General features: G+C 42.6%; 85 protein-coding genes, 1 tRNA gene and 1 riboswitch (2 of these 87 running past the window's edge). Of the genes, 24 read left to right on the top strand and 62 right to left on the bottom strand.

The window, feature by feature from the left end; all coding sequences use genetic code 11:
* The 21 genes from ABDD94_RS05205 to ABDD94_RS05105 form a co-directional block, all read right to left on the bottom strand.
* On the bottom strand, window positions 1-100 hold the 5' portion of the coding sequence (locus ABDD94_RS05205) for an OmpA family protein (protein ID WP_345954961.1). 719 nt of this gene lie to the left of the window's left edge; 100 of the gene's 819 nt are visible here — the first part of the coding sequence; the start codon lies at window positions 98-100; the stop codon falls past the left edge of the window.
* A 23-nt stretch (window positions 101-123) separates the two neighbouring features.
* Entirely contained in the window at window positions 124-783 is a 660-nt protein-coding gene (locus ABDD94_RS05200; protein ID WP_345954960.1) for a DUF2461 domain-containing protein, read from the bottom strand.
* A complete protein-coding gene (locus ABDD94_RS05195) occupies window positions 770-1,168 on the bottom strand; it encodes a DUF983 domain-containing protein (RefSeq protein WP_345948593.1) in 399 nt (132 codons plus the stop codon). The genes ABDD94_RS05200 and ABDD94_RS05195 overlap by 14 nt, the downstream gene beginning before the upstream one ends.
* A gap of 45 nt (window positions 1,169-1,213) precedes the next feature.
* Window positions 1,214-1,489, bottom strand: coding sequence for a hypothetical protein (locus ABDD94_RS05190; RefSeq protein ID WP_345948594.1), 276 nt, complete (start codon window positions 1,487-1,489; stop codon window positions 1,214-1,216).
* A 26-nt stretch (window positions 1,490-1,515) separates the two neighbouring features.
* Window positions 1,516-2,094 carry a DUF420 domain-containing protein gene (locus ABDD94_RS05185; protein ID WP_345948595.1) on the bottom strand — a complete coding sequence of 193 codons (579 nt, stop codon included), beginning with the start codon at window positions 2,092-2,094 and terminating at the stop codon, window positions 1,516-1,518.
* The gene (locus ABDD94_RS05180) at window positions 2,094-2,792 is read right to left on the bottom strand and encodes an SCO family protein (RefSeq protein ID WP_345954959.1); all 699 of its coding nucleotides are present in this window, start codon (window positions 2,790-2,792) and stop codon (window positions 2,094-2,096) included. Before ABDD94_RS05180 ends, ABDD94_RS05185 begins: the two co-directional genes overlap by 1 nt.
* Before the next feature lie 8 nt (window positions 2,793-2,800).
* Window positions 2,801-3,148: a cytochrome C oxidase subunit IV family protein gene (locus ABDD94_RS05175; RefSeq protein ID WP_345948597.1), complete on the bottom strand. Its 348-nt coding sequence runs from the start codon at window positions 3,146-3,148 to the stop codon at window positions 2,801-2,803.
* A 24-nt stretch (window positions 3,149-3,172) separates the two neighbouring features.
* Window positions 3,173-3,889 (bottom strand): cytochrome c oxidase subunit 3, encoded by a 717-nt coding sequence (locus tag ABDD94_RS05170; protein WP_345954958.1) that lies wholly within the window; start codon window positions 3,887-3,889, stop codon window positions 3,173-3,175.
* Between the two features lie 22 nt (window positions 3,890-3,911).
* Window positions 3,912-4,496: a cytochrome c oxidase subunit 3 gene (locus ABDD94_RS05165; protein WP_345954957.1), complete on the bottom strand. Its 585-nt coding sequence runs from the start codon at window positions 4,494-4,496 to the stop codon at window positions 3,912-3,914.
* Window positions 4,496-5,365: a heme o synthase gene (gene cyoE / locus ABDD94_RS05160; protein ID WP_345954956.1), complete on the bottom strand. Its 870-nt coding sequence runs from the start codon at window positions 5,363-5,365 to the stop codon at window positions 4,496-4,498. The genes ABDD94_RS05165 and cyoE overlap by 1 nt, the downstream gene beginning before the upstream one ends.
* Entirely contained in the window at window positions 5,362-6,423 is a 1,062-nt protein-coding gene (locus tag ABDD94_RS05155; protein WP_345954955.1) for a COX15/CtaA family protein, read from the bottom strand. The genes cyoE and ABDD94_RS05155 overlap by 4 nt, the downstream gene beginning before the upstream one ends.
* Before the next feature lie 79 nt (window positions 6,424-6,502).
* Window positions 6,503-8,383 carry a cbb3-type cytochrome c oxidase subunit I gene (locus tag ABDD94_RS05150; protein ID WP_345948602.1) on the bottom strand — a complete coding sequence of 627 codons (1,881 nt, stop codon included), beginning with the start codon at window positions 8,381-8,383 and terminating at the stop codon, window positions 6,503-6,505.
* A 16-nt stretch (window positions 8,384-8,399) separates the two neighbouring features.
* A complete protein-coding gene (locus tag ABDD94_RS05145; RefSeq protein ID WP_345954954.1) occupies window positions 8,400-9,611 on the bottom strand; it encodes a cytochrome c oxidase subunit II in 1,212 nt (403 codons plus the stop codon).
* Between the two features lie 47 nt (window positions 9,612-9,658).
* Window positions 9,659-10,936 carry a quinol:cytochrome C oxidoreductase gene (locus ABDD94_RS05140; protein WP_345954953.1) on the bottom strand — a complete coding sequence of 426 codons (1,278 nt, stop codon included), beginning with the start codon at window positions 10,934-10,936 and terminating at the stop codon, window positions 9,659-9,661.
* A gap of 13 nt (window positions 10,937-10,949) precedes the next feature.
* Window positions 10,950-11,525: a cytochrome c gene (locus ABDD94_RS05135; RefSeq protein ID WP_345948605.1), complete on the bottom strand. Its 576-nt coding sequence runs from the start codon at window positions 11,523-11,525 to the stop codon at window positions 10,950-10,952.
* Entirely contained in the window at window positions 11,518-12,054 is a 537-nt protein-coding gene (locus ABDD94_RS05130; RefSeq protein WP_345948606.1) for a DUF3341 domain-containing protein, read from the bottom strand. Before ABDD94_RS05130 ends, ABDD94_RS05135 begins: the two co-directional genes overlap by 8 nt.
* A 2-nt stretch (window positions 12,055-12,056) precedes the next feature.
* Window positions 12,057-13,529 carry an NrfD/PsrC family molybdoenzyme membrane anchor subunit gene (nrfD, locus tag ABDD94_RS05125; RefSeq protein WP_345948607.1) on the bottom strand — a complete coding sequence of 491 codons (1,473 nt, stop codon included), beginning with the start codon at window positions 13,527-13,529 and terminating at the stop codon, window positions 12,057-12,059.
* A gap of 29 nt (window positions 13,530-13,558) precedes the next feature.
* Window positions 13,559-16,597 carry a TAT-variant-translocated molybdopterin oxidoreductase gene (locus tag ABDD94_RS05120; RefSeq protein WP_345954952.1) on the bottom strand — a complete coding sequence of 1,013 codons (3,039 nt, stop codon included), beginning with the start codon at window positions 16,595-16,597 and terminating at the stop codon, window positions 13,559-13,561.
* Window positions 16,598-16,638: 41 nt separating this feature from the next.
* Entirely contained in the window at window positions 16,639-17,913 is a 1,275-nt protein-coding gene (locus tag ABDD94_RS05115) for a cytochrome c3 family protein (protein ID WP_345954951.1), read from the bottom strand.
* Window positions 17,914-18,167: 254 nt separating this feature from the next.
* Complete coding sequence (locus ABDD94_RS05110; RefSeq protein ID WP_345952115.1) at window positions 18,168-19,148, bottom strand: deoxyhypusine synthase family protein; 981 nt, start codon at window positions 19,146-19,148, stop codon at window positions 18,168-18,170.
* Between the two features lie 110 nt (window positions 19,149-19,258).
* Window positions 19,259-20,812 (bottom strand): hypothetical protein, encoded by a 1,554-nt coding sequence (locus tag ABDD94_RS05105; protein ID WP_345954950.1) that lies wholly within the window; start codon window positions 20,810-20,812, stop codon window positions 19,259-19,261.
* Between the two features lie 141 nt (window positions 20,813-20,953).
* On the opposite strand from ABDD94_RS05105, the gene ABDD94_RS05100 reads away from it, so the two are divergent.
* Window positions 20,954-22,102, top strand: a complete 1,149-nt coding sequence (locus ABDD94_RS05100; RefSeq protein ID WP_345954949.1) for a polymerase — start codon at window positions 20,954-20,956, stop codon at window positions 22,100-22,102.
* Between the two features lie 160 nt (window positions 22,103-22,262).
* On the opposite strand, the gene ABDD94_RS05095 is transcribed toward ABDD94_RS05100, so the two are convergent.
* Window positions 22,263-22,856 carry a hypothetical protein gene (locus tag ABDD94_RS05095; RefSeq protein ID WP_345954948.1) on the bottom strand — a complete coding sequence of 198 codons (594 nt, stop codon included), beginning with the start codon at window positions 22,854-22,856 and terminating at the stop codon, window positions 22,263-22,265.
* A gap of 47 nt (window positions 22,857-22,903) precedes the next feature.
* On the opposite strand from ABDD94_RS05095, the gene ABDD94_RS05090 reads away from it, so the two are divergent.
* Genes ABDD94_RS05090 through ABDD94_RS05080 form a run of 3 tightly spaced genes read left to right on the top strand, consistent with a single transcriptional unit; the run spans window position 22,904 to window position 25,282 of the window.
* Window positions 22,904-23,761: a transglutaminase-like domain-containing protein gene (locus ABDD94_RS05090; protein WP_345948613.1), complete on the top strand. Its 858-nt coding sequence runs from the start codon at window positions 22,904-22,906 to the stop codon at window positions 23,759-23,761.
* A gap of 37 nt (window positions 23,762-23,798) precedes the next feature.
* Window positions 23,799-24,521: a M23 family metallopeptidase gene (locus ABDD94_RS05085; RefSeq protein ID WP_345954947.1), complete on the top strand. Its 723-nt coding sequence runs from the start codon at window positions 23,799-23,801 to the stop codon at window positions 24,519-24,521.
* Window positions 24,518-25,282, top strand: a complete 765-nt coding sequence (locus ABDD94_RS05080) for a DUF4846 domain-containing protein (protein WP_345954946.1) — start codon at window positions 24,518-24,520, stop codon at window positions 25,280-25,282. Before ABDD94_RS05085 ends, ABDD94_RS05080 begins: the two co-directional genes overlap by 4 nt.
* Window positions 25,283-25,297: 15 nt before the next feature.
* On the opposite strand, the gene ABDD94_RS05075 is transcribed toward ABDD94_RS05080, so the two are convergent.
* The 4 genes from ABDD94_RS05075 to ABDD94_RS05060 all read right to left on the bottom strand — a co-directional run bounded on the left by ABDD94_RS05075 (window position 25,298) and on the right by ABDD94_RS05060 (window position 29,177).
* Entirely contained in the window at window positions 25,298-26,395 is a 1,098-nt protein-coding gene (locus ABDD94_RS05075; RefSeq protein WP_345954945.1) for a heavy metal-binding domain-containing protein, read from the bottom strand.
* A gap of 90 nt (window positions 26,396-26,485) precedes the next feature.
* Window positions 26,486-27,397: an alpha/beta hydrolase gene (locus tag ABDD94_RS05070; RefSeq protein ID WP_345954944.1), complete on the bottom strand. Its 912-nt coding sequence runs from the start codon at window positions 27,395-27,397 to the stop codon at window positions 26,486-26,488.
* Between the two features lie 155 nt (window positions 27,398-27,552).
* A protein-coding gene (prfB, locus tag ABDD94_RS05065; protein WP_345948618.1) for a peptide chain release factor 2 occupies window positions 27,553-28,645 on the bottom strand; the annotation gives its coding sequence in 2 pieces (ribosomal slippage) (window positions 27,553-28,584 and window positions 28,586-28,645; 1,092 coding nt in all).
* Between the two features lie 94 nt (window positions 28,646-28,739).
* Window positions 28,740-29,177 carry a hypothetical protein gene (locus ABDD94_RS05060; RefSeq protein WP_345948619.1) on the bottom strand — a complete coding sequence of 146 codons (438 nt, stop codon included), beginning with the start codon at window positions 29,175-29,177 and terminating at the stop codon, window positions 28,740-28,742.
* Between the two features lie 259 nt (window positions 29,178-29,436).
* Here ABDD94_RS05060 and pgi point away from each other — a divergent pair, with 259 nt between their 5' ends.
* Together pgi and ABDD94_RS05050 are read left to right on the top strand one after the other, a co-directional pair.
* Window positions 29,437-31,083, top strand: coding sequence for a glucose-6-phosphate isomerase (gene pgi, locus ABDD94_RS05055; RefSeq protein WP_345954943.1), 1,647 nt, complete (start codon window positions 29,437-29,439; stop codon window positions 31,081-31,083).
* Window positions 31,084-31,334: 251 nt separating this feature from the next.
* Window positions 31,335-34,811 carry a PAS domain-containing protein gene (locus ABDD94_RS05050; RefSeq protein ID WP_345954942.1) on the top strand — a complete coding sequence of 1,159 codons (3,477 nt, stop codon included), beginning with the start codon at window positions 31,335-31,337 and terminating at the stop codon, window positions 34,809-34,811.
* 67 nt (window positions 34,812-34,878) lie between these two features.
* Here ABDD94_RS05050 and ABDD94_RS05045 read toward each other — a convergent pair whose 3' ends face one another.
* The 5 genes from ABDD94_RS05045 to ABDD94_RS05025 form a co-directional block, all read right to left on the bottom strand.
* The gene (locus ABDD94_RS05045; RefSeq protein ID WP_345954941.1) at window positions 34,879-35,538 is read right to left on the bottom strand and encodes a hypothetical protein; all 660 of its coding nucleotides are present in this window, start codon (window positions 35,536-35,538) and stop codon (window positions 34,879-34,881) included.
* A 179-nt stretch (window positions 35,539-35,717) separates the two neighbouring features.
* Complete coding sequence (locus ABDD94_RS05040; protein ID WP_345954940.1) at window positions 35,718-36,809, bottom strand: ATP-binding protein; 1,092 nt, start codon at window positions 36,807-36,809, stop codon at window positions 35,718-35,720.
* Between the two features lie 171 nt (window positions 36,810-36,980).
* Window positions 36,981-37,679 (bottom strand): DNA repair protein RadC, encoded by a 699-nt coding sequence (gene radC / locus ABDD94_RS05035; RefSeq protein WP_345948624.1) that lies wholly within the window; start codon window positions 37,677-37,679, stop codon window positions 36,981-36,983.
* A gap of 84 nt (window positions 37,680-37,763) precedes the next feature.
* Window positions 37,764-38,018, bottom strand: coding sequence for a 30S ribosomal protein S20 (gene rpsT, locus ABDD94_RS05030; protein ID WP_345948625.1), 255 nt, complete (start codon window positions 38,016-38,018; stop codon window positions 37,764-37,766).
* A 142-nt stretch (window positions 38,019-38,160) separates the two neighbouring features.
* Window positions 38,161-38,856: a DUF4397 domain-containing protein gene (locus ABDD94_RS05025; protein ID WP_345954939.1), complete on the bottom strand. Its 696-nt coding sequence runs from the start codon at window positions 38,854-38,856 to the stop codon at window positions 38,161-38,163.
* 281 nt (window positions 38,857-39,137) lie between these two features.
* Between ABDD94_RS05025 and ABDD94_RS05020 the strand changes: the two genes are divergently transcribed.
* Complete coding sequence (locus ABDD94_RS05020; RefSeq protein WP_345954938.1) at window positions 39,138-40,046, top strand: zinc dependent phospholipase C family protein; 909 nt, start codon at window positions 39,138-39,140, stop codon at window positions 40,044-40,046.
* Here ABDD94_RS05020 and ABDD94_RS05015 read toward each other — a convergent pair.
* Complete coding sequence (locus tag ABDD94_RS05015; RefSeq protein WP_345948628.1) at window positions 40,014-40,664, bottom strand: DedA family protein; 651 nt, start codon at window positions 40,662-40,664, stop codon at window positions 40,014-40,016. The genes ABDD94_RS05020 and ABDD94_RS05015 overlap by 33 nt on opposite strands.
* A gap of 171 nt (window positions 40,665-40,835) precedes the next feature.
* On the opposite strand from ABDD94_RS05015, the gene mltG reads away from it, so the two are divergent.
* A complete protein-coding gene (mltG, locus tag ABDD94_RS05010; RefSeq protein WP_345954937.1) occupies window positions 40,836-41,873 on the top strand; it encodes an endolytic transglycosylase MltG in 1,038 nt (345 codons plus the stop codon).
* Between the two features lie 22 nt (window positions 41,874-41,895).
* Here the strand turns inward: mltG and ABDD94_RS05005 are convergent, their stop codons facing one another.
* From ABDD94_RS05005 to ABDD94_RS04980, 6 genes are all read right to left on the bottom strand, one after another.
* Complete coding sequence (locus ABDD94_RS05005; RefSeq protein ID WP_345954936.1) at window positions 41,896-42,645, bottom strand: DUF4397 domain-containing protein; 750 nt, start codon at window positions 42,643-42,645, stop codon at window positions 41,896-41,898.
* A 12-nt stretch (window positions 42,646-42,657) separates the two neighbouring features.
* On the bottom strand, window positions 42,658-43,347 hold the full coding sequence (locus ABDD94_RS05000; protein WP_345954935.1) for a DUF4397 domain-containing protein: 690 nt from the start codon (window positions 43,345-43,347) through the stop codon (window positions 42,658-42,660).
* Window positions 43,348-43,451: 104 nt separating this feature from the next.
* Window positions 43,452-44,576 carry a DNA polymerase III subunit beta gene (dnaN, locus tag ABDD94_RS04995; protein WP_345948632.1) on the bottom strand — a complete coding sequence of 375 codons (1,125 nt, stop codon included), beginning with the start codon at window positions 44,574-44,576 and terminating at the stop codon, window positions 43,452-43,454.
* Between the two features lie 33 nt (window positions 44,577-44,609).
* Entirely contained in the window at window positions 44,610-47,006 is a 2,397-nt protein-coding gene (gldG, locus tag ABDD94_RS04990; protein WP_345954934.1) for a gliding motility-associated ABC transporter substrate-binding protein GldG, read from the bottom strand.
* Window positions 47,007-47,137: 131 nt separating this feature from the next.
* Entirely contained in the window at window positions 47,138-47,671 is a 534-nt protein-coding gene (locus ABDD94_RS04985) for a hypothetical protein (protein ID WP_345954933.1), read from the bottom strand.
* A 108-nt stretch (window positions 47,672-47,779) separates the two neighbouring features.
* Window positions 47,780-48,325, bottom strand: coding sequence for a hypothetical protein (locus ABDD94_RS04980; RefSeq protein ID WP_345948635.1), 546 nt, complete (start codon window positions 48,323-48,325; stop codon window positions 47,780-47,782).
* A 151-nt stretch (window positions 48,326-48,476) separates the two neighbouring features.
* Here ABDD94_RS04980 and ABDD94_RS04975 point away from each other — a divergent pair, with 151 nt between their 5' ends.
* Window positions 48,477-48,950, top strand: coding sequence for a hypothetical protein (locus tag ABDD94_RS04975; protein WP_345948636.1), 474 nt, complete (start codon window positions 48,477-48,479; stop codon window positions 48,948-48,950).
* Between the two features lie 68 nt (window positions 48,951-49,018).
* On the opposite strand, the gene ABDD94_RS04970 is transcribed toward ABDD94_RS04975, so the two are convergent.
* Window positions 49,019-49,723, bottom strand: coding sequence for an ATP-binding cassette domain-containing protein (locus tag ABDD94_RS04970; protein WP_345954932.1), 705 nt, complete (start codon window positions 49,721-49,723; stop codon window positions 49,019-49,021).
* A 189-nt stretch (window positions 49,724-49,912) separates the two neighbouring features.
* On the opposite strand from ABDD94_RS04970, the gene ABDD94_RS04965 reads away from it, so the two are divergent.
* Window positions 49,913-51,253 carry a Gfo/Idh/MocA family oxidoreductase gene (locus ABDD94_RS04965; protein ID WP_345954931.1) on the top strand — a complete coding sequence of 447 codons (1,341 nt, stop codon included), beginning with the start codon at window positions 49,913-49,915 and terminating at the stop codon, window positions 51,251-51,253.
* Between the two features lie 116 nt (window positions 51,254-51,369).
* Here ABDD94_RS04965 and ABDD94_RS04960 read toward each other — a convergent pair whose 3' ends face one another.
* Complete coding sequence (locus tag ABDD94_RS04960) at window positions 51,370-52,341, bottom strand: polyprenyl synthetase family protein (protein ID WP_345954930.1); 972 nt, start codon at window positions 52,339-52,341, stop codon at window positions 51,370-51,372.
* A gap of 276 nt (window positions 52,342-52,617) precedes the next feature.
* Here ABDD94_RS04960 and ABDD94_RS04955 point away from each other — a divergent pair.
* A tRNA-Ser gene (locus ABDD94_RS04955) sits at window positions 52,618-52,708 on the top strand.
* A 181-nt stretch (window positions 52,709-52,889) separates the two neighbouring features.
* Here ABDD94_RS04955 and ABDD94_RS04950 read toward each other — a convergent pair.
* From ABDD94_RS04950 to ABDD94_RS04895, 12 genes are all read right to left on the bottom strand, one after another.
* Window positions 52,890-53,669, bottom strand: a complete 780-nt coding sequence (locus tag ABDD94_RS04950) for a sialate O-acetylesterase (RefSeq protein WP_345954929.1) — start codon at window positions 53,667-53,669, stop codon at window positions 52,890-52,892.
* Between the two features lie 4 nt (window positions 53,670-53,673).
* On the bottom strand, window positions 53,674-55,368 hold the full coding sequence (locus tag ABDD94_RS04945) for a glycosyl hydrolase (protein WP_345954928.1): 1,695 nt from the start codon (window positions 55,366-55,368) through the stop codon (window positions 53,674-53,676).
* A gap of 195 nt (window positions 55,369-55,563) precedes the next feature.
* Window positions 55,564-58,224 carry a glycoside hydrolase family 2 TIM barrel-domain containing protein gene (locus ABDD94_RS04940; RefSeq protein WP_345954927.1) on the bottom strand — a complete coding sequence of 887 codons (2,661 nt, stop codon included), beginning with the start codon at window positions 58,222-58,224 and terminating at the stop codon, window positions 55,564-55,566.
* 4 nt (window positions 58,225-58,228) lie between these two features.
* Window positions 58,229-60,265, bottom strand: a complete 2,037-nt coding sequence (locus tag ABDD94_RS04935; RefSeq protein WP_345954926.1) for a beta-galactosidase trimerization domain-containing protein — start codon at window positions 60,263-60,265, stop codon at window positions 58,229-58,231.
* On the bottom strand, window positions 60,265-61,515 hold the full coding sequence (locus ABDD94_RS04930; protein ID WP_345954925.1) for an MFS transporter: 1,251 nt from the start codon (window positions 61,513-61,515) through the stop codon (window positions 60,265-60,267). The genes ABDD94_RS04935 and ABDD94_RS04930 overlap by 1 nt, the downstream gene beginning before the upstream one ends.
* Window positions 61,516-61,518: 3 nt before the next feature.
* On the bottom strand, window positions 61,519-62,892 hold the full coding sequence (locus ABDD94_RS04925) for a polysaccharide pyruvyl transferase family protein (protein ID WP_345954924.1): 1,374 nt from the start codon (window positions 62,890-62,892) through the stop codon (window positions 61,519-61,521).
* Between the two features lie 7 nt (window positions 62,893-62,899).
* On the bottom strand, window positions 62,900-63,739 hold the full coding sequence (locus tag ABDD94_RS04920; RefSeq protein WP_345954923.1) for an alpha/beta hydrolase family protein: 840 nt from the start codon (window positions 63,737-63,739) through the stop codon (window positions 62,900-62,902).
* Window positions 63,736-64,491 (bottom strand): glycoside hydrolase family 16 protein, encoded by a 756-nt coding sequence (locus ABDD94_RS04915; RefSeq protein ID WP_345954922.1) that lies wholly within the window; start codon window positions 64,489-64,491, stop codon window positions 63,736-63,738. Before ABDD94_RS04915 ends, ABDD94_RS04920 begins: the two co-directional genes overlap by 4 nt.
* 41 nt (window positions 64,492-64,532) lie before the next feature.
* A complete protein-coding gene (locus tag ABDD94_RS04910; protein ID WP_345954921.1) occupies window positions 64,533-66,281 on the bottom strand; it encodes a RagB/SusD family nutrient uptake outer membrane protein in 1,749 nt (582 codons plus the stop codon).
* A 10-nt stretch (window positions 66,282-66,291) separates the two neighbouring features.
* Window positions 66,292-69,387 carry a TonB-dependent receptor gene (locus ABDD94_RS04905; protein ID WP_345954920.1) on the bottom strand — a complete coding sequence of 1,032 codons (3,096 nt, stop codon included), beginning with the start codon at window positions 69,385-69,387 and terminating at the stop codon, window positions 66,292-66,294.
* Window positions 69,388-69,410: 23 nt separating this feature from the next.
* Window positions 69,411-71,102: a RagB/SusD family nutrient uptake outer membrane protein gene (locus ABDD94_RS04900; protein WP_345954919.1), complete on the bottom strand. Its 1,692-nt coding sequence runs from the start codon at window positions 71,100-71,102 to the stop codon at window positions 69,411-69,413.
* Between the two features lie 9 nt (window positions 71,103-71,111).
* Window positions 71,112-74,039, bottom strand: a complete 2,928-nt coding sequence (locus ABDD94_RS04895) for a SusC/RagA family TonB-linked outer membrane protein (protein ID WP_345954918.1) — start codon at window positions 74,037-74,039, stop codon at window positions 71,112-71,114.
* Between the two features lie 354 nt (window positions 74,040-74,393).
* On the opposite strand from ABDD94_RS04895, the gene ABDD94_RS04890 reads away from it, so the two are divergent.
* Window positions 74,394-78,575 (top strand): two-component regulator propeller domain-containing protein, encoded by a 4,182-nt coding sequence (locus ABDD94_RS04890; protein ID WP_345954917.1) that lies wholly within the window; start codon window positions 74,394-74,396, stop codon window positions 78,573-78,575.
* Between the two features lie 140 nt (window positions 78,576-78,715).
* On the opposite strand, the gene ABDD94_RS04885 is transcribed toward ABDD94_RS04890, so the two are convergent.
* From ABDD94_RS04885 to ABDD94_RS04860, 6 genes are all read right to left on the bottom strand, one after another.
* Window positions 78,716-80,404, bottom strand: coding sequence for a hypothetical protein (locus tag ABDD94_RS04885; RefSeq protein WP_345954916.1), 1,689 nt, complete (start codon window positions 80,402-80,404; stop codon window positions 78,716-78,718).
* A 255-nt stretch (window positions 80,405-80,659) separates the two neighbouring features.
* Window positions 80,660-81,739: a glycosyl hydrolase gene (locus ABDD94_RS04880; protein ID WP_345954915.1), complete on the bottom strand. Its 1,080-nt coding sequence runs from the start codon at window positions 81,737-81,739 to the stop codon at window positions 80,660-80,662.
* A gap of 935 nt (window positions 81,740-82,674) precedes the next feature.
* Window positions 82,675-84,489 carry a serine hydrolase gene (locus ABDD94_RS04875; RefSeq protein WP_345954914.1) on the bottom strand — a complete coding sequence of 605 codons (1,815 nt, stop codon included), beginning with the start codon at window positions 84,487-84,489 and terminating at the stop codon, window positions 82,675-82,677.
* Between the two features lie 56 nt (window positions 84,490-84,545).
* Window positions 84,546-85,850 (bottom strand): RagB/SusD family nutrient uptake outer membrane protein, encoded by a 1,305-nt coding sequence (locus ABDD94_RS04870; RefSeq protein WP_345954913.1) that lies wholly within the window; start codon window positions 85,848-85,850, stop codon window positions 84,546-84,548.
* 18 nt (window positions 85,851-85,868) lie between these two features.
* A complete protein-coding gene (locus ABDD94_RS04865) occupies window positions 85,869-88,871 on the bottom strand; it encodes a SusC/RagA family TonB-linked outer membrane protein (RefSeq protein ID WP_345954912.1) in 3,003 nt (1,000 codons plus the stop codon).
* Window positions 88,872-88,906: 35 nt separating this feature from the next.
* Window positions 88,907-90,100: an anhydro-N-acetylmuramic acid kinase gene (locus ABDD94_RS04860; RefSeq protein ID WP_345954911.1), complete on the bottom strand. Its 1,194-nt coding sequence runs from the start codon at window positions 90,098-90,100 to the stop codon at window positions 88,907-88,909.
* Window positions 90,101-90,711: 611 nt separating this feature from the next.
* Between ABDD94_RS04860 and ABDD94_RS04855 the strand changes: the two genes are divergently transcribed.
* The 7 genes from ABDD94_RS04855 to ABDD94_RS04825 all read left to right on the top strand — a co-directional run bounded on the left by ABDD94_RS04855 (window position 90,712) and on the right by ABDD94_RS04825 (window position 98,291).
* Window positions 90,712-92,013 carry a DEAD/DEAH box helicase gene (locus ABDD94_RS04855; RefSeq protein ID WP_345954910.1) on the top strand — a complete coding sequence of 434 codons (1,302 nt, stop codon included), beginning with the start codon at window positions 90,712-90,714 and terminating at the stop codon, window positions 92,011-92,013.
* A 426-nt stretch (window positions 92,014-92,439) separates the two neighbouring features.
* Window positions 92,440-92,543: riboswitch (TPP riboswitch) on the top strand.
* 116 nt (window positions 92,544-92,659) lie between these two features.
* Window positions 92,660-93,379, top strand: a complete 720-nt coding sequence (locus ABDD94_RS04850; RefSeq protein ID WP_345948660.1) for a class I SAM-dependent methyltransferase — start codon at window positions 92,660-92,662, stop codon at window positions 93,377-93,379.
* Window positions 93,380-93,391: 12 nt separating this feature from the next.
* On the top strand, window positions 93,392-94,444 hold the full coding sequence (locus ABDD94_RS04845; RefSeq protein WP_345954909.1) for an AIR synthase family protein: 1,053 nt from the start codon (window positions 93,392-93,394) through the stop codon (window positions 94,442-94,444).
* Window positions 94,441-95,091: a thiamine phosphate synthase gene (locus ABDD94_RS04840; protein ID WP_345954908.1), complete on the top strand. Its 651-nt coding sequence runs from the start codon at window positions 94,441-94,443 to the stop codon at window positions 95,089-95,091. The genes ABDD94_RS04845 and ABDD94_RS04840 overlap by 4 nt, the downstream gene beginning before the upstream one ends.
* Window positions 95,092-95,093: 2 nt before the next feature.
* On the top strand, window positions 95,094-95,360 hold the full coding sequence (locus ABDD94_RS04835) for a Trm112 family protein (protein ID WP_345948663.1): 267 nt from the start codon (window positions 95,094-95,096) through the stop codon (window positions 95,358-95,360).
* A gap of 312 nt (window positions 95,361-95,672) precedes the next feature.
* A complete protein-coding gene (locus tag ABDD94_RS04830; protein WP_345954907.1) occupies window positions 95,673-97,208 on the top strand; it encodes a serine hydrolase in 1,536 nt (511 codons plus the stop codon).
* A gap of 720 nt (window positions 97,209-97,928) precedes the next feature.
* Window positions 97,929-98,291: an RNA-binding protein gene (locus ABDD94_RS04825; RefSeq protein ID WP_345948665.1), complete on the top strand. Its 363-nt coding sequence runs from the start codon at window positions 97,929-97,931 to the stop codon at window positions 98,289-98,291.
* A 45-nt stretch (window positions 98,292-98,336) separates the two neighbouring features.
* Here ABDD94_RS04825 and ABDD94_RS04820 read toward each other — a convergent pair whose 3' ends face one another.
* From ABDD94_RS04820 to ABDD94_RS04810, 3 genes are all read right to left on the bottom strand, one after another.
* A complete protein-coding gene (locus tag ABDD94_RS04820; protein WP_345954906.1) occupies window positions 98,337-100,160 on the bottom strand; it encodes a RagB/SusD family nutrient uptake outer membrane protein in 1,824 nt (607 codons plus the stop codon).
* Between the two features lie 33 nt (window positions 100,161-100,193).
* On the bottom strand, window positions 100,194-103,364 hold the full coding sequence (locus ABDD94_RS04815; RefSeq protein ID WP_345954905.1) for a TonB-dependent receptor: 3,171 nt from the start codon (window positions 103,362-103,364) through the stop codon (window positions 100,194-100,196).
* A 659-nt stretch (window positions 103,365-104,023) separates the two neighbouring features.
* Complete coding sequence (locus tag ABDD94_RS04810; RefSeq protein WP_345954904.1) at window positions 104,024-104,599, bottom strand: sigma-70 family RNA polymerase sigma factor; 576 nt, start codon at window positions 104,597-104,599, stop codon at window positions 104,024-104,026.
* Between the two features lie 145 nt (window positions 104,600-104,744).
* Between ABDD94_RS04810 and ABDD94_RS04805 the strand changes: the two genes are divergently transcribed.
* The 5 genes from ABDD94_RS04805 to ABDD94_RS04785 all read left to right on the top strand — a co-directional run bounded on the left by ABDD94_RS04805 (window position 104,745) and on the right by ABDD94_RS04785 (window position 114,098).
* Window positions 104,745-105,884 (top strand): FecR domain-containing protein, encoded by a 1,140-nt coding sequence (locus tag ABDD94_RS04805; RefSeq protein ID WP_345954903.1) that lies wholly within the window; start codon window positions 104,745-104,747, stop codon window positions 105,882-105,884.
* Window positions 105,885-106,083: 199 nt separating this feature from the next.
* Complete coding sequence (locus ABDD94_RS04800; protein WP_345954902.1) at window positions 106,084-109,479, top strand: TonB-dependent receptor; 3,396 nt, start codon at window positions 106,084-106,086, stop codon at window positions 109,477-109,479.
* 18 nt (window positions 109,480-109,497) lie between these two features.
* The gene (locus ABDD94_RS04795) at window positions 109,498-111,168 is read left to right on the top strand and encodes a RagB/SusD family nutrient uptake outer membrane protein (protein WP_345954901.1); all 1,671 of its coding nucleotides are present in this window, start codon (window positions 109,498-109,500) and stop codon (window positions 111,166-111,168) included.
* A gap of 9 nt (window positions 111,169-111,177) precedes the next feature.
* Complete coding sequence (locus tag ABDD94_RS04790) at window positions 111,178-112,335, top strand: IPT/TIG domain-containing protein (protein ID WP_345954900.1); 1,158 nt, start codon at window positions 111,178-111,180, stop codon at window positions 112,333-112,335.
* Window positions 112,336-112,412: 77 nt separating this feature from the next.
* Complete coding sequence (locus ABDD94_RS04785) at window positions 112,413-114,098, top strand: endo-1,4-beta-xylanase (RefSeq protein WP_345954899.1); 1,686 nt, start codon at window positions 112,413-112,415, stop codon at window positions 114,096-114,098.
* Between the two features lie 80 nt (window positions 114,099-114,178).
* Here ABDD94_RS04785 and ABDD94_RS04780 read toward each other — a convergent pair whose 3' ends face one another.
* Window positions 114,179-115,343, bottom strand: partial view of a two-component regulator propeller domain-containing protein gene (locus ABDD94_RS04780; protein ID WP_345954898.1) — the final stretch only. It continues 3,035 nt past the right edge of the window; 1,165 of the gene's 4,200 nt are visible here — the last part of the coding sequence; its start codon lies beyond the right edge, outside the window — the gene reads right to left on this strand; its stop codon occupies window positions 114,179-114,181.

Here is a 115,343-nt window from a genome sequence, read left to right as displayed (position 1 = left end):
GACCGGCTACAAGCGCTTTATATGCCTTAGGCGACATTACCTTGCACGAGTGCAATGCCATCCCCATAGTAAGGGTTAATAATAGATACTTAATTTTCATGATGATACAGGTATGTTGCGTATTTAATTAATAGCGTTATTTAAAAAGATGTTTAACGGATGTATTTGGGCGCATAAGGCAGCTATGTTTTTTGCAGCATTAGGGCCGGTAAGCTCTTTATCGGTCAAATCACGATAAGCGATGAAGCTTTTTAATTTGAGCAGTTCAATATTTTCGTTATCGGCATCATACCCTTTCGGCAGGGTCTTCAGCTTTTCCTGATTCCTGAACTCACCAAAGGTTTTTTTGAACGTTGGTGCGTCTATTATTTCTTTAAATTCGGCGGAGTTGTAGTCAATTTCCTGCCTTATGGCTTTTAAGTGTTCGCCCTGAGGCAGCCAATAGCCACCGGCTACAAAAGATTTTCCGGGTTCTATTTGCAAGTAAAAACCAATTTCAACTACCTTATGCTGGGTTAACCTGCCTACAGCAAAATGTGATTTATACGGTGATTTATCTTTACTAAACCGCACATCACGGTAAATGCGCATTACGCATTTTTTGGAGTTGAGTTTGGCATCGACGCCGGTATCAGCCTTTGCTAATTCGGTAATCAGCTCATCGGTAAAGGTTAGTATATTTGCGTGTGCTTTATCATACTGTTCCTTGTTAGCCTGAAACCACTCGCGATTATTATTGCGGACCAGATCTGTTAAAAATTTAAAAGTATCAGGATAGATCATCAGTATCTAAATAGGGCTGGTAGTGTATCTTGGGCGACAGCCAATATAATAAAATAACTCTTGAATAACGGTAATTAAACGGCGCCATCAAAAACGCACCACCCAGTATTACACTGAGGTATAACCAGGGCGACTCCATATTTCCGGTCAAAAAATAGGTTATAAAAGCAATGGTAACTGCTTCGGCCACGTTAAAGGCGTAACTTACATACATGGCTGCGTAAAAGTACCCTGGCTCAATCTCAAAGTGCAGACCGCAGTGCGGGCACTCTTCCAGCATGCTGTTACCGCCAAAGCTGTACATAGCACCTTTAAACATCTTGCCCCTTCGGCACCGGGGGCACCTTGCCTGTAGCATTGCAGTAAATTGTGGTGTTTGTGCCATAGGTAAATTGGTTTATACAAAAAATCCGGCTTTAACCGGATTGTTTTAGTTTAAATGAAATTTCTCTTTGCCCATATTCATTTCCACATTCTTACGGCGGTACTTTTTATACCATACGTAACCTACCGCAGCAACTGCAATATAGGGGGCAGCCAGTAAATATAATATACCCTTGTTAAGGCCATTGGCTTCGGTATTACCATCTTTAACGCCGGCCTCGGCAGTGGCCGAACACATGGCACATTGTGCAGCAGCCGGCTGTATACCTAACAGCATCAAGCCCAAACACAAGCTGTAGAATAAAATCTTTGCGCTCTTCATCGGTACAAAATTACTTAATTCTTTGTTTAAAAATTGTAATAACGTGCAATCATCATATATACCACTACGCCGCTAACGGTTACATAAAACCACACCGGGAATGCCCATCTTACCAGCTTCTTATGCCTTTCTACCTGCATTTGTAAACCACGATAAAAACTAAGCAGTATTAAAGGTAATACAACCGCTGCCAGTATAATGTGTGTTATTAAGATAGCATAATAAAAGTAACGCAAATTACCTACCGCCGCCTTCTCCATGTCCGACAGTTCGTGGTTACCGTCAATATCACCAAACATGGTATCGTGCCCTAGCCAGTGGAACAATATGTACGATACCAGGAACAAAGCCGATAAGCAAAATGCTAATATATTAACGCGTTTATGCCACACAACTTGTTTATGCCTGATTAAATATAATGAGATCATGAGCAGTATACTGCATGTACCATTAAGCACTGCATTAAGTTTTGGAAAGAAATACAGCCAATGAGCCGGTACGGCCGGGGCAGGTAGTACCTTACGGTTAAGTATTACAACTACAACAAATACAAATATGGATATGCCGGCTACAAACCGGAATATAAATTTATCAGTAACATTCATTAATTAGGAGCTTTTATCTTGCGCAGTTCTTCTGCTATCTGTACTTTAATTTCGTCATTCAGTTTAACTACATCCTGCAGTGCGGCGCCGTCATACTTACCTCGTATGTGTTTATCGGCGTCAATCAGAATTAGCTTGTTGCTGAATATGAACTGGCCGCCGGTTTTAACAGCGTTCTCTAAAAAGCCATTGCGGGCAAGCGGGTAAATAGTACTAGTGTCGCCGGTTAAAAAGATCCACTTATCGGCAGCATAGCCCAGCTTTTTAGCATGCTTTAATAACACGTCCGGAGTATCGCGATCAGGATCGACCGTGATGCTTACAAACTTAACCATACGGTTTTTGCGATAAGCGCCGGCGAGGCGGTCAATGTTCTTTTCCATAGCGCCTACTAACGCAGGCCCATTGGAGTAAAAGAAATTAACCACAAAAACCTTGCTTTCAAAATCTTTTGATGATATGGTCTTACCTAGTTGGTTAGTTAAACTAAAGTTGCCAATGGTATGGTAAATAGTATCCGGAATATATTTACCATGAAATTTATGACCGGTTTTGGCCACTTGTTTAGGGCCATAATGCGGTAAAGGTTTGTACCGGTTTTTACCTTTTACGGTTAGTAAATAATAGAAAAATCCTGGTACCGCTAAAATGAGCACCAGGATTATCAATTTTTTTACCTTTAATGGCAGGTCGTTCATTTAACCTCTCAAAACCTTAAGTCAACCCAGTGGTGACTCTCGTTGGTTAACACCAGTATTAAACCGATGATAAACAGCGTTGGCACCAGTATAGAATACATTAAGCCCACTTTTTCGAACTTTAAGTGCATAAAGTAAGCAACAATGTAGAACGCCTTAGCTAAAGTTAAGACGATGTATATTGGGTTAGCGACATTTATTTTGATGATCTCATGAGGTACCATGTAAAGCGCTATAAAAAACTCTATAGCCGTAATACCCAGCAGTACAAAGAATACCTGCCAGATTTTTTTACGGGTCATGGTATCATGCGCTGCATGATCTTCGTGATGTTCTGTATGTGTTTCTGATGACATGTTTAAAATCAGATTAAATTGTAATTATACTAAATAGAAGAAGGTGAACACAAATACCCATACTAAATCCACAAAGTGCCAGTACAAGCCTACTTTTTCAACCATCAAGTAGCTTCCGCGACGGTCGTAAGTACCAGCCAGCACATTGATCAGGATAACGATATTAATGATTACACCGCTAAATACGTGAAAACCATGGAAACCGGTTATGGTAAAAAACAGGTTTGCAAACTGTTGTGTGTAAACAGCTGATGGTGTTACCCCTTCAGGGAAAAACTCTTTTATCTCGTAAGGGATTTTACCCCAGTTAAAACCTTCATGGAATAAGTGCTGCCACTCCAGCGCCTGGCAACCCAGGAACATGAAACCGCCAATAACGGTAGCAATTAACCAGCCTGCAACTTCCTTACGTGCGCCACGGTGTCCGGCCTCAACACCCAGTACCATAGTAACCGAGCTCATAATGAGGATAAACGTCATTAAACCAACGAACACTAATGGTGCGCCGTGCTCAATCATTCCGGGTACGGATTGAAAGATATGATCGGCAGCAGGCCAGCTGGTTGAGCTGAAACGTAATGCGCCGTAAGCAATTAATAAGGATGAAAAAGTAAATGCATCTGATAACAGGAAAAACCACATCATCATTTTGCCGTATTCAACCGAAAACGGCGACCGTCCGCCAGCCCATGGCGTTGTTTTCACTTCATCTATAGGTGATGTAACCGCTGTTGTACTCATTTGTACTTATTGTGTAGGATGATTAATTCTGGTTCAAAAGTAAAAAAACATAGAGATAAATCCATATAATATCGAGAAAATGCCAAAAAATTGAGGACATCTCCATACGGAACAAATTTATCACCTGTGGTGTTTTGCGATATGTACTTACAAGGCTTATAATAATCAACACCAATCCGCCTAAAATGTGCAGTAAGTGCATGCTTGAGAATACATATATAAAAGATTGTGATGCGTTGGGGTTCACGAAAAACACCTTCATCACAAAAGCCAGTACATACCATGCGTAAACCTGCAACCCTAAAAAGGCAAGCCCCAGGAACAGGGTCATCCAAAGGAAGGTTTGCTGCGTTTTAAACTGCAGGCGTTTTGCTGCTCTCGAAGCAACAAACATGGTTATGCTGCTCAATACAATAACTATTGTACTGTACAGGAATTCAATAGGTAGTTTAACGAGCATGGCATGCCCCTTACCACCAATATAAACAATAAAACCGCTTGTAAGCGCTGCAAAGAACATAAACGACGAAAACACAAACAGCCACATGTTGAACCGTTTGGGGGTTAAGTCTAACTTATCTCTATCTTGTTGAAACCGAGCCATCATTACTTTTTCACTATAAAATCAAACAAAAACATTAACTGCACCACAGGCAGGTATAAAAATGAACCGAACATTAACTGCCGGGCCGATTTAATCTCGAGTGTACGCATCAGCATAAACGACTGATACAAAAATATTAAACTACAAATTAATGATACGCCGCCTACATAATAACCGCCATAACCATAGAAGGTTGGCAGTAAACTTACCGGCACCAATACCAGTGTAAATATAAAGGTTATTACTGCGCTGATAAGGTTACGCTTGCCAGTAGGCAGCAATCGGAACCCGGCCAATTTGTAATCATCATCCAGCACCCAGGCAATCGCCCAAAAATGTGGGAATTGCCAGATAAACTGTATACCGAACAATATCAACGCCACCTGGTCTATCTTTGGATGTACAAACGCTGCAACATAGCCAATTAGCGGTGGTAATGCACCGGGTATAGCACCAACAAAAACCGATATCGACGATTTTTGCTTCAGCGGCGTGTAAGCAAAAGCGTATAATATAATAGCAAATACCGACAGAAAACCGGTTAACAAATTTAGGCTTCCGAGCAAATAGGTACCAAAGATGCCCATAAGCAGACTTAGTACTAGTGCTTGTCCGTTAGTCATTCGTCCAGACGGTAGAGGGCGGTCAGCCGTACGTGTCATGAGGCGATCCAGGTCCTTTTCTATGATCTCATTAAAGCCGTTGGCCGCACCGGTGATCAGAAAGCCGCCTACAATTAATTTTGCCCAATTAACCCAGTTTACAAAGCCATTTACCTGGCTACCAATTAAAAAGGAAATTGACGCCGAGAACACTACCAGGAAGGTAAGCCTGAACTTAACCAGCTTTATCAAATCTTTCCAAAAGCTCATTTACGTACCTCCGTATATTTAACCGAACGTGTAAAGTTCAGCAATAAGTAAAATTGTGCACCAAACACCAAACTGGCCAGCACAATGTGTGACGCTTGTGCAACCGGTGGCAAGGCCCAGTATGATAACGCTATTCCAACTCCTATTTGCAGCACAATCATCAAAAATATGAAGCTCATGAGCTGCTGCTGTACCGAATGCCTATTAAAGTTGCGCCTAATGAGCGCATAAAGCATCACGTTAAATACCACAACCAGCAAAGCCATATCGCGGTGTGTACTAAATATCTGCCCCGCTTTTTCAACCCATTGTTCGCGGTAAACACCCTGGTAATGGTCAGCAACCTCATCGATTTTTTCTCTAACCTCGGTACCAAAGGTTATTTGCAGTACGCTCAGTAAAACCGCAGCTACGGCAATAATCTTAATTAACGGTTTAGTGTTAATGTATGGTTTACCGTGCACCTTAGCCAGGTGGTAGGTATAAATGGTTAAACCCAAAATTACCAGCGCCAGCAGCATATGTACGGTCACAATCCAATCAACTAAATTAGTTGAAACCACAATAGATCCTAGCCAAGCCTGAAAAACGATTACAACTAAATTTACAATACTGAGTATAGGTATCCATTTGTTATCGGCACCATAACTGAAAGAAAATACAGCAGCTAATAACAAAAATACACCAGATAAGGCGCCTACAAGGCGGTTAATATACTCCGTCCAGGTACGGGAGGCGTTGAATTCTTCCGGTACCAGTATCGACTTGTCCTGCCGTATGCGGTTAGCCAGTTCATTGTAGCCAAACACATCAAGCGTTTTGGCGAACCGCTGATTTTTGGCAGCTCGCTTAGCTACATAAGCTTGCTTATAATCAGCCGGTAGTTCACTGGCATCGGTAGGTGGTATATAGCGGCCAAAGCATTTAGGCCAATCCGGGCAACCCATACCCGACCCGGAGCTGCGAACAACACCTCCGGCAAGTATCAAAACAAAAAGCAAAACAATAGCGATAAGGGAGGTTTGTCTGAATCTTGCTTTGTTTGTTGTTTTACTCATTTATGTGCTAAAAAATTAGGGTACCTGTTTAGGAAATACTTCCGATACAGATACCCTAAATCATCAGAATTCTAAATTCTTATTTCTTTACTTCGCCTGGTTTTTCAACCCAGTCTTTATGCGACTCTAATTTTACCGGATTATCTTCAAAATCGTGTGGCAAGTTAGAGCTTAATGTTTGTGAGAAAGGCACAGTTTGAGGGATGAAGTCCTCATCATGGCCAGGTTTGCTATAATCATACGGCCAACGGTAAACAGTTGGAATTTCGCCAGGCCAATTACCGTGAATATGTTCAACTGGTGTAGTCCACTCCAATGTTGTAGAGTTCCATGGATTTTGAGGCGCTTTTTCACCGAAGAAGATCGAGTAAAAGAAGTTCCACAAGAAAGCCACTTGTGCTAACGCCGACAGAATAGCCGCCCAGGTGATGAATGTATTTACAGACACCCACTGTTTCAACGATTCAATCTCAGTAAATGAATAGTAACGACGTGGTACACCATCCAAGCCCATAAAGTGCATTGGGAAGAACACCAGGTAAGCACCAATAAAGGTTAACCAGAAGTGCAGGTATCCTAATTTAGTGTCCATCATACGGCCAAACATTTTAGGGAACCAGTGGTAAACACCCGCAAGCATACCGAAAATAGCTGCCGAACCCATTACCAAGTGGAAGTGAGCTACCACGAAGTAAGTATCATGTAGGTTAATATCTAACGCAGCGTTCCCCAGGAAAATACCTGTTAAACCACCTGAGATGAAGAAAGAAACCAAACCGATAGCAAACAGCATGGCCGGCGTAAACCGGATGTTACCGCGCCATAGGGTAGCTAAGTAGTTAAATGTTTTTACAGCCGATGGTACCGCAATTATCAATGTGGTGATCATGAACACACCGCCCAGGAACGGATTCATACCCGTCACGAACATATGGTGACCCCATACAATGAACGATAAAACCGTGATACCAATTAAGGAGTAAACCATGGCATGATAACCAAAGATTGGCTTACGTGAGTTGGTTGCAATAACTTCGGATGATATACCCAAAGCCGGCATAATTACGATGTATACCTCAGGGTGACCCAGGAACCAGAATAAGTGCTGGAACAAGATTGGGCTGCCACCTTCAAACGCAGTTTGCTGGTTTTGAACAACTATGTCTGATAAATAAAAGCTAGTACCAAAACTGCGGTCAAAAATCAATAAAACAACACCGGCAACAAGTACAGGGAACGCTAATACACCCAGGATAGCAGTAAGAAAGAAAGCCCATATAGTCAAAGGCATTTTCCAAAGATCCATACCTTTGGTACGCATGTTCAGGATAGTACTAATGTAATTGATACCCCCTAAAAGCTGTGAAGCAACAAACAAGGTCATACTGATTAACCAGTAAGTCATACCGGCACCTGAGCCCGGCATTGCCTTAGGTAAGGCAGATAGCGGCGGATAGATAGTCCATCCTGGACCGGCTGGACCTTTTTCGGTAAAGAAAGAAGCCATCATGATCACACTTGCTACAAAGAACAACCAGTAAGATAGCATGTTCATGAAAGGCGATGCCATATCACGTGCTCCCAATTGATATGGAATCAACAGGTTACTAAAGGTACCGCTCAAACCTGCAGTTAATACAAAGAATACCATGATGGTACCGTGTATAGTAACTAACGACAGGTAGAAGTTGGTATCCAAGCGTCCGCCCGGAGCAAAACGACCTAATAAAGTTTCCAGTAAAGGGAATGCTTTTTCCGGATAGGCTAATTGAATACGGAAAAGGATAGACAGTATCATGGCAATAACCGCCATGATGATACCGGTAATTAAAAATTGCCGGGCTATCATTTTGTGATCCTGACTGAAGATGTACTTCGTCAGGAAAGTTTCGTTATGGTGATGTTCGTGATCGTGATCATGATGTCCTACGCCGTGATCCTGAACTGCTAATGTTGACATAATCGCTATCTCTTGATTAATTAATTGACGCTAATCGGTTTTGTAATTGTGATTGCTTGTAAAGCGGGTTGTCAGCTAACTTAAGTTCCTTTTTCAATTCAGAGCTTAGGTAAGGCTTTTGCCTGGCAAGCCAGTTTTGATACTCGGCCTGGCTAACTACAACAACCAGTTTTTGCATGTTAAAGTGGCTACCACCGCAAATTTTGTTGCAATACAAACGATAGTCAAAGTCAGGCTGATCTAACTCAGAACGCATTTCGGCTGTAGTTTTAGTTGGCGTAAATTTGAAGTAGGTAGGTAAACCAGGTACAGCGTTAATTTGTACACGGAAGTTTGGCATATAAACACTATGTATTACATCCTGTGCAATAATGTTTAAACGAACCGACTTGTTTACAGGTAGCATTAATGTATCTGCCTGTATATCGTCAAAACTGTTCTTGTCGTCGTAGCTCAGACCCAGTTTGTTGGTGCCGCTAACCAGTTTAATATTCTTTTTGCCCAATTTGCCATCTTTACCTGGGTAACGCAGCTCCCAGGCAAACTGGTGACCGGTTACATCAACATTTAAAGATGCTGGCTCACCTTTGGCATCAACCGTGTTGGTTATTTTGCGCCAGGTTAAGAAGCCAAATACTACCAGGATGGTCAGAACAATTGCCGGAGCAACAGTCCAGATCTTTTCAATAGTATTATTGTGCGGGTAATAGTAAGCTTTGCGTTTGTCAGACCCTTTGTATTTGAAAACGAAGAAGAACAGTAAGAACTGTGTAAGCAGGAACACCGCAAAGGTGATCAGGAAGGTAGTCCAGAACATTGTGTCCAGCGTTTTACCGTGTACAGAGGAAGCATCACCTAAAATCATGCTTCCATGTACGGTAAATGAGTAGTACACACCCACCAAACCTGCAACCAGGAAAATCAGGAAGCCAACGGCCATTACATTATTCCAGTTTATGCCCTTTTTACCTTGCATTTGCAAGGTGAGGTCATAAACCTTTAATATTTTACCTACAATAGCTACAACAATACAAACTATTAAAAATAACAGCGCGTAGTAACCAACAGTGCTCCACATACCAGCCGATTGCGCTGAAGTGTCGCCGCTATCGGTAGCGGTAGCATTTGAGCTGGCAGTTTGCGCCATCACCAGGTTAGTACCTAGCAGCAGCACCATCGCTACCAGCGATAAGAACTTTTTATAATTTATTAGATGCTTGAATGCCATTTTTATCGATGATTTGGAATTCTATAATGATTTGCAAAGGTAAGCAATTATTGAATGTGGTGATGAAGGCTTTCTTCCAGGAACGGGTGTTTTTTAGGAATAAGCGATTCGAACTTGCTTAAAGCGTTCAACATCACGAAGGTAAATAAACCTGCAAAGCCTGCAAAAATTGCCATGTCTTGTAAAAACTCTACCAAATCGAACATGTGCTCTTTTTCGATAGTGCCTGGCATAATCATCAGGTAGTAATCTAGCCAGTGACCGATGATGATAATGATGGCCGCAATTTTCATTCTGTTCATTGAACGTTTACTATCGTTCTTCATTAACAGTAATAACGGTGCCAGGAAGTTTAGTATAATATTTAACCAGAACCACCATTTGTACTCAGGCTCCCAACGTTTGTAGAAGTACACACTTTCCTCTGGGACATTAGCATACCAGGTAAGGAAGAACTGCGCAAACCATACATAGGTCCAAAAGATGGAGAAACCAAAGATCAGTTTACCCAAATCATGGAAATGGCTTTCGTTAACCCAAGAGAAGTAACCGTTTTCTTTTAGGATAATTAACGTTAATGCAATTACCGCTAAACCACTTACGTGCACTGCAGCCAGGTTATACCAACCAAACATAGTTGAAAACCAATGTGCTTCTAATGACATAACAGCACCAAAGGCATATATGGGAAAGGTAAAACCAAAAATAGTTAAGAAGATAGCCGAAATTTTGAAGCTTTTGTTATAGTTAAGCATGCCGCCTAACGCGTCTTCATTATTTGAATATTTAACTAGCTGGCTACCAAACCAGGTATAAAGACCCAGCAATACGATTAAGGTACCAAAAAAGAAAGGCACGTTAAGGAAAGCCGACTTACCAGCGATGATGGTATCATAAATTTCGCTTTTAGGATCTGACAAGCCCGGAGTAGCCCAGTGCGCGTACAGATAAGGTGCCATAACTTTATGGCCTTCGTGCATTTCGGGATGTTTTACCAACAAACCGGCGCCAACCACTATTAATAATATGACAACAGCTACACCTAAAGCACGGGCAAATGCCTGCGGAATACGTAAGAAACTAACAGACCAGCCGGCTTGCGCCATGTACTGATAAGCCAGGAAGAATACACCAGCTACGCAAACGCCTACAAAATAGTAGCTTGAAAGCAGTAGATTAGAGAAAGTGTTTTGAATACCTTTTTCGCCTCCGAAAAAGCCTGCTAGTACACCTACAATGCCTATTACAATACCTACAAGGCTGAAGGTTTTAGCTTTGCCGGCAAATTCAAAACGTTCGTTAAAACTATGTTGATGAGTGCTCATTTAAGCTATAAAATTATAAGGTTTGCAAATGGTGAACATACATAATTACTTTCCAGCGCTCTTCTGGTGCCAGCTGCGAGGCATATGACCCCATTGCGTTTACACCGTAAGTAATAGTATGGTATATTTTACCGTCATTTAGATCTTTCATGGCGCCACCACGAGAAGATGTTCCTTTTGAGTACGAAGGCGGCGGCGGGTAACCGTGCTGGGTTACTGTACCATCACCCTGACCGGTCATGCCGTGGCAAGGTGAGCAGAACGACTCGTATAATTTCTTACCCTCGGCGTAGTTTGCCTGCGTTTGTGCAAGCATGTTCTTCACCTCAACAGATGCCTGGTCGTAACCCGCTCTTGTATTTGGATAATCGAAACGGGTAAAGCCAACAGGCACTGTACCTGCAGGAGGTAGTTGTGCGGTTTTACCGTCTTTAAAGTTTTTGTTCGGTTGATCGTACTCAGGTGCAATGTGCTCATACATATTCGGAGCATATTGCCAGCCGGTGCTTCTTTTATCTTTGCAGGATGTAGCTACAATCGTTGCAGCAACAGCCATTATTGTTGCACCAAATATTCTTATTTTACTCATAGCTAACATATTTCCTTTCGTTATGCTTAACTTCAACTGCACCAGCTTCTTCCAGTAAGCGGGTTATATCATCATGCGGTACATTACCTTTAGCATCAATGGCTATTACAAAGCGGTCGTCTGTTGCTCTCAAATCCATTACGCGCGGAGCACGGCCCGGAAACAAGTGAGTTGCGGCATAAAATGTAAACACCATACCAAAGGCCGAGAACAAGATAGTCCACTCAAAGGTAAAGGGTACGAAGTTTGGCATAGCAAAGTGGGGTTTACCACCTACGTTTAATGGCCAGTCATGCACCAGCGTATAATATAATATACTAAAGATTACTGAACCACCCAGGCAGCCAAAGCAAAATGCTGCATAACCTAAACGTGATTCCTTAACGCCTAATTTAGCCTCAATACCGTGGATTGGCATTGGGGTGTAAACGTCATAAATAGGGATACTGCTTTTTTGTAGTTTCTCAATCCCGTGCATCATATTGTCCGGGTCATCAAAACATCCTAATATAAATTTAGTGCTGCTCATGGTTATGCTTTTTGGTATTGAGTTAAATCAACACTGTCGTATTTCTCTAATGCTTTAACATAATCTGCCTGTTGCTCCGGCTCCAGGTGGCCGTCATCAATCAGTTTCTTTTTAGCCTGCTCGCTCGATGTTTTCAGCAACAGTTTAACCTCAGCCATAGCCACTGATGGTAACACGCGGATGAATAACAGGAACATTGTGAAGAACAAGCCGATTGAACCTACGAAGATGCCTACGTCTGTCCAGGTTGGATAGAACATTACCCAGCTTGACGGCAAGAAATCGCGGTGCAGGGAGGTAACGATGATGACGAAACGCTCAAACCACATACCGATGTTAACAATGATTGATAATATCCATGCTAACGGGATGTTGATACGGATTTTTTTGAACCAGAAGAGCTGAGGTGTAATTACGTTACAGGTCATCATGCTCCAGTAAGCCCACCAGTACGGACCAGTTGAACGGTTAATGAATGCATATTGCTCATACTCAACACCTGAGTACCAGGCGATGAAAAACTCAGTGATATAAGCCACACCCACGATTGAACCGGTTAACAAGATAATCTTGTTCATTGACTCGATGTGGAACATGGTGATATAGTTCTCTAAACCTAAAACCTTACGGGCAATCAGCAATAGGGTTTGCACCATGGCAAAACCTGAGAAGATCGCGCCCGCAACGAAATATGGCGGGAAGATGGTAGTATGCCATCCTGGCTCCAGTGATGTGGCAAAGTCGAATGATACGATGGTGTGTACCGAAAGTACCAGCGGTGTTGAAATACCGGCCAGGATTAATGACACAGTTTCGAAACGCTGCCAGGTTTTTACTGAACCTGTCCATCCGAAAGAAAGAACAGAGTATATACGGCGGCGTAGGCCTGTAGCGCGGTCACGGATACTTGCAATATCAGGTAATAAACCGGTGTACCAGAATATCAACGATACGGAGAAGTAGGTAGAGATCGCGAACACGTCCATCATCAGCGCCGAGTTCCAGTTTACCCATAGTGAGCCGTACTGGTTAGGCAGTGGTAAAGTCCAGTAAGCCAACCAAGGGCGGCCCATGTGACCAAAGATGTAAGTGGCCGCACAAATAACCGCGAAAATAGTCATTGCTTCGGCAGAACGGTTGATAGAGTTACGCCAGTTTTGACGGAATATCAGCAATACAGCCGAGATAAGCGTTCCGGCGTGACCGATACCTACCCACCACACGAAACCGGTGATGTCCCAGGCCCAGCCCACTGTTTTGTTCAATCCCCACTCTCCTACACCGAACCAAAAAGTCCAGCTGATAGAGAATACCCATAATGCTGCTCCGGCAGATGCTAAGGCAAAGCCGATCCACCAGGCCAAGTTGGGTTTATTTTCAACAGGGAGTAAAACCTCGTTAGTAATTTGGGCATAGGTAATGTTCTTGCCCGTAATTAACGGTTCCCTGATTATTGCTTCACTGTGAGATGCCATAGTATATAATAATCTCGTGTTTTTATAATTTATGCTTCTGTTACTGCGTCTCTGTTTCTTACTTTGGTTTGGTAACCGATGCCTGGCTTAACGTTTAACTCTTCCAGCACATAGTAAGTTCTTTCACTTTTTAAAGCTTTAGATACTTGTGAATTAGGATCGTTTTTGTTACCAAATATGATGGCGTTGGCAGGGCAGGTTTGCTGACAGGCAACTTTGATATCACCATCCTGTAAAGGACGTTTTTGTAATTTGGCATTTAGTTTACCAGCTTGTATACGTTGTACGCAGAAAGTACATTTCTCCATTACACCACGGAAACGGGTAGTAACATCAGGGTTTAATACCAATTCTGTGTAATCGTTTTGGATATAGTTCTCAAAACGTGAATCATTCCAGTAGTTGAACCAGTTGAAACGACGCACTTTATAAGGACAGTTGTTAGCGCAATAACGTGTACCAACACAACGGTTGTAAGTCATCTGGTTTAAACCTTCTGATGAGTGCGTGGTAGCTAAAACCGGACAAACAGTTTCGCAAGGTGCGTGATCACAGTGCTGGCAAAGCATTGGCTGGAAGGTAACAGAAACGTTATCCAGGTTTTCCAGTTTGTTGATCTCTTTTTCCTCGGTAACGTTATGGCCGTTTTCGTCAAAGCTATAATAACGGTCAATACGGATCCAGTGCATCTCACGACGACGGCGAACCTCATCACGGCCTACAACCGGAATATTATTTTCGGCGTTACAAGCTACAACACAAGCACCGCAACCTGTACAAGCATTTAAGTCTATAGCCATTACCCAGTCATATTGCGGACGATCATAATCATTCCACAAATCGTAGGTTTCTTTTTTCTCTTCTTTCTCGCCTTCTGGCTTTTTCAGGAACTGCTGTAATGTAGTTTCGCGAATTACATCACGACCTTCATACGAGTGGTGAGTTTGTGTTTGTGCCAACACAATTTTATCACCGCCTACTGCCTCCAGTTGAGCAATTGCTGTGCCGCGGAAAGTACCGTTTACAAAGCTTAAGAAAGGGAAAGCGTTTTTACCCACTTCATCACCTACTTTACCAGCTTTTGAACGGCCGTAACCCAAAGCGATAGAGATAGTACCTTGCGCCTGGCCTGGTTGTAATAGTATTGGTAACTCTGTTGAATAATTGTTAGCCGTAACTTTTACTACGTCACCTTCTTCCAGTTTTAATTCTTTAGCTGTTTTAGGAGATATAGCTACATAGTTATCCCAAGTAACTTTCGAAACTGGATCAGGTAACTCCTGTAACCATGGGTTATTGGCATATTTACCGTCACGTACTGTATTGCTTTCAAAAACTTCCAGTTCCAATTTACCTTCACCTGCAGCTAGTTTGGCGCTCTGCCCCAAAATGGTTTGTGCTACAGCGTTCAAATCGCGGCTAAAAGTGTAAGTGCCCGCTGGTTTAGCAGCCGCCTTTACAAAACCGGTTTGCAGTAAGCTTTCCCAGCCGTTCTGACCGGCAAAGCCTCCTTGAGGTAATAGAGTAGTGTTCCAGGTATTACGTACGTATGTGTAGTAATCTTTAACCGGGTTGTTTGACCACACCAGTAAGCTTTCTTCAGCTTTACGGCTGTCATATACCTTATTGATGGTTGGTTGTACAATGGTATAATAACCCTCGACAGCATTTTCGTCACCCCATGATTCCAGGTAGTGGCTGTTAGGCGCTACTATATTACATTGTGCAGCTGTTTCGTCGTTGCTTTCAGCAAATGAAATGCGTAAACGTACTTTTTTCAAAGCATCTGCAAAAGCACTGCTTTGGTAATAATTATATACCGGGTTGGCATTTAAAAATAACACGGCGCCAACCTGGCCTGCTTTCATCTCATCAACAAAGGCCACCATTTCTGCATCGTTACCTTTGTATTGGTATGATGGGTTGTCTAAATCGATCGTAGTACCGTAGCTGCCCAGCAACGAATTTATTGCGTTAACCAGTATTTGCGAAGCTACATCGTTAGTACCTGCTACAACCAGTGCACGGCCTTTGGCAGCAACCAGTTCTTTAGCGGCTATAATTACAGCGTTCTCTGTAGCCTTATCTGTCAGTTTTTTAGTACCAGGTAAAGTAGTGCCGGCAATAGCATTATATAAGCTAACTAAGGCAACACCTTCTTCAGATGGTTTAATTGGCACACGAACGTCGGCGTTACTTCCGGTTAAGCTCATGCGGGCTTCGAACTGGATATGGCGTGACATTTTCTTGCCTTCCAAAGCTTCGTGGCTACGGTTTGACACATACTGACGCATGTGCTCTGCTTGTGAAATCCACGGGCCTAAAAAGTCGGCACCAAAGCTTACAATTACGTCGGCCTTGTCAAAGCTATAGCGTGGCAAAACTGCTTTGCCAAAGCTATTTTGATTGGCCTGAATAATACCGGTTAAAGAAACCGCATCATAAGTAACGTGCTTAGCAGTTGGATATTGAGCGATAAAATCGCTGATCACCCTTAAAGTTGAAGGGCTATTAATTGTTGAGGTTACAATACGGATTTGTTTACCGCTTGCTTTAATGGCACCCAGTTCAGCTTTAACATAATCGTCAAGCTGGCTCCAGGCTACGTCGCCATTATCTTGCATAGGGCCTTTTAAGCGGGCAACGTTATACAGGTCTAATATTGAAGCCTGTACTTGTGCGTTAACACCACCCTGCCCTAATACATCACCAGGGTTACCTTCAATTTTAATCGGGCGTCCTTCGCGGGTTTTAACTAATATAGCATGGCCATTATAGCTGGATGTATAATAGTTAGCTACACCAGGAGTTACCTCCTCGGGTTTAATTAAGTAAGGTATAGATTTGTGAACAGGTGTTTTCTGACAGGCGGCGAGTGAAACGGCACCTATACCAAAGCCAACTGTTTTTAAGAAATTACGACGCGGCGTTTTACCGGTTAAACCGTTACCGCTCAGCACTTCCTCAATCGGAACAGGCTCAGCAAACTCATGTTTGTTTAATTCAACAAACTCTGGCGTGTTGTTCAGCTCTTCTAAACCTTTCCAGTATTTTTTATTGCTTTCCATTTAAGCTTTATAAACTGTAAATTGCTAAGTTTCTTAATTTATTAATAGTGGCATTTAGCACACTCCAAACCGCCTAATGCTGCAGCGGTTACTTTTTCGCCGCGTTTTAAAGCATCATGCACTTCAACCATTTTGTCGTAGTAAGCATTGCCTTTAAAGCCGGTTTCGGTGCGCTTGTGGCACTGGATACACCATTTCATGGTAAGAGGTGAATATTGATAAACCTCTTTCATGGTTTGGATCGGACCGTGACATTTCTGGCACTGAATACCTGCAACCTTAGTGTGCTGCGAGTGATTAAAGTAAGCAAAATCAGGCAGGTTGTGTATACGCACCCATTGGATAGGACGAGCCTTAGTGGTATCATATTTCTGGGTACCCGGATCATAACCCAATGCATCATAAATTTTGTGTATCTCAGGAGATTCTGTTTTAACTACCTTATGGCAGTTCATACACACGTTTAGTGATGGTATAGTTGCATTTTTACCTTTATATGCACTTGAGTGACAGTACTGACAATTAATCTTCATCACACCTGCGTGCAACTCGTGTGAGTATTTAATAGGTTGTACGGGTTGATATCCTTGATGAACGTTGGTGTTCCACATGGTTACCCAGCTCCAGCTACCTAAAGCGATGGTACCGGCTAATACGAAGAAGAATACCAGTTTCTTATTTTTAGCCAACCTTTTAACGGTAGCAAAACGATCAACAGCAACAGCCTCTTCTACTACATCCTCTTCAGGAAGCAGATCTTTACGTTTTAAGATCAAACGCTCTAAAGTACCAATGGCACGGTTAAGAACCAGGATAACGATTAAGGCTACAACAACTGCGGCAATCAAACCGAAAATCAATGCATTGCTTGGACCCTCAGCAGCACCGGCACCTGCAGCGTTGGCAGAACCACCAGCGGCAGGAGCTGCCTGCATTTTCTTGTACTCATCGCGAACGTAGGTAATAATGTTAGCCACATCACCATCGCTCAGCTCAGTGAACACGTTCATGCCCGCCTGGTTGTACTCGTTGTAAATCTTAAGCGCTTTTGGATCTTTAGCGGCAATTAAAGCCTGGTTGTTCTGAATCCATTTGGTTAACCACTTGTCGTCAGTCTCAGACGTCATTACAGGGCCTAAAGCCGGACCGGTTAAACGCTGATCGAGTTTATGACATGAGGTACATTTCGCCTTATATAAAGCTTCGCCCTTGGCAGCATCACCTTGAGCAAGGGCATTAAAGCCCATGGCCGTTAAGCCCGCTACCAGTAAAACCGACCTTGAAAACTGTTTAAGAAGTAATGAGAATTTTCTCATAAAGCGTATTTATGCTAGATAATTTGTATGTGTGTGATACTTTATAAACTGAAAAGACGTAGGTATCCCGCTTTTTTCAGTCCACAAAAGTAAAATTTTATAAACTATGGCTGACAAATTAGTGACACTTGTTTCTAATTTATAATCAGTCTAAACTAGTTAAAAAAATAGCCCTCCGATTTATCAGAGGGCTATTTTCGTTGTATTTAAATAAATTTTCTTGCAACGGCGAGTTGCAGATTTGAAAATCTATTTTATTGTTTTAGTAACCAGGCGAATATCAGCGGTGCTACTATGGTAGCGTCAGATTCTACTATAAACTTAGGTGTGTGGATATCCAGCTTACCCCAGGTAATTTTTTCGTTTGGCACTGCACCCGAGTATGAACCGTATGATGTAGTGGAATCAGATATCTGGCAGAAATAGCTCCAAAAAGGAATGTTTTCCATTTCCATATCCTGGTAAAGCATAGGCACAACGCATATTGGAAAATCGCCGGCAATGCCACCACCAATCTGGAAAAAGCCAATGCCCTTGCCATCCGAATTTTTTACATACCAATCGGCCAACCAAGCCATATACTCAATACCACTCTTCATGGTACTGGCTTTAATTTGCCCCTTAATTACGTATGAAGCAAATATGTTACCCATGGTTGAGTCTTCCCAGCCTGGTACCACAATTGGCAGGTTCTTTTCGGCCGCAGCCAGCATCCATGAATTTTTCGGGTCAATTTCGTAATACTGCTCCAAATCGCCGCTTAGCAGCATCTTATACATGTACTCATGCGGAAAATAACGCTCACCTGTGTCATCTGCATCTTTCCAAACCTGGTGAATATGCTTTTGCAAACGGCGGAAAGCTTCTTCTTCAGGTATACAGGTATCCGTTACGCGGTTATAATGATTCTCCAACAAATCCCATTCGTCCTGCGGACTTAAGTCGCGATAGTTAGGCACACGCTTGTAGTGTGAGTGCGCAACCAGGTTCATGATATCTTCTTCGAGATTAGCGCCGGTACATGAAATAATTGCAATTTTATCTTGACGAATCATTTCGGCCAGCGAAATACCCAGTTCCGCTGTACTCATAGCGCCGGCCAGCGTAACCATCATTTTACCACCCTCAAGCAGGTGTGTTTCGTATCCTTTGGCAGCATCCATTAATGCGGCTGCATTAAAATGCCGGTAGTTTTTCTCAATAAACTGAGATATAGGTCCTCTAGTAATATCCATCATCCAATCAATTAAAAATCAGGCGCAAAAGTAGGTAATTTGTTTAAGATTGAGAAGATGGGATTAAGAATTGAAAGGATTACGATAACTCGCTACAATTGCCCAAAATGCTATGGTTTTTGCATTTGCTGCTTAATCCTTATGTAAATAAATTCGGCAGGACGAGTCAAAGCAACCATCAATTCGAGCATCAGTACACCATTGCTTATATCGGCTGCGGTCATGGTAGTACCCAGGCCCACGCTTACATGAAAAGCGTCGGTGGGCGATGTACCTACAAATGCACCTTGCTTCCACAGGCCTAATAAAAAATTGTACATCATATCTTTAACCTTCATCCAAGTATCGGCGTTATTGGGCTGCAAAGCATAAGGGAGTAATGCCTGTTTTGCCGACTGCTCAATCATCATCACCGTTCTTTTAACACTTATATAGCGCCATTCATTACTATTTCCGTTAAGCGTACGTGCACCCCACACCAGTACGCCCCGCCCAGGGAATGTGCGTATTGCATTAACCGACTTGCCGTCGGCAGTGCTCACATTTAATATTTGCTGTACAGCATCTGTTATATAAAGCGTTGGTTTAATAACCCCTGCAAGATTAACATTTGCCGGTGCTTTCCATACTCCCTTGCTCAAATCGCTAGATATGTATACGCCGGCCAAAGCCCCTGCCGCAGGCTGTACGTTGGCAGCAGCAGTAGCTGCTGCAATAAGCTGCTTATAATTTAAACTAACGGCCAGCAATGCTAAATGCGACTGTTGTACCGCTGCAATAGTAGCTTCATTATGCATAGCGTTATCCTCTCGGAGCAACGCATAGGCTGTGTTGAGCAATGCAGTTTTAACTGCATGATAGGCCGCCTGATGAGATGCATCTGTTTCAATATAAGTATCTAAATCGGGCAGGTTAGCAAAGGTTATTTCGTCAACACCTAGAATAGAGGTATTTAACCATGGAAAATAGGCAGCACCATAACTAAGGGCATCGGCGCCTATATTGGTTCTAAAGTCGGTAATAACATCTAAGGTTGATCCGGAACCAATAACGTTAACATCGGCCATAGCACTACCTCCCCATACATCAACCAAGTAAAATATACTGCCCATCTCCTTACATTGCTGCAAAGCCATTTGTACTAATGCATAAAAATCATCATGCGGTAATAATAAAGCATCGGGCATTACCAGCAATGCAGGCTCTGCCTGATCCAATAATATGCTCAAACCGGTTTTAAAATGCTCCAGCAGGATATTTTCATGATAATTACCTACAGCAATAATGTAACAAGCGAGTCCACCGTTCTGAAAAAACAGCCGGATAGCGTTGTACAGGTAAAAAGACGGCGCACTTGCTTGAACAGCTTGCTCGCGTCCGTTAATGGTTACATGCGGTGCGTTAGGCACAGGCCAAGATGCGGGTGCTGCGGTTATAGCAAACTTTAATAAAGCACCTTGCCCGGAGCCAAAAAGTTGCACATACTGTTTTAAGGACGTAATACGGGTGGCTTTATTGAGAAGTGCCTGCTTACCATCGTTGGCCTTTTGCGTGTATCCGATAAATACAGGCACAGCAGTACTTACCTGAATCACCGAATTTGGAAAGATCATCTTTTCGGGCACGTATACACCGGGCGTTTTTATTTTACGAGGATCAGGCATTGGGTTACAGGGTCATGTTATTTAAATGTATGCAAAAAATATGGCACTATCGGGTTCCTTTAAAACTGCTATCCGCACTTTGTAACTGTTAATCTGCAAACAATAAACCTACCTTTGTACTTATTCAACCCTACGCCGTTCATGAAAAAAAACATTATAGCTTTTCTAATACTCGTTTTAAGTACGTTTAGCGCACACGCACAGCCCGCTTTCATCAAAAAGATAACGCCCAGGTTTGTTCGTAAAATGTTGTTCGAGAAAGACAGCACGCGCAGCGCCAGCTTTTTTCTGCTGCCGGTACTGAGTTCAGCTCCGGAAACCGGACTGGAGGTGGGTGCATCTACCCTCTATTCTTTTTACACAGACAGCAGTAAGCGCACCAGGGTATCTAACATTTTTGCTTATGCTACTTTTACTACCGAGGGTCAGCAGCGTGTAAGCTTAAGCAGTAGCTACTGGACACCGCGAAACAAGTATCATTACACGGCAGGGATCAGCTACATCAATTTTCCGTTTAATTTTTATGGCATTGGCGATAATACCCGGAAAACCGACGAGCAGCGAATTAGTGAAAAACGATTTAAGGTTAATTTTTTAGGAGAAAAGCGCTTAGGTGAGCACATTTACATAGGCTATGTGCTGGGCGCTTATGATTACAAGTACCGCATAGAAAATACCGGCAAAAGTTTCGAAGCCCGTTTAACACCGCAAGACCGCAATGGCGGCGCGGGCGTTTACGCCGGCCCAAGCCTTACGTTCGACAATCGCAATAACAACACTTACACCACTAAGGGTATGCATATAACCGGCTACCTGAACGTAATGCATGGCCTGTTTGCTGATAATGCTTATCAGGGCAGCTTATTAAATATAGAGTATGCTCAGTTTTTTGCATTGAGCAAACGTTTGGTATTAGGGTTTAACATACAAGACCAAAGCCTGCTGGGTAGCCAAACACCGTTTTACTTACTACCCGAGCTAGGAAACGATGAAATGATGCGCGGTTATTACAATGGCCGCTATCGCGATAAAAATATGCTGGCCGGCCAAACTGAGCTACGCTACCGCATAAGCGACCGCTTTGGCATTGCCGGCTTTGCAGGCACGGGCACCGTATTTAAAAACAGCTTGAATTTTGACCAGTTTAAACCTAACTACGGCGGCGGACTGCGTTACTTTTTTGATACTGAAAAAGGCCTTACCATGCGTATAGACTACGGTGTGGGCCAAAAGCCCGCCGGCGAAAAAAGACAGCAAGGCTTTTACCTGAGTTTGGGAGAAGCGTTTTAAAAAATAAGTTGTGAGTTTTGATGCCGGAGCGAGGCGAACATGGTGTTCTAAATACGCTTGCAAAGCGATTGGCTAAAAAGCCCCATGTTACTTAGGTTGCTCGGCCACCAGATGCCGCTAAGTTTTATTATCACTTAAAACACCCGATGCTTGTCTTCCATTAAAATTTAATCAAAAAATCTTCCTTCACTTTGCCCGGCCTAAAATAGAATAGTCCCAACCAAAACAAATTTACAGATACAGTAACCTTAGCGTGCGATTGCATAATGTTCAATGATGTTTTGGTAAGCATATTTTCGTTAATGTTTTTCACTATAAGCAAAGTATCGGCATGTATGCGGGGTAGCAGCTTGTTAAAATAATCCATGGTTGATTGCGGGTTGAGCTGCGTATCTAAAAAGATTACATCAGGCGCTATGGTGTCGCGCCAATCGGCTGCATTGTCAATTTTTTTAATCAGTACTGTTTGGGCTGCACGTTGTATAATTGAGCTGTCGGTACGCTGATGGCGCCCCGCTATCCATAAAGTAGCAGGCTTAGCATCATTTATCAAACGGTACAGGAGTTTGTCTGTTGCGTCTAATTTTTTGCTTCCTTGTAATTCTTTTTCAATTTCAGCATATACTTTTTTATTCGAAAAATCGTAAATTACTTCATCAACCAGCCGATATACAAACGGCGAGTGCAACCCATGGCGGTTAATAGCCTTACGCTGATGCAAAAAATGGCTTAGCGCAAACTTTAGCTTAAACATGGTTGTAAAAATAAAGAAAGCTTTATTATTTGGAAGGAATAGGCAACATGATTAACGAAGCTGAAATAAACTCACTTATAAAACTACTGGATGACCCGGACCGGGAAGTCTTTGAGCATGTGCACGAAAAACTATTGTCATACGGTCCTACTGCTATCACCTACCTTGAAAGCGCCTGGGAACAGGCTTTTGATAGCGTACAGCAAGATCGCATAGCCAACCTGGTGCACGAAATACAATTTAGCATTGTGAAAAACGATCTGGAACTCTGGCATCAGAGCGGTGCTTTTGATTTATTGCGCGGTGCACTTATTATCAATAAATACCAATATCCCGATCTGGATGAGCAAAAAGTTATTAACCAGATTGAAGCCATTAAACGTGATATATGGATGCAGATGATGTTTGAGGGCAGTCCATCTGACCAGGTTAAGCTCATTAACCACGTGTTATATAACCTATATGGCTTTAGCGGTAATACCACCAATCACCAGGATCCCCAAAACAGTTACCTGAGCCAGGTTTTGGAAACTAAGAAGGGCAATCAGATCTCGCTGGCTATTATCTACTCGGTAGTGGCCCAAAAGCTGGATATACCTATTTATGGCGTCAATTTACCGCAGCACTTCATACTGGCTTACATGGATGAATCGGCCAAATCGGAGTTTGAAAGCGGGGTACTGTTTTATATTAATGCTTTCAATAAAGGTTTCATTTTTGGCAGGCGTGATGTAGATATGTTCCTGAAACAACTGAACCTGAATATAGATAAGCAGTTTTACGAACCCTGCAGTAATACTGACATTGTGCGCCGTATTTTGCGCAATCTCATCAGCTCATACGAACAACTCGGATCTGCAGAGAAAGTGCAGGAACTTAACGAGTTATTGGCGGTATTGCAATAAGCAAGATATTTTGTAACTTTAGGCATACCAATATCTTATGCCTAAAGCTTTCTTACTTAATCTGTTGCTGTTACTTTCACTGTCGAGATATACTTACGGCCAGCAAGGCAAACTTTTTAAGTACTGCAACGCGTTTGATAAGCTGAACTCACAGGTAACAAACGGCAGCATTAATCGCAACAAAGCAGCGCATAGCTTTAGTTCCCTGATAACAAAAATTAAAGCCGTCTATACCCCTTCAACAGACGACAAATGGGTGTTTCCACTCGCCGGATACTCTGCACGTGATATTGGTGGCACTCATGGCGATGGATACAATGACAAAGGTTATAATTACTTTGACGGCAACAAACATACTGCCCACCCCGCGCATGATATTTTTATTGATGACCGCAACCATGACGACCTGGACGACCATACCCAGTTGCCGGTAAACGTTTTGGCCGTTGCGGATGGCCTAGTGCTGGCCTGTAGTAATACTTGGGATGCAGAAAGCGATCTGAGAGGCGGCAGGTACATTTGGCTATACCACCCGCAACAAAACATAATAACTTATTATGCTCACAACCGCAACGTTTTTGTGAAACCGGGCGATATCATAAAGCGCGGGCAGAAAATTGCAGAAGTAGGCCGTACGGGTTTTAATGCTTACAAACAGCGCTCTCCTACACATTTGCATTTTTCAGCATTTAATTTAACGGGCAATTTGCCGGTTCCTTATAACCCTTATCAAGCACTTACACAAGCCGCTCGCTTATGAAAAATATAGTTCTTGCCCTGTTATTACTCATCACTTCGGTATTTATAAAAACCGACACTGTAGTTAGCCGTTTTAAAATACCGGCAAGTTACCAGCAGATAACGGTGCAACCTGGTTCTTTTGCACAATGGCTTCAAAACAGAACGCTTAAGCCGGCAGGTACTCCTACCCGCACCTACACAGGCACCATTGCCCGTACAAACCCTTATACCGCTGCTGTGCTCAACATGAGCATTGGCAACCAGGATTTACAGCAGTGCGCCGACGCCGTGATGCGCTTAAGGGCAGAGTACCTATACAGTAAAAAAGACTACAAAGCCATCAGCTTTAATTTTACCAGCGGGTTTAAATGCGATTTTATTCACTTTGCCGAAGGGTACCGTTATCAGCAAAGCGGCGTATGGAAAAAGCAGGCTGCAAAAGATTACAGCTACGCCAGCTTTTTAAGGTACATGAACCTCGTATTCTCTTACGCTGGTACTTTATCGCTAGACAAGGAACTGCATCAGGTAACCAATGCAAATGATTTGAATATCGGTGATGTGTTCATCAAGGGTGGTTCGCCAGGCCATTGTTTTATAGTAATGAATGTGGTGATAAACAAGGTCAATCATCAGAAAAGATTCTTACTGGCACAAAGCTTTATGCCTGCTCAAAACATACAAATATTGCAAAACGGCTCACCCTGGTTTAGTTTAGATGAGCCGGCTCAAATTCCGTACGGTGAATTAGTGAGTGCGGCGTATTTGAAACGATTTTGAATAACGTAGGCGAACTTACCCTACCAGTTCTGATATTAGTTCTACTTTTGTGCTTATGCTAGTTGCTGCTTTAGCCGGCGTGACATCATTCGCCTTAAAACCAAAAATATCCTTGAAACAACCATCACAGTAAGCACTATAGCCAGGAACATCATTTGTGTTACCACATTCGCATATCCATACCTCCCTCTCTTTAGAAGATAACAATTGTTTTTTAGTTGTACGGGTTCCGCGTTCCTTAAAATTAGATGTTATCTGTTCCTTAATCGCGTTAAAAAGTTCGATATCTTCACGATTATAGAATGGTTTGTTAAAGGTTGTAATTTGCAACCCTATTTTTCGAGTATTAAAATCATCATGCCCAATCACTTGATGTGCGTAATTTAGATCTAACAAATTAAGATCATTAACTACTTTGCTAAGCAGAGCAAGATTATATTCATTCTTTTCTGTCAAGATTGCACTATAAACTAATGCTACTTTCTTTTCTTCTGGAAAAGCGTCAATATACATTAGCAATCTGTCATAAAAATCTTTAAGCTCATTTTGAGGTACGCCCGTAACCATTGTTTGATATTTCTTTATAAGGAATGGAAATATCTCTTCCATCCTGTTATTGGTAAAAAACTTCCAACTGTCCTCATTAAAGGTTAAATTATCCTCCTGGGCTTTCTTCAAATAATCGCGCTTCCTGTATAAAGTATTGAGCTTTTCATAACTCACATTTTCAAATTTCTCATCCTCCTCAAATGCAGGTGTTACAACAACATCATTTTCTAAAACTACAGCCGTACCAATAGCGGTTAACATAAACATAGATTTGTTTTTTCCCGATATCTCATCCATATCTATACTCAAACCTACAACTGCATTAGCACCTATTTCATAAGCGGCCAACTTAATGCTATGTATCGCTTCATCATAAAGGGAGGTAAGCTGTTTCTGATATGATGAGGATCTTCCACCAAAAAAATCGCTGAAAGCGGCAAACATATCGCTGAAGAAATTCGTTCCGGCAACAATATGTGCTGTTACAGGTTTAATGTGCTTTTTAATAGATTTGCCTTCAATTGTTGAAGTAGTAACAACTAATATATCTTTAGGGGCTAACATGCTTGAGAAATTAAAAAAATAAAAAGCTTACCGGATAAACATGATTTCATGAATACCGCAATGTAATCAAATTAACTAATGTAAATTTCACTACTTACCTAACCACCCGTTAGCATCCATCCAGTTTTTACAACCGTTAAACCATTCGTCTTTAGTTGTTTTGTTTACCAGCCCAAAGCCGTGGCCGCCGGCCTGGTACAAGTGCAGTTCTCCTTTTACACCGGCTTTTACCATGGCTTCGTAAAAAGCAATGCTGTTCATTACAGGCACGGTTTTATCATCCTGTGCATGTACTAAAAAAGTGGGTGGCGTTTGTGCGGTTACCTGCTTTTCGTTCGAGTATAGGTCAACCATTTCGGGCGTTGGTGTTTTGCCAATCAAATTTTCGCGTGAGCCTTTGTGAGCTATTTCGGTAAAGCTGATTACCGGGTACATTAATACGGCGAAGTTTGGCCGCAGGTTAACGTTGTCTTTATTATTAATAACGGCTTTGTTAAAATGCGTAATAGCGGTTGAAGCCAGGTGGCCACCCGCCGAAAAGCCGATGATACCTACCCTACCGGTATCTAATCCCCATTCTTTAGAACGCTGGCGCACCAGTTGTATAGAACGCTGTGCATCCTGTAGCGGACCAATAGTTTTGTCAAGCATTATGGCATCGCTGGGCAGGCGGTAGGTAAGCACAAAAGCCGTTACTCCTATTTCGTTAAACTTTTTGGCTACAGCGGTACCTTCATGATCTATAGCCAGTCTGGAATAGCCGCCCCCAGGGCAAATAATGATTGACGCGCCGTTAGCTTTTCCCTTTTCCGGAAAAAATGGTGTAAGCACCGGATCTGTAACCATACTTACCCTGCTATTTTCGTTCTTTTCGGCATAAGCTGCTGGTGCAGCCTTGCTGTTTGGAACACCTTTAGGATAAAGCTTTATGGGTTGAGTACTTTGCGCAAATGTTAATGTACCAAGCATCATTAAAGACACAGTTAGGAGTTTGGTTCGCATAGTTGGTTTATCGAATTTGGTTGAGGCTAATATAAAACAAAAAATGCCATTCAGAACAAATAGCGAGATATCTAATACACCGCTAATTGCTTGTACAAGATTTCTCGCTATCGTTCGGGATGACACCCTTTTTTAGTTTTTGCTCTTAAATCGGCTTAGCTTTTGGGCCCGCCAAATTCCATTAAGTAGGCTTTCAAGAAGTCGTCCAATTCACCATCTAACACAGCTTGTGCGTTGGATGTTTCGTGATCGGTACGTAAGTCTTTAACCAGTTTGTATGGGTGCAATACGTAGTTGCGTATTTGCGAACCCCATTCAATCTTCTTTTTATTGCCTTCGATAGCATTACTGGTTTCCATACGCTTGCGCATTTCAATCTCATATAACTGAGATTTTAGTAAGCGGATCGCATTTTCCTTATTCTGCAATTGCGAGCGCGACTCCTGGTTTTTAATAACAATGCCTGATGGTTTATGGTACAAACGTACGGCAGTTTCTACCTTATTTACGTTTTGCCCGCCTGCGCCGCCCGAGCGGAATGTCTCAAACTCTATATCAGCAGGGTTTACCTCAATTTCAATCGTATCATCAACCAATGGGTACACGTACACAGAGGCAAACGATGTATGGCGCTTGGCATTGGCATCAAACGGCGACACACGCACCAGACGGTGTACTCCATTTTCGCCTTTTAAATAACCGTAGGCAAAATCACCTTCAATTTGCAAAGTAACAGTTTTAATACCGGCTACATCGCCTTCCTGGTAATCCTGCTCACTTACTTTGTAGCCGTTCTTTTCGCCCCACATAATGTACATACGCATGAGCATGCTGGCCCAGTCGCAGCTTTCGGTACCACCGGCACCGGCTGTAATTTGTAAAACGGCATTCAGTTGGTCTTCCTCGGCCGATAGCATGTTCTTAAATTCCAGTTCTTCTACAGCTTTTAGTGCCGCATTGAACTGTTCCTGCATTTCGGGCTCAGTAGCATCACCGCTCTGGTAAAATTCATAAAGTACGCCAGTATCATCAACTGTTGATACAACTTTCTGGAAGGCGTCTGTCCAAACTTTTTTCACCTTTATAGATGCCAATACCTTTTCGGCTTCCTTGGGTGCATTCCAAAACTCCGGACTAACTGTTATTTCCTGTTCTTTTGCTAATTCTTCAAGTTTTTTATCGATGTCAAAGATGCCTCCTCAGGGAAGCTGTTCTATCCCTTAAATCCTGTACTTGTTCTTTTGTCATGGTAGCAAATATAGTTAAAACCTAATAGCGTAAACATAAAAAAGGCCTGTCGGTTTAAGACAAGCCTTTCTATTATTTAAATCTGCAAATAAGCTTAAGCAATCATCAGTTGGTTAACCAGGCCGCTTAAATCGGCACGGTTACCATTTAGCTGAGACAGCATATTGCCCAAAGCAAACTCTTTGGTTTGCTGAGTTTTTGATTGTTGCACCAGTTGCCTCATCACTGTTGGTATAAGTGAATGAGCTGCCGCTTGTGCAGATGGCATATCAATGCTGTAAAATTTGTTTAGCCTGTTTGCAAACTTATTAATAATGCTGGTAACTAATGACTCATTGTAGGTACCCGAAAACTGAAAATATTTAATCAGGTCACCAATGCGTCCATTTTCCATCTGGTTTTTTAAAACCTCGATAATTGAACTTGAAGCTTCGTTTATCACAGCTTCGCGTGAACCGGCAGGAATTACCGGATTGTTGATAACAGCCGCCCCGGCGTTATTCTTAACAAGCAAAAAAAGTTTTTCAAACATGGCAAATAATGTTTTTAAGCAGATTAATAATATGATGACGTTTCGGCACTTAGGTTATGAACTAAACAAATATAATAAATAAATATTTTAATTATCAAAATTTTTATCGAAAAAAATTAAAAAAATCTTAATTAAAAAGTGTACTTAAAACACTAAGATTAGTGTGTATTTTAAACGTTAAGTACCTTATTATTAAAAACTATTTGGTTGGTTAAAGCAAACTTTAAAGCTTACTTTTGGCTTAAACAATCTATCAATTATGTTGCCAAACATTGATTTTACCACCACCCAGGCCTTTAAGTACCTTACCGACCATTTTGAGGACCTAGAGGCCACTGATGTTAAAGAGCTATTTTCGTCTGACACACAGCGATTTAAGAAGTTTTCTATCTACTTTGAAGACATGCTGTTTGACTACTCGAAAAACCGTATAGACGATAAGTGTATAGCGTTGTTAATACAGTTAGCAAAAGAGTGTAGAGTAAATGATGCAATTGATGCTATGTTTGCCGGAGAAGTGATCAATGCAACCGAGCAGCGCCCGGTATTGCATATTGCTTTACGCAATCAAAGCAATACACCAATTTTGGTAGAAGGCAGCGATGTAATGCCCGACGTAAACGCTGTGTTACAACACATGAAAGCCTTTAGCCAGCAAGTAATTGACGGCACCTGGAAAGGCTATACCGGCCAGCAAATTACCGATGTTGTAAACATTGGCATTGGTGGATCTGACCTGGGACCTGTAATGGTAACTGAGGCTTTAAAAGCTTACAAAACACGTTTAAATCTGCACTTCGTATCAAACGTTGATGGTACGCACATTACCGAAACACTAAAGACGCTTAACCCCGAGACGACACTTTTCCTGATCGCTTCTAAAACGTTTACCACGCAGGAGACTATGGCTAATGCCAATACGGCCCGCCAGTGGTTTTTAGACCATGGCGCCAGCGAGGCAGATATTGCGAAACACTTTGCAGCCCTGTCAACCAATGCTGCGGCTGTTGAAAAATTTGGTATTGACACACAAAACATGTTTGGCTTTTGGGATTGGGTTGGCGGTCGTTACTCTTTATGGAGTGCCATTGGCCTTTCTATAGCTTTAGGTATAGGGTTCGACAACTTTGAAGCTTTATTAGGCGGTGCTCATGCTATGGATAACCACTTTAAGTCTACCGAATTTGAGCAGAACATACCGGTAATTGCCGCTTTACTAGGCGTTTGGTACAATAACTTTTTCGGTGCCGAAAGCCAGGCCATTTTACCATATGACCAATACATGCATCGTTTTGCTGCGTATTTTCAACAAGGCGATATGGAAAGCAACGGCAAGTATGTAGACCGTAACGGCGAGGTGGTTGATTATCAAACCGGCCCTATCATATGGGGTGAACCGGGTACTAACGGGCAGCATGCATTTTACCAGCTGATACACCAGGGCACTAAATTGATACCGTGCGATTTTATTGCACCTGCACAAACCCATAACCCGGTAGGCGAACACCATACGTTGTTACTGTCTAACTTTTTTGCCCAGACCGAAGCATTAATGAATGGCAAAACCTATGACGAAGTGGTAGCCGAGTTAAAAGCGGCCGGCAAAAGCGAAAACGAAATTGAAAAGCTCGCTCCCTTTAAAGTTTTTGAAGGCAATCGCCCTACTAACTCAATTCTGCTTAAAAAAATCACACCGAGGGCTTTAGGCTCATTGATTGCCATGTACGAGCATAAAATTTTTGTGCAAGGCATCATCTGGAATATCTATAGCTTTGACCAATGGGGCGTGGAACTGGGCAAACAACTGGCAGGCAAAATACTGCCTGAGTTGCGTACAGCCGATGAAGTAAACACTCATGATGCCTCAACCAATGGTTTGATTAACCAGTACAAGGAATGGCGTTAGTCAGTTAATGTTTAAAAAAAAAGTCATTTTGTGAGTACATGAAATGACTTTTTTTATGAGACAATCAGATTGATTCTAAGGCAATTTTTTTTCATACGTTGATTAAATGATAGCCACTAAATGCTTTGCCTCGTTAAAATGTTACCCTTTTTTGTTTTAAAACCCCATGCAACATTTTTTATTTTCGGGTGTTTGTAATTGAATTGTGTGTACTATGTTTTAGCTGTTTTATTAATTACATCAACTAACTTGTGTTAAACATACCTTCATTTTTGCTGGGCGGAGGCCAAATGGGCGAACTGATCCGCACCACTGATTGGTCAGTATCTGTTTTAAGTACACCCGATACCTGGCCCGAAAGCTTAAAGGCGGCTGTTAGCATCAGTCTTAATTCGGGCTTCCCTATTGCTATTTACTGGGGTAGCGACTTTATATTACTATACAACGATGCATGGAGCACCATACCCGGCGATAAGCACCCATGGGCACTCGGAAAGCCAGGGGCTGTGGTTTGGCCTGAAATATGGGACGGCCTGGACGCACAGTTTAAAAGTGTATTAACCAAAGGCGAATCTATACGCCAGCCAGATGCTTTACTACTCATGCACCGCTATGGCTATACCGAGGAATGCTATTTCGATTACAGCCTATCGCCTATTATGGCGACTGACGGTACAATTGGCGGCGTATTTAATGCTGTAATTGAAACTACTTACAAGGTAATCAATGAACGGCGTAATAAACATTTGCAGCGTTTGCAAAACCAGCTTAATCAGTCGCATAGCCTTATGGAGGCCGTTGCAGATGTTGAAAACATCTTAGATAATTGCCAGGAAGACATTCCATTTTACCTGCTATTCTCAACCGAAAACAAAAACACTCAGCCTCAATTAGTTGCAAGCGGCGGAATTGCAGAAAATGACGGGTTAAGTGTAAGCTGGCCTCACAGTAACGGTTCTGGCAATGTTGAACACATACCCGACCTGGATAAATACCTGCCTCACGCTGTTCAAAGCATTTGGGGCGAGCCCTGCCGCGAGGCGTTAATTGCGCCAATCAGTCGTGATGAAGCTAAAATTACGGGTTACCTGGTTATGGGCCTGTCTCCCCGTAAAAAACTGGATAGTGATTACCAGCACTTTTTAGCTTCAGTGGCCATATATGTGGGCACTATTTTAAATAACGGGTTTGCTTATGAGCAAAGCGGCGCACTGCAGCGTGAGCAGATTTTGAATGAAGAGCTGGCTACAACCAACGAAGAGCTCAGCGCCACTAATGATGAACTGCATTTATCGCAGATTCATCTGGCTGCGTTAAATTCAGAATTAGAAGAGCGTGTATTAAGCCGCACTAAAGATTTAGCGGAGAGTGAAGCACGTTTCAGGAGCCTGATAGAGCAAAGCCCCGTTCCAACAATGGTGACCCGCGGGCCGAATATGCGGTTAGAGGTTGTTAATCCGCCTATGCTGCTGTTAATTGACAAAGATAACTCCATAATTGGCAAAAACTTATTTGATGCTATGCCTGAATTAGCCGGGCAGGCAATCATTGAACGCCTTGAGCAAACTTACCAGAATGGCAAAGAATGGACAGGTTACGAGCAAGCCGTATTATTGAACCGAAATGGCGAGCAGGGCACGGGTTACTTTAATATACTTTATAAACCATTGTTAGAGAAAGGTGAAGTTACCGGAGTAATACAATCAGCGGTTGATGTTACTGAGCAGGTAGTAGCACGCCAACGGATCGAAGAAAGCGAAAACAATCTGCGCAACATGGTTATGTCGGCCCATTACGCGCTGATGATACTGCATGGCCGGGATTGGCTTATTGAAATTGCTAACCAGCAACTGGTGAATTTATGGAGCAAAACCATCGATGAAGTTACAGGCCGCACCCTGCTGGAAGTACTGCCAGAACTTGAAGGGCAGCCGTTCCCTAATCTTTTGAAGCAGGTTTATGAAACGGGAAAAGGTTACGGGCAAGAAGAAGAAGTATTTTACCTGCAAATTGGCGATAAGTCTGTGCAAAAGTATGTAAGCTTTTACTACGACCCAATATTTGACAACCAGGGCAATGTAACCGGAATTATTGTTGCCGCTGAAGACATAACCGATAAGGTACAAACCAGGCAGCTACTCGAAAGAAGCTACGTTGAGCAGCAAAACCTGAATGAAGAACTGATGTCGACCAATGAAGAACTGGCTTCGGCTAATGAAGAGCTGTTGTCGACCAATGAAGAATTAGCTGCCACACGTGATAGTTTAAAAGAGATTGTAAGCAGGCTGGCAGAAAGCGAAGCGCGTTTACGTTATATGCTTGCCGATGCACCTATTGCCATATCACTTCTAACCGGAAAAGATTTAATTATAGAAGCCGCCAACAATAAAGTGCTGGAGGCCTGGGGCAAAACCAGCGAGGTTATTGGCATGCCGTTAAGCGAAGCGTTACCTGAACTACAGGGACAGGACTTTTTAAACATACTTGACAACGTATATACAACCGGCGAACCTTATTATGGTAACGAGGTAAAAGCGCTACTTGAGCATAAAGGCGTAATAGAAGAAGTATATACCAACTTTGTATATCACCCGCTTAAGGACGAGGAAGGCAAAACTACCAGCATTGTATTGGTAGCTAATATTGTTACAGAACAGGTACTGACCCGTAAAAAGGTAGAGCAAACCGAGGAAATGCTACGCTTTTCGGTAGAAGCAGCTAAGGTAGGCACCTGGCATATGAATATAGAAACCAATGAGTTCACTGCATCGGCCAGATGCAAAGAACTTCTGGGCTTTTATGCCAACGATGCCATTAACTACCACACAATAATTGAGCAAATACCTGATGAATATCGCCACTACGTGGAAACTTCCGTTAACAGGGCAATAAGCCGTGGCGATAGTTATCATGTAGAACACCCTGTAATTGGCTATCACGATCAAAAGCTACGCTGGGTACGGGCTGCCGGAAAATTAAACCAGAACACGCAAGGCAAGTCGGCTTACTTTTCGGGAGTGCTGATGGATATTACCGAACAAAAGCAGGACGAGGTACGCAAAAACGATTTTATTGGCATGGTAAGCCATGAATTGAAAACACCGCTTACCTCACTCAGCGCTTACGTGCAAATGCTGCATGCCAGGGCAACCAAGGCTGATGATGCTTTCACCGCAAATGCCCTTGATAAGGTAAATGTGCAGGTAAAAAAGATGGGAACACTTATCAATGGGTTTCTAAACGTATCACGATTAGAAGCCGGCAAAATACATCTGGACAAAGCACCTTTCAGACTTGATGAACTGGTAAAAGAGATAGTTGATGAGAACAGGTTAACGGTTCATAGTCATCAAATAATTTTATTGCCTTGTGAGGAAGTTACAATAAATGCAGATCGGGACAAAATTGGATCTGTAATTTCGAATTTGCTTAGCAACGCAGTGAAATACTCACCTAAAGGCAAAACTATTGAAGTAAACTGCCTTGTAATAGATAACAATATACGTGTAGGCGTAAAAGATGAGGGGATGGGTATAAGGCCTGAGGATACCGAAAAGCTTTTTGAACGCTATTACAGAGTTGATAGTAAGCACACACAAACCATATCAGGCTTTGGTATTGGCCTTTACCTGTGCGCCGAAATTATACAGCGGCACGATGGTCTAATTTGGGTAGATAGCCAGGTAGGTATAGGTTCAACATTTTACTTCAGCTTGCCCTTAGCGTAAAGAAATTTGCGCGGAGCTGTAGTTGTTGTCTTTCTTTACATCTGACTTTAACACACTTTCTTTAATGTTAGTGTAAATGTTTTTCGTTAAGATGTATGGTCATTTCGACCTTATAATCGTTGTGGAAGAGGAAAGTAGCTTCAGCATCAAACAAATACATTATATGTACAATATTTTTCGTGAGCGCCTGCTCAGTTAGCCTGGATGATGCTTCGCCGTTGAACGAATCAACAGTAATCAGACTTTTAATAGCAATGCATTCGTCCTCACGGTTGATTTCAAAATTCAGGGCGCGCAATTTAAGTGATAGTAAGTTACCCAGCACATCTTGTATTAGCCTGAAAATCGCTGCCTCCATTAACGGGTCCATATCTTCGGGCAGTTCGGTCACATGCGTAATGCTGTAATCGGCTGCAGCGCTAACGTTATGGGCAATCAGTTCTTGTAAAGCGGCGGCTAATCCAAAATGCTCGAGTATCTGTGGCTTCATCTCAAACGACAACCGGTTCAGTTGCTTTAAAGCCATAGCCAGGCAATTGTCTACATCAACCGCGTTACTCTCAGATAGCTTTATCTTGGCAATAGCAACCAGCTGTGCAATATCTTCCTGCAACACGTCGGCCATGCGCTTGCGCTCAGCCTCCCAATGCCTGAAAACACTTTTCCGAACCCGGCTTTCCTGTTCAGCTACTTTACGCATTTTATCTTCCAAAAAAATAACTGACATACAACTTATAACTATGAATACAAGATGGAAAAAAAGAGTAATAGTTTAATGTAGCAGCTAAAAAATCAGGTAGTTAAATCAGCAAAGAACGTATCTATACGCTATCACTTTGGTCTTTTTACGTAAACCATACGAAAAAAGTTGTCTTTTAAGACAAAAAAAATGCGTTTAGCGCAAATCTATTTTTTGGGTATTTTTACATAAAAACGACTGCCCTTGTCTTCTTCACTATCAAAAGTTATATCGCCGCCGTGCAGTTCAACAATGGTTTTGATGATAGACATACCTAAACCAACCGGTTCTTCGCCACGCAAACCGGGTCTGCGGGCTCGTGTAAATTTATCGAATAAGTAGGGTTGCAAATGGCTGGGTATACCAATCCCATTGTCTGCAATAGTAACTAACACACTGTCGGCATTGTCTTCAATACTCACCTCAATATTACCATTATCTGGTGTAAATTTAATGGCGTTTGATATAAGATTATTGATAACCTGCATAAATTTCAGACTATCCAATTGTATAAACAACTTTTCATGCCGACTTGTAAGTATAAACCGCTTAGCCAGATGCTGCTCTGCGCTCTGGTAGTTACGTATCACATCGCGTATTTCCCAAACCAGGTCGGCCCTTTCCTTACGCAGCATCACCTCTGCCGATTCCAGAAACTCCTGGTTAACGAGGCTGCGTATCAGAGCAATATTGCGGGCACACATATCCTGTATGAACATTGCAGCCTGTAGTATTCGCTCTTTATCTTTTAAATCGAGCTGCGCCTCCCGTTTAATGGAAGAAGCCATCATGCTTATAGTGCCGAGCGGCCCTTTTAAATCATGCGCAAGTATCTCCAATGTTGAATTTTTGCGTGCGTTAATCTTTTCTGTATAAAAGATGTTTTGCTGTGTTATAGTGATGTCTTCAGCTATGCCGGCAACACATGTTAACCCACCCTGCTCTTTAATGGGGTAAAGACTTACGCATAGATGTTTAAAAGCTTCGTCGTCGTAATTAATTCTAAAGGTGAATTGCGTTTCTTTAAGCGTATTTTTAAAATCATTTAAACAATTCAAAACATGCTCGCGATCTTCGTCATGCACCACATTTAACATCACCAACGGATTTTTAACGGCCTTAGCCGCACCAATACCCCAAACCGCTGAAAAGGCCGGGCTAATGTAATTAAATTCTTTCCGGGCAATATCGTATATAAAATAAACGTCCTTTGACAATTCTCCAACCTGTATAAAAACTTCTTGTTCCGTAACTTGCATAATTTGTTTATTACTTAAAGCACTAGCCCCAAACTTCATGAAGGAGTCAGTTTTTAACTTATAAGATATTAACATACGATAACAAACGAAAACGAGATTTGTGCATATCTCACCGTTGGTAGAATACATTGTTACACAAGAATATATATTTACCCGAAAGAGTTATATACTTTACAATAAACCTTCATCGGCAAAGCTAAAATATCCCCCATCGGTAATAATCAAATGGTCTAGTACGCCAATATCAAGAATGCGGCCTGCCTGATGAATTTTTTTTGTTAAATCTATATCCTGCTGGCTGGGTTTCAGGTTGCCCGACGGATGATTATGCGCCATGATAATAGACGATGCCTGATGCTGCAAAGCTATGCTGAAAATGATCTTGGGATCGGCCACAGTACCCGAAAGGCCGCCTTTACTGATAAGTTCTTTGCCTATGATTTTGCAACTCCGACTAAGCAGCAAGATCCAAAACTCTTCATGGTTAAGATCTACCAGGTGGCGGCGCATTACCTGGTATACACTACGGCTGCCGTTAATAGTTTCGGGCACTTTCACCTCGGTGTCATCCCGGCGGCGGCCCAATTCGAGGGCTGCAATTATAGAAATAGCTTTAGCCTCGCCAATGCCTTTAAATTTAGATAACTCGCTTACCGAAACTTTACCCAGTTTTTGCAGATCGTTATCGTAGTGGTGTAAAATGCGCTTGCTCAACTCCACGGCCGATTCGGTACGGCTGCCCGAACCAATTAGTATGGCAATCAGTTCGGCATCGCTAAGGGCCCGCCTGCCCTGGCTGTTTAGTTTTTCACGCGGTCGGTCTTCCTCTGCCCATGCCTTTATACTTATTTTAGTTTCATATGTATCCACGGCTGTAAGCTATTCAAAAAATAATTTAAAACAAAAAAGGGCCGCATCATAAATGCAGCCCTTTTTTAATTACAAAAATGAATATTATTGTAAGCCGTTAACAAATTTAGTCAGTTTTGACTTATTGTTAGATGCTTTGTTTTTGTGAATAACGTTTTTCTTAGCTAAACGGTCAAGCATAGAAATTACTGTCGTTAATAAAGGCGCTGCCTCAGCTTTTGTAGTAGAGCCTCTTAATTTCTTGATAGCATTTCTGGTAGTTTTAGCTTGGTATCTGTTGCGCAGACGCTTCGCAGCGTTAGCTCTGATTCTTTTAATTGCTGATTTATGATTTGCCATTTTTAGCTAATTGTCTTATTATTTTTCGGACTGCAAATATATTTCAAAAAAATAAAACTATCAAGCGTCATTTAATTTTTTTTTCACAGAGCCGTTTAATATCCAGAAAAGCCTATATACTGACTGAAAGCCGGTTAACGTATTACTTATTCACAAATACACCTACACCAAATGCCGAAGCACCAGCAGTGCCGATCAAACCTTTAGCATAAACGGTGTAAATTTTTCCGCTTTCCAGATTAACTGTTGTTGTTGCAGAACGCACAAGGCCACTTGCAACAGTTAACGTGTAACTACCAGCGGCAACTTCGGTTGATGGTGCAATGCCTCTAAAATTTTGCGGACCTACTAGTACGGTACTACCGTTATTCAGTGTTGCGTTGCTCGCATTAGGCGCAGCATTTACAAAACGTATTTTAGCTTTGCCAGCACTTGGTGCGGCTAAATCATCGGTTACTATAACCAGCCCAAGGCTGCTATTTTGCCCAACCAAAAAATAAGTGTAGCTAGCATAAGCATCGAATTGCCCGTGGGTGCTGGCTAATACAGCCTCTCCCGACACCGATCTAATTTCCACGTCCTGATCGCCCAGAAAGCTTTTATTATAGCCAGAAGCATCGCCATAATTTACACCATTAGGTGTACGTAAAACATCATCAACATATAGGCGGGCTGCGGTGGCATCCGGACTGGCGTTAATCAGGTTTACATCTGCAGTTATCGTATCCTTAAAATCATACGGATCGTCTTTTTTACATGATGATAGCAACGACAGGCCCAATAAACCAACAAATGCATAACGTAGCGTTTGCTTTAAAGCAGTAGGAAATCTTTTCATAGATGAAATTTAAGTAAAAATAAACAGGCTCAAGAGCCATATAGTGCTTGTATATATACGTAAAACTTAAAGTGGTAGTATATTGTTTTTTTGTAACTTGCTGCTTAAATAGCATCTTAACGACCTTTAGGCATTTAATTCCTTTAAAAGCAGCGCCTTAACAATTGAAAATCTTTGTGCGATTTTTTGCAGCGGTTCTACTCGTTTTTATGTGCGCATCATGGGGCTTTTATGCACATTATCGCATTAACCGGCTAGCTGTTTTTACCTTACCCAAAGGTATGAGCAGTTTTTATGAGGCTAACATCACTTACATAACCGAACATGCCACCAGTGCCGATAAGCGCCGGTATGTTGACTCGACTGAAATACCCCGACACTATTTTGACGCCGATCATTTTGGGAAAGACCCTTTTCACACTGTACCACAAAAGTGGAATGATGCTATACAGAAATACACAGCCGATACCTTATATAAGTATGGCACCCTACCCTGGACCATTCAGCACAATTATTACCGCCTGGTTGATGCCTTTAAGAATAAAGACACCAGTGCTATATTACATTACTCTGCCTATTTGGGTCATTATGTAGCCGATGCCTGTGTGCCGCTACATACAACGCAAAATCACGATGGGCAGCTTACCCACCAGGAGGGCATACACTCGTTATGGGAAAGCCGCCTGCCCGAACAATTCGGCGACAGCTATTATTACTATGTTGGTAAAGCCCGGTACCTGGAAAACCCACTTTGGCAAGCCTTTATTCTGTGCCGCAGCTCTTACAAAAGCGTCGACTCTGTATTACGCTTACAGCGCCAGTTAGAAAAGACTTTTCCGGCCAATAAAAAGTATGAGATAGTACAGAGAGGTAAACGGAAGGTGAAAGATTATTCGGCCGCTTACTGCCGCGCCTACCATGCACTGCTTAAGGGGATGGTACAGCGCCGTATGCGGGTGGCTGTGCTTAATATAGGCAGCTACTGGTATTCGGCATGGGTTGACGCCGGCCAGCCTGATCTCTACAAACTCATAGACTCAGTACCTAATCTCGTTATCAAGCAAAGATTGGCCCATGAAGTTGCCCTGTATAAAATCGGCAAGATTACAAAGTTACCAGACCTTGGTTTAGTAAACAAACCGGTACCAGCGCCGCCTTTAAGCAGCAGTGCGAGTAAACCTGCTCCGTAAGGCCGCCCATATTGGCGGCAGTAATGATACGGCTACGATACCCAAAGCAATCAACGAAAAATTCTTTTTGAAGAAAGGCACATTACCCAGCAAATATCCCAAAAAGAGGAAGGTAACAATCCAGGCAACGCCGCCTACAATGTTATATAAGCTGTAACGACCAAAAGGCATGCGGCCAACACCAGCCACAAAAGGGGCTATGGTACGTATAATAGGCATAAAGCGGCTAAAAATAACAGCCTTGCCGCCATGCTTGTCAAAAAACGCCTTAGTTTTAAGATAATAGTCCAGCTTGAGCACCTTGTTTTCGGGCTTAAATACCCTTACGCCTAAAAACTGGCCTAGCTGATAATTAACCGTATTACCTAAAAATGCTGCCACAATTAAGATGATGGTGAGCAGGAAAATATCCAAACCTGAGTTACCAGTGGCAATCAATGCACCAGCTGCAAACAGCAACGAGTCGCCCGGCAAAAATGGGGTTACCACAAAGCCGGTTTCGGCAAATATAATTACGAAAAGGATAAGGTAGGTCCAGGCCTGGTACTGGCTGGTAATTTGCACCAAATGCTTATCAATGTGCAAAATAAAATCTATCAGGTCTTTTATAATCTCCAAAGCTCAAAGTTTGAAGCAAAAATAGCAATATTAAGATGAGAAGCTATCTCATAAATAGAAGAAAGGTCCACGCGAGAGCAGGTAATAGTAGAAACCTTGGATTTTAAGTCACTTATCCTATCTTAGAGCCGATAATAATACACGGTTGGTAATCGAATTGAGGTTCATTCAATGAAAGTTTTAAAGATTCTTAGTGTTATAGTGATTCTTGGAATCATTGTTTTTTCGTACTGGATTCATAAATCTCTGAATGCTCCGCATGCACACCATAAGAATAACCAGTATATAAAAATACCACATGGCTCATCGCCCGGTCAGATACTCAATAAACTTACCTCCGAAGGAATTCTTTCTGCCCAAACACCGCTGAAAATATATCTGAAATTTACTGGTACCGGCAATGAGATGCAGGCGGGTGAATATCAATTCGATTCACCAATTACCCCGCTTGAAGTACTGAGAGAACTGAAAAATGGAAGGCTTCGAAATATAAAATTAACTATTCCGGAAGGTTTTACTCGCTTTGATATTGCTAAAAGAATAGCCGGGAAGTTCTCTCAAAATCAACAGGCAGGCGAAAATGCTGCATTGAAACTTATGGAGGATGTTTCACTCATTAAGGATATAGCCCCGAAAGCTAAAAACCTTGAAGGTTATATGTATCCAAACACTTATGATTTCCCACGCTCTGTTACTACTCTAGCTATCATTAAGAAAATGGTTGGGGAGTTTAAAAAGGTTTGGAAGCCGGAGTACACAGCTCGCGCCATCAAATTGAAACTGACACCCCACCAGATAATCACCATTGCTTCTCTTATCGAAACAGAATCGCGATTGAACGAGGAGCGACCTATGGTAGCTTCAGTAATCTATAATCGCCTTAAAAAAGGAATGCCGCTTGGGATAGATCAGACTGCTGTTTATATAGCAAAGATGGAAAATCGTTGGGATGGGATAATTAACAAAAGCGACTTGGAGTCAAATTCTCCGTACAATACCAGAAAGTTTGCCGGGCTTCCCCCCGGCCCTATTGCGTCGGTTTCTGAAAGCTCCATTAAAGCCGCACTTTATCCTGCCACCACAAGCTATTTTTATTACGTTTTAAATGTGGAGAAAAAAGACAAGTCTCATAGATTTTATTCAACTGCTGCAGAATTTGAACGCGGAAAAGCTGCCTATCAAGCTTGGTTGAAGCAAGAGCGTAAATAAACGTTAGCCTCTAACTTCGGTACTATCTTATAATTGTAGGATTATTAGGTACCAGCGCCATACCAAATGCAGCCGTATCAGTAAGTGCACGACCTATTATACCGCGTGAGTATAATGTGTATAGCCTACCGTCCTGTATAGTAATGTTTGCTATTTCGCCCAGGCTATTATTTGATGTATTGGTTGCATATGCCCTGAAGGTATAATTTCCAGGTGGGAGGACCACGTAGTTGGACACTTTACCAAATGCAGCATTTTTGATAACAGGGGCCCCATTGGCCCAAATATCAAAACCGGTACCACTGCGTGGCGACCCGTTGATAAATCGCACCTTTCCACCTTTGCCAATTTCAGGCAGTGGTTCAGTATCGTCTGCAGTTACCAGCGAGCGTAATTTGTACTCAGGGTCGCCGTATAAGCCCATAAAAAACAAGGAGTAACGGGTGTTAGGCTGATATTGAATGGTGTCTCGGCTAAAGATGGAGACAGTATCGCCAACCCTGGTTGAACGTATCTGCAAAGGCTGCGTAGTATTAGTTAAATAAAAGTACGACGGCGTTGCATTATAACGGTAATAAGAGTTTACCCGCTGGTTGTTAATATTCAATTCGATTGGAAATGAATTGGGACTTAAATTAACTACCTGCAACTGCACATTTAAACCGGTTGGGTTAACCGTGTCACTCTTTCCACAAGAGGACAACAAAGGCAAAACTAAAACCAGCAGGTTTAGCGCAAATACGCTGTAGAATATATTTTTACTTTTAAACATCGCCATCAAGTGCTATCTGTTGGTGAGCAAACCCGCCCTGAAACCTTTGCCACTGCCCGAACTAAATAAAGTATACGAGTTGCTAACATTAAGTGTAACAGTGCCCTTGTATAATGGGTCGATACCGGTAGGAGTAAATATCTTGATTTCCTTTTTTCCGTTACCTACCGGTATAAATTTACTAACTGATTTAAATGTAGTAGTTGTAAACCTTAAAGTGTCATTCAAATAAACCTTCAATGCCGGCGCCGCTGGCGACGCTACAACAAACTTTAACTTAGCGTTGGCGGGATCACTCTCTAACGTATCAATTATCTTAAAGGCCGTATTGCGACTAACACCACCCAAAAACAACGAGTAGCGTTGCGAGCTGCCAATCGAATCCAACCGTACAGGAAAAGTGAAAAGTGTATCAGGCGCATCTATTTGCCGGTTATTGTACAAGCGCTTTATAGTAATTACCTGGTTACCCCTTGGCAGTAAAGTGTTACCACTGCTTGCCAGCGGAAAAATACCCGTTAAGCTGCTCATGCGTGTACCGTTCAGGTAATAGTTTACAATAACACTATCGCTTATAGCATTAATTACATTTACGTTAACAGTTGCTTGTAAAGGCACAACCGGATCGTTTTTTACGCATGAGGCCGCTAATGCCAGTGTTAATACTGTAAGAGCACCGATAAAATATAACCTCCTGATCATTTATTTTATAACTGCTTTTTTTAAAGTTTGTTATATAGGCTTAACTAAAAAGTCCGGTTGTATAACCGGACTTTCATTTTGGATTTATAATTTAAGTTTACAACTTAAGCATAGCTATTAAGCATTACCGGCATAACCAGCATCAACACATCCTCATTCTCATCACCACCCTGCGGCAGTAATAAGCCGGCACGGTTAGGGGTCGACATGTGTAAAGCAACCTCTTCACTGCTCAGGTTTTTAAGCATTTCGATCAAAAAGCGGGCGTTGAATCCAATTTCAAGATCCTCACCCTCATATTGGCAACTTAAACGCTCATGTGCCTCGTTGGCAAAATCAATATCTTCTGATGATATGTTTAACTCGCTGCCGCTAACTTTTAAACGCACCTGGTGAGTAGTTTTGTTAGCGTAAATGGCCACACGCTGCAATGAACCCAAAAACGCCTGACGGTCAATAGTCATTTTGTTAGGATTGCTTTGCGGTATAACGGCTTCATAGTCGGGGTAACGCTCGTCAATTAAGCGGCAAACCAGGTTAATGTTACCAAACTTAAAGAAAGCGCTGGTATTATTATACTCTACCGATACGTTCACATCATCAGACGGGAGGGCAGACTTTAGCAGATTTAAAGCCTTTTTAGGCAATATAAACGAAGTGTTGGTCGCAGCCTGCGCATCTTTACGGCGGTAACGCACCAGTTTGTGCGCGTCTGTAGATACGAAGGTTAAGTACTGGGTTGACAGCTGGCAATAAACACCCGTCATGGCCGGGCGCAACTCATCGTTGCTTACGGCAAATATGGTTTTATTGATAGCTTCGGCCAGTACAGAAGCAGGCAGGTTAACTGATGAAGCGTTTTCAACCACCGGAATTTTAGGAAAATCCTCACCATTTTCGCCGCTCAGCTTATACTTACCGTCGCCGGCACTTATTTCAATGGCAAAGGTTTTATCATCAACCGAAAAAGCAATAGGTTGCTCCGGCAGTGATTTTAACGTATCCAGTAAAATACGCGATGGAATTGCAATACGACCATTCTCTTTAGCTTCAACCGATAATGACGTGGTCATGCTGGTTTGCAAATCGGTGGCCGATATGGTTAAGTTGCCGTCTTTTATCTCAAATAAAAAGTTTTCCAGTATAGGCAACACGGTACTGTTGCTTAAAGCACCGCTTACAGCCTGCAATTGCTTCAGTAATGTTAATGTCGAAACAATGAATCTCATACAACAATTTTAATCAACCCAAAAGTATAAAATTTAATGAGCATACTTACGCTTGCGGTAATAATGTTGAAAAATTGCAAATATCAACACAGCAGCCAACGGCACCACTGTATTCACAACCTGCCAGTAAATTTTCTCGTTACGTAGCCGGGCACGGTTTAGCAACCGCAATTTAATTTCCTTATTACGTAAGCTGATTAAGCCCGAGTCATCGGTCATGTAATCTGCTATATTCAGGAGCAAGTTTTTATTGCCAAATGTTTGCTGACTATAACGATCAAAACCCAATGGAAAAGGTGAACCATCGCTACCTATTTGGTTCTTGAAAATATCGCCATCGCTCAATACTATCATTTTGGCCTGCTTGCTGGTGTTTAAAACGGTGATACTTTCCGTTACGCCTTCCGGCACTGGCCGGTTAGTATAGTTAGACGCAAAACTTCCTTCCAGCAACACACCGGTTACCTTGGGCACACTTTGAAAATCGCGCGGATTTGGCTCTTGCTCCAAAGCCTGTAACGATAAGGCATGCGGAGTAGTAATTTTTTGGTTGTAAGGTGATGAACTTAGCAACACTGTTTGCTTTTGGCCTTTAACCGGCAATAAATCAATGGTGCTGGCAAACTCACTGCGTATCCCTTCCAGGTTTTTAACAACCGGGTGCTTTGCCAGCGGCATAAACACCGGGTAAAAGAGCCAGGGCAGCATTTGTATTTGTGCCTGCCCACCTACATTACCGGTACTTACAGGTATTTGTGCGCAGTTTAAGTCGGCAATTAGGTCATAGTTAATACGTACACCGTAACGAAACAACTGATCATCCAGATTAAGCTGTTTGTTGAATGCCAGTTGCTCGCCTCCATGTCCGCGCATACTGTCTAACTCGGCACTTACCTGGTCAATAGCCCATAAAATGCGGCCGCCCTGCATCAGGTATTGGTCCAGCTTAAACTTTTCCACTTCTGTGAAAGACTTTTGAGGCTTGGGCACCACCAGCAGTTTAAGCAATTTAAGGTTGTTAAACGGAATGCTCTGTAAATTAACCCGGCCAACTTCAAATCCATCCGATAACGTTTTCAAAGCATCATTGAGCTGCATATCGTTCAACTCCCCGTGCCCGTCGGTAAATCCAATACGCGGACGCCCACCGCTAGTTGCCTTTTTAATGGCCGATGTAAAAGCGTATTCCAGGTTTTGTATAGAGTTGTTCAGCACTTCATCCGGCGATAGGCCAATGCGTGTTTGCAGCAGCTTTACCCCTACCTGCCTGTTGCCCGAACCAACCGAAGCAGCCGGAAAAATAATCTTTTGCGATACGCCATTGTCTGTTTTTACACTAAGGTTGGTGGCCTCAACACCCTGAGCCTGCAAATCCTGCATAGTTTGCTCCTGTTCCTGCTGGTTTAATCCCTCAAGCGGATTTACAAATTCATACGTAAAACCATTATGACTATAGGCCCGTAAATCGTTCAACATATCGCGCGTAGCCTGTTGCAGGCGGCGCATGCCACCAGGCAACTCTTTGTCCTGCAAGTAAACCTTTACATGAAGAGGCTGCTTTAAATTGCCCATTATGTTACGGCTCACATCTGATAAAGTGAAACGTTTATCGGCAGTAAAATCGATACGAGTATAAATAAATTGCGATAGTATGCCCAACACCAGCAACACTGCTGCTAATATTGGTACAGCCGTATATTTTAACGGCTTTTGCCTTTGCATGGCTATTACCAGTAAGGTTAAACCTAAAAATATGCCCGATAGGATAATGAAGTATATCAGATCGCCGGAGCTCAAAACACCCCGCCCCACCGCATCAAAATGTGCAGCTATACCAGCGTTTTGTATGTTAGTATTTTGTAAGGACAATAGTCCGCTTAACGAATTAAAGCCGCTGTAAAAGAAGTAGCTTAAAAAAACAGCTATAGTAAAAGCAATAATCTGGTTTTTGCTAATTGAGGATGCAAACAACCCTATAGCCACAAACGCCGCCCCCAGCAAAAACAAACCGATGTATGAACCTATTACAGCACCGGTATCCAGATTGCCTTGTGGATTGCCAAGCACCGATACCGAATATACATACATTAACGTAGGCAACAGGGCAAACACAACTAACAACAGGCAAGCCCAATATTTACCCAGCACAATTTGCCAATCGGTTAACGGGCGCGTGGCCAGCAGTTCCAGCGTACCCTCGCGGCGCTCCTCAGCTAATGACCGCATGGTAATGGCCGGAATTAAAAACATGAAGAGATAGGGTGCAGTGCTGAAAAGATTTTCCAGGCTGGCATATCCATACTCTAAAATGCTCGACTCGGGGAATACCCACAGCAACAAGCCCAGCACCAGCAAAAACACGCCTATGGTAACATAAGCCACCAGCGAACTAAGGTATGAGCTAATTTCTTTTTTGAGGATGCTGAACATATATGAATATAAAATAGCTTAGCGCCTAAAGTTGTTTGCTAAAAAGCCAACTGTATCACTCTGAAAACACAACGTACTTATTAATAGATATTTACAATTGAATGCAACACGGCATACTTTTACTTACCACTCTAAAAACCAAAACGATAAGCTGCCCTTATGGCAAATTGCTGCAAACGATTTTTAGACCAGTCTTCGTATCGCAGGCCCAAGTCAAGTAAATTGCTTTTACTGCTTCCTACCGGAATCAGTAAACCGGTACCTAAAGAATACGTGAATAGGTTTCCGCTGCCATTAAAGTTAGTGCTTGTATTGTTGGCAATAATGGTTCCCAGTTCAAGCTCGATGTAAAAGCGAGGGTCGAGGTAGTATTTAAAACCGCCTTTTAAGGGAATGTAGCTGTCGGCCCCAGGTTTAATGGCGCTTCCTATCAGAAAACTTTTATAGCTGAAGCGATTGTACGCACCCGTAAGTACCAGATTTACCTTGGCCAGCACAGGTAATTCAAACTTAGCCGAAACACCATAACCTATATTGTAAGCGCTGCGTTGGGCAATATTAAGTTCGGGCCCTATACTTAGCGCCATAGTGTTGGCGCGTTCCTGGGCTGCGGCCGGCATGCCTTTAAAAAGCAGCAAAGCCAGCAGGAAATAATAATTTTTCATGTAAAGTTTATCTCTGGAAATAAGTGGTCAAATTAAACACATATCTGTTTAAAACAAAAGACCCGGCTACTTATTTGCAGCCGGGCCTTTTCTCTAGCATTATATTACTTATAAGCCAAATTTGTATGCAATACGGAAAGCTACCTGACCGATGTTGCCACCGTCTTTTGACCAGCCTTCGTACCGAGCGCCAAAGTCAATATCATGCTTATCACTAACGGGGAAAGAAACGCCTAAACCCGGTGCATATAAAAATGCAGTGCCGGTGCTCATGTTAGTACCAATACGTGCACCTACTTCTGCCTCTCCATAAACATTTGGCGAGAAGAAGTACTTACCACCTACCTTTACCGGAACAAAGCCTAAGTAAGTATCAGCACCTAAAGCTTTCAAGGCATCTTTATAAGGCTTTTCGTAATAATAGCTAATATAACCTGCAGTAACCGTAAAGTTGAATGCTGATGCAACCGGTATTTCAGCCTTACCACTACCACCAAAGCCTATGCTAGTACCGTTGGCAAAGTTTCCGGTCGGAACACCAAAGTCAAGACCAATGCTTAATTTAGGACCGCTTGTTGAAGCTGATTTAGTTTGTGCGAATGCACTGGTTAATAAACCGGCTGCTGTAATAGCAACCATTAATAGTTTTTTCATGATGATAATGTATAGTGTTAAATGGGGGGCAAATTTAGAAATATTATCATAAATGGCTAATGAGCTATTGTCATCAATATTTAAATAAGTGAGGAGCTTGTGGTATAGATTTTGCTAATTGAAACCAAATTTCAATCTTACACTACACATTATGAAAAAAATTTTTCTCTTAGCCGCAGTAGCACTTGGACTATCAACGGCGCAAAGCTTTGCACAATCTAGCTACAAAAACAGCTTAGGTTTGGGAATTGATTTTGGAGACGGCTCCACGTTGGTTGGCCCCACTTACAAGCACTTTTTTACCGGTAAAGATGCCGTACAAGCCGACTTGTTGTTTAGTGACAATACAGTATGGCTGGGTGGCTACTATCAGTATCATCAATCCTTTGCCGAAGCACGTGAATTGAAATGGTATGTAGGCTTAGGCCCTCAGTTTGCCTTTGTAGATGGCTACTATGAAAACTACACTGTAGTTATGTTACGCCCTATGGTTGGTTTAGATTACAAAATTCCTAAAGCACCAATTGCCTTAAACTTCGATTGGCGCCCAATGGCTCAGCTTAATCATGGCTCCGGCTTTGAAGCTGCACGCTTCGGACTAGGTCTCCGTTTTACATTCAAATAAAATATACGTATAAAGAAAAAGGTGGTTGATAACCGCCTTTTTCTTTATAGTTCTTTACCAATTTTCTGTTAATTGGTTAAACTGATAAATATATCTTCGAGGCTCTTACCACTGTGCTTTTCCTTTAAGCCGGGCAGGCTATCATCGGCCACAATTTTGCCTTTTTTAATAATTACAACTTTGCTGCAGGTGGCCTCCACCTCCTGCATAATATGCGTTGACAAGATTACGGTTTTGGTTGCACCTAAATCTCTGATCAGCTGCCTGATGCCAATGAGTTGGTTAGGGTCCAAACCCGAGGTGGGTTCGTCCAAAATTAAAACTTCAGGATCATGCAGAAGCGCTTGGGCAAGGCCTACCCGTTGCCGGTAGCCTTTTGATAACTGACCAATCTTTTTATGCTGCTCAGGGCCTAACCCGGTTTGCTCAATTACTTGTGCAATACGCCTGGACGATTCATTCAATTGATGAATATCAGCAACAAAGCCTAATGCCTCCTTAACATACATATCCGTATATAGAGGATTGCTCTCGGGTAGGTAGCCAATACAACGCTTTACCTCTATAGATTGGGTAGCCGTATCAAACCCGCATACACTGGCTTTGCCCGATGTTTGCGGTATAAAGCCTGTTAGCATCTTCATGGTAGTTGACTTGCCGGCTCCGTTAGGACCTAAAAACCCAAGTACTCCGGGCATTGCCGTAAAGCTTATACCATCAACTGCTTTTTGCTCACCATAAAGCTTGGTTAATCCCTCAACAAAAATACTCATAGACGGTAAAATTAATAAGCATACCCTATAATCAAAGCATACACCGAAACATTACTAACAGGGTACCTGCGCTTAAAGTTTGAATACCTTAATTATACCATCCTAAAAATAATCCAATCCAAACAAAGCCCCTACTCAATTTGTGATTAAAGCAATATTAATAACCAATAGTAAATATCCATTGCTATAATGAAAAGCATTAACCAACTTATGCAGTCTTTAACCGGCATTGATGCCGGTTGTAACCGCCGCGAATTTTTAGAGACGGCCGGTAAAGGCCTTGTTGCAGCTACTGTTATTGGCGAGCTGGCCTCATGCACTGCTGAGGCACAAAATATGAGTGGCGCCGGCACCCGCAAAGCTTTAGCAGATACCATAAGAGTTGATGTACCCAGTCAGCATGCCCCTACCGAGCGTAAGCAGGAAAGCGGCGCTACCATGCTACCCCCAAAAGAACGTATTGGTTATGCTATTGTAGGCATAGGCGAACTAACCATGGGACAGATTATGCCGGCTTTTGGTTCCTGTAAATACGCTAAGCCGGTTGCATTGGTAAGCGCCGATGCGGCTAAAGCCAAAAAAGTAGCCGCACAACACGGCATCCCCGAAAAAAATGTATACAACTATCAAAACTTTGATGAGATAAAAAATAATCCCGAGATAGATGCCGTATACATTGTATTGCCTAATAGTATGCATGAAGAATTTACTGTAAGAGCTGCAAAGGCGGGTAAGCACGTACTTTGCGAAAAGCCAATGGCTAACTCGAGCAAGCAGGCACAAAACATGATTGAAGCCTGTAAAAAAGCCGGCAAAAAGTTAATGATTGCCTACCGCATTCAATACGAACCACATAATAAGCTGATGATGCAGTGGGTACGCGAGAAGCACTTTGGCAAGGTAAAGGTTATCAACTCCGTAAACGTGCAAAACATCGGCGACCCTAATCAGTGGCGCTTAAAGAAGGCGCTTGCCGGCGGCGGTTCATTACCCGACATTGGCTTGTATTGCATTAATACCAACCGTTATTTAACAGGAGAGGAACCTTACCAGGTATCAGCTATGATGCATACCGATGCCAACGATCCGCGCTTTAAAGAAGTGGAAGATAAAATAATGTGGCAAATGTATTTCCCAAGCGGCACTATCGCCAATAATACGGCTGCCTACAGTGTGCACGACTCCAAGCATTACCGCTGCTATGCCGATAACGGTGGTTGGTTTGGCATGGACCCTGCCTTTAACTATAATGGCTTAAAAATTGAAGCCTCGCAAGCGCAGGGTACGCAGGAGATTAAGCAAAATATTATTGTAGGCGAAAAGCAGCAGTTTGCTCTGGAAATGGACCACTTTGCCCAATGCATTATGGAAAACAAAGAACCCTACACACCTGGTGAGGAAGGCCTTCAGGACCATAAAATAATGGAAGCCATTTATGAATCGGCCCGTAGCGGCAAACCGGTTAAACTGGAAAATATTACAACGATAGATACTTTTCGTAATGAGGCTAATGCGCCGAAGGAAAGCTGATATTTATTTAGAAGCGAGAGAGAAAAACTAAGAGACAGAGCCAGGATCTCATAAAATTTTAAGCGAACAGAGCAGAAAACACTTGTTTTCTTGCTCTTGCATTTTGGCTCTCAAAACTATTTATTACGCTCGGTAGTATACCTTACTAACTGCTCTAAACCTGTACGTGCCTCGCCTGGCTCAAAGGTATTCAGAATGTCGAATGCCTCATTTTGATATTTTTGCATTTGGCTTTCGGCATAAGTCAATCCGCCGGTTTCTTGTACAAATTTGATGATTTGCGCAATCTTTTCCGGATCATCTCTATGGTTCTTTACCAAACTGATGATGCGCTTGCGCTCGGCTTTGGGACCGTTATTAAGCGCATAAATGAGCGGAAGAGTTATTTTCTTTTCTTTGATATCAATACCCAGAGGTTTACCTACATCATCGGTACCAAAATCAAACATATCATCCTTAATTTGAAATGCAATACCAATCTTTTCACCAAAAAGACGCATTTTCTCGATCGTCTCTGCATCGGCGCCGGCAGATGCAGCACCGCAAGCACAGCAAGAGGCAATCAATGACGCTGTTTTCTGGCGAATCACTTCGTAATAAACACTTTCATCAGTATTGGTTTTTCGTGCTTTTTCTACCTGCAACAATTCGCCCTCGCTCATTTGCTTAACCGCATTAGAGAGAATTTTAAGCAAGTCGAAGTCGTTATTATCCAAGGAAAGCAGCATGCCCTTAGTAAGCAAATAATCACCTACTAAAACGGCTATTTTGTTTTTCCATAAAGCGTTAATGGAAAAAAAGCCCCTGCGCTGGTAAGAGTTATCTACCACATCATCGTGCACTAGCGACGCAGTGTGAACCAGTTCGACCAGGGCGGCGCCGCGATAGGTGGCTTCGTTAATACCTCCACATAGCTTGGCTGCAAAAAATACAAACATGGGCCTAATCTGCTTACCCTTTCGCTTTACTATGTAATGCGTAATGCGATCAAGCAACGGAACAGAGCTTTGCATCGATGCCTTGAACTTTTCCTCAAAAACATCAATCTCGGCAGCAATAGGCTTTTTAATCTCTTTAAGGTTCAGCATTGAAAACTTAGCAACCTGTTTGTACTACACATGCCATTGGGGCATACCGGCGCAAACATAGGCAAAATTATTTTCAGGAAACTGTTTAAACAACGTTATTTTGAGACACATTAAACCAATGATATAGAGAGCAGTCATACTAATGTGTTTGCCTGAAGGTTGCAGGTGTGCATAGGGTTATATTTAGTTGAAGTTTTGCTAGCGGAGCCTTTTATAAGGCTTCGCTTTTTTATTGCGTTTACAGCCCGATTATTATACATTTGCAAACCTTTTTAGGGAGAGGTGTCTGAGTGGTCGAAAGAGCACGCCTGGAAAGTGTGTATACGTCAAAAGCGTATCGAGGGTTCGAATCCCTCCCTCTCCGCCAAACAAAAAAACCGCCAAAGAGCGGTTTTTTTGTTTATACGGTACACTCTAAGCGAAGTACGTAGAACTTAGGTATACTACAACAGCATTATTGGAAGTTTTAGTTCTTCGCTAAAACCAATAACAACCAATATCTGAAATTCCATTATTAGCTGAGACGAATACTTCTGCTTGGATAAAGCTTATTTGTTATTTTCCAAAGCTATAAACTTATTTGCATAGCGCCTTCCCAATTCTTGTGCAGACCGGCGATCAAAATGTAGGTGATCACCCTTATGGGCTAAGCTTTCTGTTGTTACAACGGCCGTACCTTTTACAGTCTGTGGAAGTTTAACAATCTGCGCGTTGAAAAATTCAGCATTTTTGTGAAACTCACCTATTTGACCTGCTACAAAGGGAAGATTTGGGTTGCCGACTAAGTCGCGGATACGGAATATTAATTCCGCAATTTGCTGTAAATATAGGCTGGCCTTATCAACACTCGAATTAGATTCACCCTGATGCCATATTACGCCCTTTACTACGCCATACTTCATTGCTTCCTTTATACGAGCTACGGCATCATCATAAGGATGCGTTTTGGTGGCCGCATCATAAGCTCCCGGTATCCAATGTTCAATTGGGGTACCTCCTACTGCACAAGGCACTAAGCCAATTTTTACGCCGTGATGAGCCTTTGCCATTTGGATGCCAAAAGTTAATCCAGGCCCCACACCGGCTACACTAGGTTTATCAAAGTGAAGTGGATGCCTGGCTAGCACCCACTTCATGTCTTGGTTAAGTACAAACACATTATCGTTACCCTCATTTTTTTGTTCCTCGGTTATCGGTCCTCGGCCAGCCATGTTAGACTGTCCCATAAGCAGGTATATTTCCATAGATTTTGTTGCTGACACCTGACCAATCGCAAATGATAAGCTGGCAAATAAAATGACGGTAGAGATTAGTGTGATTCTTTTCATGATGTTAATTTGTTATACTCAGGTCATCAATATAAGCAGAAATACCTGTGTAGCTAGAGCCTGTTTCGACTGAAAATGAGTCGATGTACCCTGCGTTAGCTTTGAACGGCACTGCCGAAACCTTTAAAGTTCCGTTTACATAAATGTCGAATGTTTGAGCGACAATGTTGATAGCTAATTTAACGGTATACCATGTATTAGCCGAAACAGGCTGAACGGCTACGCGGGTGTTAGATGCGTTCACATAACTTAACTGATTACTGGTACTGTTGTACGCAGTGGCCAGCTCTATAGGTACTACGCCATTACACAGCACGCGATAACGGTTGAATTTATTAGTGTTGTTTTCGTTAAATTTATACTCGATGTTAAGTGTATTAAACTGCGCATTAAAACTTCTTTTGACCGATACGGTGCCCGAACTGCTGTTATCAGTTAGCAATATACTTTTATTAGTTGCTGATGGAATATCAGCAATAATCGCATTGGTGCTTACGCCATTTAACACCAACCAGTTAGCAGGTGCGTTGCTCGTTGTTTGATTGTTAAAATCATCAGTAAATGGCACGGTAGCTGCCGTACCGCCTGGCAAGTTAGTGTATGATAACGCTTTAAAGGCATTATAGGCATCAAACTTGGTTACCTGGAGCGTGCTGCCGCTTAAACACTTTTGGGTAAGGCCAAAGCCATTTACACAACTCGACTCATGCAAATTATACCAAAAAATTGGCCTGATTGGATTGAGGTTGTTAACCAAGGCATACATCGTTTGCGTACAGTAAGTGGCTTTGGTAGCCTCATCGGGCACATTAGAAGTGTATGACCAGTTAGGATTGCTGTTATAACCTATTTCAGTTATCCAGATAGGTTTTTGGTTGTGCGGCGATGGCCACGAGGCCTGTAGGGCCTTAAATTCATTTAACGTACTGATTACACCAGCCGGACTGCCAGCATAAGGATGAAAATTTAACTCATCCATATAAGCGTAGGCACCTTCGGCTTTTAACCTGGCCATAAAGGCTTCAAAATGGTAATTAGAGAGGCCGCCTAATAACACTACAGCGTTAGGATCAACCGATTTAATGGCATTATAGCTTCGTTGCAGGTGTAGGATATATTTGTGCACGCCTACGTTATAAGGTGTAGTTGGATCTGTTGATCCCTCGCCTACACGATCGCCTAAATCCCAAGAATTGGCCTGGTTGGGCTCATTACCAATTTCCCAGTATTTAATCCGGTCCTTATAACGCTCAACGGTTGCTTTCAAAAAGTTTTCGTTCAAAATCTCCTGTGCTTCGGTACCGTAATCTCCTTCAGGAGCGCCCTTTGAATAACGCATTAAAATACTGGCTCCAGCTTCAAGCGCAGCATCTACTTTCGGGTCTACAGTTGCGGTATACGACTGGCCTACTTTAAATGCCAACCTCACCCAGTCAACGCCTAAATCATCCAAGTCAGCGATATCGCTGGCTACACCAGCTGCATTATAAGGGCCCGCATCGGTACCACCACCCCACTTTTGCCAGGGGCCACCCCATGTCATGCCTTTCCATTTGGTTAAGTCGTTTAAGGGAGGAGTAAAGGTTGCAACAGTTTTACCATTGCCGGCAACCTCTTCATTGTTGTCTGGAATTGCCGATTTTTTACACGCTACTGCCAAGCAGCAACATGCCACCAGCATGCTGAATAATTTCTTCATAGTTGTTTAAAATGTTGATTGGTTTATAATTGCCGCTACCGGCTCAGATTATACCCGCAGCGGATTAAACAAATAAACTGTTTTGAAAAAAGACTCATTTGCTGATTTAACCATATCTATTGCTGAAACGAATTAATACTAATAAGAAGTAGATTTTTCTGCAGTCAACTCATGCTTAACTGAAAACAACGATAATTAACGGCGCTGGATGCGTATAGCATTGATGATTGGCTTGCCGTGTAAGGCTTGAAATGCAACATTAATTCCCTTTTTTTCGGAGACCTGTAATAGGAATGATCGTTGTACCAGCACACGTGTGCCAAAATCTTGCAGCAGGTTAAGATTATTAATGACAACCTTTCCGTTTAAAACAACACTAAATATGCGCTCCTGGCTTTGTTGTTGAGCCTGCGTACCAATGTCATTAATCAATGTATTTCGTGCTACGCCGGGATCGGCAAACTCCAGGATAACCTCATATTCACCGTCGGCTACATCAAACTGGTAAGCTTGCGCATCAACTCTTAGCGTTTGATAAAGGGGGTCTTGCCGGGTTTGTGCAATTTGCAATTGGTGGCCTATTCGGTTGGCTACCGGACGGTAAATATTGCCATTTATATAACCCCAATTACCTTTCTGATACCGCTTATCGGGTTCAAAAATGTAATTCCTGTCCGTATCATAGTACCATACATTACTCCCACAGTTAATGCCAATAGAAAAAGCCGTGTCTTGTTTAAGCTGAAACGGCCTGATTTGCATGTCGACACCAGCATAATCAACAACTTTTTCATTGTTGAATACTGCTTGAGCCATTAATTGATTTTGGCCTGAGTTCAAAGGAACTTTAAATACAGTCGAACAGTTTTTTACCTGCTGCTCGCCTATTAAACGCCCATTGCAATATAGTTGCACATTGGGGGCATTCGTATAAACCTTTATTTCGTTGTTTACTGCATTATTATTCCCTTCTTGGGCCTGCATTTTTCTATCCGGCCAGTCGCGGGTGGCAATATGTAGTACAGGCCGTTTTATTTGAAAAAATGCCTGGTAATAATAAAACACATCTTTTTTACGACGATCAAAAAACACAATACCTTTATTATTTATACGTGGCATTGTTTCTTCGCGTACTTCGCTACCAAAATCGGCCAGCAACCAGGCCGCAGAACCGGCAAGCCAGTCACGCTTTTGCATAGCTTTTAGATAATATTCTATAAACTGCTGCTGCCATTGCATGCTAAAGTCAAACTGCTCGGGGGCTAAAGTATTGATACGTCCATCACTTCCCGCACCGTATTCGCTAATAATATGTGACCGTTTGGGGTAGCGTTGGTGCTGCTCGTCAATAAAGCGGTCAAATGCAGCAAAATCATTACCATACCAACCCGAATACAAATTCCATCCAACCACATCAGTAATCTCTCCGAGGTTATACTTATTATACACCTCATCGCCATGAAAAGCTATAGCGGTTAATCGAGCAGGATCTTCTGTTTTAGAGAGCTGATTAAGCTCTTTCGCAAGAATCTGCGTTTGACGGATAGCTTTTTGTTGCGAAACCGAGTCTGTGTAGTGCCGGAAAAGACCGATCAAAATTTCATTCATAAAACCCCAGAATATCACTGATGGGTGATTAAAATTTTGCCTGATCATCTCCAACTGCTGGTTTTTGCTGTTTGCAGCATAAGCGGCCGACGTATCAATAAAATCTACGTTGGGGGTTTCCATCCATACCAGCAACCCCAAACGGTCACAAGCATCCAGTACTGCTTTATCCTGTGGGTAATGGGCTAGCCGGGTAAAGTTAGCGCCCATTTGCTTTAACAGTTTCATATCCTGTTCATGCCGCTCATCAGGAAGTGCGCTGGCCAAACCTTCCACATCCTGATGCCGGCAGGCCCCGTTTAATTTTAACGGTTCGCCATTCAAAAAAAAGCCTTTGTCGGGCGTAGTTTTAAACCAGCGTATACCAATAGCATTGGATACAACTTCACATACTATACCGTTTTGCACAATCTCCGTTTTTACCTGATATAGCCAGGGATGATCGGGATGCCACAGTTTGGGCTTGCCTATATTAGGCATATTTGTACTAAAACCAGTTTCTTTTCCAGATTTAACATTCAACTTGGAAGTGCGGGTTGATAGAAGCTCTCCATCCGGACTATACAAAGAATTGCGTACGCTTACGCTAGCTGTAGCTTTGCCCTCGTTAACTATATGCGCTTTAATAGTTATTTGCGCTGTTTCGGCACTTACTATTGGAGTAGTAATTTGTACATTTTCGGCACCGTAAGTGTAGGCTATATGCAAAGCCTTTTTTTTGATGAGCCACACATTACGATATATGCCTCCGTAACGGGTAAAATCTCCTGACAGAGGGGCCACTTGCGGGTTTGGACTATTATCCGCCTTTACCGCAATTACATTCTCTTGCTGATGATTGACGTAATCGGTAATATCCAGTAAAAACGCTGTATAGCCCCCTGCATGTTTACCCGCCAATTTACCATTCACATAAACTTCGGCGGTGAGCAATACGCCGTCAAACTTCAGGTAAATACGCTCTTGCGGAAGTACTGCTATGTTTAAGAATTTGAAATACCACCCTGCACCCTTGTACATGGCTGTGTATTTACCAAAAGCATCCTCGCGGTTCCAGGTATGTGGCAAGTTTACAGGATTTGCAACAGCCTTGATTTCACCTATTCCGGGGTTGGGGTTAGTAAACACACCCTTGTAAAAAAACCAGTTACTGTTTATTTTTTCAATAACCTGAGCATGCAATTTTGCCTGCCCTATGCAGACAAGCAGGGTGCAAAGCAACAGCTTGAAGTAGTAATTGAAGCGCATTAACTTAATTCTTATCCCATTTAATGACCAAAGTTTCCTCGGGCAATATAGAAACTAACTTGCCGTTTACAGCACCGCCCGAGTTAGTATACAATAATTGAGACTTATACTCACTTTTTGAACCAGCCAGCGTTAGCTCCTTTTTTTGTCCTGATTTGTTAATGATAACCGTTAAGTAGCTATTGCCTGACTTCAGGGTTTTCATCATCATATCTTTTTCCAGGTTTGGAAAACGAAAAGCAACATCCTTTAAGTCAACCTCATTGCAAAGCAAATTACCTAAATTATTATAGTCGTTTTGCAGCCGGCTTCCTAATCCTAATAGTGAGGGAATCCAAAGTGTTTTCCCTTTGCCGTAAGTGTTTTTTAATGCGATTACCTCGTTTCCGACCTTACCTAACGACTGCCCCGTAGCGGGTTCAATGTAACCTTGCCAGGCATGTGCTTTAAAATCCTGTGTGTAACCGTTCAACTTTACATTGTATAAGGTGTCGCGCATTTTGTACTCTTTAATCACTCCTCCAAATAAATCTTTAAGCGGAAATTTATTATTCATTACACAGATAGCATTTTCATCGTAGTAAGCGGTTGAGCCATCCGCAATTAACTTACCCCCTTTTTGTACAAAGCTTTTGAGTTTGGAATAATAAGCGGTGGGTATAGCAATTTGGTTAGACAGAATGATTGTTTTACCTGTATAATCATCGCTGCCAAAATCAAATTCGGCTATCTCTTTCATATTGGACTGTAAGCCTAACTGACTTAGAGCTTCAAAATAGGCCAGTGCCGATTTCATAACCGCTCCGGGTTTTCGGGCCTCAAAATCGTTGGCAAAATCGAGCGATTGTTTCTTTTCCACCCACATACTTTGACGAACATACAAGATATTGATGCCCGACTCCTGTACCTGTGCATTTGCAAACAGCTGTGCATGAGCACCTATGATATTAGTGATTTGACCAATAGCCAGCATACGATCACTCGGCTGGTTTTGAAAGTTGAGCAGAGCCCACTCACCGGCTTCGATGCCCGACATACGCGGGTTTAGGCACCAAAATATAGCACCTTTACTACCTGTTGCCAATGTAGTCCAGATCCATTGGCTTATTTCCTGACTGGTTGGACACATGGCTTGGTTACCGCTAAAAGTATTGTTTCCGCCTTGCAGTTCGGTCATCAACCAAGGTATTGAACCCGCTCCTGAACGCAGAATTTCGCTGTTTGCTGACAAGGCCATGGCATACTGATTCCGTTTAAAGTAATCAAAATGCCAGCTTGCATGGGCTGAGCCACCCAGGCTTGTTAAAAAAGTACGCCATTTCGGAAAGTCGTATTCGACTGCATTTTTAAAAATGGCATGGTTGTTTACATGCACCGGGCGACCATTATCATACCTATGTATTTCATCGGTAAGCCACTTTAAAAACCAGGTATTATAATCTACCAAAAAACGTTCGTCGGCAAAATCGAAATGCACATAGCTGTTTTTGTTAAAAGCGGCTACGGGCTGCAGTTTCTTCCACTCGGCCAGTTTTAAATTGGTAAACTCCTGTTTAGGGTAATGCCCGCATCCAGGCTCGTTAATGGGCACCCAACCATAAAGCGATTTAAATTGTTTAAAATGCCCAGCCAGATTTTTGATGTAATTGCTGATACTTTTTAAGTGCGCCTCGCTCCGCGGAAACTTGAAGCCGCCCACATCATCAAAATCGGTAGCCGGAAATAAATTGGCATATATCTTAATATTATATTTTTCTCCTGCTTTAAAGGCTCTGTCAAACAAACTATAGTCCCAGCTACCGTCGGGCTTGTGCATATAGCTTTCAAACATGCGTATGCGGGTAATAGTCATGCCACACTCTTTCATCCGCTTAAACCAGGTGTCTACATCGTTTTCATTTTGGCCCGGCTCTATAAACACTTCAGCTCCGATTAACGGCACCTCATTCACCGACACCTGCGCTGATACATTGATCCCATAGAAGAAGCACCCTAATACCATTAAGAAGCTTAAAAGACTTTTATTTACTAGTGGTGCCATTATTCAGTATAGTTTAAATCTTTGCCAAAAGTTTCTTCCATTTGCCATAGCGCCAAGGCTGCCAACGCCAGGGTTACCAATCCCACTATCCAGGCGCTGGTAACCAAGTTGGTGGCCGTACCCAATTGCTGAAAAAAGTAAGTAAGCGGCACTACAGCGCCCCGTACAAAATTGGGCACCGTAGTAGCTACGGTTGATCGCAGGTTGGTGCCAAACTGTTCGGCCGCGATGGTAACAAACATGGCCCAAAACCCAATTGAAAAACCGCCAACCAGGCATATTGCATAGAAGTAAGTGGAGCTGGCTGATGAAAAAGTAAGATAAAGCGCAATACTGATCATCGTAAACGCCATAAAAAGCGCCACTGCTTTTTTACGGCTGTTCAAATACTGGCTAACCAGCCCGCTACTAATATCGCCAATGGCCATACCTATATAGCAGTACATTACAGCAGTGCCAGAACTTGCCGCGAAGGAAAGCCCCATAGCGTGGCTCAGCTCGGGCGAAAAGGTGATCAGGATACCAATAACGAACCATATAGGCAACCCTATGGCAATACAGCGTATGTATTTAAAAAATCGCTTGGCACTGGTAAACAAAATCAGGATGTTGCCTTTTTCTACTTTGGCCTGCTGGGTAGCCTGGTATAAATGAGATTCGGCAACGCTTATGCGTAACAGCAGCAATAGCATGCCTAAGCCGCCGCCAATGTAATAAGTTGTTCGCCAGTCAAAATACTTAGCTACGAAGTAAGCTAATACGGCGCCCAATAAACCTACTGAAGCTACCATAGCCGTACCGTAACCCCGCACCTTTTTAGGTAAAATTTCGGCTACCAGCGTTATGCCTGCCCCAAGCTCGCCGGCAAGGCCCACACCGGCAACAAAACGCAATATGGCATATTGTGTAATGCTGGTAACCATACCATTCATTATGTTAGCAACAGAATAAATAAGTATAGAGCCAAACAGTACAGAAAGCCTGCCCTTTTTATCACCCAGTATACCCCATAATATGCCACCCAACAGCAAACCTATCATTTGTACGTTTATCAATAAAATACCGTCATTCATCATGTTGGTGCTGGCCACACCTATACCTTGTAAACTGGAAATACGTACAATACTAAAAAGCAACAAATCGTATATATCAACAAAATAGCCCAGCGCCGCTACTATAACCGGCGCTTGCAATAGCAATGGCCATATGCGCTTGTCTGTTATTTTGGTTTCAACCTCTACTAATTCCATTTTTTATTTGATAGATAATTTGAGTACCTGCATGGCATCTTTTTGCCGTTGCCTTACAAACTGCATGGCCTTGGCAGCTTTGTTGCGTGCTGCCGTGTAATTATTATGAATATGAAATAAGGCTTGCTGCATAGTAGCGGTGTCGTCCTTATCTATATCGAACAGCCACTCAGGCAGGCCAATATCTCTAAACATCCAGCCCTTTTTACCAAAGCTAAATGGGCATGTATGTATGACGGGCACGCCTACAGCCAAAGCCATAATGAGCGAATGCGGCTCCATTCCCATCACTACCCGGGCCCTTTTATAAACCGATAGTGCTTCATCAGCATTCCAAAACTCATGGCGGTGAACCAAGTAGGGCTTTACGTCATCAGGCTGCTGGTCGTACACCAAGGCTTTGGCTGCCGTAATTTCTTTAAAGGCTTCGGGAGCCAACAAAACTTTCTTTTTTGTTTGGCGTACCCAGGCGGTAACCAATGCATTAATTTTGGCAAAACGCTCACGGTCCAACTCCTGCTGTTCGGGCGTAGGTTGGTAGGGGTTTAATTTATCCTTGTTGTTTGCGGTAGCTTCGGGTTTAGGTGTATAACTTCGGATGATGAGCGCCATGAAATCATTGTCCTGCAAACCATTTGCTTTTAAATAGGCTAAGCCTTTCGGCTCGTCAAGAGTATCAATGCCGAAGCATCCATCGGGGCCAAACTCCATTACTGGCGCTTTAATACCATTTTCCTTGATATACTTTAACGATTCCCCATCGCGGCAATAAATAAAAGCGGCTTTGTTAAGCACGGATGCAAATACATAAGGGCTGGGCTGGGCCCATAAGTCAAACGAATGACCAAACATGCCATAAGGCTTACCCAGCTTCTGGCAAATGAAGAACTGGCTCATTAAACCCATTAAACCATTCCATTCATAGTTAAATAGTCCGTAATTAAAGTGCATGCCCGAGTTATATAAAAAGAAATCGGTCTGCTCAAAGGCCTGTAAAATATCAGAATTTAAGGGTGCTCCTTCCCCAGAGGTTAGTGTACCTTTGATAATCTTTAATTTGGGAAAGCGCCGGAGCAGCATGCTTTCAACCTCGGCATTTATGATAACCGGCCATAAGGTAATCTCAGCATCAGGCAGGTACTCTTCCAATACATGCAGTGTGCCAGGCGTATGGCCGATATCACCAATGTTTGAAACCGCCCAAGCCGAACGCAACAAGATACGTTTAGGCGCCATAGCTTTTACCGATTCCAAGGCATCCGTTTGCATACCATTGTTTGGTTCTTTTATCGCTGAAAGAGCGGCATGAGGTAACAGAAAAGTACCTGCCAGCGCTTTGCCAGATGTTTCAATAAATTGTCTTCTGTTTACTGACATGTATATTTTATGGTTTAACCGGTTTCACATAGTCCTGATCGGGCAATTTTTTTTTTACCAGTGCCGAAAAAAATCTGAAGTGGTTGAGGATAGTATATTTCCAGTAATTAGGTTGGTGGCGTCCGGGCTGGGCGCTAAACAGCGCTTTTATTTTTAGCGAGTCACACCGCTCTCTAAACTTTTTGTTGGCTGGATACAGGTAGTCTTCGGTGCCGCAGTCAAAAATCAAATATTTGCCCCCTACCTTTTCTGCTGTTAGCTGGTTGATGCTTGAATACTCATCAAACTGCTTGTTATTTTCGGCATAAGTACCCAGTATTTCGGATAAGCTTTTGTTCTTGTAAGATGAATAGCGCAGGTTAAGTACGCCGGAGGTGCTCCCTGCACTTAAAAACAGGTTTGGGTGCCTCAGAAAAAGCCACATAGCGCCATGCCCGCCCATGCTGTTACCGGTAATAAAAACTTTACCTGTATCTACGCTGGCTTTGCGTTTCAGTTCGGGGAAAAACTCGTTTATAAAAAAGCTCTCCCACTGCATACCGTTTTTGTCGGGCGCATTCATGAACCAACTGCTGCGTAAACCGTCGGGGCAGGCTATAATAAACCCGTATTCGTCGGCCAGGTTTTGTAAGTTAGCCAGGTATCCCCATGCCTTGTAGTTGCCGCCATGCCCATGCAGCAAGATAACGGTAGGATAGGTTTGCCCATGCGCATACTGTTTGGGTTTATACAAACGAACGGTATCGTTCACGTGCAGGTAGGCTGATTTGATCACCATCAATTCCTGCGCATTAGCGCGGTTACTCAATTGAATAAATAAGAAAAGGTATAATAGCAGCTTTTTCATTGCTTGGCATATATGGCAACCCAATCAATTTCAACCAGGCCCCGTGCGCCTGCGTCAGGACACGGTGAACCCACGCACGACTCGGATTGCAAGGTCATGCGCATAGGTTTAGTGGGGACTTCCGCTCTTTCAGAAGTGCCGAATATCTTATCGTCTAATTTGAAAACTACTTTTCCGGGCGTCCACTCGCAACTGAAGGTGTGCCATTGGCTCATATCCACTTCGGGTATTTTGAATTCGTCTTGCTTACGTGGCGCGCCTTCAAAATGTAAAAAAGCTGCTGATGCGTTTTGATCATGCCCCTCTGCAAAATCTATCTCACCATCATTCCAGTTGTTGCTTTTGGGCCAAAGCAACCAGGCATACTTGTAGCCTGGTGCTGCTACATACTTAAACCGCACGCTGTACTTACCATACAACTGACTTAAGTAAGCTCCATCCTTGAGGGGACTTATTGCAGCCGACATGCTGATACCGTCTTCAGTATGCAGATCCTCTCGTAGAATGCCATCTTTAACACTAATTACTTTTGAAGGATAGTACTTGCCGGTAGGCGGCCGGTTGGTTACTCCGGTTCCGTCTTTGTATACACTCCATTTGTTGCCATAAGCGTTTCCCGGAAAGGCGCCTAACGGAACATCTGTTTTAAAGTCTTCCAAAAACACTTGTGTCCAGCCCGCCATATTACCTTGTGGAGGTTGGTTTACACCGGTTACCTGCGCTGTAGCTATTACCGCTGCAAATGCTAACATGACCATCATTATCGCACTCTTATTTCGTATAGAAGCTGTCATTAATAACCTGGATTTTGAATCAGCTGAGGAACTTTTGATATCTCAGACTGCATGATGGGAAAGAAATAATTGGCTTCGTTAAAAATGTGTTGGCTATTAGCATTAACCGGCACCACTTCATAGGTATAACTGCTGGCGTTAACCCGGGTAATCTTCATAGCTTTAAGCACGACGTTTTGAGTTTGAGGCGCTATTTTCCAACGGCGCACATCAAAATAGCGATGATCTTCCCAGGCAAATTCCACCATCTTTTCATTATAAATCTGCTGGCGCATTTCTGCTTGCGTCATGTTAGGCTTAAGCCCATACAAACCGTCAGCGCCTGGCAATATTCCGGCCCGTTTTCTTATTATTTTAATTTGATCATAAGCGGCACTTACATCGCCCAATTCATTTTTGGCTTCGGCATAGTTCATCAAAATTTCGGCATACCTGATGAGTGGCAGGCAACGTTCGGTATTTGCTCCGCTGGATCCAGAGGTATTCTCGTCCATCATTTTGCGCCAGAAATACCCGGTGGAATAAACAATCTGCCCGTACCCGTCTGTAGGTGCACCTACGTAAGTGTAAACCGGTTGTTTGCTGGCTGCACTGCCTAAATACCATAGCGACCCATTGTAAATGAATGTATAGTTAAAACGAGGGTCACGATTAACAAACGGATTTTTATCATCATAGCCCGAAGTTTGATCAGTAATGGCTTTGCCATTACGCATACCAAACGCTTCAGCTAAATTTTGTGATGGCACTGCCCGTGGAGTTGCTGAAAAGGTGCTGCGCGTACGCGGTGCAAAATTGGTTTCGAGTAGTTTGTTAAGCCCCTGCATGCCGCTGAAGATGTATTCACTGTTTTTACGCATTAAAAACACCTTAGAAAAACCATAGCCAGGCGCCGTGGCATTATCTTCATGTAGTGAATATACATTTAAGTCCATTACCGCTTTGGCAGCATCGGCAGCCAACTGCCAGCGGCTGGCATCATAAGACTCGTAACCTACCACGCGACGCTGTTCCGGCGTTTTGCCTATATTACCGCCATTAAAGAGCGGACTTGCCGCAAACAACAATACCCTCGACTTGATAGCCAGACAAACACCTTTGGTCACTCTGCCATAATCAATAGCCGCTGTATAATTAACCGGTAATACCTGACTGGCTGCATCAAGCTCTGACACAATGTATTTAACACATTCATCGTAAGAGTTGCGGGGCACATCTATCACATCTGCAGCGCCAAACACTTTGTCAGCCAGCAATGGTACACCACCAAAATTTTTGATAAGTACCGAATAATACCAAGCCCGTAAGCATCGGGCTTCGGCTTTTGACTGTGCTTTTAAAGCGGCAGATATGGGGCTTTTATCCACATTAGCAAGGTATACGTTAGCTGACCGTATACGTTCATAGGCAGTGGTCCATGCATCTGCGTACGGGCTGGTACTTTGTGCATTTAATGAGCCATTCAGCACCATCACATATACGATGGTAGGGCCATTATAGCTGCCATGTGCCTCATCAGAACCTTCGGCCAGGCTGGCTGTGTTCGAGAAACGCCGCCACGAAAAGGTGTAACCGGCATCGGCATAAAGGTTAAACAAGAAATCAATAGTTCGGCTACTGTCTGCAAAAACAGTTTCGTTATTCAGATCCGTAGTCGATTTCGGGTCGAGAATACCTGTTTTGCTGCATGAAGAGAAAAAAGCCGCTACTACCCCGGCAATTGCTATATATAAAAGATACTTTCTCATGATCTCACTTTTAAAATGATAACTGAATACCCAGATTATAAATTTTTTGCTGAGGATATGTACCCTCGTTGCCTGTACCCGAAACCGATTCGGGGTCTATATCAAACTTGCTCTTGCCCTTTAGCGCTACGGTGAATAGATTATAACCGTTGGCGTAAATACGGGCGCCTTCCAGTACATGCAGCTTCTTAATTAATGCAGTGGGTAAACTGTAAGAAATTTCGGCTGTTTTAAGGCGCAGGTAATCGCTGCGGCGGTACCAATAATCGGACACGTAGCTAAGCGCATTATTCAAACTGTTAGAAACGGCGGTTAAACGTGGATAACTGGGATTCGTATTTTCAGGCGTCCAGTAATCTAAGTGCAGTTTCCGGAAATTATTCTGGAACGGGTTTACCTCGGCCGATCCGCCCTGCAGGCTATAATTCAGACCGCTTTGCAGCGTGCTGGAAAAGCTGAAATTACGGTAAGTAAATCCGAAAGTCATACCTAAAATAGTATTGGGCAGGTTTGGATATTGCAGTACTGTACGATCGTTTACATCAATAATACCATCTCCGTTTAAGTCAGCGTATTTTAAATCGCCTGGCTTAACTACTACCGAACTTACCGGCTTAGGCACACTAGGATTGGCTATTTCGTCGGCACTTTGATAATACCCTATCCAGTTATAACCCAAAATACTACCCACCGGATAGCCGGTTAACGATAACCACGGATATGCCGGGTTAGGTTCAGACTGGTATAAGATTTTGTTTTTGGCCACTGATATATTAGCACTCACAAAGTAGTTTACTTTACCGGCTTTTCCGTTATAACGGGCATCCACCTCAAAACCCCTGTTACGTACCCGGCCTATGTTAACAGCGTTGGTTGTGTTACCAAATAAAGCCGGAATATCGCGCCGGGTGGTTAAAATATCATATCGGTTACGGTTAAACACATCAGCCGTAATGTTAAGTTTGTTATCAAATAAGGTCATATCTATACCAATGTTTAGCTGACGCTCTTTTTCCCAGGTAATGTCAGACCCGGCCGGACCTTCTACAATTGGTGTAATGGCGTTAGGTGTTTCGCCAATATTGGCGCTGCCGCTGCGTGGGTACGTTTGCAGATAGGCGTAATCACCACTAACTGTAAAAGCATCGCTACCTACCAAACCATAAGATCCTCTTAACTTGAGCAAACCAATAAAATCCAACGCCTTACTGTTTTTCATGAAGCTTTCTTCGGCAATGTTCCAACCGGCCGAAACAGACGGGAAAAATCCGAATCGGCTATTTGAAGGAAACTGGCTGGAACCATTATAGGCGCCGTTAAATTCTAATAGATACCGTTGTTTGTAATCATAACCAATACGGCCGGTTGCGCCTCTAAAGTTAATAGGCACATCTACATAGGTGGCTGTGGATGTTGCCCTAGTTGGTACGTTACTGTATTGGTTAAATAATGCTAAACCATAAATACGGTGATCGCCAAACTTATTATCATAGTTTAATGAAAACTGTGTATTTAGCCGCTTATAAGCATTGGCATTGGCACTGTAAGCCAAACTTAAATTTTCGAGCCGGGTTACATAAGCCGACCCGTTATTATAGGGTGTATATTTACCGGTTGCCGGATTGTAGATATAAGAAGGAAAGTAGGTGCGGGTTAAATCACGAGCATAACCGTATCTCGAATTATAGGCAATAAGCGCTCTGACCGATAATCCCTTGGTGATGAAATCCAATTTTTGTGTAAGCTTTATGTTCGATAAAATATCGGTATTGTAATCGCGCTCGTAACCGCCGGTTGCCAAACGGCCAACGATATTGGTAGGATAAGCCGGATTATAACTATAGCTTCTATCAGGATTATAGATTTGATAAGCAAATGGCGGCAATGACGTATAATCTTTTATCTCTAAAAATATATTATTGGTAAAGGCACCATTTTTACCCAAGCTGTGTGGCACATTCTGCTCTCCAAAATTGCCGGATAAGTCAAAGTTGAGTAATAATGTTTTGGTAAGCTGCACATCGAGGTTGGACCTAAAATTGTAACGCTTGTAGTAATAGTTATTCTGGATATCATCTGGCGACCCGAAATCCTTTACTACACCATTCTGATACAAATAAGCACCTGCAATAAAGTACTTCATTTTTTCAGTACCACCTTGTATGTTGAGGTTAGTGCGGCTTTGAATGGTGTTGGGTCTGAGCAATTCTTTAAGCCAGTCAATATTGGGATGGCCGTAGGGGTCGCTTCCTGTTCTAAAAGCTTCTAAATCGGCATTGGTAAAACGCGGGGTACCACCGTCACCTACTAAAGCGACGTTGGTTAAACGGGCGCTTTCATAAGAGTCCAAATACTGGGGTAACTTTGTTGGCACCTGAAAGCCCAGTTCGCTCCGTAACGTCATTTTAGCACCGCCAGCTTTACCACGGCGCGTAGTAATCAGGATAACGCCGTTTGCACCTTTAACCCCATAAACGGAGGTAGTGGCCGCATCTTTTAAAACTGATATGGTTTCTACCTGGTCGGCGTCAATCTCGCTTATCGGGCCAGGATATTCTACATCATCAACAATGATAAGCGGGTTACCGCCGCCCTCGCCATAAGTGCTGATACCACGTATGCGAATGCTGGCGCCATCGGCACCGGGCCTGCCCGATTGTTGTTGCGTGGTTATACCCGGCACCCGCCCCATCAGCGTATTTTGCAAACTGGCCGAAGGCGTTTGCCTGATATCTTTACCTGATATAGCACTTACCGCGCCTGTGTTGGTTATCTTTTTTTGGGTGCCATAGCCCACAATTACTACTTCTTCAAGCCCCTTGGCATCGGCTGCTAAGGTTACGTTAAGGTTACTGCCGGTAACTCTAACCTCTTTAGTTAAATAACCTACAAAGCTAAAAACCAACGTACCGCTTGTACCTTTCAAGGTTATTTTAAAACGTCCATCGTTATCAGCCATGGCACCATTTTGCGGCATACCTTTTTCAAATATGGTTACGCCGGGTAAGGCACCTTTTGCATCGCTTACCGTTCCGCTCACCTGCTGCTGGGCCCATACCTGCACCGAGCAGATGATTAAAATCAATAATGTATATAGTCTTCTCATAAATTTACAATTGGTTTTAAGCACTACCATCCAATATTTTGTACTAGCAAGTTATTCTTCGCAGTTTCGGCGAAAGGGATAGGATACAAATACATTTTAGGAGCGGAGAATATGGTTTTGTCGGCAACAATACTTTGGTAAGAAAGTACACTTGTGGAGGAATTTAATGTGATAGAAACTCCATTCACGTTGCGGTTTAATACCGTTTCAGCATCTTTCCAGCGGCGTAAGTCCCAGTAGCGGTGTTCCTCAAACGCCAATTCAATCCTGCGTTCTAGCTTAATCGCATTGCGCATTTCGTTTTGCGTCATATTTGCTTTTAGTCCATATAGGTTGCCCGCGCCTGCAGTAATACCGGCTCTTTTGCGTATATCGGTTAAGGCCTTATAAACCTCAGTTGTAGGACCAGCACTTTCATTCAAAGCTTCGGCAAAGTTGAGTAGTATTTCGGTATACCTGAATATAGGGTAGTTATGGTTTTGGGTAGAATATTGAGTGGCACTGGTAAAATTGCCTAAAAATTTACGTAGATAATAGCCCGTACGTGTTTGTACCTGGTTACCACGATTAGGTTTATCCAAGCCTCCTTCAAACGTTTCTACATTGCGGTTAAGCCACCGAGTACCATTAGTTAATACGGTATTAGCTAAACGCGGATCGCGGCCGGCATAAGGGTTAGCTGGGTTGTAGGTAGCAGATTCGTTGATGGGCTGCCCGTTCAGCATAGGATATGAGTCAACCAAATCCTGTGAGGGGCTGGTAATGCCTTGCCCGGTGCTACCTACGCCGTAACCTACCGGTCCATTGTTCACTTCCAGGTCGTTGGTAACTGCCCTGAGGTAAGATAAAATAGTTTCGTTGCTTTTACGTGCGGTAAACACGTTAGTGAATGAGGCATCCAAACTGTAGCTACCCAAATTGATCACCTCGCGGGCCGCGTTGGCGGCGGCAGTCCAACGGGTAACATCATAGGTAGGGTAACCAGCTACCAAACGCTGTTCGGCATTTCCGCCTGCTGCAACGCCGCCATTAAACAGCGGGCTTGCGGCGTAAAGTAACACCCTTGATTTTAATGACAGCACTGCTCCTTTTGAAATACGTCCAAAGTCAGACGGGTTGGCGTTAATTTGCGCTTCGGTTCTGAGTTGTGGTGACAGTGCATCACATTCGGCTACTAAATAATTTACACACTCTGCAAACGTGTTACGTTTTACCTGTATGTTGTCAGCCAGTGTATAAACTCTATCGCCCAGTAATGGTATTCCCCCATAACGTTTTAGTAATTCAAAATAGAATATAGCGCGTAATGCTTTGGCTTCGGCTACCCAAAACTTAACGTTGGTATTGGGGATAACGGTTACTTTGCTAATGTATTGATTTACCTTGCGTATGCCCGTGTAATACTTTGCCCAGGCATCATCAGGGTTTATTGTTGGTGATATTCGGCTTTGTGCCAGGTTAACAATTGCAGCATTAACCCTTGATGATACTGCATCATCGGTAGCCGCATCTAAAAAGTTACCGTCAATGCGGTTAAATCCATTGGGCAAATTACTATAGATATCATTTAGCACCTGTAAGGCTTGTGTGCCTACAGAATCGCGGGCATCGAATACATAGTCTTCTGTAATCTTTTCAAGCGGCTGCTCGTCAAGCGCTTTCTTGCAAGCCGTTAAGCTCATTAAAAAAGCTATAGCTATATATAATTTTTTCATGTGAATGCTTTAAAATTTTACGTTTATACCAGCGTTAAACATTTTCTGCACCGGATACAGGCCCGAGAAACCCTCCGGATCAACGTCCTTAAGTTTGGTGGCCGTAAATAAATTGTAGCCGTTGATATAAATGCGGGCTTGTTTTAACCCTATTTTACCAGTAAGCTGTAAAGGCAGGGTATAACCCAGTTCAACACTTTTTAAGCGCATATAATTACCGGAGCGTACCCAAAACGATGATAACTGACTGTTATTTAAATTAGTGCCTACCGATGCTCTGGGATATGTAGCTGTAGCGGCGGTAGCCGGGGTCCAACGATTTAAATTGCTTTCGTACGCCTGTCCTCGTCCGTTGGTCTGAAACTCCCAAACCTGGTTAGCTGGTATTAAATAGCTGCTGGTTGGCAACCCTTGCGGCAAACCGGCAACCCCGGTATTACCCACAATCAAACTTCTGTTGCTTACGCCCTGAAGCAAGGCCGATATATCAACACCTTTCCAATTTACACCAAGGTTCAGTCCGTAATAAATAAGCGGACCTTTGTTGCCTATTACCGTCTGGTCGTACGAGTTGATAACGCCGTCGCTATTGATGTCGCGGTACTTAATGTCGCCTGCACGGGCAGTTGAAAAAGGTTTAGCGGCTGCATTGGCTTCGGCTTGTGTTTGAAACAATCCATCGGCCAGGTAGCCATAAATTTGCCCAACAGTTTGACCGGTACGCTGCATATAACTGTAAGGATAGGTCACCTCATCCTGGAAAAGTACTTTTGAGCGCTGTATGGTCAAATTGGGTGATACATAAAATCCGAAATACTTGCTTTGCTTTTGATAGGCTGCCTGAAACTCAAAGCCGCTGTAACGGTTTTGACCCAGGTTTTCATCCGGATAGGTTATACCGAACAAATTACTGCTGCCGCCCCGGGTTATTAATAAATCGTAATATTTGTTGTTAAAATATTCGGCACTAAACGTAACTGCATTATTGAGTATGGCTGCGTCTATGCCAATGTTCAATTTATTGGCTTTTTCCCAGGTTTGATTGGGGTTGGCCAGGTTAGCCAGCGTTAAACCGGTAGCAGTTGTGGGTGTTGTGCCCAAATTGTAATTGCTGCCTGATGTATAATACTGCTCGTACTCATAATAGCCGGAAGCATCATAACCCGTTTTGCCATACGTTGCCCGCAGCTTCAGGTTATTTAACCAGCGGGTATCACTTAAAAAGTGTTCCTTATTAATAACCCAACCTAAACCTACAGCCGGAAAAAAACCATAACGATTGCCCTGAGCAAAATGATTAGAGCCATTGTAGCCGGCAGATACCTGAACCAGATATTTATCATTATAACTGTAAGACAAATTACCTGACAGACCTACATATCGTATGGAAACATCACTATTAATGGACCGAACATCGTTATTGGCCAGCAGTAAACCGTTAAACTGGTGTACACCGGTATGTTTATCATACCCTAAGGATAGTTCGGTATAATTTAATCTGTTTTGGGTGTTAATGGTGGCCGTATTTACCTGGTCGGCAATGTTACCGTACTGCCGATAGGTGGTAGTGCCATTAGCGCCAGCCAACGGCTCATAAACTACAAGCGCGCGGCTGCGGTTCACATCTTCCAAACTGTATGAGCGCATGGCAACCAGTGCTTTTGCCCACATACCTTTAATTAAAGGGTCGAGATTGCCCTTCAGCGCTACATCAAACTTAAAATCGCGGCTGTTTGAGGGGCGGTAACCCGACTGAAAAACCTGTCCGTAAATATTGTTTTGAAAATTCAGATTGCCAGCAAGAGAGCCGTTGGCATTAAAAACCGGATAAGCGCTGTTTGGCGTGTTGCGCAGGTTGGTTAAAATGGTTTCGGTAGTAGCGCCGGGTTCATTAAAATCCTGTATCCGGCCAAATAGATTTACACTGGCTAATAAGTATTTGTTGATATCAAATTCAACATTAGTGCGTAAAATGTATCGTGTATAATCTGCGTTGGTGTTGTAGCTCCGATCAGCATCCGTTTTAAAAAAGCCTTGCTGTTTCCAGTAGTTTAAATCGGCAAAATAGCGTACACTTTTATTACCTCCTGAAGCAGATAAATCATAGCTGCTAAAAGCTGCCCGGTTGCGCAAAACCTCATTTTGCCAGTTTACGTTAGGGTGACCCAAGGGGTCGCTCCCGGTTCTGAAGGCTTCCAAATCGGCAGGGGAATATGCAGCAGCATAGCCATCATTGGTCAAAGCCTCGTTATAAAGTGTGGCATAATTATAAGCGTCTAAAAATTTAGGCTTGCTTACCGGTTGGGTTACACCCTGCAGGGCATTAAATGAGAATGTGTTACTGCGGGAATCGCCTTTTTTTGTAGTGATCAAGATAAGTCCGTTTGCGGACCGCAAGCCGTACATTGCGGTAGAAAGCGCATCTTTTAAAACGGTAATCGACTCAATTTGCTCAGCATTAATTGATGAAAAGCTTTGAGGTGTACCGTCAATTAGTACAACCGGATTACGGCCGCGTAGCTGCAGCGATACATCATCCCCACCAGGTGCTCCGGATGTTTGCTGTGTGTAGAGGCCCGCAAGCCTGCCGGTTATCATGGTGCCAAAATTGGCGGCAATGGTTTTACGGATGTCGGCATTATAAACCTCGCCTACCGACTCAATACTGGTGCGTTTCAACTGCCTGCGAAACAGCGCAGAATAGTAGGCACTTGTATCTGTTAAGGCAGGCGTTAGTACTAAAGGTGTGTCGGCTATCGGTTTAACCATTTTTCGCTTTTTCACCTTTTTTGTATCCCCGCCGTCCTTAACTAGTTTATTGTGCTCTGCAAAGCGGCCTGCGCCATAGGCCGTTGATGCGCCAATACCTGTTAAAAAAAGGGCTACCGAAAAAGCCGTAAAAACTGATGGAAAAAACGCTGGTAAAGTTTTTCTCATATAATTATTTTTAGTGAGCCTGCAACATGCTTATAGCCCTCATCGGGTAAGGCATACGCATGCAAAATAGGTAAGTAAGATACTGCACCTTTTAGCAGGTTCGCGTTTTTAATTGGTTTATGTCGCAAATTACCTTATTGCGAAATTAACCAGCTTGCTCTGTTGAGCCTTTTATTTGCTGATTTGACCTAAAAGATATTCCTGATGACCAGAAAAAGGCATTTTGATACGATAAAGGCACTATTTGAGTGATACGTAACACGCCTCAATTACACATTCGTAATTTTTTGTGTAATTTGCATTATTACAAATTATAAACCTGCTATTGGCCAATTTGCCAATTTCTTGCTTCTTATGTTTTTGAACGCGTACATTAAAAATGCAGGCATTATGGGCTTGTTGCTTATGCTTTGTGTAATGCTCACTAGTAAAAGCGTGGTTGCTCAATTGCCTGAAATAAAATTTGACTATCTGACACGTGAGCAGGGCCTTTCGAACAGTACGGTAACCAGTATTTTTCAAGATAGCAAGGGATACATATGGCTGGGTACCGAAGATGGCCTGAACCTTTACGATGGCTACCGCATTACCTCTTTTAAAAGTAACGGCACCAGCGAACATACCCTTAGCAATAGTAATATCACTCAAATTTTTGAAGACAGTAAGCAACGCCTTTGGGTGGCTACCGAGCACGGCTTAAATCAATATTATCGAAACTCTAATTCATTCATCCGCTACACGCGTCACACAACTAAAGGACATCTGACTAGTAATATCATTAATTGTATTAGCGAAGATAAATTGGGTTATTTGTGGCTAGGTACTGCGGCGGGGCTTCAGCGGTTTGATTGGAAAAACGGCACGTTCCGATACTATGTGTTGCCTCGAACAAGTGGTAAATCCTCTCCTACCGTAACCTGTATATATCCGGATACTTTTGGCCGGTTGCTTATCGGGACCGATGGCAATGGTGTATTATCCTTCGACATAAAATCAAAAAAATTCCTAAAGCCAACCGGGAGGTTAAATGAGGTAGCCACCTTACGCATTAAAACTATTGAAGTTGACAAACAAAATAAATTGTGGATAGGCACCACCGGTAATGGTGTATTTGTTTATGACCGCCAAACCAATCAAATTCACAATTATATTAACCAGCAATACAACACGGCCAGCTTGTCAAATAATGTAGTTAAAAGTATTTTGTGCGACAGTAAAGGCCAGGTTTGGATAGCTACCGAAAATGGTGGTGTTAACTTATGGAATGCGGCTTCGAAAACTTTTAGCAGGTATGAAAATAACGCTAACAAGCCTTATAGCCTTTCTCAGAAAACTGCCTCGGCTTTATTTGAAGACAGACAAGGCAATATTTGGATAGGTACGCACCGTGGTGGTGCTAACATCTACCGGTCAAATACCTACAAATTTAAAACCTATACACAGGGTTCAGCATCAGGAATGCTTTCCTATAAGGATGTCAAAACTTTCTTTGAAGACAAGTCGGGAACCATTTGGGTAGGCACCGATGGCGGCGGCATAAATTTATGGAACCCACTAACCGATCAATTCAAACAATACCGGTACAACGCAAAGCAGGAAAACACCATAGGCTCTGACGCAATTTTGCATATTATGCAAGACCGGCAGGGCCATATATGGGTAGGCACCTGGGGTGGAGGCCTTAACCTGTACAACCCGGCTAACGGAACCTTTAAACGCTACGTTCATCGCGATGGTGATCCAAATTCGATTAGCTCAAATAATGTCTGGCGTATTTTTGAGGATAAACAGGGAAATTTATGGGTTGCTACCTTCTATGGCGGCTTAAATATCTTTAACCCCAAAACGGAAAAGTTTAGCCGCATTACTAAATCTTTTAACGGCCAAACCGAATTTGTTGGTAACAATGTAGTAAGCATCAATCAAGATTACCAAAACAACCTATGGTTTGGAACGGATGACGGGGGTTTGAACTGCCTTAATTTTCAAACACGGCAATTCACACACTATTTTTATAATGTAAAAGAAGGTCAGACTGGCAGCATACGCACAATTTATACAGACACCAAGCATCGGTTGTGGGTAGGCAGTAATGGGCTTTACTTATTTAATCCGGCAAAAAAACAGTTTGGTTTAGCATCCACCCACCAATATTTAATAAACGAAAAAATACAGGCAATAATTGAAGACAAAAACGCCAGCCTGTGGGTAAGTACCAGCAATGGTCTTATCAGCTTTAATTCGGCAAACGGTTATGTAAAACGCTATACTGATGCAGATGGGCTTCAAGGGCTGGAGTTTTGTCAAAATGCCTGTCTTAAAACTCGAAACGGACAATTGCTTTTTGGCGGCTTTAAAGGGTTCAATGTTTTTAACCCCGATAGTATAGCCAGCAACCATTACCGCTATCCCATATATATCACCGATTTGCAGATATTTAACAAAAGCATCAAGGCTGGCACATCAGATAAAATTATTGATAAGTCTATTACCGAAGCTGAAAAGGTAACGCTTGATTATAATCAATCTGTACTTTCGTTTGAATATGCGGCCTTAAATTATGTAGCACCGGCAAAAACACAGTACGCTTATTTTTTGAAAGGATTTGACAAGGGATGGAATAAAGTAGGTACGCAACGTAAGGCAACTTATACCAACCTTGATCCGGGACGATATACTTTTTATGTAAAAGCCAGTACGCCCGATGGTAAATGGAACACGCAGCCCGCTTCGGTTGACGTTATCATTCGTCCGCCTTTTTGGCTTACCTGGTGGTTTAAATTACTAGCCGGGCTTAGCATTACTGGTTCTATCTTCTTATACCTCTATTACAGGCGAAAATCTGAACTTAGGGTAATACATGAGCAAAAGCGCGAAGAAATGCACCAGTTGCAATTGCAGTTTTTCACCAACATATCGCATGAGTTTCGGACGCCGCTTACTTTGATACTCGGACCGTTAGAACAAATTTTAAAACAAGATACCGGCTCGGCATTTACCCGTCAATTCCACACCATACATCGCAATGCAAACCGCTTAATGCAACTCATCAGCGAATTAATGGATTTTAGAAAGGCAGAATCAGGTGCATTAAAGCTGAAGGTTATGGAAAGCAATTTTTCGGTTTTTATTGATGAGATTGCACTTGAGTTTGAAGATTTAGCCCGGCAGCATCAAATACAATTCACTGTAAAAAAGCATGCTAATTTTAATAACGCCTATTTTGACCGGCAAGTGGTTGAAAAAATATTACTCAACTTACTCAACAACTCCTTTAAATACACCCCCGAGCAAGGTCATATCAGTATCGAAGTTTTAGCATCGTTAGAAGGCTTTACAACACCTTATAGTAACACCTTTAAAATTGATAACGACTACAAAGCAAAAAAGTATCTGTATATCAGCATAAGCGATTCGGGCATCGGCATTTCTAAAGATTCCATCAGTTACCTATTTGAGCGCTATTATCGCATTACAGATAGCCATTTAGGTTCGGGCGTGGGGTTGGCTTTTGTTAAAACGCTAACCTTATTACACAAAGGATACTTGTTGGTTAACAGTGAGCGCCACCAGGGCACTAATATTATTGTAGCCTTGCCATGCCACCCAGCCGACTATAGCCGAAGCGAAATGTGGATAGAACACCCTGCTGAAGGAGGTGTACAGTTGGAAAGCATGAAGTATAAAGAACTTTTGTATAAGCCCAAAATTGCATCAGATACTTTAGAATTATCTACTGATCAAACACTCCAAAGTTCACCGTTAGTATTAATTGTAGATGATAACGCAGAGCTGCGTGCTTATATTAAAGAGCTATTACAGCCTTTTTATCAAATCATTGAAGCTAGAAATGGACAGGAGGGCCTAGATAAAGCTAAAGAACAATCGCCTGCTTTGATTATGAGCGATTTAATGATGCCGGTGATGGATGGCATTGAATTTTGTGCTACCGTTAAAGCTGATTTTGAAACGAGCCACATACCGTTTATCATGCTTACCGCAAAGGATGCTATTGAGTCGCGCTTACAAGGTGTTGAGTCGGGAGCTGATTACTATTTCAGTAAGCCCATTAACACCAGCCTGCTACTTATTACTATTAAAAATTTGTTTGAGCAGCGGCAAAAGATTAAAGAACGATATTATAAAGATTACCAGGTTGAAGTGCGCGAACTGGTACACAGCTCTAAAGACAAGGCATTTATGAATGACCTGCTGAGTTTGCTAGAAGAGAAACTGGAAGATCCGGATTTGAACGTAGATTGGGTATGCCAGGAGATAGGCATCAGCAAAACCAAACTTTACAAAAAAATAAAAGACATAACAGGGCAAACCATCAACGAATTCATCAGATCGTTACGGTTAAAAAAAGCCACAGAGATCATGACTCATGAGGATGTATTGATTACCGAGGTAATGTACAGGGTAGGTATACTATCGCAATCGTATTTCACTACTATCTTTAAAAAAGAGTTTGGTGTAACGCCATCTCAATTTCAACAGCAATTAGAGGGTAAGGGGTCGAATAAAGTTTCTTGATTTATAAGTTTATTCAATTAAACCTGGCAATTACGTCGTTTTGAATGATTTGCTAGTAGGTGGTTCTTCCGTTTTCACATTTTAATTACAGGCACCCGTACAGCTCTCCGAAAACAACATAATTGCCCGGTTTTATTTATCTATTTCCTGATGTAAATGTCATCAACCATGGCAACGGCGCCTGTGTAGCTATTACCGGTCTCCACTTCGAAAGCGTTAATGTTGGTAGTAACATTGTTAAAAGCAACCCCCGACGATTTTAATACGCCGTTCACATAAATGTCTGCTTGATCGGTTGCGGTGCTGGCCACAACTTTCACTGTGTACCAAGTATTAGCACTAATATTTTGCAGCCCAGTCTTGGCACCTGATGTATTTATGTAATTAAGTTGGTTAGTGGTACCATTATAAACAGTGCCTAAAACAATTAAGTCGTTACCTCCATACATAAGCCGGTAACGGGTGTATTTATTTACATCAGCTTCGTTAAACTTAAACTCGCATGTAATTATACCGCTTGATGTAGTGAAAGTTTTGCGTGCTTTTGTGGTTCCTGCCGAATTATTATCCGATAAGCGCAACACCAAATTACTGCCGGTATAACGCACTTCAGATGCGGTACTGCTGGCATTGGTAATTTGCCAGAAATCTGGAGGGTTAGGACTGTTACCAAATTCAAAATCTTCGCTAACTAATGTAATGGCTGTCGCACCGTCACTCATGGCCTTATAACTAGTATGCGCAGCAAGTTTAGTAGCAGATACCGTGCCGCTGCTTAAGGTTTTTTGCTCTAAGCCAAAACCGGTAGCTGATGATGGCTCATGAATATTGTACCAAAATATAGGTCGCATAGGCGATAAATTAGCCGCAAGTGAATCCATGGTTTCAGTAAGGTAACTGGCTTTAGTTGCCTCACTGCTTACATAACTGGTTAAAGTTGTCCAGGATGTTTGATAGCCAATCTCGGTTACCCAAACCGATTTGTGAGATGCCCCCCAGGTGCTGGCTGCATTCTTTGTTGCGCGGATTACATTCATAACACCTGTTGCATTGGTTGAGTAAGGGTGAATATTAATACCATCGGTATAGGCGTAAGCGCTATCAGCCGTCATGCGGGCATAAAAGTTGAGATAATGGTTGGTCCAGTGAGATAATCCGCCCATTATCACCGTGGCCGAAGGGTCTACGCTTTTAATAGCATTGTAACTGCGTTTGAGGTGCGAATTATATTTGTGCACACCTAAATTGTAAGGTGTATTCGGATCGGTAGAATTTTCACCCACACGGTCTCCTAAATCCCATTGATTAGTCAAATTAGGTTCGTTGTGAATTTCCCAGTATTTGATCTTGCTTTTGTAACGCGCTACAACATTTTTTAAAAAAGTCTCATTGGCACTTTCCTGTGCTTCGGTGCCGTAACTTCTAAATGGTTCGCCTTTCATATAACGCATTAGTATGTTGAGTCCGGCACTCACGGCTGCATTAACTTTTGGGTCGATATCGCGCTCCATATCCTGTCCTACTTTAAAGCTCATACGCACCCAGTGTATACCGGCATCATGCATGTCATCAACGTCAGAATTGATTCCATCCAGATTGTACGGCCCGATGTCTGGTAATCCAGTACCGGTAGTGTCTGCTCCCCATTTGTTCCATGGACCGCCCCATGTAACACCCTTCCAATTATTCGTTGTAAAACTTGACCCGGAAAGATCCATCGTCTTGAATCGTTTGCTTTCGGCAGCATTTTCCGTTTCAAATGACGTAAGGTTTTTTTTGCATGCAACAAGGCAAGCCGCCACCAGCAATAGTAGAAGTAATTTTTTCATAATTTAAAATGGTTTAACATTAGAGCCGGGCTGAGAACCGGGCAGATAATGTCTGGTTAAGTATTTGGTTAAGAAACAGAGCAAATAAAAGGATTACTTAAAAACAACCTTTGCTCAACCGACCCTAATACTTGCTCTAACCAACCTATTCTCATTACAATAATCTATTTCAGCACTATTTTAAAAATTAATCCTTTTTAAAATAAAAAGCCCGGCACTAAGGCGCCGGGCTAATTCATATAATAATGCCAATCGTTATTTATCCGAGATTGCTTTATAAGCCTCGATTGCCGGAAGCCGCTTCTGCTTCAGCTTACCATCAGCGAAATATTTAAAAGTTAAGCCATAGCCCGGATTGTTAGTTTTTTCGTTAAGGCAATACCAAAATATAGGTCTGCGTGGCGATAGATTTGATTGGAGCAATTGCATAACTTTAGTCAGGCTACTTGCTTTTTCTTCCTCGCTGGCTACCCTGCCTGGGTTGTTTGGCCAATTAGTTTGCGTATGAAAACCTATTTCAGTAATCCAAATAGGTTTATTGCGATGTGCTGCTGGCCATATGCTCATTTTTTGTTTAAAGGCATTTAAACGATCAATTACCGCAGCCGGCGTTGGACCATACGGATGTACATTGGCCTCGTCGCAATAAAGGTAACCCTGTTCAACATTGAACCTATCCATAAATGTTTCCATATGCCATTCTGATAGGCCACCCATCAATACTACCGCCTCAGGATATACCGATTTAATAGCTTTATAACAGCGTTTTAAATGCAACACATATTTATGTACGCCTTGGTTATAAGGCGTATTAGGATCGGCCGACCCCTCACCTACCCGCTTTCCAATATCCCAGGATTCGGCCAAGTTAGGCTCGTTACTTATTTCCCAGTACTTGATACGGTCTTTATACCGTAAAACGGTTTTCTTTAAAAACGCTTCATTGGCAACTTCCTGCTCCTCGGTGCCATAAGTTTTGGCAGGGGTGCCTTTAGTAAAGCGCATCAATATGCTGATGCCTGCATTCAAAGCCGCATCAACCTTAGGGTCAATTGTTTTTTCGTAAGATTCGCTAGGATTAAAAGTCATACGCACCCAATGCACGCCGGCATACTTCATATCATCAACATCACTCTTCACACCTGCGGCGTCATAACCGCCGTCTTCTTTTTGCCATTTATCCCACGCCCCTCCCCAGGTTACGCCTTTCCAATTATTCACGGTCCACATTGGATACTTGTTCATTTTGTTATCAGAGGGCAGCCGATTTGAAACCGAGCAGGCAATAGTGGAAGCTGTTAAAATGAGTATAAGACCTACCGTCGTTTTTTTCATTATGATTTAATTTATATTAAACTTAGAATGCCAAGTCGCTGCTCATCAAATCTTCACCACAATAACGTTCAATAGTAAGAACCTTTGCAATGCACAAACAGACAAAACCCTAAATACAAGATATGTAAGCTTCAAACAAGACTAAACCGACACATCCTGAGTATGAGCGCAAATTACGATGATACTAGCTTTGATTATTTGCTGTATTGCTCAAAAAGTTTGCTCATTAGAACTAATCTCTGTCTGGGAACAGCTATTAAGAGCGCTAAAAAGAGTTACAGAAACGATATTGAAATCAATTACGTTTGAAGTTGAACTAATTGATCACATTTATAAAAAGAATTGGTTAGGTGACTTTAACTTAACTGCTACCGACGCAAACTGCATTTATAGCTAGTCAGTTAACATATATGACCCTTGTTCTATGAATGAACAGCTCGCTTATTTCTGAGCTGTTCATTCATAAACCTGAATAATTCGATTCACCTTTTTATGGATAACAATTTGAACTTATATCATCAGATTGTGAAGAAGTAATATAATTTGAGCAGGTTTTTAGCGAGACCTATTTTGCAAAACCTGCATTATAGCATTATTAGAGGCAATTTCAGACAAAGTTCTGAACCGCCCTCTCCGCAAATAACCGCATTGAAAACAGATAAAATCCTGCAAATCACATTATTGCAGGCTTTTTCTTTTGGTGCTAAAATTCCATTTTATGCACCGGGTTACCTAATACTCTGGAAACCGCTGTTTACTATCAACGACATAACTTTAATTTTTCTAAAATTCAGCAAGGGATAACTCCTTCAAATTATCGTATATTAAATCCTTTTCTGTAATTAGTTCCATGTTTAGCATGTTTATAGATATTTCTCGAATCGCCGCTATATAAGAGCGGAGGTTCAGGGTAAATATACCCTAGCTAAATTGGCCTATTTATGTATTTCTTTTTTTTCGTTATCGGTAATGGCATCGTAACAGGCATCCAGCACCAGTGAACGGATATTCACTTTTGCTGGTCCATATGTTTTCCCGTCGTCCGGATAAACCCGGTTGGTTAAGCAGATGTAAACCAGGTTATATTTAGGATCTACCCAAACGTAGGTACCAGTATAACCACTGTGCCCAAAAGCCAGTTCAGACCGTTTATCAGTAGCCGAACTTTTGTTTGTCCTGTCGAAACCCAGCCCGCGCCATGATGTTTTTGACTGACGGGAAGTAAACAAATCAACTGTTGTACTATCAAAATACCTACTGCCTCCATAGGTGCCTTTATTAAGCAGCATTTGGTAATAAATGGCCAGGTCATTGGCGTTGGAAAAAAGCCCAGCATGGCCTTCTACTCCTCCAGCCATAGCAGCACCCGGATCATTCACATAGCCCTGAACCAGCATGTTCCTGAACCAATTATCATTTTCGGTTGTGGGCACAATTCTACTTATATTAAAACGGTTGCGTGGTAAGTAGCCGCTTGCTTGCATACCTAAGGGGCGGTACAAACTGCTTAATACGTATTCGTTTAATTTTTGATGGCTTACGGTTTCGAAAACTTCTTTCATCATGTACATGCTCAGATCGCTGTACACAAACTTGCCACGAGTATTGCCGCTTGATGCCAGGGTTACCGGCCACATAACCTCATTGAAGTAGTTGGCCCGCAAATAATAATGATCGGCTACCTTGGTAGGATATGCCGCCGAAGAATCGGCACTTAGATCCTGTTGTTTAAGCTTTTCGTAAAACTTGATGTAGGGCGTAAAACCGGCTTCGTGTAACAAAGCTTCGCGTACGGTAACATCTTTTTTATCAGGGATATTTCGGAGCAAAGCCACGTACTTGCTTATAGGCGAATCCAGCCCCAATGTATGCTGCTCATATAAGTGCATGATAGACGGTGTGGTTGCCGTAACTTTAGTAATAGATGCCATATCGAAAATATCGGTAAGCTTTGTTACTTCATTTCCGTTATAGGTGTGCTTACCATAAGCTTTGTTAAATATTACTTCGCCGTTTTTAGCTACTAACACCACTACTGCAGGTGCCGAATGACTTGCAATACCTGCGGCAACTATGGAATCTATTTTATTCAGTTTATCAGCATTCACCATTACCGCTTCGGGAAGCGAATACCCTAAGCGGATTTTAGTTGCCGTATAACCGCTGCCCTTAATAAATTTTTTACTAAAATTTTCTGTAAGTCGGTTGGGCACCGCAATCCCGCCAAAAATGAGTTGGGCTGCAATGGATGCTCCCTCAGGAGTATCGTTCTTATACCAAATTACCGGCGACTTGATTTGATCGAGATACCCAAGGTTTTTTCCTGGTCCTGTTAAAACTACTACAACCTGGGTATAGCTTTCTATATCTTTTATAAGATTACGGAGAGAATTGTTAAAAGGCGACCTATCGGATAGCGTAACTATCACCATGTTGTACAGTTTAAGCCTATCGTGCAGTGCATAGTACCCGGCAGCATCTTTTAACGTATCGGCTGTTAAGCCGGTAACTTTACAGTACTTGTTGGCCAAACTATCAAACACGCCAAACTCGCTGTAGTTTACATGTACGCTGGCAATATTCAGGTCAGACAGCTCTTTAACAGGTATAGCATTCGAGCCGTTATTAAACAACACGATGTTTTTTTCTGCTTCATGGAGCTTATTAAGCTTTTTTAAGTTAGTAAGATGATCTTGCGCTTGTGCAACGCTGATGAGCAACACCAAATAAACAAAAAGTCCCTTTTTCATTTTCACAAAAAATAAAAGGAGAAAAGGGAACCCCTTCTCTCCTTTGTAAGCAGTTACTATATAGCCGGATCTGCCGGCGTATTCGGATTATTTAAACGCTCTTGGTCTGGGTAAGGATAAAATATTCGGTTGCGCTCACTTAAGTCTGTTGGTGGAGCCGGGCGGTTGAACCTGCGGGTGTCTTCCCATTTAAGGCCGCTTAAATAAAGTTCCGCACAACGCTGTTTGTACACCTCAAGCAACAAGGCATCAGTTGTTACCGCGCCGCTGTAGGCAGGCAAACCTGCATTTACACCATTTAAATCACCTGAGGTTTGCGTACGTACCGCGTTAATTTGTGCCAGCGCGTCGGTTACCGATCCGTTTAAACGTAATATGGTTTCGGCTTTGATGAGCTTAATTTCATCATTTAAATATACCGGTATAGGTGTAGTCGGCGAGGCCGCAAAACCGGTTAAGCCAACCGTTACTTCACCGCCAATAGTAGTTTTTATACCGTTAAAGTAAAAGTTGTAACGTTGATCGCCCGGGTAATATAAATTGGGGGGCAGGCCAAAATTATCACGTGGTACGTATGACTTGGTTATGTTGAATAGTGTATTAAGCGGATTAGGGCTTTGTGTGGTATAAGTAAACCTCGATGTTTTGGTCAGGTCTACCAAATTTGCATTGTTTAAAGCCTTCTGATAATTTCCAGCCATGAGGTTAATGCGGGCTTCCATGGCATAAAGTGTATTGACCAAATCAAAATCAGGTCCTGCCACAGTTGTTCCAAAGCTCACGTTAGGCGTATTGGCAGTTACCGCAGCAACACCAAGATCTAATAGCCTGATAGCTTCTGCAAAAACTTGTTCGCGGGGCACAAATTGTACCGGAGCCGATGTGCTGGTATTGATGTTTGCTTGTGGAAACGCCATGGAAAGTTCTGCTAAAGCCATTGCCTTAAAAAGGTAGGCTTGCCCCATTATGCCACTTAAAAGCGATGGCTCGATAGAAGAGATTTGCGGGGCGTTGTTAATCACATTTTCGCACATGGTCATTTCCCGCTGCATGGATGACCAGTAATTTAAGATACCGGCATTGGCCGTAGGCAGGGCCGAACCACCGGCTTCAAGTTCCAAAACAGTAGTAAAAGTAGCAAAGCCTTTCATCTCGCGCGATGTTGTGCTTGGGGCCAGGATAATGCTGCTTAGCCCCGAAGTTGAATAATACTGCCTTAAACCTATACTTAAGGCAATGATACCTTCCCTGGAACTTAAAACCTGCTCATCGGCCGCGGCGTTAGGATTTACCTGATCGAGCTTACATGATGATGCCAACACGAGCATCACAACGGTTAGTATTTTATAGGTGATTTTCATAAAATTCATTTGATAACGTTAAAAACTGTAGTTGAACCCTAAAGCAATAGTTCTCGGGATTGGCACTTCCACAAAATCGAAGCCGCGTACGGCTCCGCTTTGGCCTGCGGCATTAGTTTCAGGATCCCAGCCACTATATTTGTCAATAGACAAAAGATTCCGACCGGATAACGTAACCCTTAAAATCCTTTTTTTCAGGAATCTGAACCGCAGGTTGTAAGAAGCTGATATTTCGCGGAGTTTTAAATACGAACCGTCTTCAATCCAGTTTTCCATGATGGGAAATAACGCTGCTGAAGTTCCTTTGGGCACTTCACCTCTCAGCTCTGGCTCGTAACCTGCCAAGCCACCATATAAATCACGGTCGCCTACACGTTTAGTGAAATTGAACACCTCACCCCCATAAGAAGCGTCCCACTGCATACGAAACGAAAAGTCTTTGCCAACGTTGAATTCGTTAATAAAAGAGCCGGTCCATTGCGGGTTAGGGTCGCCAATTACCCGGTTTACAATAGTTCCCGTTGGCTGACCGGCAGCATTACGGCCTGTAGTTTCGCGCTGAGGCAGACCTGCAGGCGTTAACAATAACGATCCGTCGGCATTGCGAGCAAAAGCTGTTGCATAAAAAGCCCCTAGCGGATAACCTTCGACCGCAGCAACCTGACCAAAACCACCAGGGAAGGTTAACAAACCTCCCGGAATATCAAACACCTTATTTTTGTTCTTAGAGAAGATCACAGAAGTGTTCCATTTGAACTTTTCGTGTTGAATAGGAATTCCACGTACTAACAACTCCAGGCCTTTATTGGTCATATTGCCTATATTTTGATATTGCGAAAGGTAACCGGTTGATGGCCGTAAATTTACCAGCAGCAATAAATCTTTAACCGATTTGTCATAGTAAGAGAACTCAAAACCTAAACGATTATTAAATAAACTTGCATCAAGACCTATCTCCTTTTCAATCTGGCGTTCCGGCTTAACAGTAGCATTACCTAACTGGGACGGCGCAGATACGCCAGGAAGGCCTGCTAATAAAGCAGCATTATAGTTGGTTAAACGATCATAGGCATTGATGGCTGTTAAATTACCTGATTGCCCATAGGAAGCTCTTAATTTAAAGGTTGATACTACCGAACCGATTGAAGAGTTCTTCCAAAAATCTTCTTCTGACAACAGATAAGCTCCACTTACCTTAGGGTAATATTGCCACCGGTTGTCCTTACCAAAAGAGGAGGCCACATCATTACGTATGGCGCCTGTTAAAAACAATTTGCTTTTAAAACCAATGGTTTCCTGTGCATAAAAACCTAATATGTTTAATGTTGACCGGATGTCGGTTACAATCAGATTTGTTCCACTGGATGCTACCCGACTTCCGGGGCTTAATTGCGTGCCTGTAATACCGGCAGTGCTTACGCGCTCGGTTTGAGCTGTGGCACCCGCCGCTGTTGTAAACTCAAAGTCGCCGAGTTTGCCTTTATAACTTACATTAAGGTCGTTATTCAATAATAAAGCAATTCGATCTGCCCTGCGTGCAAAACCTGTGCTGAACGAGGGTGATGTGTTACCAATAGGAATAAAACCGGTAGCCAGTTGGGTGGAGTTGTCGTAACCTAATGTGTAATTGATAGACAGGTTTTTTACCGGCGTCATATTCACTTGTAAATCGCCTATGAGCCTGCTGGTTTTTTGACTAAAATCAAACCTGTTAATCGCTTCAAGCGGATTGGTACGCAACAAACCGGCTGGTGCCAGTGTTGGATAAATTCCGGTAACCGGGTTAGGATCTGGATTTACAAAATTATTACCAAAAATAAAGCCTGTTAACGCGCCATATGCCTCATTAATACCACCGTTAGGTATTTCCTTGCTGCCACTTAAACTATAATTCAGGCCAAGGGATACTTTAATCCAGTTGTTAAACCTTTGATCAAGCCTTAAACGGGCTGTACCTCTTTGAAAATTTGAATTGTCGATAATGCCTTGATTACCTAAATAGCTTCCACTCATGTAATACTGCGTATTATCGGTACCGCCCGAAACCGACACGTTGGTTTCGTTACCGTAAGCGTTGCGGAATATGCGGTCTTGCAGGTCGTAACGTTCAACAGGAACCTGCGTTAGATCGGTAGCCGTCGTATTTGCAAACCGGAAAGGATATTGATTATATTTCAGTTTTTTACGCAACGAGTTAGACCGGAACTGCGTAGAAATATTCACTACCGGTGCGCCTGATTTTCCTCTTTTTGTGAAGATTTGCACAACACCATTGCTTGCCCTTGAACCGTAAATAGCTGCACCCGCAGCACCTTTGATGATCTCAATGCGGTCAATATCGGCAGGATTAATATCTACCAGCCTATTTTGCGAGTAGCCGCCCAAATCTATCAATTCGCTTGAACTGTTGTTTACGATCACACCATCAATTATATATAAAGGGTCGCTTGAACCTGCAATAGTACTATTTCCTCTTAGCCGCACACTTATGCCACCAGCCGGGTTGCCGGAGTTTTGTGATATTTGCGCGCCGGCAACCTTACCCGCCAAAGCCTGGTCTATGGAAGTAGCCGTGCTATTTTCCAGATCTCTTGATGATACGGTGGAGATCGCATTACCCAATTGCTTTTTGCTGGTAGCGGCTCCGGTACCGGTCACTACTACTTCATTTAAATTTAATGCATCCTCAGAAAGCTCAATATCAATCGTAACCGGGTTTTGGTTGAGGGTGACTTGCCTTGTAACCGGCCGGTAACCCGTAAATGAAACGACCACAGCATAATTGCCATTAGCCACACTTGCATTTAAGGTGTATGCGCCATTAACATCGCTTGCGGTTCCCAGATTAGTTCCGCTCAGCCTGATTACCGCGCCTATAATAGGTTCTTTATCCCGGGCATCTCTAACAACGCCTTTTATAATTTGCCTATTTTGCGCCAAAGCAATTTGCCCCAAACAGAGCATAACAAGCACAGCCGATAGGACTCTCGCTGTTTTTAAACATAGTAAGATTTGTTTCATATTAGGGGTGGTTAATTTTGATTATACATGCAATTTTATTGAGGAAAGCTTATTTTTCCCATAAATACTTGAGGGATACCAACCGTGCTTTTTAAACTTTCAGCATTACCTGCAACAGCTTCGTTAGCCAACAAGGCAAAGAGTACAGCTTCCTTTGCATCCGGGTTTATACCAAGATACGTTGTTGATTTGATTTTCTTAGAAAAATGCTTTTCAATATAAGAGATCAAAAGCGGGTTGTACATTCCGCCTCCGCTTACATAAATTTCAAAGCTACCGGTTGTTGCTATTGTCGTTTCGATGGCATCAATTATTGCGTTTGCAGAAAAACATGCCAGCGTTGCTAAAATGTCATTTGATGAAAGATTGACCTGGCCGGACTTATGCATGGCATTATCAAGATACGCTAAGTTAAACAACTCGGGGCCGGTGGTTTTAGGAAATGGTGCAACAAAAAAAGAGTGATCCAGTAACGCATGCAGCAACACCTGATTTACTTTGCCCTGTAAAGCCAGTTCTGAATCCTTATCGTAGTATAACCCAGGATAGTTTGCTTGCACATACTGGTCCATCAGGGTATTGCCAGGTCCAACATCGGTTGAAAAAAACTGGTCGGCCTTGCCTGCTGGTAAATAGGTAAAATTGGCTATACCACCCACGTTAAGCATAATGCGATTTTCAACAGCATCCGAAAAAATGAGGTAATCTCCGTAAACTGCTAGCGGTGCACCTTCACCGCCGGCTGCAATATGTTTCTGGCGAAAATCACTTAAGGTTATAATGCCACTTTTTACCGCCAGGTGGTCGGCGTCGCCAATTTGCAAAGTAGCATTACCGTAACCATCATGAGGATGAAGGTGTTTGGGCGCATGAAAGATGGTTTGCCCGTGGCTGGCAATCAGATCAACCTCTTTATTGCTGATTTCCCATTCAGTAAGACACTCTTGAATAAGCTCGGCATAATAACATCCGATAAAAGCATTAAGTACAGTGGTCTTTTTCAAATCAACCTCTTTTTTGGCAAAAATAGATTTGATTTCCTCCTTAAACTCAGCACTATATTCTTTGGTAATAAAGTTTTTTACTTTGACAGAAGTATTAGTTCCGGTACCTGTAAATTCGCATAAAGCAACATCCAATCCGTCAAATGATGTTCCCGACATCAAACCGATAATAGTGCGTATAGGTTGATTTGCAATTCTGTAGAGATTTCCTATGTTAGGATTCATATTTAATAGTTAACACTCAATCAAACAAAGCCACTCAGAAGGAACCGTAGAGGACAGCATTCCGAATAACACAGGTAATTTAACATGATATTAACATAAAGGCAAGTATTTAAGCATAATTTATATAAAAAGTGCACCAATAGAAAACACTTTTAACCGTATAGATTAAAACTTAATTATTATTCTATAAGTATTCAAAAATGCAGTTATTGTAGAAATACGAAAACGATACGTTTGATAAAGTTTATATTGATGAATCTCGCTTTAAAATCAATTCATCATATGAAACACTAAAAGATCCTTCAAAGGTCATTTCCTTTTCTTGCACCACCTCCATTCTATTCGTTATCGAGCTTTCTCACGACTTACTATTTGATAATTAGGAATAAATCGATTTGCTGTTACGTACACTCGTAAAAAAACATCGACTACGGTAGGAAATGTTGCTTATGGCGTAACCAGGATTAATACACCTAAGTAACGCTCCTTAGACTTATCCAAAGGACAACTCATATTAAGTTACTTTTTAAGCCAATTTAGCCACGACTTAAAAAATGCGCCTTAAAAAGGATAGATTTGTAGCCCTCTGCGGGATTTTTAAAATACTAGATATGGCGTGGTTAGATAAATTGAAGCTAAAAAAAGGGTTAGTACAATCTTTAAATGAAGCAGGTTTCGTAGCTCCTAAAGAGATTCAGCAAAAAACATTGGCGCGTATTAACGGCGGTCAGGACCTAATAGCAGTTGGCCCCAAAGGTTGCGGCAAAACCACTACCTATATATTAGCCACGCTCAATAAGTTTAACTATACGCCCGATGGTGTACCGAAAGTTTTGATACTGGTACCCGATAAAGAAAAGGTGGAAAAGGTTATAGCTAAAATCGGTCAGCTCAACAAAAATAAAACGCTTTCTATAGTTCCTCTATTTGCTGCCCCAGGCATGGAAGCCCAAATGAATGCCTTAGCCGATGGTGCCGATATTGTGGTGGCAACACCCGACAGAGCGCGTGCCATTTACCTTAAATTAGGTTTGGATGTCAATAAGATAGAACTGCTGGTTATTGATGATGCGGAACTGATGGTTAAACAAGGTTTGCAATTACCCGTTACCGAACTGGCTGATAGCATCCCTAAATGCCAGCACCTCGTTTTTACCGAAGTACTACATGAGCGCTTAAACAAAATGATAACGCCTTTCATGAGGCAACCGGCCACTGTTGAGGTTGAAGAAATAGGAGAGCCGCAGTATGATATGCATTCGCAGCTATTATACCTGCTGCCTAACTTTGGCACGAAAGTGAATCTGTTGAACCTGTTTATGCAGGATGAAGACCTGTTCACCAAAGTGGTACTGTTTGTAAACACCCGCCCAACGGCCGAGAAACTTTACAAGAGCTTGCGCGACCGGAGATGCACAGCGGCTTTATTAAACCCGTGGTTTTTTGAGATGGATGGCTTTACATCGCTGCATGAGTTTAAAAATGCCGCTACCCGCGTGCTGATTGTGGTTAACGATGGAGAACAGGAACTGGACCTGAAGGAGATCCCGTTCCTGATTCATTTTGAACTGCCGACTGAAAAAGAAACCTATATCGGCCGGATGATCAAAGATTCGCCAGATGATGAAAATGAAACCATGGCTATCACATTCGCCACGGATATTGAACTAAGCTTAGTCAAAAAAGTTGAACAAGCCACTGGCCAAAAAATTCCCTTCGGAGAATTACCAGAAAATTTGATTGTTGAAAAGGAACGCACATTGGCTGATGTTGCCGAAAAGAAAGCTGCCAAAGCAAAAGCAGATGATGATGCTCCCGGAGCCGCATTTCACGAAAAGAAAGCCAGCAATGCTAAAACCTACAATTACAGAGCTGGTGTAAAAGCGAAGATGAATAAAGATAAAAAGCATTAACGGCTGATAGTCGGTAGGCCTCTATGGAGCATGGTCTCTATTCTCATAATCTTATATCCAAATATCAAACGAGGTGGAAACATCCAGGTCTTCCACCTTTTTCTTGCCCAGTCGGTTTTGCCAATAAAATTCAGGCTTGTTTAATGCTTAGGGCATTATTAAAACAATTGATGCGAACGCGAGCACCCAGCTCAGGCCATAGAATTTGCATTTCATCTGTGGCAAGGTAGTCGTGCGCAATTTGGTGTGCAATCACTTAACTATCCCATATATTCAAAACTAATCCTCCCTCTCTGCAGATGACTATGTTAAAGCAAAAAGCCTGCAAATCAAATAATTGCAGGCTTTTCTTTTGGAGCTTAGGTCATTTCAGATAAAGTATGAAGAAAAGTGGAGAACCTTAAAATAATTAGCTATGTTTGTTAACATACTTGCACGGGGTGCTTTTTACCAAAAGATAAAAGGCTGAGATAATACCCGAGAAACCTGATACGGATAATACCGGCGTAGGGATGCACAGGCTAGTTACTAATCTTTTCGGCACCACAGTGCCGTTTATTCTATAAGATTAAAGCCTTGTTTCTGTTGCCGCTATTGTGCGCGCCTCCGGAAGCAAGGCTTTTTACATTTTATACCTTTTGAATAAATGGAACTGGAGAAAAACAACAGCTTTGGCCTGATGACCCAAAGCCTCACAAACTGGCAGGGGCGCAAAGAGTGGTTTTTTAACCGCGAGCACACCGACACTTATGAACAATGGTACGAAGGCCGCTACAAAAGAGCCGAAGTATGGCAAAAGAAGGTGATGGCCCAATTGCTGGGTAAGGACCCGCGCGTAAAAGAGCTGCTTGAGTTTGGCTGCGGTACCACTCGATTTACTCGCTGGTGGCACGAAATAGGCATTGAAGCCACCGGTGGCGATATTTCCCCCTTCATGTTAGGCCAGGCTGTGCACCTTTTTGAAGGTGATCTGGTTAATGCCGATTCGCACTTTATGCCATTTAAAGATAACACCTTCGATGCTGTAGCCTTCATCACCACCTTTGAGTACTACCGAGACCCGGTACAGGTTATACGTGAGGCCGCACGCGTAGGCAGGCAAGGCATTGCATTTGGTATGATGAATCGCAATTCGCCCAAGGTATTGCGCAGGCGTATTCAACAGCTGTTTGGCAAAAATCCCTTTTATGTTACTGCTACATTTTATACACCTGCTATGCTGATTGAAAAGATCAGTGAGGCATTGAAAGGCCGACAGTACAGTTTGGAGTGGACTTGTACTGGCTTACCAGAGTGGTTCCCGGTGCAGCAATGGAGTGTGCCCGTGGGTGACTTTTTTGGCCTGTATGTTAAATTTTTGGATTAAGCCTTAGATTCCATGTCTTTATCCGGAAAAATATCAGGTGGCGGTTTTGAGCAGATCATACTGCCGCACTGCGGACACTTACGAAGTGAAGTAATCAGCGGGCCAGCTTTTGGCGTAGATGTATCGCTCATTCATATGGGTGCCGGGTTAGGCTTAGCGCTCACCAGTGATCCCCTATCGCTTATACCATCCCTGGGTTTGCAAGAATCTGCCTGGCTATCGGTACACCTGATGGCAAATGACATGGCTACCACCGGTTTTGCACCCATGTATGCACAAATGGTACTAAACCTTCCGCCGTATTTAACTGAACAGGATTTTACTACCTATTGGAATTTCATACATGAGTATTGTAAACGTATCGGTGTTGCCATTACCGGCGGCCATACAGGCAGCATTGAAGGGCAAAACTCTACTATTGCGGGTGGTGGCACCATGCTGCTAACAGCGCCCGCAGACCAGGTTTTGCTCAGCAGCAAAGCCAAAGCAGGCGATGTAATCATTGTGACTAAAGAATGCGCCGTTTCCTCATCTGCACTCTTGGCTATGTGTTTTCCCGAGACGGTAAAAAGCAAACTGGGCAAGGAAGCTCATGACCAAGGCTGCGAGATGTTCTACCAAACCTCTTCCCTGCCTGATGCCCTGGTTGCTGCGGGTACCGAGTACCACTACCAGGACGTGACTGCCATGCACGACGTGACAGAAGGTGGTGTTTTGGGCGCGATATACGAAATGGCCATAGCATCAGGCAATGGCGTTACTGTACATGATGAACTGCTGCCGGTTGGTCAAACTCAAAAACAAATTTGTGACCTGTTTAATATAGATGTTCGTTATTGCATAGGTGCCGGATCCATGATCATAGCTACCAAGAACGGTCATGCCGAAAATGTATTGAAACGCTTGGCCCAGCATCATATCAAGGCAACTATAGTTGGTGAGTTTACGTCCAAAGAGCATGGCTGCAAATTGGTGAAGAACGGTATAGAAGAGGAAATGCATTACAATAGCACAGACCCCTATTGGAATGCTTTCTTTTCAGCCTATAAAAACGGATGGAAATGATGAAGAAAAAGTTTAAGATTACCGGTGGCGTATACCTGGTACTGGACCCGGCTATGCCTGAAAGCCTATTGCTACAGAAGTTGGAAGCTGCGCTACACGGCGGCTTAAGTGCCCTGCAAATATGGAATAACTGGACCGAAGGGACTGACAAGTTTAAGTTGATAGAAGCTATTGCAGCGCTTTGCAGTCCCTACGATGTACCGTTGTTTATTAATGAAGACTGGCAACTACTGATGACGACTTCCTTTATTGATGGTGTCCATTTCGATACGATACCTGCGAATTACAATTCGATCATAGCATCTGTCGGGCGACCATTCATGGCTGGTATCACCTGTTCTGGTGATCTGGACACCGTAAGATGGGCAAACGAACAACAACTGGATTATGTTTCGTTCTGCGCCATGTTCCCTTCGCCATCGGCAGGCACCTGTGATATTGTAATGCCAGCTACCGTTAGGCACGCACGCTCTATTACCACCATACCTATTTTTGTTTCGGGCGGAATAACACCATCCAATCTGGTAACATTAAAGAAAGAAACGCCTTTTGATGGGGTAGCCGTTATATCGGGAATTTTGAGCGCTGATGAACCTCAACAGCAAGTACAAACCTATAAAGATGCCCTGGGCATTAACAACCAATAATTATGCAACTGAAAACCATAGAAAAGCTTTGCTGCCCTTTCGATAAGCAGGATTTGAAATTACAGGTATTGGCTAAAGGCCTCAACGAAAACATTGTGGAAGGCATATTGAGCTGCTTGCACTGCCAACGCCGATACCCGATCGTATACGGCGTGCCCATTATGGCACCGGATGAATACCGGCAGATTCAACTCGAACAACCAGTAATAGAACGCTGGAAATTAGAGTATGGCATAAATGATATCAAACTATTGCCTAACGGAGCCTGAGATCTTCAAAGGTTCAGTTATCGCTTGCCATGTTATGACCTCTCATTTGTGAAAGTCGATTGTAGTGAAACTTCAGCTTCATTGCCTGTTAAGGTCGGGCGGTTTTAAGTTCTGCTAGCTTCGTTTGCTTTTTGTTGCTGCAACTTGTACACCCTTTGCATTTTTTTCTGCTGTTTTCATGTAAATGTTTCAAATAGCCAGTAATATGTTAAATGATGTTAAACGCCTCAAGCTCTTCATTAGATTGTTATATGTTTAATGTCGTATTGCTTTATGCGAGCACCGGCGTTCATGTCAATCTAAACAAATCAAATGAGGAACCTTTTATCACTAACTATACTTTTAACGGCATTTGCAGGCTTAACCGCCACTGCTCAAACGCAGGCAGTTAAGCGGCGAATAAATTTAGTTGAAAGAAGCTTAGTTGGCCCTGTCAGATCAAAAGACACTCTGGGGTGGACGATCTGGCAACGGATGGCGCATTATAACGTTAAGGGAGTGAGCATTGCAGTAATTAATAATTATAAACTCGAATGGGCAAAAGGCTATGGCTTAGCCGATGCCGCTGCAAAATCACCGGTGACCACCCAGACGCTCTTTCAAGCGGGCTCAATTAGCAAGTCTATAAATGCCATTGGCATTCTAAAGCTGGTTCAAACGGGAAGTGTTGACCTAAACACCGATATCAATAAATATCTAATCTCATGGAAATTCCCGTATGATTCACTGTCGCAAGGGCATAGTATAACGCTCGCTAATTTGTTAAGTCATACGGCGGGGCTGAACGTCCCAGGATTTGTCGGCTACAGCGAAAATGACGCCATTCCATCTATTTTGCAAGTAATTCGAGGCGTAAAACCCGCAAATTCAGCAGCTATACATTCGATTTTTGCGCCTGGCAAAAGGCACGAATATTCTGGTGGAGGAACCACTATCTCACAATTGATAGTTGAAGATGTTACTCACCAGACCTATGATCGATATATGCAAAACGAGGTGTTAAAGCGTTTAAATATGGTAAACAGTACGTTTGCTGTCCCAAATAAAAAAGGAACTCATGTTGTCGCTACGGGTTATTATGATAACGGGAAGCAGATCGAAGGCAAATTTCATCTTTATCCTGAAAAAGCTGCGGCTGGATTGTGGACAACGCCAACGGATTTGGCAAAATACATTATAGCGATTCAAGAAGCTTATAAAGGCAAACCGGGTACTTATTTAAATTCACACTTTGCTAAAATAATGTTAACGCCTTACATAGATCAAAGGGCGGCATTGGGCGTTTTTATTGATAATTTCGACGGCGAAGAGTACTTTGAACACGATGGGTTAACCTATGGTTTTTATAGTCAGTACTTTGGAAGCTTGACCAATGGTAATGGCGTAGTGGTAATGACTAATTCGGTTAATACAATGTTGATTCCCGAAATTATTAACAGCGTAGCCAAGGTTTATGGCTTTAAAGGATTGTACCGCTCCAAGACAGAAAAAAATATAGCATTAGATGATGTCACGCTACAGAGTTATTGTGGCAATTACACCCTTGCCCCGGGGGCGGTTTTGACCATTTTTACAGAAAACAAACAGTTATACGTTCGCTTAACCGGCCAGGAAAAAATAGCACTGTTTCCAGAAACTGCAAGTAAGTTTATCATGAAGGTAGTAGATGCCCAATTAGAATTTGTTAAAGACAAAAGTGGTAATGTGACGAAAGTTATACTTTACCAAAACGGCAGTGCTAATGAGGCGCCCAAGACTAATAAAACTATAAAGAATTGCAACAGAACCAACATTATCAATCTTAACCGTTGCTATCATTGTTTCCATACGACGAATACTGTGAAATAATTTTCAAGAGCATGTACGGGGCAAAATGAACGCCTGACGGAGATATCACTTAATAGCTGTAAACCAAATCATTAAGAGTTGTGACGCCTACAGTTGCATACTGGATGCTCGGCAGCAAATTCTTTAAAATACCCGCCAACTATTCATGCTGGGAATAATCCTTGCACAACTGACGGATACCCGTAATGGACTCGCTATGCGTTTATTGTTCAAATACTAGGCCTACATTTCTATAAGTCCAAAAATCACGGATAAGTCCTTTTTATGATCGATAAAAGTTCGCATCATTAGGGTACATATAGTTTCCTTATAGACCTTCCAATTATCTAAATCATCCATGTACTGGTCCAATAAATGCCCGGTTACAACCAAATTATTTTAGTTTGTACACGTACCTTAATAATATCAAATTTCCTTTAAGTGCTATAAGAGAATCCTCCCTCTACGCATGATGCATATTTTTTTCGAAATGTATCAAAATGCTAACATCGAGGCGTTTTCAATTTAAGTAGTGTAACATAATTAAAACTATTCTTCAGGTTATTGTTTTACATAAAGCTGTTTATTAGTTGCAGAATAACTTGAACTTTCCAACGTTTATAACTAGCAAGCTACCCAGGCAACTGACGTTGCAGGTTTACCGATGTAACTAATTGTTTACTCATGCTAATCGGTGTACATTTTATTTAACTTTAGGATTGTTTACCAGCCTTATCAGAAATGACAAAACTTTTTATAAGCGGTTTTCCGTTAGAGATCTCAGAAATGGATCTTGCCAAACTCATAGCGCCCCATGGTGATATTGCCACCATAAAAATTGTTAGGGATAAACAGACCCGTAAATGCAAAGGATATGCCTTTATAGAAATGGAAAGCCTTGACGATGCAGAAAATACGGTTATTGCACTGGATGGCGAAAGAATGGGCGACAGAGAATTAACTGTTAAAATTAGCGAGGACAAACCAGTGGCCCCAAAGCCCAGGTTTAGCCGTCCGCCAACCTTTGGTTCATCAGGCAATAACAAACCTGGTCGAAAACCATTCGAAGAACAAGAAAAAAGGCCCAGACGGCCAAGGGCTTAAAATAAGAAAGGCCTGTCTTAACCGACAGGCCTTTCTTATTTATCATTAATAACCAGCGTTTTGAGGCATTTTAGCACCTTCAACAACCCGGTCAATCTGAGTAGATTGCGGTATGGGTCTTAGCACATGGAAATCTTTAATGTAAGGAGCCGCTTCGGGGTTCCAGGCTTGCACGCGTCTAACCAATGATTTGGTACGCACCAGGTCAAGCCACCTTTGTGTTTCTGCATAAAACTCGCGGGTCCGTTCGTCTAATATAAAATCAAGTGTAACGTTAGCGGCCGTGATAGTCATAGCTGTGACAGCGGCAGCATTTTCGGTAGCTGTATTTGTTTTACGGAAGGCGGCACGTTGCCTGATCACGTTAAGCATTGCTGCAGCATTACCTAAATTATTTAATTTAAAGGCTGCTTCGGCAGCTGTCATGTACACATCAGCAAAACGGTATATCACAACCGGACGTGAAGATGGATCATTAAAGTTAGCCGGAGCACGGCTCGGATCCATAAATTTCCTTACCGAAGGAAAATAGTTAGCGTTCCACAAACTTGGCGGAATCACAATGCCCTTAAACGGGCGGGTACCGATAAACTGGGGTGCACCTGTTACTTCAAAATCGGGCATATAAATAGCCGTATCTACACCGGGTACCATACTGTAAGTTATACCACGGGTATTGTTTGCTGCATTTGCCGCATTGGTAAGTGGCGTATTAGATATCCAAGCCTTAAAAAAGGTACCATCATATCTGGCGTCAGTCGTACGGTTAACAAAAGCCTGGTCTAAAATATAACGTTTGCCTGCGTTAGGGCCTGTTGTTAAGCGGTCGGTATTTGGCCGGGTCCGGATGAACGGACGACCGTAGGGCACATCTCTAACCATACCGCTCGAGCCGCTGCTTGAAAGAGCACCTGCAGCTGTTTTAAAGGTATTAACAGCGCTGAAGGTAGGATAATTAAAGTTGTAAAACCATGGTTGCAGGTTTACAGGGCCGCTGGCTTCAGCGCCGCCCAAATTAAAAGTACCATATTTAGGATCAATAGTATGATCGCTCACAAACATGGTTTCTTTACCGTAGTCATTCGCAGGGTTAAAGGCATCAGCGTAATCTTGCCACAAATCAAGCCCGTAAGTACCCTTGTTGGTAATAATACCGTTGCAAATGTCATAAGCCTGCTGAAAGTCAGACTGTGTATTATTTAACCAGCCGCGGGTAAGGTATACTTTGCCTAATAAGAACAGTGCAGTTGATTTGGTAGCAGCTTTGCCTAAAAAAGGCGCTGTTACGGTATTCGGCAAATCTGCTGACGCCTCGTTTAGGTCTTTAATGATTTGAGCATAAACGTCGGCTACAGGTGCACGTGTATCGGCCTGAGTAGGCACGGTAATAAAGGTGGTGTGTAATGGCACATCACCATATTGCTGCACCAGCATAAAATAACAGAAAGCCCGCATAAACTTGGCTTGTGCAAGGTAGCTCTTGCGTGTAGCATCTGGCAAATCGATACTTGTACCATACTCCAACACACCGTTCAGTGTATTAATAGCCTGGTAAAAATTACTCCAGCCGGCACTAGCATCGTCTCCTACTAAGCCATTGTAGGTGTTTAACCTGCTGCTTGATCCTGCACCTGATAGGTGATCGTCTGTACCGGCTACTAATTGTGTGTTAAAACCTTCAGTACCGTAGGTTCCGGCTCTTAACAATTGGTAAGCACCAGCTATACCACCCAAAACTCCGGCGGGTGTATTAAAAAACGAAGGAACAACAGAAGATTGGGGATGCTCTTCGAGTAATTTTTTGCAACCATTGCCCGAAAGCGCTGTGCACAACAACAGCGTGTAGGTTACTATCTTATTAATTTTCATATCTGAATTCTTTAATAATTTTCTTTTAATTGATTAAAACCTGGCGTTTACACCCAATATGAACTGACGCGTAGACGGGTTATTGATATTAACACTTACCTGACGTGTAGGAGCACTAACCTGATTACTAGGTGAACTGTAGCCAGTCACAGCACCACCATAACCGTTGCCTTCAGGATCCATTGCCAAGCCTGATTTAACCAGTGGTGAATAAATAATGAATGGGTTGGTACAATTCAGGTAAAATCTTAGGGTGCTTAAACCAGCTTTTTTTATAAAAGCAGGACTCACGGTATAACCAAAGTTTATGCTCCGGGCTCTGATAAATGAGCCATCGCGGTAAGCCAGGGTTGATAAAAAGTTAGAAGCCTGATTATTTGCATCAGGTGCAGGGAACTCGTTGGTTGGGTTATTTGCTGTCCAATAATTCACCTTTACCTGATTTAAACGTGAGGTCATGAAAAATGCATAACCATTGGTTGAACCATCATTTGATAGATACGGAACCAGCACTTTCATACCTATACGCGCATTGATAACAACCGATAGATCAAAGCCTTTATAACTGAAGCGGTTAGTGATACCACCCTCCCATTTAGGTTGGAAATTACCTATAATCTGACGGTCATTTGCGTCTATTCTGTTGTTACCATCTATATCCTCAACCCGTATTTGACCCGGAATTTGAACCGGAGAGGTTTGCCGGGCAAGCGTGCCGTTATTCTTGTCTTCAGTTTGCCAGATGCCTATCTTTTTAACATCATAAATAACGCTTAAAGGCTGTCCAACAAACCATCCATTACCTACGTTATTTAACTCTTGCGGCGTGGTAAGCTGCGTGATCTCCTCGCGGTTAAAAAACCAGTTTAAATCTGTACTCCAGTTAAAACCGTTTTTAGATTGAAAGTTTACGGTTGTTAAAGTTACTTCCAAACCACGGCCACGTGTTTTACCAAGGTTTTTAACAGTTTCACCCGCACCAATACTGGCAGGCAAAGCTACAGGCAGTAATATATCTTTCGTTTTTTGATCATAAACGTCAATAACACCAGTAATACGGTTATTAAGTAAACCAAAGTCCAAACCAACATCCCACTGTGCGGTGGACTGCCAACCCAACGCGTTGTTGGCCAGTGTAGACACATAGTAGGCTAATTGCTGACCAGCAACCGCTTGCCCAAAGTTATAAGCAGAGGCCGAAAGCAAGCCTAATGTAGTATACGGATCAACATTACGGTTACCTGATATACCATAGCCGCCACGCAATTTTAGGTTAGATACAACCTTCCATGGTTTTGCAAACTGCTCGTTAGTAATGTTCCAGCCCAAGCCTAAAGCCGGATAGGTGAAGTATTGATTACCAGGTGATAACGTTGATGAACCATCCACACGCACTGTGGCTGTAACCAGGTAACGATCGTCAAAACCGTAATTCAGTCGGCCCATATAAGATACAAGTCCGCGCTCTGAAAAGAAGTTGTTATTTACATCGCTTAAGATAGTACCGCTGGCTAAGCCAAAGTTGGTATTACCAATATAATCGGCAGGTATACCTGTTACTGTAAAGCGGTTGCTCCTGTTTTGCTCTTTGTTAATCTCAAACAAGCCTGTAAAGCTTACCTTATGTTTTTGGGCAAAGGTTTTATCGTAATACAGCAAGTTTTGAATGTTGTAAGAGTAGTTATAACCTGAGGAAAAGCTGCCATTGCTTGAGCTTTGACCATCGTTTGCGTTTACAAGCGTACCTGCGGGGTTATATCCATCTCCATTTTCGGTACGGTAATCTAAACCAACATTCAGGCGGTATCTTAATCCGTCAAAAATGTTTACTTCCCCATAAAGGCTGTTAAAGGTTCTTAAGCGTTTGTTACGGGCAACAATATCATCGGCCCGGGTGATCAGCGTTAAGGGGTTTACTTGAGTAGCATCAAGAGTTTGGGATGCAGGACGTAAATTCAAAGTACCATCAGCATTGTATGGCGACGCCAGCGGCGTTAAACGCGCCAAATTGAATGGTACGTTACCCCCACCCGGCGTGTTTGAGTAAGATAACGTAGTAATAGAGTTAACCCCAACTTTGATACGGTCATTAACACGGTGATCGATAGTAGTACGGAGCGTTGCCCTCTTAAAATTTTGGTTTGGTATAATACCTGTTTCAGTAAAATAGCCGGCCCCTACACCAAATTGGGTCTTTTCGCTACCGCCAGAAATATTGATCTGGTTGTTGCTGATAGAACCATGCTGATAAATGAGATCTTGCCAATCGGTAGAAATACCGGCAGCTAAAGCATCCTTTTCCGATTGCGTAAGGCCGTAACCGGTTGTACCCGGGTTGGTTTGTGCATAAGTAGCGGCATCTGCTTTAAACTGGGCAAATTCAGGCCCGTTAAACAACTTATACTTACCCAAAATGCTCGAAATGCCATAATAGCCGTCATAGGTAATAACTGCTTTGCCGGTGCGGCCGCGTTTAGTAGTCACCAATATAACACCACCCGCACCTCTAGAACCATAAATGGCTGTTGCAGAGGCATCCTTTAAGATGTCAATGCTCGAAACGTCATCAGGGCTAAAGTCATTTATGCTACCATTATAAGGCACACCATCTAATACGATCAAAGGAGCATCAGCATTATCACTGCTGCTGTTGCTGCCCCTGGTAATGGTACGGTTACCACGGATACGGATAGATCCTGCAGCGCCCGGGGTAGAACTATTGTTTACAATAGTCACACCAGCAGCACGCCCTTTTAATTGAGCAATTAAATTAGGTGCAGGCACCTCTTCCAGTGTAGCTTCAGAAACTGAGGTAACAGATCCGGTTACATCTTTTCTGCGCTGCGAGCCGTAACCCACCACCACCACGTCATTTAAATTACGGGCATTGGAGGTAAGTTGGATACGGAGATTGTTACTCTGTGCATTTATAGAAACTTCCTGATCGGTATAGCCAATATAAGTTACAATAAGGGCGGTTTCGCTTGGTGGTACATTAAGCGTAAACTGGCCGTTTACATTTGTTGTGGTGGTTAACGATCCGCTTTTTATTTTAACGGTTGCGCCAACCAGGGTTTCGCCTTTTTCGTCTACAATTGTACCTGTAATGTTTCTGGACTGTGCATAAATATGAATGGAAATAAAGCAAATCCCTAAGGCGATAAGCATTGACTTCCATAACATAGTAAGTCTGTTTTTTTGCATAATAATTTTGTTTATTGGTTTAATAATTAGGCTGAGCTGTAGAGCAGCAGGCACCCAGCAATGCTGAAAGTGCAGTAGTATACAGCTAATTTTGGAGTGGTTAATAGTACTTGTTTCTCATATTAATTTATAATTGGTTTTTTGTCAATTCAACTACTTGCAATCGATTGCAGTTAGTGGTTAAAAAAAAAGGAATCATCCTTTTCATTTCTCATCTACCAGTAATGTCATAAAGCCTCACCGGATATGTACCGGATTGAACTTACTGCTAACACAGTCAGTAAAAAATAATTTCTTCTTTTTAGGTGATGGTAAAGGTATAAGAGCAATGAAATCTTTCATCTCATATTTGTTCCGAATGATACAACGGATGTATAGCAAACGTAAAAAAACCAGCCTGAAAGTAAATCATAAACTCCTTTCAATGAGACATATACGCTTTAAATGAAATATTTGTTGTATGTAAATCATGAATTTATCAGTCGTGTAAATCCGCACAGTGAGTTGCTTTTAACTATGTATGAAAAAATCAGGATGGAAGATTGCGTAATGTTAAACGATACTTTTTTACCAAGAGGCTTAATAAAATTAAAAGAAAAGTTGGTTATTAGTTACAACCTGGTTAATTATATAACAAGGGTAAAGAAGAAGGTAAGGCGCTACCAGTGCAAAAGTATCACCATTAGCATGGCTATATCTTTAATGTGACCACGTATATATTTCAAAGCAACAGTAATTTGATTTTCTACCGTGCGTTTAGAGATACCTAGCTTTACAGCAATTTCGGTATTGCTTAATTGCTCAGTGCGGCTTAGCTTAAATATTTCCTGACAACGAAGTGGAAGCGTCTTCATTTGCTTGTGAAGCTCATCCTCCATATCCCGGTAACACAGCTTCTCATAGGCAGCATTAAGCTCATAAACTGTATCACACAAGTCCTCCTGTAGTTCTATAGGAGATGTCTTTTGCTTTTTTAACTGGGCGTAAACATGGTAACGAAGTGACACTTTCAGATAAGCACTGAAATTGTTAATATTTAAATACCGTTTGCGGTTCCATAAGTTCAGAAACAAGTTATGAATGAGCTCTTCGCACACCTGCTCATCTTTAATATAATTAAGAGCCGTTTTGTACAAACGCACCCAATGACGCTGAAACAGTACGGTAAAAGCACGGTAATCGTCATCTATTACAAGATTCCAGAGGTTGGCGTCGCTCAATGAGCTGTATGCCATAGTATAATTGGTTGTAAAGTAAAGCTACAGCTATTAAAAATAATTACCAATTTTTTAATTAATAATTATTTACTGTTGGTATGTGTGTGGTACCTGCACTTGCTACTCTATACTATTACAAAGATCAAACAAACCAACCAATTTCATGACGCGAGAAGAATACCTGTTACTTTATGAAAAACACCTGGCAGGTAAAGCTACGCCTTTAGAGATTGAAAAAATAATGGCATACGAGGATGATTTTGAACTTAAAACCCTTCATCCAGAAGAAGACAAGGACCGTTACCGCGGCATTGAAACCAGATTATTGAGCAAGTTGGACGAAAGCCTTAACATGAGGAAGCATGCACACTTTAGGTTTACCTGGCAATGGGCAGCGGCAGCTGTTGTGCTTATTTTTATGGGGGCTGCATTATTTTACATAGCAGAGCCTGATAAACGGCTAACCGTAGCAACCCGTAAAAATCAAATAAAACATGCTTATACGGATAGCAGCAAGGCCATACTAACACTGGCAAACGGCAAAACAATTGAACTTAATACAGTAGGTAATGCTACCATCCTTGCTAAAGGACAAGTAACAATAAAAAAACAGCAGGATGGTATACTGCAATATGAAGTGCCAGCACCGCTGGTGACAGGCGAGGTTGAATACAATACAATCAGTACCCCGCGAGGCGGGCAGTACCAAATTATTTTACCGGATGGCAGCAAAGTTTGGCTCAATGCAGCCTCTACCCTACGCTTCCCGGTGGCATTTACAGGCGCAGAACGCAAAGTTGAACTTAGTGGCGAAGGCTATTTTGAAGTAGCTAAAAATAAAAAGATGCCATTTAAAGTTGCGTTTAAAGATGAGGAAGTAGAGGTGTTAGGTACACATTTTAACATAACTGCGTACCCCGGAGTTGAAGCCTCAAAAACTACATTGTTAGAGGGTTCGGTAGCTATTTCCAGAGGACGAGCAAAGAAATTGCTTGTTCCTGGTCAGCAAGCCCAACTACAGCCTGATATGCAAAGCTTTGATATACAAGATGTTGATGTGGAAGAAGCAATTGCCTGGAAGAGCGGCATTTTCTTATTCCACAATGCACGTATAACTGCAATTATGCAGCAGATTGCCCGATGGTATGATGTAGACGTTGTCTATAAAGGAGATTTGCAAAATATGGTTTTCGGCGGGCGTATATCCCGGTCTAAAAGCCTCACAGAAGTTTTGAAAAATTTGGAACTCACAGGAACTATACACTTTAAAACCGAAGGAAGGAGAGTAACCGTTATGGAATAATTATTACATCACCGGTTACCTAAAAAAAATACCAGGAATGTTCGCAGCATTCCTGGCTACAGGCCATAAGCCCAGTTAGGCAACCATAACCAATCGTGTTCACAACCAATTATTTATACCTAACATTCAAATGTACAAAAATTTTACTGCAATTATTTGCGGGGCTCGCTCCTGCATTAAACCTAAGCTTTTTAAGGTAATGAAAATAACCCTGATGTTATGCTTGATTGCAATTATGCAGGTAAGCGCCAGAACATTTGCCCAGAAAGTTAGCCTAAGCGTTAAGAACGCCCCATTAGATGAGGTCTTGAACAACATAAGCCGGCAAACGGGCTACAATTTTATTTACAACGCAATTACCATTAAAGATTCGCGGCTTGTAAATCTGAGCGTAAAAGACCGCAACCTCACGGAAGCACTTGAGCTGTGTTTTAGAAACCAGCCGCTAACTTTTGTTATTAACCAGAATACCGTAGTTATTAAACGAAAGGATTTGATAACTACAGCAATGCAATCGATTGTGGTATCGGGTACAGTGGTTGATGATAAAGGCGTGCCATTACCTGGTGTTAACATTAAAATTAAGGGTGCAAAAACCGGCGTTGTTTCTAATGCCAGCGGCCAATACACCATCACACTGCCGCAGGGCAACGAAACACTTGTTTTCAGTTTTGTTGGCTTTGCAACTCAAGAGGTAGGCGCTGCAAACCGCACAAAGCTGGACGTAACCTTAGTTGAAACCCGCTCTGCTTTAAATGATGTGGTAATTATAGGCTATGGTGCACAAAAGCGCTCAGATATAAACGGTGCCATATCATCAGTTAAGGCAGAAGATATTGCTAACATTCCGCAGGTAAGCGTTGATCAGCTTTTGCAAGGCAAGGCCTCAGGCATAACCATTACACAAAATTCGGGCGGTCCGGGCAGCGCAACTTCGGTACATATAAGGGGCATAACATCGCTAAGCTTATCTAACGAGCCATTGTATGTTATAGATGGTGTTGCCATTTCTGGTGATGCCAACAATCGGAGCAGCAGCGGCCGGTCGCAGGCACTCTCGCCCAACAATGGCGAGGTAGGTGTTAGTCCATTATCCTTCCTTAACCCAAGCGATATTGAGAACATTGAAGTGTTAAAAGACGCTTCGGCAACTGCAATATATGGCAGCCGAGGCTCTAACGGTGTAATTATCATTACAACTAAACGTGGCAAGGCAGGTAGCATGCGCATTGGTTACGATGGTTACTATGGTTTTCAGCAACAGGGTAAATTCCTGAAAATGATGAACCTGAAACAGTACGCCAGGCTGCAGAATGCCTTAGCCGACAACATAGGGCAGGCTCGCCGCGGTGAGTTCGCTAACCAGGATTTGTTAGGCGAAGGAACCGACTGGCAGGATGAGATCTTTAAAACGGCCCCTCAACAAAGCCACCAGGCTTCATTCTCTGGCGCTAACACAGCAACCGATTACTATATTTCGGGTGGATACGTTACCCAGGACGGTACCGTGTTGGGTAACGATTTCAGGCGTTTCAACATTCGTACAAACGTAAATTCGCAGGTAAAAAGCTGGTTTAAGGTTGGCACAACCCTGTCGGCTAGCCGCAGCATTCAAAACACCTCACTAAGTAATAATACCGGCATTATCTATACTGCGCTGCTAAGCGCGCCTGATCAGGTTGTCAGGAATGCCGATGGTTCTTACGCCGGCCCACAGGCCGACCAGGTTGGCGGGCAGATCAACCCGGTAGCACAAGCGTTAGATATAACCAATTTACTGACCCGCAGTAACTTTAATGGCAGCTTATATGCCGATCTGAAATTTTATAAAGACCTAACCTTACGGTCTGAGTTAAACGGAGACTTTAATTTTTCGGCAGCTAAGCTGTTCAGGCCTACTTACAGCTACGGTCCGCGCTTTATAAACCCAACAGCGTCGTTACAGGAATATTATACTAATTCAAACTTTTGGAGCTGGAAAGAATATCTTACTTACAATCACACTTTCGGCAAAAAACATAATGTTACCGGTTTATTAGGTTACGAGTTGGTTAATTCCGTCTACAACGACCACTCGGCAGGGGTTCAAAATTTCCTAACCAATGACCTGCAGTCGTTAAACTTAGGCGATGCAAAAACAGCTACCGTTGGCGAGTTTGTTGGTAATAATGATATTATCGAGTCGAAATATGGCCGTATCATCTATACCTATAACAATCGCTACAGCTTAACAGCAACCTACCGGATAGACCGTTCATCTAAGTTTGCCCAAGGGTTCCAAACAGGCTACTTCCCTTCATTTGCACTATCATGGCGCTTATCCGAAGAGCCATTTATGGCAAAATTCAAATCGATAGCTGATAACATTAAGATCAGATTTGGTTACGGCCAAACCGGTAATCAGGGAGTACCGAGCTACCTGTACGGCTCGGCACTTAATGCTGTACCAACCGGTATTGGAACTGCCTTTGCCATTGACAAAGTACCTAACCAGAACCTAACTTGGGAAACCGCTGTACAAACCGACCTGGGTATCGATTTCAGCTTGCTTAATAACCGCATAGATGCTACGTTCGATTACTTTGACAAAAGCTCAAAGAACTTCCTGTTCCAGAGAGCACTTCCGGCTTTCCTGCTTGGCCAAAACGCTGCTTTTTCCGGAACCGCTGTAATCAATCCGCCTTATGCCAATGGTGGTAAGCTATCTGCCAAAGGCTTTGAGTTTAGCATCAACAGCAAAAATATTGCATCGAAAAACTTTAAGTGGGATACTAAACTCATTTTTAGCAGGTACAGCAACAAGGTACTCTCACTATACACAGGTGTGCCTTATATACAACAAAATGTTGTTACCAGCTTCTTGTCGTTAACGCCAACGCGTACGGTTGTTGGTTCGCCCGTTGGACAATTTTATGGCTACACGGTTAAAGATATTTTCAGAACCGAAAACCAGCTCAGAAATGCACCCGTACAGTTTGGCCGTCCGGTTAGAACAGGTTCAGGCGGTACATGGCTGGGTGATATACAGTTTGAAGATTTAAATAATGATGGTAAGATTGACGAAAACGACCAGTCGGGTATCGGCAATCCAAATCCTAAGTTTACTTATGGTATCACCAATACTTTTAACTACAAAAACTTTGATCTGTCTATTTTCCTCAACGGATCTTACGGAGCTAAAATTTATAACATATTATCTTTTCAAACTGCGGGCTTAGGGAGTTTGTATCAAAACCAGTTAGCATCAGCCGCTAACTTCTGGACGCCAAACAATGCAGACGCTCCTACCCCACGGCCGGTAGGGGGCGATAATCCCAATTTGTATAGTTCTAATCGTTTTGTGCAAAGCGGCTCGTTCTTAAGGGTTCAAAACGTTAGCATTGGCTATAACTTACCGGCAAGCCTCATTCAAAAACTGAGCATAAGCCGCCTACGGGTATACGCCAGCGGGCAAAACCTCTATGTATTTACACCATACAAAGGTTTGGACCCCGAAGTAGGATCAATCAATCAAAATGTGTTTTTAACCAACGTAGATCTGGGGCGCTACCCTATTCCGCGCACCATTGTATTTGGTATTAATGCACAGTTCTAAAAATAAAGCTTAATGAATATGAAAATTAATATAAAAGCATTTTTAAGCCTAACAGTATTACTGGCTGCATCTTTCTCAGCCTGTAAAAAAGAATACTTTAATCGCCCGCCTAAAAGTCAGATTACGCTTGATAATTATTACCAAACAGCCGAACAGGTAAGAACGAGCACCACAATATTATACAGTGCGCCGTGGTTTGGCTATTGTACCAAGGGCGGCTGGGCTATAACCGAAATAAGCGGCGGCAACGGGCGCACCTGGTCTCCGGATATTATCAATTTTCAGGACTTTTCTGTTACGGGCACTAATTTCGAGATTTCGTCTGTATGGAACTCCCTGTTTATTGAAGTTGCGCAAGCAAACGGAATTATCAACAACCTGCCAACTAAGGTGCCTTCGTCTGTAGATCAAGCCGTTGTTAAAAACGCTTTAGGTGAAGCCCACTTATGGCGGGCTCTGGCGTACTTTCATCTGGTACGGATATTTGGCCCGGTGCCTATCATTGAAAACAGCCTGGATTATGTAGATAATTATCAGGTAAACCGGCATGTGGTTACCGACGTTTACAAATTTATTGTTAATGACCTGAAATATGCCGAAGCTAATTGTTCTCCTGCAATTAGAACAGGTTCTTCGCCATCTAATGCCCGTGTATCCAGCGGTTCGGCATCTGCCCTTCTGGCTAAGGTATACTTATATATGCAGGATTATACCAACGCCCGCGCACAGGCCGAAAAGGTAATTGCCAGCAAAGAATTTAAGCTGTATGGTATTGATGTACCCGGTAAAACCTTTTCAGATCTGTTTTTAACCGCCAATAATAACAATGAAGAATCAATTGTGGCCTTACAGTGGACAGGCAGCGGCGGCTATGGCCGCGGCAATCCATTTCAGGGTGCTGTTGCTTTAAACGGTATTATTACCGGCACCGGCGATGGATACGGACAAATGGCACCAACGTTTGACCTGATGGATAAATTTGATGCGACAGATCTGCGCCGCAAGCCTACTTATATGATCCCAGGCGATAAGTACAACGAAATTAACCAGGCATCTGGCGGATATACCGTACCTTCTGATGCCAACTCTCAGGGTACACACGCACAGGTGAAAAAATATATTGTAGGTACCCCTGCCGATAACGGCGGTGTAGGCGGTGCCCAATCATCAGCCAATAATACTTACATGATGCGCTATGCTGATGTATACCTTATTTTGGCCGAGGCGGTTATGGCTGGTGCAAAAACCAGTACCGATCCGGTAGCGTTAAATGCCATAAACACCATACGCCGCCGGGCAGGCTTAAGCAATTTAACCGTAATTGACCGTAGCGGCTTTGTTCCCAATCCCGACTATACCCCCGGAAGTAACGAAAAAGGTAAACGCTGGCCAACTAATTATAAAGACGACTTATTGGATGAGCGCAGACGTGAATTTGCGTTCGAAAATGATTACTTCTTCGACCTGATGCGGTTGGACGGCTTCAATAAAACCGAACACCCTATTGCGTTGCAAATCATTAAACAGCAGGATAAGGGCACATCGGATAACAGTAACCCTCCACAGCGCTATGGCAACGGTTACCTTACTAACGTAACCAGTGCCAACCTGCTATTCCCAATACCAGCTACCGAGATTGTAGCTGATCCTAAGTTGAAAGATCCACCGGTTGCTTACCCATTTAAATAACATTAGCACATGAGAACGAAATTAAAAATATACTTCTGCCTGCTATCGGTATTGGTAGTATTTGGATTGGCTGCCTGTAAAAAAAGTGATGAAGGCGGCAAAGGAGCTCCTACGATTGAGCGTGTGCGCTTAATAAGTAAGCTGGATACCATACAAAACGTTATTCACCGAATTACGCTGGACTCTAATAACATATATAACGAAACAAGAGCTGTTGCATTTGATTCTACCATTAAGGCCGGACGGTTGGGTACGCAGTACGCCATTTTAGGTACTAACTTAAAAAGCACAAAATCAGTATCCTTTAACGGTACCTCGGTTTACTTTAACCCAGGTTTATTGACCGACCAAAGCATTATTGTAACTATTCCGCAGAATGTGCCCTACGGTGCCGCTCAAATTAATAAACTCAAAGTAGTAACGCAGTATGGCGAAGTTGAATTTCCATTTTCTATTAATCAGCCGCCTCCTGTGATCACCAGCTTTACGCCCACAGCGGGTAAAGAGGGAGACATAGTTACCATTACAGGCTCATCACTAGATAATGCAACGGTGGTGCGGTTTGATGACCGGCCGGGACAAATTCAGGGAACGCCTACCAAGACCAGTATACAGGTTAAAGTACCGGCGGGCGTTGTAAAGGCTAACCTTTATGTAACTACCCCTGGAGGCACCGCAAAGTCTACCGACTCGTTTGGTATACCTGCGCCTGTATACAAGGCACTGATTTATGATGACGCATTTGCACCTAATTGGACATTTGGCGGCTACAGTACAACCCGCGACCCTGCTAACAAGGAACAGGTGTACCGTGGCACAGCTGCAATTAAAGCAACAGCAGACGATGCAGCGAATATCTACGGTGGCTTTGTAGTAGGCTATAAAGATGCGAACGGCAATGGATTAAATGTAAACGCCCTGGGCATAACCTCTATCAAGTACTTTTTATATGGCGCCTCGGCCGATAATGGCAAAACCGTGCAACTGTATATAAACCAAAATTACAATACAGCAGTACAGGCCAAAATTGTAGGCGGCACTTATGTAGAAGTAACCGTGCCATTGAGTGCATTTAATAACCCTACTGTAATTACAGAAATTGCCATACAGAATGTGAGTGGAAGCGTTCCGCTTACTTATTATGTGGATGATTTTGGCCTCTTATAAATTTTACCATAATTGATTTCAAGGTTCCGCCACATACGGCGGAACCCTAATCCATCAATCCAGTTATTCAATAAATTATGAAAAAAATATCAATAGCATTTCAATTTGCCATGGCAGGAGTTATGCTTATATATACTACCTCTTGTAAAAAGAACGACGACGAAAATATCGTAGCGCCCGAAATACCGCTGGAGATTTATTCAACAGCCATTCCTACTGCAGATACCGCCGGAACCTTAAAAGCAAAAACTGCAGCCTTTTTCCCAAACATGGGTATGGCGGTAACTTATGGTCCTATGCTAAATAGTGCTGCTTACCTGGCAACGGTTAAAAGAGAAGCCAATAACATAACTTTTGGCAACGAATTAAAAGAAGGTTCGGTAGTTAGAAATAACGGTGCTTATGATTTTACAACAGCCGATGCGTTATATAACATTTGTGCAAATAACGGCTTGCAGGTGTTTGGCCATACCCTGGTATGGTATTCGCAGCAAAATGCAACCTACCTTAATTCTCTTATTGCGCCCAAATCAACCGGAACGGTTGCTACAAATGTGCTTACAAACGGCACCTTTGAAGCCGTTAACGGCACTGATGTGGCAAATTGGAATAAGTTTAATGGTGGAAATTCATTTTCGGCCGGTACAGGCGCAAACGAAGTGCGCACGGGTAGTCATTCACTTAAAGTAGTAGTAGCAGCTTCAGGAACGGCATACTCTGTTCAGTTAGCAAGCGATTTGTTTAACACCACGGTAGGCACCACTTATACTATGACTTTTTATATCAAAGCGGCATCTGCAGGCGGTAAAATGAGGATATCAACCCAGCCAACTGCACAGTACTCCGCCGATTATAATACTACTACCGATTGGGCACCGTATACCTACACCTTTACTGCCCGGGAAGCGCAAACAAGGGTATTGTTTGATATTGGTTATGCGGCTAATACTTATTTTATTGATGATGTGACCGTAACCTACCAAACCAGCGGCGGCCCTGCAACTGCACTAACAGATGCGCAAAAAACGGCTGCTATTGACGGTGAGATGAAAAAGTACATTGTTACCGCCATGCAGCGATACGCCGGAAAGATTAAGGCTTGGGACGTGGTTAACGAAGTATTTTTGGATAATGGCGCTGTACGGACCAGCTCCAACTATACCATCCCAACAGCCAACACCACTAACCAGTTCCTGTACGGGCAGTACATTGGCAGTAAATATGATAACAATAATTATGTACTCAAAGCATTTCAATACGCTAAGGAGGCAGATCCTACCGCTTTGAGGTTTATCAATGATTATAACCTGGAATACTCGCGTGCTAAAACAGACTCTATGAAAGCCCTGGTTACGTTTATTAACCAACGCGGCGCACTGGTTGATGGCATTGGAACACAAATGCACTTAAACATTAACACAGACCCTAACGCTGTAGACTACATGTTTAAAACGCTGGCCTCCACCGGCTTAAAAATCAGGATATCAGAATTAGACATTGTGCTGAATGGCGCTAAACAGGCACCGTTTGCGCCCTCGGTAAACGCGCTTGAACTACAGCGCAAACTTTACAAGTACGTTATACAATCATACATTAAAAACGTACCTGCTACACAACGTTACGGTGTTACGGTTTGGGGCGTGGCCGATATTGATAGTTGGCTAAACACCCCAACATCGCCAGATTTCCCTTTACTATTTGATAGCAATTATAAAAAGAAACTGGCTTATGCCGGTTTTACACAAGGCCTAGCCCCTCAATAACGAGGAGTTATGTTTCAATTGGTTTGGGAGGCTGCTTAATGGCAGCCTCCTTTTTTTTTGCTATAACCAGATATTTAAGTTCAATTTTTCACTTCAGACACCTTTCTTTTAACGGCAATGTACTCGGATGGCAGCATGTTAAATTTGGCCTTAAAAGATTTAGCAAAATAGTGCGGTGTAGCAAAACCCGCCATGTAGGCAATCTGTGCGATGTTGAGATCACTTTTTTCGAGTAATACAGCCGCCCTTTCTAATTTTATCGACCGGATAAATTCAACCGGTGAAAGACCTGTAAGTTCCAGCAGCTTATGATATAAGGCTCCCCTGCTCATTCCCAAATAGCCACTTAAATCTTCTACTGATAATTGAGAATTGTTCATATTCTCCTCTACGTACAATACCACCTTGCTCAAAAACTTCTCATTGCTTGATTCAATAACCACCTCTGAACTCGACACTTTGATTTGCTTGGTGTACGTGTTCTTCAACGTACGGTTCATGTTCAATAAGTTCCTGATGCGTACGTTCAATATCTCTGAGTTGAAAGGCTTGGTCATGTAATCGTTAGCACCCGAATTAAGTCCTTTCAATTGCTCCTCTTCCCTCGTTAGCGCTGTAAGCAATATCACCGGTATGTGGGCTGTCCTTTTATCCGATTTTATTTTCCGGCTTAGTTCAATGCCATCCATATAAGGCATACTAATATCACTCACTATTAAATTCGGATGACTAGATAATGCCTTAAGCCAGCCTTCTTTACCATTGGAGGCTTCAATTATTTTGTAATGAAGCTTTAGATTATCTTTAAGGTAAAACCTGAAATCATCGTTATCTTCCACAATCAGGATGGTAAACAAATCTTCCGACCGTTGCTTCTTATCCTTTTCGTGCGTTACCTCCACCGTTTCCTGAGGCGCCTGGGTTGGCAATGGCTCTGGTAATGGCGGTACAACAGATGCCAATAGTAAAGGAAGATCAATTACAAATACAGTACCTTTTTCTAATCTGCTGGCCGCTTCAATGCTACCACCATGCATTTGTACAAACTCCTTAGTGATGGATAACCCTATACCACTACCCTGATTTAAGCCAGGCATGGTAACCGTATCATCCTGAAAAAATCTATCAAAAATTTTATCTCTTTTGTCGTCAGGTATGCCAATGCCCGTATCTGTTACGCTTATGCGCAGCCACTTATCCTCACTGGAAATTAGCAAAGCTTCTTCAACCTGTACGGTCACAGCG

The sequence above is a fragment of the Mucilaginibacter sp. PAMB04168 genome, assembly GCF_039634365.2.
Lineage (GTDB): Bacteria > Bacteroidota > Bacteroidia > Sphingobacteriales > Sphingobacteriaceae > Mucilaginibacter.
This window is presented reverse-complemented; position numbering and strand designations above follow the sequence as displayed.

Bases quoted from the DNA above. Each gene is read 5' to 3' on its own strand.
- ABDD94_RS05200 (WP_345954960.1), bottom strand. From the start codon at position 783: ATGATCTATCCTGATACTTTTAAATTTTTAACAGATCTGGTCCGCAAT.
- ABDD94_RS05195 (WP_345948593.1), bottom strand. From the start codon at position 1,168: ATGGCACAAACACCACAATTTACTGCAATGCTACAGGCAAGGTGCCCC.
- ABDD94_RS05190 (WP_345948594.1), bottom strand. From the start codon at position 1,489: ATGAAGAGCGCAAAGATTTTATTCTACAGCTTGTGTTTGGGCTTGATG.
- ABDD94_RS05185 (WP_345948595.1), bottom strand. From the start codon at position 2,094: ATGAATGTTACTGATAAATTTATATTCCGGTTTGTAGCCGGCATATCC.
- ABDD94_RS05180 (WP_345954959.1), bottom strand. From the start codon at position 2,792: ATGAACGACCTGCCATTAAAGGTAAAAAAATTGATAATCCTGGTGCTC.
- ABDD94_RS05175 (WP_345948597.1), bottom strand. From the start codon at position 3,148: ATGTCATCAGAAACACATACAGAACATCACGAAGATCATGCAGCGCAT.
- ABDD94_RS05170 (WP_345954958.1), bottom strand. From the start codon at position 3,889: ATGAGTACAACAGCGGTTACATCACCTATAGATGAAGTGAAAACAACG.
- ABDD94_RS05165 (WP_345954957.1), bottom strand. From the start codon at position 4,496: ATGATGGCTCGGTTTCAACAAGATAGAGATAAGTTAGACTTAACCCCC.
- cyoE (WP_345954956.1), bottom strand. From the start codon at position 5,365: ATGAGCTTTTGGAAAGATTTGATAAAGCTGGTTAAGTTCAGGCTTACC.
- ABDD94_RS05155 (WP_345954955.1), bottom strand. From the start codon at position 6,423: ATGAGTAAAACAACAAACAAAGCAAGATTCAGACAAACCTCCCTTATC.
- ABDD94_RS05150 (WP_345948602.1), bottom strand. From the start codon at position 8,383: ATGTCAACATTAGCAGTTCAGGATCACGGCGTAGGACATCATGATCAC.
- ABDD94_RS05145 (WP_345954954.1), bottom strand. From the start codon at position 9,611: ATGGCATTCAAGCATCTAATAAATTATAAAAAGTTCTTATCGCTGGTA.
- ABDD94_RS05140 (WP_345954953.1), bottom strand. From the start codon at position 10,936: ATGAGCACTCATCAACATAGTTTTAACGAACGTTTTGAATTTGCCGGC.
- ABDD94_RS05135 (WP_345948605.1), bottom strand. From the start codon at position 11,525: ATGAGTAAAATAAGAATATTTGGTGCAACAATAATGGCTGTTGCTGCA.
- ABDD94_RS05130 (WP_345948606.1), bottom strand. From the start codon at position 12,054: ATGAGCAGCACTAAATTTATATTAGGATGTTTTGATGACCCGGACAAT.
- nrfD (WP_345948607.1), bottom strand. From the start codon at position 13,529: ATGGCATCTCACAGTGAAGCAATAATCAGGGAACCGTTAATTACGGGC.
- ABDD94_RS05120 (WP_345954952.1), bottom strand. From the start codon at position 16,597: ATGGAAAGCAATAAAAAATACTGGAAAGGTTTAGAAGAGCTGAACAAC.
- ABDD94_RS05115 (WP_345954951.1), bottom strand. From the start codon at position 17,913: ATGAGAAAATTCTCATTACTTCTTAAACAGTTTTCAAGGTCGGTTTTA.
- ABDD94_RS05110 (WP_345952115.1), bottom strand. From the start codon at position 19,148: ATGGATATTACTAGAGGACCTATATCTCAGTTTATTGAGAAAAACTAC.
- ABDD94_RS05105 (WP_345954950.1), bottom strand. From the start codon at position 20,812: ATGCCTGATCCTCGTAAAATAAAAACGCCCGGTGTATACGTGCCCGAA.
- ABDD94_RS05100 (WP_345954949.1), top strand. From the start codon at position 20,954: ATGAAAAAAAACATTATAGCTTTTCTAATACTCGTTTTAAGTACGTTT.
- ABDD94_RS05095 (WP_345954948.1), bottom strand. From the start codon at position 22,856: ATGTTTAAGCTAAAGTTTGCGCTAAGCCATTTTTTGCATCAGCGTAAG.
- ABDD94_RS05090 (WP_345948613.1), top strand. From the start codon at position 22,904: ATGATTAACGAAGCTGAAATAAACTCACTTATAAAACTACTGGATGAC.
- ABDD94_RS05085 (WP_345954947.1), top strand. From the start codon at position 23,799: ATGCCTAAAGCTTTCTTACTTAATCTGTTGCTGTTACTTTCACTGTCG.
- ABDD94_RS05080 (WP_345954946.1), top strand. From the start codon at position 24,518: ATGAAAAATATAGTTCTTGCCCTGTTATTACTCATCACTTCGGTATTT.
- ABDD94_RS05075 (WP_345954945.1), bottom strand. From the start codon at position 26,395: ATGTTAGCCCCTAAAGATATATTAGTTGTTACTACTTCAACAATTGAA.
- ABDD94_RS05070 (WP_345954944.1), bottom strand. From the start codon at position 27,397: ATGCGAACCAAACTCCTAACTGTGTCTTTAATGATGCTTGGTACATTA.
- ABDD94_RS05060 (WP_345948619.1), bottom strand. From the start codon at position 29,177: ATGTTTGAAAAACTTTTTTTGCTTGTTAAGAATAACGCCGGGGCGGCT.
- pgi (WP_345954943.1), top strand. From the start codon at position 29,437: ATGTTGCCAAACATTGATTTTACCACCACCCAGGCCTTTAAGTACCTT.
- ABDD94_RS05045 (WP_345954941.1), bottom strand. From the start codon at position 35,538: ATGTCAGTTATTTTTTTGGAAGATAAAATGCGTAAAGTAGCTGAACAG.
- ABDD94_RS05040 (WP_345954940.1), bottom strand. From the start codon at position 36,809: ATGCAAGTTACGGAACAAGAAGTTTTTATACAGGTTGGAGAATTGTCA.
- rpsT (WP_345948625.1), bottom strand. From the start codon at position 38,018: ATGGCAAATCATAAATCAGCAATTAAAAGAATCAGAGCTAACGCTGCG.
- ABDD94_RS05025 (WP_345954939.1), bottom strand. From the start codon at position 38,856: ATGAAAAGATTTCCTACTGCTTTAAAGCAAACGCTACGTTATGCATTT.
- ABDD94_RS05020 (WP_345954938.1), top strand. From the start codon at position 39,138: ATGAGCAGTTTTTATGAGGCTAACATCACTTACATAACCGAACATGCC.
- mltG (WP_345954937.1), top strand. From the start codon at position 40,836: ATGAAAGTTTTAAAGATTCTTAGTGTTATAGTGATTCTTGGAATCATT.
- ABDD94_RS05005 (WP_345954936.1), bottom strand. From the start codon at position 42,645: ATGTTTAAAAGTAAAAATATATTCTACAGCGTATTTGCGCTAAACCTG.
- ABDD94_RS05000 (WP_345954935.1), bottom strand. From the start codon at position 43,347: ATGATCAGGAGGTTATATTTTATCGGTGCTCTTACAGTATTAACACTG.
- dnaN (WP_345948632.1), bottom strand. From the start codon at position 44,576: ATGAGATTCATTGTTTCGACATTAACATTACTGAAGCAATTGCAGGCT.
- gldG (WP_345954934.1), bottom strand. From the start codon at position 47,006: ATGTTCAGCATCCTCAAAAAAGAAATTAGCTCATACCTTAGTTCGCTG.
- ABDD94_RS04985 (WP_345954933.1), bottom strand. From the start codon at position 47,671: ATGAAAAATTATTATTTCCTGCTGGCTTTGCTGCTTTTTAAAGGCATG.
- ABDD94_RS04980 (WP_345948635.1), bottom strand. From the start codon at position 48,325: ATGAAAAAACTATTAATGGTTGCTATTACAGCAGCCGGTTTATTAACC.
- ABDD94_RS04975 (WP_345948636.1), top strand. From the start codon at position 48,477: ATGAAAAAAATTTTTCTCTTAGCCGCAGTAGCACTTGGACTATCAACG.
- ABDD94_RS04970 (WP_345954932.1), bottom strand. From the start codon at position 49,723: ATGAGTATTTTTGTTGAGGGATTAACCAAGCTTTATGGTGAGCAAAAA.
- ABDD94_RS04965 (WP_345954931.1), top strand. From the start codon at position 49,913: ATGAAAAGCATTAACCAACTTATGCAGTCTTTAACCGGCATTGATGCC.
- ABDD94_RS04960 (WP_345954930.1), bottom strand. From the start codon at position 52,341: ATGCTGAACCTTAAAGAGATTAAAAAGCCTATTGCTGCCGAGATTGAT.
- ABDD94_RS04950 (WP_345954929.1), bottom strand. From the start codon at position 53,669: ATGAAAAGAATCACACTAATCTCTACCGTCATTTTATTTGCCAGCTTA.
- ABDD94_RS04945 (WP_345954928.1), bottom strand. From the start codon at position 55,368: ATGAAGAAATTATTCAGCATGCTGGTGGCATGTTGCTGCTTGGCAGTA.
- ABDD94_RS04940 (WP_345954927.1), bottom strand. From the start codon at position 58,224: ATGCGCTTCAATTACTACTTCAAGCTGTTGCTTTGCACCCTGCTTGTC.
- ABDD94_RS04935 (WP_345954926.1), bottom strand. From the start codon at position 60,265: ATGGCACCACTAGTAAATAAAAGTCTTTTAAGCTTCTTAATGGTATTA.
- ABDD94_RS04930 (WP_345954925.1), bottom strand. From the start codon at position 61,515: ATGGAATTAGTAGAGGTTGAAACCAAAATAACAGACAAGCGCATATGG.
- ABDD94_RS04925 (WP_345954924.1), bottom strand. From the start codon at position 62,892: ATGTCAGTAAACAGAAGACAATTTATTGAAACATCTGGCAAAGCGCTG.
- ABDD94_RS04920 (WP_345954923.1), bottom strand. From the start codon at position 63,739: ATGAAAAAGCTGCTATTATACCTTTTCTTATTTATTCAATTGAGTAAC.
- ABDD94_RS04915 (WP_345954922.1), bottom strand. From the start codon at position 64,491: ATGTTAGCATTTGCAGCGGTAATAGCTACAGCGCAGGTAACCGGTGTA.
- ABDD94_RS04910 (WP_345954921.1), bottom strand. From the start codon at position 66,281: ATGAGAAAGTATCTTTTATATATAGCAATTGCCGGGGTAGTAGCGGCT.
- ABDD94_RS04905 (WP_345954920.1), bottom strand. From the start codon at position 69,387: ATGAGAAGACTATATACATTATTGATTTTAATCATCTGCTCGGTGCAG.
- ABDD94_RS04900 (WP_345954919.1), bottom strand. From the start codon at position 71,102: ATGAAAAAATTATATATAGCTATAGCTTTTTTAATGAGCTTAACGGCT.
- ABDD94_RS04895 (WP_345954918.1), bottom strand. From the start codon at position 74,039: ATGAGAAAAACTTTACCAGCGTTTTTTCCATCAGTTTTTACGGCTTTT.
- ABDD94_RS04890 (WP_345954917.1), top strand. From the start codon at position 74,394: ATGTTTTTGAACGCGTACATTAAAAATGCAGGCATTATGGGCTTGTTG.
- ABDD94_RS04885 (WP_345954916.1), bottom strand. From the start codon at position 80,404: ATGAAAAAATTACTTCTACTATTGCTGGTGGCGGCTTGCCTTGTTGCA.
- ABDD94_RS04880 (WP_345954915.1), bottom strand. From the start codon at position 81,739: ATGAAAAAAACGACGGTAGGTCTTATACTCATTTTAACAGCTTCCACT.
- ABDD94_RS04875 (WP_345954914.1), bottom strand. From the start codon at position 84,489: ATGAAAAAGGGACTTTTTGTTTATTTGGTGTTGCTCATCAGCGTTGCA.
- ABDD94_RS04870 (WP_345954913.1), bottom strand. From the start codon at position 85,850: ATGAAAATCACCTATAAAATACTAACCGTTGTGATGCTCGTGTTGGCA.
- ABDD94_RS04865 (WP_345954912.1), bottom strand. From the start codon at position 88,871: ATGAAACAAATCTTACTATGTTTAAAAACAGCGAGAGTCCTATCGGCT.
- ABDD94_RS04860 (WP_345954911.1), bottom strand. From the start codon at position 90,100: ATGAATCCTAACATAGGAAATCTCTACAGAATTGCAAATCAACCTATA.
- ABDD94_RS04855 (WP_345954910.1), top strand. From the start codon at position 90,712: ATGGCGTGGTTAGATAAATTGAAGCTAAAAAAAGGGTTAGTACAATCT.
- ABDD94_RS04850 (WP_345948660.1), top strand. From the start codon at position 92,660: ATGGAACTGGAGAAAAACAACAGCTTTGGCCTGATGACCCAAAGCCTC.
- ABDD94_RS04845 (WP_345954909.1), top strand. From the start codon at position 93,392: ATGTCTTTATCCGGAAAAATATCAGGTGGCGGTTTTGAGCAGATCATA.
- ABDD94_RS04840 (WP_345954908.1), top strand. From the start codon at position 94,441: ATGATGAAGAAAAAGTTTAAGATTACCGGTGGCGTATACCTGGTACTG.
- ABDD94_RS04835 (WP_345948663.1), top strand. From the start codon at position 95,094: ATGCAACTGAAAACCATAGAAAAGCTTTGCTGCCCTTTCGATAAGCAG.
- ABDD94_RS04830 (WP_345954907.1), top strand. From the start codon at position 95,673: ATGAGGAACCTTTTATCACTAACTATACTTTTAACGGCATTTGCAGGC.
- ABDD94_RS04825 (WP_345948665.1), top strand. From the start codon at position 97,929: ATGACAAAACTTTTTATAAGCGGTTTTCCGTTAGAGATCTCAGAAATG.
- ABDD94_RS04820 (WP_345954906.1), bottom strand. From the start codon at position 100,160: ATGAAAATTAATAAGATAGTAACCTACACGCTGTTGTTGTGCACAGCG.
- ABDD94_RS04815 (WP_345954905.1), bottom strand. From the start codon at position 103,364: ATGCAAAAAAACAGACTTACTATGTTATGGAAGTCAATGCTTATCGCC.
- ABDD94_RS04810 (WP_345954904.1), bottom strand. From the start codon at position 104,599: ATGGCATACAGCTCATTGAGCGACGCCAACCTCTGGAATCTTGTAATA.
- ABDD94_RS04805 (WP_345954903.1), top strand. From the start codon at position 104,745: ATGACGCGAGAAGAATACCTGTTACTTTATGAAAAACACCTGGCAGGT.
- ABDD94_RS04800 (WP_345954902.1), top strand. From the start codon at position 106,084: ATGAAAATAACCCTGATGTTATGCTTGATTGCAATTATGCAGGTAAGC.
- ABDD94_RS04795 (WP_345954901.1), top strand. From the start codon at position 109,498: ATGAAAATTAATATAAAAGCATTTTTAAGCCTAACAGTATTACTGGCT.
- ABDD94_RS04790 (WP_345954900.1), top strand. From the start codon at position 111,178: ATGAGAACGAAATTAAAAATATACTTCTGCCTGCTATCGGTATTGGTA.
- ABDD94_RS04785 (WP_345954899.1), top strand. From the start codon at position 112,413: ATGAAAAAAATATCAATAGCATTTCAATTTGCCATGGCAGGAGTTATG.